Source organism: Brevibacterium sp. 91QC2O2 (assembly GCF_024580695.1).
GTDB lineage: Bacteria > Actinomycetota > Actinomycetes > Actinomycetales > Brevibacteriaceae > Brevibacterium > Brevibacterium moorei.
Map to the genome: position 1 here is coordinate 113,080 of NZ_JANIJY010000001.1, position 114,539 is coordinate 227,618.

109 protein-coding genes and 1 tRNA gene (1 of these 110 running past the window's edge) are annotated in these 114,539 nt (G+C 66.9%); 63 read left to right on the forward strand and 47 right to left on the reverse strand.

Annotated elements, in window-relative coordinates; all coding sequences use genetic code 11:
* The 12 genes from NQ036_RS00545 to NQ036_RS00600 all read left to right on the forward strand — a co-directional run.
* Positions 1-201, forward strand: partial view of an RNA methyltransferase gene (locus tag NQ036_RS00545; protein WP_257046703.1) — the end only. The gene continues 678 nt to the left of window position 1, outside the view; the window shows 201 of its 879 coding nt (coding positions 679-879); its start codon lies off the left edge, out of view; its stop codon occupies positions 199-201.
* A 3-nt stretch (positions 202-204) separates the two neighbouring features.
* On the forward strand, positions 205-963 hold the full coding sequence (locus NQ036_RS00550; protein ID WP_257046702.1) for a phosphatase: 759 nt from the start codon (positions 205-207) through the stop codon (positions 961-963).
* Positions 964-1,048: 85 nt separating this feature from the next.
* Positions 1,049-1,471, forward strand: a complete 423-nt coding sequence (locus NQ036_RS00555; RefSeq protein WP_257056841.1) for a hypothetical protein — start codon at positions 1,049-1,051, stop codon at positions 1,469-1,471.
* Complete coding sequence (locus NQ036_RS00560) at positions 1,471-2,910, forward strand: ATP-binding protein (RefSeq protein ID WP_257056842.1); 1,440 nt, start codon at positions 1,471-1,473, stop codon at positions 2,908-2,910. The genes NQ036_RS00555 and NQ036_RS00560 overlap by 1 nt, the downstream gene beginning before the upstream one ends.
* 17 nt (positions 2,911-2,927) lie before the next feature.
* Positions 2,928-3,590 carry a response regulator transcription factor gene (locus tag NQ036_RS00565; RefSeq protein WP_257046699.1) on the forward strand — a complete coding sequence of 221 codons (663 nt, stop codon included), beginning with the start codon at positions 2,928-2,930 and terminating at the stop codon, positions 3,588-3,590.
* A gap of 141 nt (positions 3,591-3,731) precedes the next feature.
* Positions 3,732-4,934: a glycosyltransferase family protein gene (locus NQ036_RS00570; protein ID WP_257046698.1), complete on the forward strand. Its 1,203-nt coding sequence runs from the start codon at positions 3,732-3,734 to the stop codon at positions 4,932-4,934.
* Positions 4,924-6,186, forward strand: coding sequence for a glycosyltransferase (locus NQ036_RS00575; protein WP_257046697.1), 1,263 nt, complete (start codon positions 4,924-4,926; stop codon positions 6,184-6,186). The genes NQ036_RS00570 and NQ036_RS00575 overlap by 11 nt, the downstream gene beginning before the upstream one ends.
* Positions 6,183-7,349 (forward strand): glycosyltransferase family 4 protein, encoded by a 1,167-nt coding sequence (locus tag NQ036_RS00580; protein ID WP_257046696.1) that lies wholly within the window; start codon positions 6,183-6,185, stop codon positions 7,347-7,349. The genes NQ036_RS00575 and NQ036_RS00580 overlap by 4 nt, the downstream gene beginning before the upstream one ends.
* Positions 7,346-9,166, forward strand: a complete 1,821-nt coding sequence (locus tag NQ036_RS00585; RefSeq protein ID WP_257056843.1) for an ABC transporter ATP-binding protein — start codon at positions 7,346-7,348, stop codon at positions 9,164-9,166. The genes NQ036_RS00580 and NQ036_RS00585 overlap by 4 nt, the downstream gene beginning before the upstream one ends.
* Positions 9,163-10,371 (forward strand): phosphotransferase family protein, encoded by a 1,209-nt coding sequence (locus NQ036_RS00590; RefSeq protein WP_257046694.1) that lies wholly within the window; start codon positions 9,163-9,165, stop codon positions 10,369-10,371. The genes NQ036_RS00585 and NQ036_RS00590 overlap by 4 nt, the downstream gene beginning before the upstream one ends.
* Positions 10,368-11,267 carry a phosphotransferase family protein gene (locus NQ036_RS00595; protein ID WP_257046693.1) on the forward strand — a complete coding sequence of 300 codons (900 nt, stop codon included), beginning with the start codon at positions 10,368-10,370 and terminating at the stop codon, positions 11,265-11,267. The genes NQ036_RS00590 and NQ036_RS00595 overlap by 4 nt, the downstream gene beginning before the upstream one ends.
* A gap of 67 nt (positions 11,268-11,334) precedes the next feature.
* Positions 11,335-11,763, forward strand: coding sequence for a hypothetical protein (locus tag NQ036_RS00600; RefSeq protein ID WP_257046692.1), 429 nt, complete (start codon positions 11,335-11,337; stop codon positions 11,761-11,763).
* Positions 11,764-11,784: 21 nt separating this feature from the next.
* Here NQ036_RS00600 and NQ036_RS00605 read toward each other — a convergent pair whose 3' ends face one another.
* Positions 11,785-12,342, reverse strand: coding sequence for a YbaK/EbsC family protein (locus NQ036_RS00605; RefSeq protein WP_257046691.1), 558 nt, complete (start codon positions 12,340-12,342; stop codon positions 11,785-11,787).
* 178 nt (positions 12,343-12,520) lie between these two features.
* Here NQ036_RS00605 and NQ036_RS00610 point away from each other — a divergent pair, with 178 nt between their 5' ends.
* A complete protein-coding gene (locus NQ036_RS00610) occupies positions 12,521-12,778 on the forward strand; it encodes a type B 50S ribosomal protein L31 (protein ID WP_257046690.1) in 258 nt (85 codons plus the stop codon).
* A gap of 72 nt (positions 12,779-12,850) precedes the next feature.
* On the opposite strand, the gene NQ036_RS00615 is transcribed toward NQ036_RS00610, so the two are convergent.
* From NQ036_RS00615 to NQ036_RS00630, 4 genes are all read right to left on the reverse strand, one after another.
* Complete coding sequence (locus NQ036_RS00615) at positions 12,851-13,420, reverse strand: hypothetical protein (RefSeq protein ID WP_257046689.1); 570 nt, start codon at positions 13,418-13,420, stop codon at positions 12,851-12,853.
* Positions 13,417-13,632, reverse strand: coding sequence for a helix-turn-helix transcriptional regulator (locus tag NQ036_RS00620; RefSeq protein WP_257046688.1), 216 nt, complete (start codon positions 13,630-13,632; stop codon positions 13,417-13,419). Before NQ036_RS00620 ends, NQ036_RS00615 begins: the two co-directional genes overlap by 4 nt.
* 123 nt (positions 13,633-13,755) lie before the next feature.
* Complete coding sequence (locus NQ036_RS00625; RefSeq protein WP_257046687.1) at positions 13,756-14,508, reverse strand: RES family NAD+ phosphorylase; 753 nt, start codon at positions 14,506-14,508, stop codon at positions 13,756-13,758.
* Positions 14,505-15,146: a hypothetical protein gene (locus tag NQ036_RS00630; protein WP_257046686.1), complete on the reverse strand. Its 642-nt coding sequence runs from the start codon at positions 15,144-15,146 to the stop codon at positions 14,505-14,507. Before NQ036_RS00630 ends, NQ036_RS00625 begins: the two co-directional genes overlap by 4 nt.
* A gap of 181 nt (positions 15,147-15,327) precedes the next feature.
* Between NQ036_RS00630 and NQ036_RS00635 the strand changes: the two genes are divergently transcribed.
* A complete protein-coding gene (locus NQ036_RS00635; protein ID WP_257046684.1) occupies positions 15,328-15,846 on the forward strand; it encodes a GNAT family N-acetyltransferase in 519 nt (172 codons plus the stop codon).
* Between the two features lie 26 nt (positions 15,847-15,872).
* On the opposite strand, the gene NQ036_RS00640 is transcribed toward NQ036_RS00635, so the two are convergent.
* Genes NQ036_RS00640 through NQ036_RS00650 form a run of 3 tightly spaced genes read right to left on the reverse strand, consistent with a single transcriptional unit; the run spans position 15,873 to position 18,096 of the window.
* Positions 15,873-16,733: a PhzF family phenazine biosynthesis protein gene (locus NQ036_RS00640; protein ID WP_257046683.1), complete on the reverse strand. Its 861-nt coding sequence runs from the start codon at positions 16,731-16,733 to the stop codon at positions 15,873-15,875.
* Positions 16,734-16,755: 22 nt separating this feature from the next.
* On the reverse strand, positions 16,756-17,607 hold the full coding sequence (locus NQ036_RS00645) for a hydroxymethylpyrimidine/phosphomethylpyrimidine kinase (RefSeq protein WP_257046682.1): 852 nt from the start codon (positions 17,605-17,607) through the stop codon (positions 16,756-16,758).
* Positions 17,608-17,628: 21 nt separating this feature from the next.
* Positions 17,629-18,096 carry a tRNA (cytidine(34)-2'-O)-methyltransferase gene (locus NQ036_RS00650; RefSeq protein ID WP_257046681.1) on the reverse strand — a complete coding sequence of 156 codons (468 nt, stop codon included), beginning with the start codon at positions 18,094-18,096 and terminating at the stop codon, positions 17,629-17,631.
* 111 nt (positions 18,097-18,207) lie between these two features.
* Here NQ036_RS00650 and NQ036_RS00655 point away from each other — a divergent pair, with 111 nt between their 5' ends.
* From NQ036_RS00655 to NQ036_RS00695, 9 genes are all read left to right on the forward strand, one after another.
* On the forward strand, positions 18,208-18,927 hold the full coding sequence (locus NQ036_RS00655; protein ID WP_257046680.1) for a hypothetical protein: 720 nt from the start codon (positions 18,208-18,210) through the stop codon (positions 18,925-18,927).
* The gene (locus tag NQ036_RS00660) at positions 18,917-20,536 is read left to right on the forward strand and encodes a DNA polymerase Y family protein (RefSeq protein WP_257046679.1); all 1,620 of its coding nucleotides are present in this window, start codon (positions 18,917-18,919) and stop codon (positions 20,534-20,536) included. Before NQ036_RS00655 ends, NQ036_RS00660 begins: the two co-directional genes overlap by 11 nt.
* Positions 20,533-23,853, forward strand: a complete 3,321-nt coding sequence (locus tag NQ036_RS00665) for an error-prone DNA polymerase (RefSeq protein WP_257046678.1) — start codon at positions 20,533-20,535, stop codon at positions 23,851-23,853. Before NQ036_RS00660 ends, NQ036_RS00665 begins: the two co-directional genes overlap by 4 nt.
* A gap of 30 nt (positions 23,854-23,883) precedes the next feature.
* The gene (locus NQ036_RS00670; RefSeq protein WP_257056844.1) at positions 23,884-25,344 is read left to right on the forward strand and encodes an oligopeptide:H+ symporter; all 1,461 of its coding nucleotides are present in this window, start codon (positions 23,884-23,886) and stop codon (positions 25,342-25,344) included.
* A 68-nt stretch (positions 25,345-25,412) separates the two neighbouring features.
* The gene (locus tag NQ036_RS00675) at positions 25,413-26,975 is read left to right on the forward strand and encodes an AlkA N-terminal domain-containing protein (protein ID WP_306439879.1); all 1,563 of its coding nucleotides are present in this window, start codon (positions 25,413-25,415) and stop codon (positions 26,973-26,975) included.
* Positions 26,972-27,589, forward strand: coding sequence for a methylated-DNA--[protein]-cysteine S-methyltransferase (locus tag NQ036_RS00680; protein ID WP_257056845.1), 618 nt, complete (start codon positions 26,972-26,974; stop codon positions 27,587-27,589). Before NQ036_RS00675 ends, NQ036_RS00680 begins: the two co-directional genes overlap by 4 nt.
* A 47-nt stretch (positions 27,590-27,636) precedes the next feature.
* The gene (locus NQ036_RS00685; protein WP_257046674.1) at positions 27,637-28,989 is read left to right on the forward strand and encodes a bifunctional o-acetylhomoserine/o-acetylserine sulfhydrylase; all 1,353 of its coding nucleotides are present in this window, start codon (positions 27,637-27,639) and stop codon (positions 28,987-28,989) included.
* 136 nt (positions 28,990-29,125) lie between these two features.
* Positions 29,126-30,244 carry a homoserine O-acetyltransferase gene (locus NQ036_RS00690; protein ID WP_257056846.1) on the forward strand — a complete coding sequence of 373 codons (1,119 nt, stop codon included), beginning with the start codon at positions 29,126-29,128 and terminating at the stop codon, positions 30,242-30,244.
* 118 nt (positions 30,245-30,362) lie between these two features.
* A complete protein-coding gene (locus NQ036_RS00695; RefSeq protein WP_257046672.1) occupies positions 30,363-31,256 on the forward strand; it encodes a glutamate ABC transporter substrate-binding protein in 894 nt (297 codons plus the stop codon).
* Between the two features lie 41 nt (positions 31,257-31,297).
* Here NQ036_RS00695 and NQ036_RS00700 read toward each other — a convergent pair whose 3' ends face one another.
* From NQ036_RS00700 to NQ036_RS00725, 6 genes are all read right to left on the reverse strand, one after another.
* Entirely contained in the window at positions 31,298-31,936 is a 639-nt protein-coding gene (locus NQ036_RS00700; RefSeq protein WP_257056847.1) for a PepSY domain-containing protein, read from the reverse strand.
* A 110-nt stretch (positions 31,937-32,046) separates the two neighbouring features.
* Positions 32,047-32,820, reverse strand: a complete 774-nt coding sequence (gene ddaH, locus NQ036_RS00705) for a dimethylargininase (RefSeq protein WP_257046670.1) — start codon at positions 32,818-32,820, stop codon at positions 32,047-32,049.
* A gap of 81 nt (positions 32,821-32,901) precedes the next feature.
* Positions 32,902-34,320 carry an amino acid permease gene (locus NQ036_RS00710; RefSeq protein ID WP_257056848.1) on the reverse strand — a complete coding sequence of 473 codons (1,419 nt, stop codon included), beginning with the start codon at positions 34,318-34,320 and terminating at the stop codon, positions 32,902-32,904.
* A gap of 183 nt (positions 34,321-34,503) precedes the next feature.
* Positions 34,504-35,151, reverse strand: a complete 648-nt coding sequence (locus NQ036_RS00715; protein ID WP_257056849.1) for a PepSY domain-containing protein — start codon at positions 35,149-35,151, stop codon at positions 34,504-34,506.
* A gap of 123 nt (positions 35,152-35,274) precedes the next feature.
* Positions 35,275-37,356, reverse strand: coding sequence for an acyl-CoA dehydrogenase family protein (locus tag NQ036_RS00720; protein ID WP_257056850.1), 2,082 nt, complete (start codon positions 37,354-37,356; stop codon positions 35,275-35,277).
* Positions 37,346-37,984 carry a TetR/AcrR family transcriptional regulator gene (locus NQ036_RS00725; RefSeq protein ID WP_257046666.1) on the reverse strand — a complete coding sequence of 213 codons (639 nt, stop codon included), beginning with the start codon at positions 37,982-37,984 and terminating at the stop codon, positions 37,346-37,348. Before NQ036_RS00725 ends, NQ036_RS00720 begins: the two co-directional genes overlap by 11 nt.
* Positions 37,985-38,051: 67 nt before the next feature.
* Between NQ036_RS00725 and NQ036_RS00730 the strand changes: the two genes are divergently transcribed.
* From NQ036_RS00730 to NQ036_RS00750, 5 genes are all read left to right on the forward strand, one after another.
* Positions 38,052-39,344 carry an acetyl-CoA C-acetyltransferase gene (locus NQ036_RS00730; RefSeq protein WP_257046665.1) on the forward strand — a complete coding sequence of 431 codons (1,293 nt, stop codon included), beginning with the start codon at positions 38,052-38,054 and terminating at the stop codon, positions 39,342-39,344.
* Between the two features lie 17 nt (positions 39,345-39,361).
* Positions 39,362-40,738: a 3-oxoacyl-ACP reductase gene (locus NQ036_RS00735; protein ID WP_257046664.1), complete on the forward strand. Its 1,377-nt coding sequence runs from the start codon at positions 39,362-39,364 to the stop codon at positions 40,736-40,738.
* A 10-nt stretch (positions 40,739-40,748) separates the two neighbouring features.
* Positions 40,749-41,690 (forward strand): MaoC/PaaZ C-terminal domain-containing protein, encoded by a 942-nt coding sequence (locus tag NQ036_RS00740; protein ID WP_257056851.1) that lies wholly within the window; start codon positions 40,749-40,751, stop codon positions 41,688-41,690.
* 76 nt (positions 41,691-41,766) lie between these two features.
* Positions 41,767-41,854 (forward strand) — tRNA-Leu (locus NQ036_RS00745).
* A 298-nt stretch (positions 41,855-42,152) separates the two neighbouring features.
* Entirely contained in the window at positions 42,153-42,710 is a 558-nt protein-coding gene (locus NQ036_RS00750) for a hypothetical protein (RefSeq protein WP_257046662.1), read from the forward strand.
* A 61-nt stretch (positions 42,711-42,771) separates the two neighbouring features.
* On the opposite strand, the gene NQ036_RS00755 is transcribed toward NQ036_RS00750, so the two are convergent.
* From NQ036_RS00755 to NQ036_RS00765, 3 genes are all read right to left on the reverse strand, one after another.
* Positions 42,772-43,344 (reverse strand): GNAT family N-acetyltransferase, encoded by a 573-nt coding sequence (locus tag NQ036_RS00755; RefSeq protein ID WP_257046661.1) that lies wholly within the window; start codon positions 43,342-43,344, stop codon positions 42,772-42,774.
* A gap of 97 nt (positions 43,345-43,441) precedes the next feature.
* Positions 43,442-44,158, reverse strand: coding sequence for an ASCH domain-containing protein (locus tag NQ036_RS00760; RefSeq protein WP_257046660.1), 717 nt, complete (start codon positions 44,156-44,158; stop codon positions 43,442-43,444).
* A 93-nt stretch (positions 44,159-44,251) separates the two neighbouring features.
* Positions 44,252-44,452: a hypothetical protein gene (locus NQ036_RS00765; protein ID WP_257046659.1), complete on the reverse strand. Its 201-nt coding sequence runs from the start codon at positions 44,450-44,452 to the stop codon at positions 44,252-44,254.
* 302 nt (positions 44,453-44,754) lie between these two features.
* On the opposite strand from NQ036_RS00765, the gene NQ036_RS00770 reads away from it, so the two are divergent.
* Together NQ036_RS00770 and NQ036_RS00775 are read left to right on the forward strand one after the other, a co-directional pair.
* On the forward strand, positions 44,755-45,441 hold the full coding sequence (locus NQ036_RS00770) for a hypothetical protein (RefSeq protein WP_257046341.1): 687 nt from the start codon (positions 44,755-44,757) through the stop codon (positions 45,439-45,441).
* A 93-nt stretch (positions 45,442-45,534) separates the two neighbouring features.
* Positions 45,535-46,866 (forward strand): M20/M25/M40 family metallo-hydrolase, encoded by a 1,332-nt coding sequence (locus tag NQ036_RS00775; protein WP_257046342.1) that lies wholly within the window; start codon positions 45,535-45,537, stop codon positions 46,864-46,866.
* A gap of 21 nt (positions 46,867-46,887) precedes the next feature.
* Here the strand turns inward: NQ036_RS00775 and NQ036_RS00780 are convergent, their stop codons facing one another.
* Both NQ036_RS00780 and NQ036_RS00785 read right to left on the reverse strand, forming a co-directional pair.
* On the reverse strand, positions 46,888-47,880 hold the full coding sequence (locus NQ036_RS00780; protein ID WP_257046343.1) for a DMT family transporter: 993 nt from the start codon (positions 47,878-47,880) through the stop codon (positions 46,888-46,890).
* Positions 47,877-48,080, reverse strand: a complete 204-nt coding sequence (locus NQ036_RS00785; RefSeq protein WP_257046344.1) for a DUF5703 family protein — start codon at positions 48,078-48,080, stop codon at positions 47,877-47,879. Before NQ036_RS00785 ends, NQ036_RS00780 begins: the two co-directional genes overlap by 4 nt.
* A gap of 88 nt (positions 48,081-48,168) precedes the next feature.
* On the opposite strand from NQ036_RS00785, the gene NQ036_RS00790 reads away from it, so the two are divergent.
* Entirely contained in the window at positions 48,169-48,801 is a 633-nt protein-coding gene (locus NQ036_RS00790; RefSeq protein WP_257046345.1) for a histidine phosphatase family protein, read from the forward strand.
* 19 nt (positions 48,802-48,820) lie between these two features.
* Here the strand turns inward: NQ036_RS00790 and NQ036_RS00795 are convergent, their stop codons facing one another.
* The gene (locus NQ036_RS00795) at positions 48,821-49,645 is read right to left on the reverse strand and encodes an undecaprenyl-diphosphate phosphatase (protein WP_257046639.1); all 825 of its coding nucleotides are present in this window, start codon (positions 49,643-49,645) and stop codon (positions 48,821-48,823) included.
* Positions 49,646-49,736: 91 nt separating this feature from the next.
* Between NQ036_RS00795 and NQ036_RS00800 the strand changes: the two genes are divergently transcribed.
* The gene (locus NQ036_RS00800) at positions 49,737-50,669 is read left to right on the forward strand and encodes an aldo/keto reductase (protein WP_257046346.1); all 933 of its coding nucleotides are present in this window, start codon (positions 49,737-49,739) and stop codon (positions 50,667-50,669) included.
* Here the strand turns inward: NQ036_RS00800 and NQ036_RS00805 are convergent.
* Complete coding sequence (locus NQ036_RS00805; protein WP_257046347.1) at positions 50,639-50,941, reverse strand: hypothetical protein; 303 nt, start codon at positions 50,939-50,941, stop codon at positions 50,639-50,641. The genes NQ036_RS00800 and NQ036_RS00805 overlap by 31 nt on opposite strands.
* A gap of 47 nt (positions 50,942-50,988) precedes the next feature.
* On the opposite strand from NQ036_RS00805, the gene NQ036_RS00810 reads away from it, so the two are divergent.
* From NQ036_RS00810 to mshC, 3 genes are all read left to right on the forward strand, one after another.
* Positions 50,989-51,549 carry a DUF3090 family protein gene (locus NQ036_RS00810; RefSeq protein ID WP_257046348.1) on the forward strand — a complete coding sequence of 187 codons (561 nt, stop codon included), beginning with the start codon at positions 50,989-50,991 and terminating at the stop codon, positions 51,547-51,549.
* The gene (locus NQ036_RS00815; RefSeq protein ID WP_257046349.1) at positions 51,549-52,334 is read left to right on the forward strand and encodes an SCO1664 family protein; all 786 of its coding nucleotides are present in this window, start codon (positions 51,549-51,551) and stop codon (positions 52,332-52,334) included. Before NQ036_RS00810 ends, NQ036_RS00815 begins: the two co-directional genes overlap by 1 nt.
* A 65-nt stretch (positions 52,335-52,399) precedes the next feature.
* Positions 52,400-53,644: a cysteine--1-D-myo-inosityl 2-amino-2-deoxy-alpha-D-glucopyranoside ligase gene (mshC, locus tag NQ036_RS00820; protein ID WP_257046350.1), complete on the forward strand. Its 1,245-nt coding sequence runs from the start codon at positions 52,400-52,402 to the stop codon at positions 53,642-53,644.
* A gap of 21 nt (positions 53,645-53,665) precedes the next feature.
* Here the strand turns inward: mshC and NQ036_RS00825 are convergent, their stop codons facing one another.
* Positions 53,666-54,481 (reverse strand): PAC2 family protein, encoded by an 816-nt coding sequence (locus NQ036_RS00825; protein WP_257056852.1) that lies wholly within the window; start codon positions 54,479-54,481, stop codon positions 53,666-53,668.
* A 34-nt stretch (positions 54,482-54,515) separates the two neighbouring features.
* Here NQ036_RS00825 and NQ036_RS00830 point away from each other — a divergent pair, with 34 nt between their 5' ends.
* Positions 54,516-55,169: an HAD family phosphatase gene (locus NQ036_RS00830; protein ID WP_257046352.1), complete on the forward strand. Its 654-nt coding sequence runs from the start codon at positions 54,516-54,518 to the stop codon at positions 55,167-55,169.
* A gap of 9 nt (positions 55,170-55,178) precedes the next feature.
* Here the strand turns inward: NQ036_RS00830 and NQ036_RS00835 are convergent, their stop codons facing one another.
* On the reverse strand, positions 55,179-55,988 hold the full coding sequence (locus tag NQ036_RS00835) for a PD-(D/E)XK nuclease family protein (protein WP_257046353.1): 810 nt from the start codon (positions 55,986-55,988) through the stop codon (positions 55,179-55,181).
* 45 nt (positions 55,989-56,033) lie between these two features.
* On the opposite strand from NQ036_RS00835, the gene NQ036_RS00840 reads away from it, so the two are divergent.
* The 3 genes from NQ036_RS00840 (at position 56,034) to arc (ending at position 60,009) form a co-directional block, all read left to right on the forward strand.
* Entirely contained in the window at positions 56,034-57,206 is a 1,173-nt protein-coding gene (locus NQ036_RS00840; RefSeq protein WP_257046354.1) for a site-2 protease family protein, read from the forward strand.
* 81 nt (positions 57,207-57,287) lie between these two features.
* Positions 57,288-58,325, forward strand: a complete 1,038-nt coding sequence (locus NQ036_RS00845; RefSeq protein WP_257046355.1) for a tRNA (adenine-N1)-methyltransferase — start codon at positions 57,288-57,290, stop codon at positions 58,323-58,325.
* A 1-nt stretch (position 58,326) separates the two neighbouring features.
* Positions 58,327-60,009 carry a proteasome ATPase gene (arc, locus tag NQ036_RS00850; protein ID WP_257056853.1) on the forward strand — a complete coding sequence of 561 codons (1,683 nt, stop codon included), beginning with the start codon at positions 58,327-58,329 and terminating at the stop codon, positions 60,007-60,009.
* A gap of 21 nt (positions 60,010-60,030) precedes the next feature.
* On the opposite strand, the gene NQ036_RS00855 is transcribed toward arc, so the two are convergent.
* Complete coding sequence (locus NQ036_RS00855) at positions 60,031-60,402, reverse strand: DUF3054 domain-containing protein (protein ID WP_257046357.1); 372 nt, start codon at positions 60,400-60,402, stop codon at positions 60,031-60,033.
* 29 nt (positions 60,403-60,431) lie between these two features.
* On the opposite strand from NQ036_RS00855, the gene dop reads away from it, so the two are divergent.
* From dop to NQ036_RS00915, 12 genes are read left to right on the forward strand one after another with little or no spacing between them, the layout of a single operon-like run.
* Positions 60,432-61,991 (forward strand): depupylase/deamidase Dop, encoded by a 1,560-nt coding sequence (gene dop / locus NQ036_RS00860; protein WP_257046358.1) that lies wholly within the window; start codon positions 60,432-60,434, stop codon positions 61,989-61,991.
* A gap of 1 nt (position 61,992) precedes the next feature.
* On the forward strand, positions 61,993-62,181 hold the full coding sequence (locus tag NQ036_RS00865) for a ubiquitin-like protein Pup (protein WP_257046359.1): 189 nt from the start codon (positions 61,993-61,995) through the stop codon (positions 62,179-62,181).
* Complete coding sequence (prcB, locus tag NQ036_RS00870; RefSeq protein ID WP_257046360.1) at positions 62,178-62,984, forward strand: proteasome subunit beta; 807 nt, start codon at positions 62,178-62,180, stop codon at positions 62,982-62,984. The genes NQ036_RS00865 and prcB overlap by 4 nt, the downstream gene beginning before the upstream one ends.
* Positions 62,981-63,640, forward strand: coding sequence for a proteasome subunit alpha (prcA, locus tag NQ036_RS00875; RefSeq protein ID WP_257046361.1), 660 nt, complete (start codon positions 62,981-62,983; stop codon positions 63,638-63,640). The genes prcB and prcA overlap by 4 nt, the downstream gene beginning before the upstream one ends.
* 1 nt (position 63,641) lies before the next feature.
* Positions 63,642-65,096, forward strand: coding sequence for a Pup--protein ligase (gene pafA, locus NQ036_RS00880; RefSeq protein ID WP_257046362.1), 1,455 nt, complete (start codon positions 63,642-63,644; stop codon positions 65,094-65,096).
* Positions 65,097-65,125: 29 nt separating this feature from the next.
* Positions 65,126-66,127 carry an FKBP-type peptidyl-prolyl cis-trans isomerase gene (locus NQ036_RS00885; RefSeq protein ID WP_257046364.1) on the forward strand — a complete coding sequence of 334 codons (1,002 nt, stop codon included), beginning with the start codon at positions 65,126-65,128 and terminating at the stop codon, positions 66,125-66,127.
* Between the two features lie 44 nt (positions 66,128-66,171).
* Positions 66,172-66,546: an FKBP-type peptidyl-prolyl cis-trans isomerase gene (locus NQ036_RS00890; protein ID WP_257046365.1), complete on the forward strand. Its 375-nt coding sequence runs from the start codon at positions 66,172-66,174 to the stop codon at positions 66,544-66,546.
* 8 nt (positions 66,547-66,554) lie between these two features.
* Entirely contained in the window at positions 66,555-67,571 is a 1,017-nt protein-coding gene (locus NQ036_RS00895) for a YafY family protein (RefSeq protein WP_257046366.1), read from the forward strand.
* Positions 67,558-68,526 (forward strand): WYL domain-containing protein, encoded by a 969-nt coding sequence (locus tag NQ036_RS00900; protein ID WP_257046367.1) that lies wholly within the window; start codon positions 67,558-67,560, stop codon positions 68,524-68,526. Before NQ036_RS00895 ends, NQ036_RS00900 begins: the two co-directional genes overlap by 14 nt.
* A gap of 30 nt (positions 68,527-68,556) precedes the next feature.
* Positions 68,557-68,820: a Sec-independent protein translocase subunit TatA gene (tatA, locus tag NQ036_RS00905; RefSeq protein ID WP_257046368.1), complete on the forward strand. Its 264-nt coding sequence runs from the start codon at positions 68,557-68,559 to the stop codon at positions 68,818-68,820.
* 54 nt (positions 68,821-68,874) lie between these two features.
* Complete coding sequence (gene tatC / locus NQ036_RS00910; protein ID WP_257046369.1) at positions 68,875-69,636, forward strand: twin-arginine translocase subunit TatC; 762 nt, start codon at positions 68,875-68,877, stop codon at positions 69,634-69,636.
* A gap of 17 nt (positions 69,637-69,653) precedes the next feature.
* Entirely contained in the window at positions 69,654-72,347 is a 2,694-nt protein-coding gene (locus tag NQ036_RS00915) for an RNA helicase (RefSeq protein ID WP_257046370.1), read from the forward strand.
* A 3-nt stretch (positions 72,348-72,350) separates the two neighbouring features.
* Here NQ036_RS00915 and secA2 read toward each other — a convergent pair whose 3' ends face one another.
* Together secA2 and NQ036_RS15755 are read right to left on the reverse strand one after the other, a co-directional pair.
* Positions 72,351-74,633 (reverse strand): accessory Sec system translocase SecA2, encoded by a 2,283-nt coding sequence (secA2, locus tag NQ036_RS00920; RefSeq protein ID WP_257046371.1) that lies wholly within the window; start codon positions 74,631-74,633, stop codon positions 72,351-72,353.
* A gap of 71 nt (positions 74,634-74,704) precedes the next feature.
* The gene (locus NQ036_RS15755; RefSeq protein ID WP_257046372.1) at positions 74,705-76,372 is read right to left on the reverse strand and encodes a 5'-3' exonuclease H3TH domain-containing protein; all 1,668 of its coding nucleotides are present in this window, start codon (positions 76,370-76,372) and stop codon (positions 74,705-74,707) included.
* A 72-nt stretch (positions 76,373-76,444) separates the two neighbouring features.
* Here NQ036_RS15755 and NQ036_RS00930 point away from each other — a divergent pair, with 72 nt between their 5' ends.
* Both NQ036_RS00930 and NQ036_RS00935 read left to right on the forward strand, forming a co-directional pair.
* Positions 76,445-77,416 (forward strand): metal-dependent hydrolase, encoded by a 972-nt coding sequence (locus tag NQ036_RS00930; protein ID WP_257046373.1) that lies wholly within the window; start codon positions 76,445-76,447, stop codon positions 77,414-77,416.
* Positions 77,417-77,458: 42 nt separating this feature from the next.
* Entirely contained in the window at positions 77,459-78,205 is a 747-nt protein-coding gene (locus NQ036_RS00935; protein WP_257046374.1) for a polyprenol monophosphomannose synthase, read from the forward strand.
* Positions 78,206-78,307: 102 nt separating this feature from the next.
* Here the strand turns inward: NQ036_RS00935 and NQ036_RS00940 are convergent, their stop codons facing one another.
* Entirely contained in the window at positions 78,308-78,649 is a 342-nt protein-coding gene (locus NQ036_RS00940) for an RNA polymerase-binding protein RbpA (protein WP_257046375.1), read from the reverse strand.
* A gap of 112 nt (positions 78,650-78,761) precedes the next feature.
* Here NQ036_RS00940 and NQ036_RS00945 point away from each other — a divergent pair, with 112 nt between their 5' ends.
* The 4 genes from NQ036_RS00945 (at position 78,762) to NQ036_RS00960 (ending at position 81,330) form a co-directional block, all read left to right on the forward strand.
* Positions 78,762-79,040 carry a hypothetical protein gene (locus NQ036_RS00945; RefSeq protein WP_257046376.1) on the forward strand — a complete coding sequence of 93 codons (279 nt, stop codon included), beginning with the start codon at positions 78,762-78,764 and terminating at the stop codon, positions 79,038-79,040.
* A 109-nt stretch (positions 79,041-79,149) separates the two neighbouring features.
* Entirely contained in the window at positions 79,150-79,866 is a 717-nt protein-coding gene (locus tag NQ036_RS00950) for a septal ring lytic transglycosylase RlpA family protein (RefSeq protein ID WP_373566570.1), read from the forward strand.
* Positions 79,867-80,030: 164 nt separating this feature from the next.
* Positions 80,031-80,828 carry a septal ring lytic transglycosylase RlpA family protein gene (locus NQ036_RS15625; RefSeq protein WP_306439880.1) on the forward strand — a complete coding sequence of 266 codons (798 nt, stop codon included), beginning with the start codon at positions 80,031-80,033 and terminating at the stop codon, positions 80,826-80,828.
* Between the two features lie 4 nt (positions 80,829-80,832).
* Positions 80,833-81,330, forward strand: a complete 498-nt coding sequence (locus NQ036_RS00960; RefSeq protein ID WP_257046377.1) for a septal ring lytic transglycosylase RlpA family protein — start codon at positions 80,833-80,835, stop codon at positions 81,328-81,330.
* 125 nt (positions 81,331-81,455) lie between these two features.
* On the opposite strand, the gene NQ036_RS00965 is transcribed toward NQ036_RS00960, so the two are convergent.
* Entirely contained in the window at positions 81,456-82,229 is a 774-nt protein-coding gene (locus NQ036_RS00965) for a class I SAM-dependent methyltransferase (RefSeq protein ID WP_257046378.1), read from the reverse strand.
* A complete protein-coding gene (locus NQ036_RS00970) occupies positions 82,211-83,299 on the reverse strand; it encodes an endonuclease/exonuclease/phosphatase family protein (protein WP_257046379.1) in 1,089 nt (362 codons plus the stop codon). Before NQ036_RS00970 ends, NQ036_RS00965 begins: the two co-directional genes overlap by 19 nt.
* Positions 83,300-83,360: 61 nt before the next feature.
* Between NQ036_RS00970 and NQ036_RS00975 the strand changes: the two genes are divergently transcribed.
* Together NQ036_RS00975 and NQ036_RS00980 are read left to right on the forward strand one after the other, a co-directional pair.
* Entirely contained in the window at positions 83,361-84,626 is a 1,266-nt protein-coding gene (locus tag NQ036_RS00975; protein ID WP_257056854.1) for an aminotransferase class I/II-fold pyridoxal phosphate-dependent enzyme, read from the forward strand.
* A 92-nt stretch (positions 84,627-84,718) separates the two neighbouring features.
* A complete protein-coding gene (locus NQ036_RS00980; protein ID WP_257046381.1) occupies positions 84,719-85,519 on the forward strand; it encodes a L,D-transpeptidase family protein in 801 nt (266 codons plus the stop codon).
* Between the two features lie 3 nt (positions 85,520-85,522).
* On the opposite strand, the gene NQ036_RS00985 is transcribed toward NQ036_RS00980, so the two are convergent.
* Positions 85,523-86,452 carry a heme o synthase gene (locus tag NQ036_RS00985; protein ID WP_257046642.1) on the reverse strand — a complete coding sequence of 310 codons (930 nt, stop codon included), beginning with the start codon at positions 86,450-86,452 and terminating at the stop codon, positions 85,523-85,525.
* A gap of 260 nt (positions 86,453-86,712) precedes the next feature.
* On the opposite strand from NQ036_RS00985, the gene tkt reads away from it, so the two are divergent.
* From tkt to NQ036_RS01000, 3 genes are read left to right on the forward strand one after another with little or no spacing between them, the layout of a single operon-like run.
* The gene (tkt, locus tag NQ036_RS00990) at positions 86,713-88,794 is read left to right on the forward strand and encodes a transketolase (RefSeq protein ID WP_257056855.1); all 2,082 of its coding nucleotides are present in this window, start codon (positions 86,713-86,715) and stop codon (positions 88,792-88,794) included.
* Positions 88,791-89,888 (forward strand): transaldolase, encoded by a 1,098-nt coding sequence (gene tal, locus NQ036_RS00995; protein ID WP_257046383.1) that lies wholly within the window; start codon positions 88,791-88,793, stop codon positions 89,886-89,888. The genes tkt and tal overlap by 4 nt, the downstream gene beginning before the upstream one ends.
* Positions 89,889-89,937: 49 nt before the next feature.
* Positions 89,938-91,518: a glucose-6-phosphate isomerase gene (locus NQ036_RS01000; RefSeq protein WP_257056856.1), complete on the forward strand. Its 1,581-nt coding sequence runs from the start codon at positions 89,938-89,940 to the stop codon at positions 91,516-91,518.
* 106 nt (positions 91,519-91,624) lie between these two features.
* Here NQ036_RS01000 and secG read toward each other — a convergent pair whose 3' ends face one another.
* The 10 genes from secG to NQ036_RS01050 form a co-directional block, all read right to left on the reverse strand.
* Complete coding sequence (gene secG, locus NQ036_RS01005; protein WP_257046385.1) at positions 91,625-91,870, reverse strand: preprotein translocase subunit SecG; 246 nt, start codon at positions 91,868-91,870, stop codon at positions 91,625-91,627.
* A gap of 43 nt (positions 91,871-91,913) precedes the next feature.
* Complete coding sequence (gene tpiA / locus NQ036_RS01010) at positions 91,914-92,714, reverse strand: triose-phosphate isomerase (protein WP_257046386.1); 801 nt, start codon at positions 92,712-92,714, stop codon at positions 91,914-91,916.
* Entirely contained in the window at positions 92,714-93,934 is a 1,221-nt protein-coding gene (gene pgk, locus NQ036_RS01015) for a phosphoglycerate kinase (protein WP_257056858.1), read from the reverse strand. The genes tpiA and pgk overlap by 1 nt, the downstream gene beginning before the upstream one ends.
* A 23-nt stretch (positions 93,935-93,957) precedes the next feature.
* Entirely contained in the window at positions 93,958-94,962 is a 1,005-nt protein-coding gene (gene gap, locus NQ036_RS01020; RefSeq protein ID WP_257046388.1) for a type I glyceraldehyde-3-phosphate dehydrogenase, read from the reverse strand.
* Between the two features lie 86 nt (positions 94,963-95,048).
* Positions 95,049-96,032 carry a DNA-binding protein WhiA gene (gene whiA / locus NQ036_RS01025; protein WP_257046389.1) on the reverse strand — a complete coding sequence of 328 codons (984 nt, stop codon included), beginning with the start codon at positions 96,030-96,032 and terminating at the stop codon, positions 95,049-95,051.
* Positions 96,033-96,078: 46 nt separating this feature from the next.
* Positions 96,079-97,086 (reverse strand): uridine diphosphate-N-acetylglucosamine-binding protein YvcK, encoded by a 1,008-nt coding sequence (gene yvcK, locus NQ036_RS01030; RefSeq protein ID WP_373456814.1) that lies wholly within the window; start codon positions 97,084-97,086, stop codon positions 96,079-96,081.
* 2 nt (positions 97,087-97,088) lie between these two features.
* Positions 97,089-97,988, reverse strand: a complete 900-nt coding sequence (gene rapZ, locus NQ036_RS01035; RefSeq protein WP_257046390.1) for an RNase adapter RapZ — start codon at positions 97,986-97,988, stop codon at positions 97,089-97,091.
* On the reverse strand, positions 97,978-99,939 hold the full coding sequence (uvrC, locus tag NQ036_RS01040) for an excinuclease ABC subunit UvrC (protein WP_257046391.1): 1,962 nt from the start codon (positions 99,937-99,939) through the stop codon (positions 97,978-97,980). The genes rapZ and uvrC overlap by 11 nt, the downstream gene beginning before the upstream one ends.
* Entirely contained in the window at positions 99,929-102,823 is a 2,895-nt protein-coding gene (gene uvrA / locus NQ036_RS01045) for an excinuclease ABC subunit UvrA (protein ID WP_257046392.1), read from the reverse strand. The genes uvrC and uvrA overlap by 11 nt, the downstream gene beginning before the upstream one ends.
* Positions 102,824-102,832: 9 nt before the next feature.
* Positions 102,833-105,355, reverse strand: coding sequence for a DEAD/DEAH box helicase (locus NQ036_RS01050; protein WP_373456813.1), 2,523 nt, complete (start codon positions 105,353-105,355; stop codon positions 102,833-102,835).
* Positions 105,356-105,461: 106 nt separating this feature from the next.
* On the opposite strand from NQ036_RS01050, the gene NQ036_RS01055 reads away from it, so the two are divergent.
* Complete coding sequence (locus NQ036_RS01055; protein ID WP_257046394.1) at positions 105,462-105,755, forward strand: YciI family protein; 294 nt, start codon at positions 105,462-105,464, stop codon at positions 105,753-105,755.
* 68 nt (positions 105,756-105,823) lie between these two features.
* On the opposite strand, the gene NQ036_RS01060 is transcribed toward NQ036_RS01055, so the two are convergent.
* From NQ036_RS01060 to NQ036_RS01090, 7 genes are all read right to left on the reverse strand, one after another.
* Complete coding sequence (locus tag NQ036_RS01060; protein WP_257056860.1) at positions 105,824-106,801, reverse strand: TerC family protein; 978 nt, start codon at positions 106,799-106,801, stop codon at positions 105,824-105,826.
* Positions 106,802-107,003: 202 nt separating this feature from the next.
* Entirely contained in the window at positions 107,004-109,187 is a 2,184-nt protein-coding gene (gene uvrB / locus NQ036_RS01065; RefSeq protein WP_257046396.1) for an excinuclease ABC subunit UvrB, read from the reverse strand.
* 75 nt (positions 109,188-109,262) lie between these two features.
* The gene (locus tag NQ036_RS01070) at positions 109,263-109,967 is read right to left on the reverse strand and encodes an ABC transporter ATP-binding protein (RefSeq protein WP_373456815.1); all 705 of its coding nucleotides are present in this window, start codon (positions 109,965-109,967) and stop codon (positions 109,263-109,265) included.
* Complete coding sequence (locus tag NQ036_RS01075; RefSeq protein ID WP_257046397.1) at positions 109,960-110,823, reverse strand: ABC transporter ATP-binding protein; 864 nt, start codon at positions 110,821-110,823, stop codon at positions 109,960-109,962. Before NQ036_RS01075 ends, NQ036_RS01070 begins: the two co-directional genes overlap by 8 nt.
* Before the next feature lies 1 nt (position 110,824).
* Positions 110,825-112,015 (reverse strand): branched-chain amino acid ABC transporter permease, encoded by a 1,191-nt coding sequence (locus tag NQ036_RS01080; RefSeq protein ID WP_257046398.1) that lies wholly within the window; start codon positions 112,013-112,015, stop codon positions 110,825-110,827.
* Positions 112,015-112,995 (reverse strand): branched-chain amino acid ABC transporter permease, encoded by a 981-nt coding sequence (locus NQ036_RS01085; RefSeq protein WP_257046399.1) that lies wholly within the window; start codon positions 112,993-112,995, stop codon positions 112,015-112,017. Before NQ036_RS01085 ends, NQ036_RS01080 begins: the two co-directional genes overlap by 1 nt.
* A 100-nt stretch (positions 112,996-113,095) precedes the next feature.
* A complete protein-coding gene (locus NQ036_RS01090; protein WP_257046400.1) occupies positions 113,096-114,319 on the reverse strand; it encodes a branched-chain amino acid ABC transporter substrate-binding protein in 1,224 nt (407 codons plus the stop codon).
* Positions 114,320-114,539 lie beyond the last annotated feature (220 nt).

Genomic DNA, 114,539 nt, shown 5'->3' on the forward strand with positions numbered 1-114,539 from the left:
GATTCCCTGACCCTGCGAGAATTCGCCGCGGCCGGTCACGAGCGCATCGCCCTGGTGATGGGCACCGAGGGTGACGGGCTGCGCCACAGAACGATCGCCGGCTGCGACTCCACCGTGCTCATCCCGATGTCCGGTGGCGTCGACTCGCTCAATGTCGCGGCGGCAACCGCCGTCGCCTGTTTCGCACTTCAGGAGGACTGATCCGTGTCGCCGACCGAACTCGCCGACTACCTCGAGACCGCCCGCATCACCGGTGAGGTCGCAACGCCCAGGGAGAACAACCTCTCCCACATCCGCAGGTTCCTCGCGCAGGAGGAGAACTTCGACTTCGGCGTCGAACTGACCCGCGACTGGGACTTCGATTCGGTATTCGCGCTGATGGTCGCCGAATGCGGCCTGCGCCCCGACCCCGCCTTCACCGAGGGCGTGGACACGATCTCCACGGCCAACTGCATCGCCGGGCTGGACCGGCTGCGCCAGATCGTCGCCGAGGTCGCATCCGACGGGGGCCGGATCCTCTTCGCAACCGGGCACCCGGGCGGTTTGTTCCCAGTGCACGCCGGCCTGGCCGCCTGGGCGCAGAGCCTGGGCGCCGACATCGTGCTGCCGGGCTCCGGCACCCCCGTGCCGGGCCGCGGCGGGTGGCTCATCCACATGAACCGGGTGTGGCTGTGGCATCACCTGGCCGGTCAGCCTCACACCCACTATCCCGAACCGATGGCAGCCCTGCTCGACGCCCTGCCCGCCCTGGGCCAGGAATTGCCGGACCTGGTCGTGGCCGATCACGGGTGGGCCGGCACCGCCGGTAGCAGGGGATTGCGGACCGTCGGATTCGCCGACTGCAACGACCCCGCCCTGTTCGTCGCCGCGGCCCAGGGACAGTTGGAGCTGACGATCGGCCTGGACGACGGGGTCTACCCCGAGCTCTATGCGCCGATGACGGAGTACCTGACCCGCCCTTGACCGGCCCCCGGAGCCGGCCGGATTCCTAAGCCGGTTCTCATCTGGGCGTTCGACACCGGGGGCGGACTCGGGGCACGCTTGGAACATGAAACGCCTGACCGGTCTGGGGGTGACCCTGGTCGTGACCCTCGTGACCCTGCTCGGGTGCGCCGTGTTGGTGCACTCGTTGTCCGGCGGGAGCGCCGAGGAACCCGATCTCACCCCCATCCGGGTCACGGCGACGCCCACTGCCTCCGCGCGTGCCACGCAGACCCCGAGCGCCTCCGCCGCCACCCCGGCGCCGAGCCCCTCAGCACAGCGGCGGGCCCGGACTCCCGCTGCTGACTCCGGCGGGGCTGGGCGGGACGAATCTGCACCGCGGACCTCGGCGCCGGACTTCCAGAAGGCCCCCAATCGGCCCAAACACCTCGAAGACGATGACGACGATGAGGATGACGACGAGGACCAGGAGGATGACGACGAAGATGACGATGAGGACGATGACGATGACGATGAGGATGACGACTGATGGGAGTCGTACGCCGGCGCGCTGAGGCCCGCCGCCCGGCCAGCGTCGGTTTCCGTCTGACCGCTGGGGTGACCGTCATCGTCGCCCTGGCGCTGCTGGCCGTCGGAGTCGTGCTCTACATCGCCCAGTCCGCCGCTCTGCAGACCAGGATCGACAGGTCGATGACCCAGGAGATCACCGAATTCCGCGATCTGGCCGCCAGCGGCATCGACCCGGACACGGGTGAGCACTTCAGCAGTGTCGACCGGATGCTCAGCGTCTTCCTCGCGCGCAACGAACCGGAGTCCGCGGAGACCCTGTTCGCCTTCAAAACCGACGGCACCGTCATCTACCAGGGGATCGACGACGGGGTGCTGCGGCAGAAGGAGGAATTCCGGTCCCGTGTCACCGCCATCCAGGACGCCGGCGGCCTGACCGAGGTCAGGATCGGCGGGTCCCTCTACCGGATGAGCGTGCTGCCGGTCAGCCAGCCGGGCCAAGCGGGGGCCTTCGTCGTCGTCCACAATGTCACCACCTCCCGCGGCGAACTCACCGAGTTCATGCGCACCTATGCGATCGTCGCGGTGTTCACCGTCATCGTCGTGGGGTTCCTCTCCGGCTATCTGTCCCGCCGCCTGCTCGAACCGGTGGCCAGCCTGCGCGCGACGGCCCAGTCGATCTCCTCGGGCGCCCTGGACAAGCGCCTGGAGGTCACCGGGCACGACGACCTGGCGGAACTGGGCAATACATTCAACGCCATGCTCGACCGGCTCGAGCAGGCCTTCGAAACCCAGCGGAAGTTCCTCGACGACGCCGGGCACGAACTGCGCACGCCCCTGACGATCCTGCGCGGGCACCTCGAAGTGCTCGACGTCGCCGATGTGGACGACGTCGAACAGACCAGGGAACTGCTGCTCGACGAGATCATGCGGATGTCGCGGCTGGTCGACGACCTGCTGGTCCTGGCCAAGGCCCGCCGCCACGACTTCGTGCGCGCCGAACCGGTCGACCCGGCGGTCCTGCTGCCCGAGGTAGTCGCCAAGGCCAGCGGCCTGGCCCCCCGCCACTGGCACCTCGAACCACCACCACGCACTGTCATCACAGCCGATCCCCAGCGCCTGACCCAGGCCCTCCTCCAACTGGCCGACAATGCGGTGCGCCACACGGAACCCGGGAGCACCATCTCCTTCGGCGCCCAGGTCCACGCCCAGGACGGAACCGTCGACCTGTGGGTCGCCGACGACGGACCCGGCGTGCCCGAGGAGATCCGCGCGGAGATCTTCTACCGCTTCTCCCGCGGCGACACGAACGAATTGGGCGCAGGCCTCGGCCTGGCGATCGTGCAGGCGATCGCCGCCGCCCACGGCGGCCGGGCCTCGCTCGATCCCCCCGATCCGGCCCGCAGCGGAGCGGTGTTCCGCCTGAGCCTGCCAATCGACCCCACCCCATCCAGCGACTGACCGAAAGTACGAGGCCCATGAGCCGTATCCTCATCGTCGAAGACGAACCGCGGATCTCCGCATTCATCGCCAAGGGCCTCAAGGCCGCCGGCTTCACCCCGACCACGGCGGGCGACGGAATCGCCGGGCTGTCCTACGCCCTGTCCGGGGAGTTCGACCTCATGGTCCTCGACATCAACCTGCCTGGCCTCGACGGATTCGAAGTCCTCGACGAACTGCGCACCTCGCGGCCCGAACTGCCCGTCATCATGCTCACCGCCCGGGACGCGGGATCCGATACGGTGGCGGCCCTGGAGGGCGGGGCGGTGGACTACATGGTCAAGCCCTTCAACTTCGCCGAACTGGTCGCCCGCATCCGGTTGCGACTGTCCCAGGCCCAACCCGTTCCGGAGACGCCCACGGAGATCGTCGCCGGCGACGTCCGTATCGACCTGCTCAAACGCCGCGCCTCGGTCGCCGGCACCGATGTGGACCTGTCATCACGCGAACTGACCCTGGCCGCCGTGCTGATGGAGCACCGCGGCCAGGTGCTCTCCCGCGAACAGCTGCTCAGCCACGTGTGGGGCTACGACTTCGACCCGGGGTCCAACGTCGTCGACGTCTACGTGGGCTACCTGCGCAGAAAACTGGGCGCGGACTTCGTCACGACCGTGCGCGGGCTGGGCTATCGCGTGGACTGAGCTGCGACTGCGGCCGGCACCACACGTATAAGAGCCCTCTCATCGACGCCTCATCTGCGCCTTATACCCACCGTGTTGACTGGGAGGCATGGACACAGGACCGCACGGACAGGCAGGCGAGGACGAGCAGGGGGCCGGCAGATGACGTTGACGGTCGCGATGTACTCCCACGATTCCGTGGGACTGGGGCACTCCCGGCGCAATCGGGCGATCGCCCATGCACTGGCCGCGGATCTGCCGCGCCTGACCGGCCAGGACGTCTGCGGGGTGCTCATCGCCGGCCACCCCGACGCGCCCAGGGACTCGCTGCCGGCCGGCTGGGACTGGCTGGTCCTGCCCGGCTTCGCCCGCACCGGCTCCGGCTATGCACCGCGCCGCCTGCAGGTCGGCTCGAAGCGCCTGGCCGGAGTGCGCACCGCGGCCCTGTCCTCCGTGCTCGACGCCCTGGCGCCCGATCTGTTCATCGCCGACCGCCACCCCTTCGGCGTCGGCGGGGAACTGCGCACGCCCCTGGCCCGGCTGCGCGCCTGGCATCCGACCCGCACGGTCCTGGGCCTGCGCGAGGTCCTCGACACCCCCGGGGTGATGGCCGCCGAATGGGACCGTGCAGGCGGCCAGGAACAGATTTGCGAGGCCTATGACGCGGTCTGGGTCTACGGGGACCCGGACGTCTACGATCCCCGCACCACGGGGGAGTTGCCGGCGGGACTGGCCGCCCGCGCCCGGGCCACCGGGTATCTGTCACACGGCCGCCCGGCCGACGCCGGCACCGCACCGGCCGGCCCCTACCTGCTCACCGTGCTCGGCGGAGGTTCCGACGGCGGACCGGTGGCGCGCGCCGCTGCAGCCGCCGAGGTGCCCGCCGGGTGCGAGCACCTCGTCGTGACGGGCCCGCAGATGCCACCGGCCGAGGTCGCTGCCGTGCGCGCCGCCGCCGGCGAGCAGACCCTCGTGCTGAACTCCGCGGCGAACGTGCCGGAACTCATCAGGGGTGCGCGCGCAGTGGTATGCATGGCCGGCTACAACTCCCTGACCGAGGTGCTGGCCACCGACACCCCGGCACTGGTCGTCCCGCGCACGGCCCGCAGAGCCGAACAGCCACGGCGGGCGGCGGCCCTGGCCGGCCTGGGCCTGGTCGACTCACTGTCGCAGGAGGCGTGCACGCCCCAGACGGTGGGTGCCTGGTTCCGACGCGCCCATTCGGGGCCCAGGATCCAGCGCACCGGGGTCGACCTGGAGGGCCTGAGCCGCATCGGCTCGCTGGCCGCCGAACTGCTGGGCTATCCCAGCACCACCGAGACCATGAACCACCAGCAGATGCAGGAGTCCTGTTTTGTCGCCTGAGACGCGTTCCGTCACCGGCTATGTGCTCAAAATGTACCCGCGCTTCTCCGAGACCTTCGTCGTCTCGGAGATCCTGGCCCGGGAGGCCCGCGGGGAGAAAATCGTCATCTTCGCCCTGCGGCCGACCACCGACGCCCGGTTCCATCCCGAACTGGCCCGCGTCGCCGCCGAAGTGATCCACGTGCCCAGGGCCGCGAGCCCCCACCGCTGGTGGGACCAATGGCAGCGGACCGCGCGGTGTGAGAACCTGGCCGGCGGTCTGCAGCGCGCCCTGCCCGAATTGCTGGAAGCCGGCCACGACGATGCCGGCCAGGCCGTCGCCCTGGCCCGCCTGGTCCGCGAACACGGGGTGACGCACTTACACGCCCACTTCGCCTCGGTCGCCACCACCGTGGCCCGCCTGGCCGGGCGGATCGCCGAGCTGCCGTATTCGTGCACCGCCCATGCCAAGGACATCTTCCACATCTCCGTCGACGAGGCCGATCTGGCTCGGAAATTCGCCGATGCCCACCACGTCGTGACGATCAGCCAGTACAACCTGGCCGATCTGCGCCGCCGCTTCCCCGGAACCCGCCTGCACCTGGTCCACAACGGACTCGAACTGGACCGCTTCCCCTACCGGCCGCACCGGGAATCCGGGACACGGATTCTGGCCGTGGGCCGCCTGGTGGAGAAGAAGGGCTTCGGACTGCTGATCGGGGCCGCGGCCCGGCTGCGCGAGCGCGGCACACCGGTGAGCGTGGACATCGTGGGCGACGGCCCGCTGGCCGCCGAACTGGCCGCCCAGATCACCGCCGCAGGCCTCGAAAACACCGTCAGACTGCTCGGGCCCCGCACCCAGGCGGAGGTCCGCACGATGCTGGCCGAACACGATGTGTTCGCCGCCCCCTTCGTCATCGGCTCCGATGGCAACGCCGACGGCCTGCCCACCGTGCTGCTCGAGGCCATGGCATCGGGCATCCGCTGTGTGGCCGGCGACGTCACAGCGGTCTCCGAGGTGATCGTCGACGGGCGCACCGGCCGGCTTGTGCCCACCGGCGACGTCGCGGCCCTCACGGACGCCCTGGCCTCGGCCATCGCCGAGGGCGCCGAGGGCCTGGCCCGGCTGGATGCCGCCAGGGCGCTCATCGAGACCCGCTTCGACTCCCGCCGGCAGGCGGCCCGCCTGGCCGAACTGCAGACGCCGGGCCCCGACACCGCACCCCTGCCACCGGTGGTCGTGAACGAACAGCCGGCGGGGGTGCGCGCATGAGGATCGCCTATCTGCTGGCAGACCCCGGCATCGGGGTGTTCGGAACGAAGGGCGCATCCGTCCACGTCCAGGAGGTCATCCGGGCCCTGCGCCGCCTGGGCCACAGCGTCACCGTCTACGCGGTCCGCAGCGACGACACAGTGCCCGCGGACCTGGCCGATCTGCCGGTGGTCGAACTGCCGGTGGCCCGGACTGCGGACACCGCCGCCCGCGAGCGCGCCATCGCCGCGGCCGCCGACTCCCTGGCGCGTGCGGTGACGGTGGCCGGAGCCGACCTGGTCTACGAACGCTATTCGCTGTTCTCCACCGCGGGCTCTCGGGCCGCCGCGGCCCTCGGCGTGCCCTTCGTCCTCGAAGTCAATGCGCCGCTGATCGACGAGCAGGCCAGATACCGGGAACTGCACGACCGGGCGGGCGCTTTGGTCGCCACCGTGGCTCAGCTGGAAGCGGCACGGGTGGCGACCTGTGTGAGCGTCGGCGTGGCGGACTGGGTCCTCCAGCAGTGCCCGGGGGCCCGGACCCTGGTGGTTCCCAACGGGGTCGACGCCCACCGGATCACCCCCGCCGCACCGACTGCGGGCGGGCCGGCTGCCGACAAGCGGACCTTCACCGTCGGGTTCGTCGGCACACTCAAACCCTGGCACGGCACCCACCTGTTGCTCGAGGCATTCGCCCGCGCCGTCACAGCTGAGGCCGCTCTGCCGGGAGGACCTCGGGTCGACTGGCGCCTCGACATCTGTGGCAAGGGCCCGGAACTGGAGTCCCTGCGCGCTCTGGCCACCGACCTCGGGATCGGTGGGCGCACGCTGTTCCGCGGCGCGGTGGCACCGGCACAGGTGCCCGAAATCCTCCACGGCTTCGACGTGGCGACTGCACCCTACCCCGCCGCGGGCGACCACTACTTCTCGCCCTTGAAGGTCTACGAGTACCTGGCCGCCGGCCTGCCCACGGTTGCCAGCCGGATCGGCGAAATCCCTGGTCTGCTGGGCTCGGACGTCGGTGTCCTGGTGCCGCCCGGCGACGTCGCCGAACTCGCCGCGGCACTCGTTTCCCTGGCCCACGACCCGGTGCGGCGGGCCGCGCTGGGCGCCGCCGCGCGGGACGCGGCAGTCAACCGACACTCCTGGGACCGGCGCTGCGGCGCCTGGCTGGAGCTCGTATGAGCAAGAAGGACAAGATCCGCGCCTCCGCGGTGCGCCGCACGCTGGAAATCATCCGCCCGCATGCGGGTGGCCAGAAGTGGATCGCCCTGGGCGGCCTGATCGCGCTGCTGGGCGATGTGGCCTTCCGCGTGCTCGAGCCCTGGCCCATGAAGTATGCGATCGACCTCGTCTCTTCGAGTCTGGGCGCCCGCCTAGCGGACGGTGCCCAGATCTTCGGCATCGACCTGGGCCGGAACTCCGCCATCGCCCTGGGTTCCCTGGCACTGACCCTGGCGATCATCGTGGGTGCCCGCGCGCTGTGCAACTACGCGGCGACCGTGTGCTTCGCCCTGGCCGGTTCCCGCGTGGCCACCCTGCTGCGCTCCCGGGTCTTCAACCACATTCAGCAACTGAGCCTGAAGTACCACTCCAGGGCCTCCGTGGGCGACACCTCACAGCGTCTGGTCGGCGATGTGGGTCGGCTCCAGGAAGTCGCTGTGACCGCAGGCCTGCCCCTGGTGGGCAACGTCATCACACTGCTCGTCCTCCTGGTCGTCGTAGTGATCCTCGACCCCCTGCTGTCCGCGGTGGTCGTCGTGGCCGCCGCCGCATTCCTGGTCATCAGCCGTTTTTCCGGCCCGAAGATCACAGGGGCTGCCCGTACCACCCGCAAGGGCGAGGGCAAGCTGGTCCACTCCGCGGCCGAGGCGCTGGGCGCCATGCGCGTCGTTCAGGCATACGGACTGGAACAGACCGTCGCCGCGGACTTCGCCGACGGCAACGCCCGCGCGCTCAAGGCCGGGGTCCGCTCCAAGCGGTTGGCCGCAGCCCTCGAACGCTCCACGGACCTGCTGGTCGGCGTGGCCTCGGCTCTGGTCCTTGTCCTGGGCGGCTGGCGGGTACTGTCAGGGGCGATGACGCCCGGCGACATGGTCCTGTTCATCATGTATCTCAAGATCGCGATGAAACCCCTGCGCGATATGGCCAAGTACACCGGCCGGATCGCCCGCGCCACCGCCTCGGGGGAACGGATCGCCGAACTGCTCGACGAACCCATCGACATCGCCGACGCCCCCGGGGCCATCACGATGGGCCGGGCGCAGGGCGACCTGGACTTCGTTGGCCTGGGCAGCCGCGACGGATACGGCCGCAGCCTGTTCACGGACCTGAACCTGCACATCCCGGCCGGCCAACGGGTCGGACTGCTGGGACCATCGGGAGCGGGCAAGTCGACCCTGGCCGGCTACCTGCTGCGCCTGTCCGACCCCGAAACCGGACGGGTGCTTGTCGACGGCCTCGACACCCGCGAGGTCACCCGCGCCGGGCTGCGCGCCAATGTCTCCATCCTGCTCCAGGAATCCGTGCTGTTCGCCGTGAGCATCCGGGAGAACATCCGCTACGGCAGGCTCGACGCCAGCGCCGGACAGATCGCCTACGCCTGCCGGCGGGCCGGCATCCACGACTTCATCGAAAGCCTGCCCGAAGGCTACGACACCGTGCTCGGCGGCCGCGGCGACACCCTCTCAGGCGGACAGCGCCAGCGCATCGCCCTGGCCAGGGCAATGGTCCGCCAGGCGCCCATCGTGATCCTCGACGAGGCGACGACCGGCTTGGACCCCGAATCCCGCGAGGCGATCGTGGGCAGTCTGGACGAGCTGACAACCGGACGGACCACCCTGGCCATCACCCACGATGTCGCGATGCTGCGCGGCCTCGACCGGCTCATCTGGCTCGAGGACGGGCGGATCGTCGAGGACGGCGCACCCGCCGAACTGCTCACCCGACCCGGCGGCAGGGTGGCTAGATGGGCCGGCCTGCAAACCCAGGGGCGGGCATGAGGGCGCCCGCGCACCCGGGAGCGCCATCGGACCCGGCGGATCGCAGCACGGACCTGCCGCAGGATCCCGCCGCGGCCGTGCACGCGCTCGCGGCCCTGCCCGCGACTCCCCGGCTGGCCGATCCCGCGGTGCTCGCCGAGCTCCTGGGAGAAGAGGCGGAACCCACATACGTGCGGATCAAACCGGGGGAGTCCCTCATCGTGGCCTGGCGCAGTGCCGTGCCGGAACCGGCGGAGGATGCGGGCCGAGGCCTCGGCGAACGATCCACAGCGGAGTGCCGCCACGGCTTCTGCGCGATCTTCACCGACCCTGCCAAGATCACAGGGGCGCTGCGGCGGGTCGCCAAGGCCGGATCCCGTATCGAAACACACGAACTGGGGGCCGGCCGGGTCCTGCTGACCGGCCCAGCGAGCGCCGACCCTGCCCTGGCCCACGAGGTCCACGCCGTCGTGAGGACACGCCGCTATGGCACACCGGAGACCTGGACGGTACTGAAATACAACCCCCGGCGCAGACTCATCGTGGCAACCCACGACGACCGCACGGGAGAACCCATCGTCCTGCGCATCGGTACGGGACCCGCCCTACCGCTGGTGCGCGCCACCGCACTGTGGCGCAGCCTGGGCGCCCCCGTCCTGCCCAGCATGTCCGTCGGACGGCGCGGCACCACCAGCGCCAGCCCGCTCTGGGGCGCCGGCGACCTGCACTCGCACCCCGACCCGGCCACAGCCTGTGCTGCGGGGCACGCCCTGGGCGCGCTGCACGCGCACTCCAGGGCGGGCGCCACCACGGGCCAGGAGACCGTGCTGCTCCACGGCGACGCATCTCCGGACCAGATCCTGGTGGCGGACCCGGAAGAGCCCACCGGCCAGAAGCCCGCCATCCGCATCATCGACTTGGACCGGGCGACGCGGGGCCCGGCGGCACGCGATGTGGGATCCTGGCTGGCCGCCTGCGAGGTGATCGACCTGGACCGACCTGGAGAGGGAACCCGGCTGGCCACAGACTTCCTCACCGGCTACGGCGCCACCAGGGACCTCGACGACACCGCCTTCACCGCAGAGGTGCGGCGCAGCCAGTCGACGGCCCTGCGCTCCCGCCTGGACGAACCCCTGCGCGCCCTGCGCCCGGATTGGCAGGATAGACGCGCCCGCCTGGTCGCCCTGGCGCTCGCCGCCCCCACGGTACAAGGACCGCTGCGATGAGCCCGGTACCGGCGGGTCCCCAGGTGGCAGGGCAATCCCTCCCGGACGATCCGCGACTGCCTGCACTGGCTCATTTGGCTGGCACTCTGGTCAGCCACAAGCCGGGCAAGCGCGCAGTGGTGCGCAGTCCGGACGGAACCCGGTACACCAAGGTCGTGAGGCCGGGGAAGGCCGCGAAGATCCTGGCAGGAGTGGAACGGGCCAGGCCCTTCGCCGGTCCCTTCGCAACACCCCGGATACTGACGTCCACGCAGGACACCGTGACCTTCGCCGCCCTGGCCGGAGTCGGCCTACACGATGCAGGGGCGTTCACCGAGGCCGCATGGGAGCGGGCCTGGAGGGCCTGTGCCCAGTCATGGCGGCGGTCCGTCGGGGTCGGAACGGAGGACCTGCCGGGGGACACCCCGGTGCACACGGGCCGGGCGGAGGCCCTGATCCTCACCGACAACCTGGCCCGGGCCGGTGGGGTGGAGCGGATCGATCCGGCCTTCGCCGCCCTGCTGGATGAGACAGCGAATCTGCTGGAGGACCGGGACATCGTTCCCGCACCCTGTCACCGCGACCTCCATGACAAACAGCTGTTGTTCGACGGCTCCACCACGCCCGGTTTGCTCGACGTGGACACCGCCTGCATCGCCGATATCGCCCTGGACCCGGCCAATCTGCGCGCCCACCTGAGATGGCGGGCCCGGCAGGGGATCTGGAGCGCATCGCGCGCCCAGGCGGCAGTGGATGCCGTGGACGAGGCGACGGCGCAGGCGGGCGTGGATCCGGCGGCCCTCGACCTGTACGAACGGGCCACCTGGCTGCGCCTGGGCTGCCTGTACGCCGCGCGCCCGGGCTGGCGGGAAACCGCCGCGAAGCTGCGCCGGGACCTGGTCGCCGGTGGAGTATAGGAGTATTCGGGTCCTTGACCAGGATAGGTCAACCTGAGTGGAGGAGCGTGGGTGAGGAGGCGAAGCGGTGACTTCCATACCGGGACTGCGGGCCACCGCGGGATTTCTGGGGGTGAACGTCTGCGTCGTCGTCATTGCATCCGTGTTCGCCTTCCCCGGCCTGGATTTGACATCCGGAGTGTTTTGGCTCTACAGCCTGTGCCTGGTGGGGGTCAATACCTGCATCGTCTGGTTGTGCTCAGCGCTATCCGGGTACGGCGGGGCGACGCCGCGGCGGCGGAACACGCGGACCGTGGTGGGGACCGGCCTGAGCATAGCCGGATTGTTCGTGCTCCTCTGGATAGTGGCGGGAATCCTGGAGAGCACGGGGCGTGGCGATGGTGGTCTGTTGGGAGTGACTTGGGTGGGCCTGCCCGGAGAGGTCGGCACGATCGCCCAAACATGGGTCTTCGGCTTCCTCGGCCTATTCTCCCCGGACGGGCCCGAACGCGGATAGTGCGGTCGGCCGGCAGGGCACTCAGCCGACTTCGATGCCCAGGTCCTCGATCACCTCGACGCCGGGGACGGCGGCCAGGGTGGCACCGGAGAGGATGAGCTTGGAGCCGCGGATGCCCGAGCCCAGGATGATCTCCGGTGCCTCGGCGACGCGGGTATCGATGAGCACCCGGTAGTTCTCCGGCAGGCCGATCGGCCCGATCCCGCCGTATTCCATCCCGGATTCGGCCACTGCGCGCTCCATCGGCAGGAACGATGCCTTGCGCACGTCGATGAGTTTGCGCACCCGCTTGTTGACGTCGGCCTTGGTATGGGCCAGGACCACGCAGGCGGCGATGCGTTCGTCATCGCCGCGGGTGCCGGCGACCAGCACACAGTTGGCCGAGGCCTCGGGCGCCAGGTCGTATGCCGCGGTCAGAGCCGCGGTGTCGGCCAAGTCGGGGTCGATCGCGAACACGTCGATCGGGCCAGCATCTGCACCCGGGCCGGCCAGCGCTTGGGCGGTGGCAGGGGCCAGGAGATCGGTTCGGGTGGTGGCGGGGACGGTTTCGACCGAGTCGGGAATACTGTTCCATGTCATGGGAATCACTCTATCGGCCATGCGTCCCGGTTGCCGTGAGCTGTGTCCGGGTGGATCACATACGGTATAGTTGTCTTTTGGTCCGAACCCGGATCGAAGAAGAATTTGAGCACTGGCAGGCCATGTGCGCCCTTCAGGGCCCGGCACCAGGGCTCACAGAATTCGAAAGAGGATACTCATGCAGAAGGACATCCACCCGGATTACCACCCGGTCGTCTTCAACGACCTGGCTTCGGGCACCAAATTCCTGACCCGCTCGACGGTCAAGACCGAGAAGACCATCGAATGGGAAGACGGCAACACCTACCCGCTGGTCGACGTTGAAATCTCGTCCGCCTCGCACCCGTTCTACACGGGCAAGCAGCGCATCATGGACTCCGCCGGCCGCGTTGAGAAGTTCAAGGACCGCTACAAGGGCTTCGGCAAGAAGCACTGAGCTTCTTTCCACTGCACTGTGGCCCGCATCCGTAACAGGATGCGGGCCACAGTGTTTTTTGGTGCGGGGCGATCAGTTCTCATCGGGCGCGTCCCAGGCGCTTTCGCGATCGCGCAGGTCTAGGACCTGCTGGCGCCTGCGCCGGATGGCCATGAAGACGATGACGGCGGCCCCGCCGATAATACCGCCGATCACCCCGCCGGTCGCGGTCGATGAGCCGGTGGTGCCGGTGGGCCAGCCGCCCAGGCCCACATCGATCACCGGCTGACCGGTTTGCATGTGATAGGCCAGAACGGCGACGAGGAACAGGGCGAGCACGGCCCCAATCGTCATTGTGACTGCGAAGCGGCGTCCGGTGGTGCGCAGGGTTGCCCGGTTGAGGTCGACCCCTTCGCGTTTGCAGTAGCCGGCGGCCACTACACCCGTGAGCCCGTTGGCCAAGACGGGCAGGAGCGACCACAAGCCGGCCCCGATCAGCGCAAAGAGGATCCCCACGCAGATGCTCACATATGTTCCGACCGTCGCGGTCAGTGCATAGGCCCGCAGGATGATGTCGCGTTCGCGTTCATCGCCCATCGACGGGTCATTCAGCCCCGCCAGACGGTCGGCGAACTCATTGGTGCGTCGTGTGCTATCGGTCATGATTCCTCCAAGGGGAACAGGTCTTCGACGGTCGCGTCCAGGGTGCCTGCGATGCGCAGGGCCAGGTAGACGCTGGGGGCGTAGTCGCCACGTTCGATCGAGATGATGGTCTGACGGGAGACTCCGACGGTTCCCGCCAACTGGGCTTGGGTCAGCCCTGAGGTTTTGCGCCGCCCCTTGAGTGTGGGGACCGGCGTCCGGGCTTCGACCATGGCACCTCTCTTTCGTCAATGTCAATGATGCTTTACACAAAAAAGTAAAGCATCATTGACATATGATGTCAAGAGTTTTTGACATTCACACGAGGTTCCATTCGGCCGGCCGTTGCACGCCCCCTACTGGTCGAGTTCCTCGGAGGTCTCGATGTCGACGGACAGGGCATCGGCCAGGCGATCGAGCAGGAGCCGGCCGGTGCCCTCGAGTAGGGCACCGGAAGCACTGCGGCTGGCGGCCAGATCCCAGACCCCGCGGCCCATCGCGATCCGGTCGGCGAAGAGCACGACGACCTCCCGGGCGGGGGTGCCTGCCAGTTCGGCCTGCCGGGAATGCCAGACGATCCCCTGGAGTGCGGTTCCACCCTGACCCTGGGTATGGATCTCCCGCGCCACTGTGCGGGTACAGGGATAGTGTTCCGGATCACTGGAGGCGATGCCGGAGCGCTTCACCCCCAACTCCACCAGACGCTGATCGCGCAGATCGGCCAGCCGCAGCTGATGCGGAGTCCGGATACGGGCATGGAGTTTGCCCAACAGGGTCCTTTCGTCCACGATGCGCGGATGGGCCTGCGCGACATTGTGCAGACTGGTCTCCAAAAGAGCTGACTCCAGGTCCTCGGCGAGGTAGAGCGTGGGCACGCGCGCCCCGGTGCGCACGGCGTCGAAGGGCGCGAAGCGAGTATCGCCATAGCCGGGGTTGGCCTGGAAATACCCGTCCTGCGCATCATAGACGCGGTACCATTCCCGCCCGGCAGGGAACTGGGCCACCGGCATCCGCCCCGCCCTCGCACAGTCCACCAGCCGAGTCACTGCGACGGGGCAGCCCTCCGGATCCGGGCAGTCCAGGTCCTGCTCCGGAAACGAGTTCCTCACGCGACCTCGGCGCTGACCGGCCGCTGCGTCAACTCCAGTTCCGCTGCCATCCGGGTCGCGGCCCGCAGTGCCCGCCGGGGATTGTCGCCAACGACTTCCGCGGGGATCCCACCGCTGAGTAGGCCGGACGGGCTGGTCAGCCAGGCCCATAGGGACCAGCCGTTCATCCCGGCGGCCAGCAGGGTGCGCACCAGCGGGGTCATGGATGCTTCGAGGGTCCCATCCGCGGTCAGTTGCAGGGCCGGGATGATCGTCTGCCCGGCGACCTTGAGCGTGAACAGGTCGCCGCGCTCCCGCATCCGGGCGACCCAGGTGCGCGCGGAGCTCTCCCGCGATTGGCGCTTCTGGGCCAGGGACCGGTAGGTCTCATGGTCGTGTTCGAGCAGCAGGGCCTCCCGATTGGCTGCCAGCCGCTGCGCCTGCCGTGCGGTCGCCTCCGGAATCAGGGGGATCGCCGCATCCACCATGGCGCGATTGACGTGGGCATAGAGTGCGGAGCGGGCCCGCAGCTGTTCGCGCCCCGTGGCCTGGAACAGTGCAATGGCCTGCCTGACCTCGTCCTCGCTCAGCCCGGTGACCTCGATATGGTCATCCCCGGCGTGGACGCCGACGTTCTCCGGTACCTGCGTGGTGTTCATGCCCATCACCCCTGTTCGCCTCTTGGTATCGAGTGTAGCAATGTAGCGTCCGTATTCAAGATGCTACATCTGTTCGGTACCGTCTGGGGCGGGTTCCATATGAGCTCCATCATGCAATGTGGCAAGGAGATTGACCAGGGAAAGTACTGGATTCGCACAGAGACGGGCTAGGGTATGGGGCATGACCGAGGAAACGTCTGCACACGAAGAAGTCGCATGGACGATCCGGCATCCGACGCCGGCCGACGCCGACGGGCTGGCCCTCGTCCATGTCACCGGTTGGCGCGAGGCCTATGGTGACCTCCTGCCCGAGCATTTCTACGGCACCCAGGCCATGGTTCAGCGCCGCGCCCTGTGGAGTCGGGGCACCGCACTTCCCGAGTACGTCGCCCGAACCCTGGTCGCCGAGCTCGATGGGGAGATCGTGGGGTTCGCCCTGCGCACCCCGACGCGGGACGAGGACTCACCCGTTCCGGAAGAGCTCGCAGCGATCTACGTCCTGTCCGAGGTCTACGGCACCGGGATCGGGCAGGCGCTGCTCGACGGTGCGCTGGACGGGCGGCCGGCGATGCTGTGGGTCGCCAAGGACAATCCCCGCGCCAGGAGGTTCTACGAGAAGAACGGTTTCCATCCGGACGGCGAGGAGAAGAGCGATCCTGACCTCAAGGGCCTCGTGGAGATCCGCATGGTCCGGCGCTGATCTCCTCCACCGTCGGCCCGTCCTGCCTAGAGTTCGACGGTCCCGGACACGGTCGTCACCGCTCGGCCGCCCACCCAGATCGTCCCATCGGCATCCCGGTCGATCGTCACCCTGCCCGCTCGCCCCAGGCGGGTGCCCTGCGAGACCGTATAGTGCTCCGGTAGCCTGCCCGACGGAACCAGCCACCGGGCGAACCCCGCGCACAGGCTCCCGGTGACAGGGTCCTCGGGAACCCCGCCGTCGGGGAGGAATGCGCGGACCTCCACATCGGCCACGGGCTGACCGGCACCGGTTTCGGCTACCGGGGGATAGGCGCCCAGCACGCCCAGTGCGCTGCCGGCGAAGCGCGCGAAGTCCGGCTCCACATCCAGCACGGTGGCGGCATCGCGCAGCCACAGGCCCAACCAGCCCGGACCATTGTCGATCCACTGGGCGTCCAGGACGTCCTCATCGGCGATACCCAGGACGTCGAGCGCATGCGCCAACTCGGTCCCATTCGGGGAGCCCGTGCGCACGAACCCGGGAGCCGCGAAGGCCAGGGAGCCGTCTGCGGCGATGCGCAGCTCGATCAGCCCCAGGCCGCACTCCTGGATAAGCCCCTGCCGTGTGCCCGCGGCGTTCGCGGCCAGCCAGGCGTGCGCCGAGCCCAGGGTGGGGTGTCCGGCGAAGGGCAGTTCCCCACCCGGGGTGAAGATCCGCAGCCGGTAGTCCGCCCGCGGATCGCCGGCGCGCGACAGGAAGGTCGTCTCCGAGAGGTTGGTCCACCTGGCGAAGGCTGCCATCTGCGCCTCGCTGAGATCATCCGCATCGTGGACGACCGCCACGGGATTGCCGCTGATCGGACCGGAGGCGAAGACGTCGACCTGGGAGAAACGATGAGTGCTCATGGACGCCAGTCTATGTTCGGCCTCACAGTCGGCGGACGCTGATCCGCTCATCGGGCTCGCAGCGGCCGGCGGCCTGGTAGAGGGAGCGGACGCCGGTGGCGTTGTCCAGCGCCCTGGCGATTCCGTGGGCGACCTTCTCCTTGGCGGTGAACACGGCACGGTCCACCGGCAATCCGGTGGCCACACCCGCGGCGATCGCGGAGGCGAAGGAGCAGCCTGCGCCGTTGACCAGGTCGTTGTTGACTTTCGTCGAGGCCAGCACAGTGGCCTCGTGCCCGTCGTAGAAGACGTCGAGGGCCTCTGCCCCGTCCAGGCGGGCGCCGCCCTTGACCACGACGTTGGCCGCGCCCATCGCGTGGATGGCCCGTGCCGCCTCGGCCATCTCCTGCGGGGTGTGCAGCGCATCGGCGCCGGTCAGGGCCGCGGCCTCGTCCAGGTTCGGGGTGATGACGGTGGCAAGCGGCACCAGGTGTTTAACGAACAGGTCGCCCAGATCCACCATGGTGCCGGTGCCCTTGCTGACCAGCACGGGGTCGAACACGAAGGGCAGGGAGCCCGCCCGCCCGCGCCGATCGCGCAGTCGCTCGGCCAGCAGCAGGGCCGATTCCGCCGAGCCCAGCATCCCGGACTTGATGACGTCGAAATCGTGGACGGACAGGGCCGAATCGAGCTGGCGGGCGATCAGGTCCGTGTCGAGGAACTCGATCGCATGCCGGAAGTCCTTGGCGAAGCCCTCTTCCCCGTGGAAGGTGACGATGCAGGTCAGGACGGTCGCGCCGAAGACCCCGTACTCCTCGAACATCTTCAGATCGGCTGCCTGTCCGGCGCCGCCGGTGACGTCGTTTCCTGCAACGGTGAGTGCTTTTCTGGCCATGGGTGCGATTCTACGCCGGGCTCAGAGCCCGCCGGGATATCCCAGCTGCCGCCAGGCCTCGTAGATGCCGATGGCCGCGGAATTGGCCAGGTTGAGTGACCGGCGGGCCGGCAGCATCGGGATACGCACACGCAGGTCCACATGCTCATCGGCCAGCACCTCTTCTGGCAGGCCGGTGGACTCGCGGCCGAACATGAGCACATCGTCGCCGTCGTAGCTCACGTCCTGGAAGTGCTCGGCGACGTGTCCGGTGAAGGCGATGACGCGCCGGTGGCCGAGTTCGGCCCACAGGTGTTCGAGGTCCGGATGCACGGTGACGTGGGCCAGGTCGTGGTAGTCCAGGCCGGCGCGCCGCAGTTTCGCATCGGTCAGGTCGAAGCCCAGGGGCTCGACTAAGTGGAGGTGGGCGCCGGTGACGGCCGCCAGGCGGATGGCGTTGCCGGTGTTGCCGGGGATTTCCGGGGTGTGGAAGACGATCTGCAAAGTCACGGATCAAGTCTAGACGGGCCGTGTCCGTGCCCCGTCCTAGAGTCGGGAACAGAGTAGAACACATATTCGAATCATGTTGATTCATTAGAACAGGAGTTCGATAATAATCCCATGGCAGCACAATCCGCACAGCTGAGAGCACTGAGCAGCCTGCCCGGCATCGGCTACGCCGCAACACTGACCCGGCCGACCTTCCCCGTCACCGGAGTCCTGCAGCGCCTCTTCGCCCACGGCGGCCTGCCGCGCGGCGGCATCCTCACCATCTCGGGCCCGCACGCCCTGCTGCTGGCCCTGGCCACCGCCGCAGGGGCCACGGCACAGGGCACCTGGTGCGCCACCCTCAACATCGGCTCGACCTCCACCCGGACGATCCTGGACCTGGGCATCGACTCGGACCACTTCGTCGACGTGCAGGTGCCGCCGGGCGACTGGCTGCGCGCCACCTCGATCCTCCTGGAGTCCATCGACATCCTCATCACCCGCGTCCCTTTCCACCTGACTGGGGGAGAGGAACAGCGCCTGGCCGCCCGGGTCCGCGAGCGCAGCGCCGGCCTGGTCCTCCTGACACCGGCGCCCGGAACCCACGCCGGCCCGCACCGGCCGGCCCGCCAGGGCGGCAGGCCGGCCGACCGGGATTCCCTGACGGTCTCCGGCTGCCACTGGACGGGTCTGGGGCAGGGCTGCGGCCGCCTGCGCGAGGCCCGAATCACGGTGGACAATCCCACAACGGGCCGGCACTCACTCCTCCTGCCCGACCACCACGGCCGGGCGGGCGCCACCCATGCACCGGAGACGCCACAGCCGGAGCGGAGGCTGCACAGTGTCGACTGACCCGGCAACGCAGGCACCCGCCCAGGCCGGCTCCGCGCCGACCCGCCGCACCCTCGTCCTGACCGTCCCCGACTGGCCGGCCCTGGCCGCCGGCCTGACCCACGGCCTGCCCCCGACGGCCCCCATCGCGGTGCTGGCCGCCGGCCGGATCCACACGGCGAACGCCCCGGCACGCACTGCGGGCGTCCTGCCCGGCATGACGAAACGCGCCGCCCGTGCCCGCCTGCCGCACCTGACGATCCACCCCAGGGACACCGAGGCCGAACACCGGACCTTCGCCACCGCCGTGACCGTGCTCGAAGACCTCGTGGCACGCTTCACCCTGCTGCGCCCCGGCACCATCACCGTCCCCCTGCACGCCCTGCCCCACCACCACTCGGAACCGGACGCATACCCGGACGCACACCCGGGCACGGGGGAGGCCGGCTGGGTCGAACACCTCCTGATCGCGCTGACCGATCGAACCGGCTGGGAGGTCTTCGCCGGCGTGGCCGACTCCACCTTCGCCGCCCTCCTGGCAGCCGAAACCTCACAGCTCGTCCCACCCGGGCACACCGCGGACTTCCTCGCCGGCCAGCCCATCGACGAACTGGCCCGCCTGGAGACGACCCCGCCGACCCTCACCGACACCCTCCACGCCCTGGGCCTGCACACCCTGGGCGCACTCGCCGAACTCCCCGCAGCCCAGGTCTTCGAACGCTTCGCCGCCGCCGGCCTGCGCGCCTGGCACCTGGCCGCCGGCCATGAGGACCGGCTGCCGATCGACCACGCCCGCACCAGAGAACACCACGTCGGCACCCACCTGGAACCGCCGAGCGCGAACACGGACGTGCTCTCCTTCACCGCCCGCACCCTGGCCACGGACTTCCTGACCGACATCCGCGCAACCGGCCACGTCTGCACCCAGATCGGCATCGGCCTGCACACCGTCACCGGAGCACTCCAACAGCGGACCTGGCGGTTGGAGACGATGGACGAGAACACCATCGCCGACCGCATCCGCTGGCAATCCCAATCCCTCCTCACCGATGTGGGAACCACCGACCCCGCACCCGAGGACGCCGATGGCATCACCACCATCGAACTGACGGCCGTCGAACTGTGCGCGCCCCTGGAAACCCAGACCAGCCTGTTCGACACCAGCACCGGCCACGTCTCCAGCACCCTCGAACGCATCCAGGGACTCTTCGGCACCGACGCCGTGCGCACCCCCGGAATCCAAGGTGGCCTGGACGCAGCGGAGACCAACCTGTGGACGCCCTGGCAACAGACACCCGCCGGCCACCGCTCGGCCACCGCGCCCTGGCCCGGCCACCTGCCCACCCCCACACCACTCATGGTCGGCACCACCCCCGTCCACCTGACCGATGCCACCGGCACCCCCGTCACCGCCCGCCCCGACGGCCTGGACACCGCACCCGCCTGGCTGCACACGACCACCGGCCGCCACGCCATCGCAGCCCACTCGGCCCCCTGGCCCGTCGAAGCCCGCTGGTGGGAACCCGCCCCGCTCTACCACGTCCGACTCCAAGTGCTCCTGGACACCGGCGAAGCCCTACTCCTGACCTGCACGGCCGGCACCTGGCACATCACCGGGAGCTGGACATGAGCCGCTTCACCAACCCCGACATACCCTGGCGCGAATTCGAACGCCGACTCTCCCGCACCACCCCCGACCCCGAAGCCACCGGCTCAGACGCACCCACCTTCGCCCGCCCCGACAGACACACCCAACCCATCCGGGAACCGACACCCGCCCGCCCGCCGGCGGACACCGTGCCCTACGCCGAACTGCACGCCCACTCCCAGTTCAGCTTCCTCGATGGCGCCTCCGACCCCGAAGAACTGGCACACACCGCCCACGCCCTGGGCCTGCACGGACTCGCCCTGACCGACCACAACGGCCTCTACGGCGCCGTCCGACTGGCCCAAGCGGCCAAACCCCTGCACCTGCCCACCATCTTCGGCGCAGAACTCTCCCTGGACCTGAAACAGAAGATCCCAGGCCAAGCCGACCCCCAGGCCACCCACCTCCTCGTCCTGGCCCGCGGCGTCACCGGCTACCGCAACCTGTCCACCCAGCTCTCCACCGCCCTGCTGGCCGGAGAGAAGAACCACCCCGTCTACGACCTCGACGCCCTGACCGCAGCCGCCGGAGACTGGTACATACTCACCGGCTGCCGCAAAGGCCACCTGGGCCAAGCGCTCGCGGCCCACCCCGGAGCGGCACCGGGACGCACAGACCCGGCCGGACGGGCCCTGGCCGAACTCGTGGAACGCTTCGGCGAGCGCGTCGTCGTCGAACTGACCCGCGCCGGCCTGCCCACAGACGATGAGCACATCGCCCGGCTGACCGCCCTGGCCCAGGCCTTCGACCTGCCGACGGTGGCGACGAACGCCGTGCACTACGCCACCCGCGCCCGCTTCCACGACGCCCAGGCCCGCGCCGCGATCCGCGCCCGCAGACCCCTAAGCGAACTGGCCGGCCACCTGCCACCGAACGCCTCGGCCCGCCTGCGCGACGGCGCCCGGATGCGCCACCTCTTCGGCCCCGCACCGGTGGCCCACACCGTCACCCTGGCCCGCGAATGCGCCTTCGAACTCTCCGCCGCCCGCGCCGGCCTCCCACACGCCCCCATCCCCGCCGGCACCACCGAACCCGAACGCCTGCGCGCCCTGGTGACAGCCGGCGCCCACCGCCACTACGGCCCCCGCAGCCACCGCCCCGACGCCTGGGCACAACTGGACCGGGAACTCGCCGTCATCGAAACCATGGGCTTCCCCGGCTACTTCCTCATCGTCGAGGACATCGCCCGATTCTGCCGCGACAACGACATCTACTGCCAGGGCAGGGGCTCGGCGGCGAACTCGGCCGTCTGCTACGTCCTGGGCATCACCGCAGTCGACGCCGTGCGCTTCGGACTGCTCTTCGACCGCTTCTTAAGCCCCGAACGCGCCGGCTACCCCGACATCGACCTCGACATCGAATCCGACCGCCGCGAAGAAGTCATCCAATACGTCTACCGCCTCTACGGCCGCGACCACGCCGCCCAAGTCGCCAACGTCATCACCTACCGCGCCAAATCGGCCATCCGCGACGCCGCAGCCGCCCTGGGCCACGACCCCGGCGCCGGGGACGCCTTCACCCGCGCCCTGACCCACCACCGCAGCCTCCCGGCACCAGGCCAGACCCCCATCCCCGCACCCGTCCTGACCCTCGCCGAGAACCTTCTGGACACACCCCGCCACCTGGGCATCCACTCCGGCGGCATGATCCTGGCCGACCGCCCCATCGCCCACACCGTCCCCGTCGAACCCGCCACCATGGAAAACCGCACCGTCATCCAATGGGACAAAGACGACGCCGCCGCCATGAACCTGGTCAAATTCGACCTGCTGGGCCTGGGCATGCTCGGCGCCCTCCACCAGACGATCGACCTGCTGCGCACCCACCGACTCGTCCCCACCGACTTCACCCGCACCGACATCCCCAAAGAAGCCCCAGAGGTCTACGACATGCTGTGCGCCGGCGACGCCATCGGCGTCTTCCAAGTCGAATCCCGCGCCCAACTGGCCACCCTGCCCCGCCTGAAACCCCGCACCCTCTACGACCTCGCCATCCAAGTCGCCCTCATCCGCCCCGGCCCCATCCAAGGCGGCTCCGTCCACCCCTACCTCCGCCGCCGCCAGGGCACCGAAGACATCACCTACCTCCACCCCAGCCTGCGCGGCGCCCTGGAGAAAACCCTGGGCATCCCCCTGTTCCAAGAACAACTCATGCGCATGGCCATCGACACCGCAGGCTTCACCGGAGCCCAAGCCGACGAACTGCGCCGCGCCATGGGCTCCCGCCGCTCCCACACCCGCATGGAAGCCCTGCGCCACGACTTCCACACCGGCGCCGCCACCCGCGGCATCGACCCCGCCACCGCCCAGACCATCTTCGAGAAAATCGCCGCCTTCGCCGACTACGGCTTCCCCGAAAGCCACGCCATCAGCTTCGCCGGCCTCGTCTACGACTCCGCCTGGCTCAAACACCACCACCCAGCCGCCTTCACCGCCGGCCTCCTGCGCAGCCAACCCATGGGCTTCTACTCACCCCAATCACTCATCGCCGACGCCCGCCGCCACGGCGTCACCATCCAACCTGCCGACATCAACGCCTCCACCGCCCGCACCGACATAGAACCCACACCGGCAAACCCCACCGCACCCGCCATCCGCCTCGGCCTCGACCAAATCCGCGGCATCACCACCAGCACCGCAGAACACATCACCACCACCCGCGGCACCCACCCCTACACCAGCCCCGAAAACCTCGCCGAACGCACCGGCCTCGACACAGGCGCGCTCGCCGCCCTCGCCACAGCGGGAACCCTCGACACCCTCGGCCTCGACCGCCGCCAAGCCCTCTGGATCACAGGCTCCCTGACCGGCATCGGCCCCGACACCCTGCCCGGCACCTCACCCATCTACCACACACCCACCCTGCCCACCCTCAGCCACTTCGAAACCACCCTCGCCCAACTGACCACCACCGGCATCACCACCGAGGCCTACCCCACAGAACAACTCCGCACCGCCCTCACCGCCGCCGGCTACGCCTCCACCGCAGACGCCCACCACACACCCGACCACACCCGCATCACCGTCGCAGGCCTCATCACCCACCGCCAACGCCCCGCCACAGCCTCCGGCATCACCTTCATGAACCTCGAAGACGAATACGGAATGCTCAACATCGTGTGCACCCAAGGATTCCTCCACCGCTACGGTCCCATCGCCCTGAACCACAACGCCCTGACCATCACCGGACTCATCCAACGCGCAGACACCGTCGTCAGCCTCTACGCCCACTCCCTGCAACCCCTCCACCTCGACAACACCACACTGACCCTGCCCACCGAATCCCGCGACTTCCAATAACCCACCCCGGCATCCACTAAAATGGACCCGGTGGACACCCCGAACCGAAACCGGCAATCCCAACCCCGCAACTTCTGGAACCTCTCCTTCACAGAAGCCTGGGAACGCTTCAGCTACTACGGCCTCCAAGGTGTCCTCACCTACTACCTCCTCTACAACACCACCGACGGCGGACTCGGCCTGACCAACACCACCGCCGTCAGCATCGTCGGCGCCTACGGCGGCAGCCTCTACCTCGCCCAGCTCCTCGGCGCCTGGCTCGCCGACCGCCTCATCACCGCCCGCCACCTCGTCCTAACCGGCGCCATCATCATCACCAGCGGACACCTCTGCCTGGCCCTCATCCCCGGCATCACAGGCCTCATCACCGGCCTGACCTGCATCGCCATCGGCACCGGACTCCTCAAAACCAACATCACATCCCTCATCGGCGTCCTCTTCACCGGCTGGAACCGCACCCACCGCGACGCAGGATTCTCCTACTACTACCTCGCCATGAACATCGGAGCCATCGCAGGCCCCCTCCTCACCGGCTGGCTCCAAAGCAGCCTCGGCTTCCACTACGCCTTCGGACTCGCCGCCATCGGCATGACCATCGCCCTGACCCAATACTGCATCCGCATGCATACCCTCCCAGCCACAGCCGACACCATCCCCAACCCCATCGACGCCCACGCCCTCCTGCGCCGCGCCGGCATCACCGCCATTGCCGTCTGCCTCATCATCGCCGCCATCGCAGCGGGCATTATCGACGCCAACAACCTCAACTGGGCAGTCGGCGCCGTCATCGCCCTGTGCGTCACCGGCTACTTCACCCTGATGCTGCGCTCGCCGGACATCGACGGGGCCGAACGCACCCGGGTGGCCGGCTACCTGCCACTGTGGCTGGGGGAGACGCTGTACTACGGCCTGTGGCTGCAGCTGTTCACCACCGTCCCGCTGATCGTCAGCGAACACGTCGACCTGTCCGTGGGCGGCTGGGACTTCCCCGTGGCCTGGTTCTCCGTGGTCGGCGAGGTCGCACTCGTCCTGGTCATCCCTCTGCTGGCCGGCGCCCGCTGGCGCTCCGGCCGGTTGGGAGCGCTGGGACCGGCGCACAAGTTCACGATCGGCTTCGCGCTCATCGGCGTCGCCTACCTCATGATGTGGCCGGCCGCCGGGGCCGGCGACCACGCGGTGTCCGTGTGGTGGATCCTGCTGTGCCTGATCGTCGCGGGCGTCTCCGAGGCCTTCGTCGGCCCGATCGGCTTCTCCGTCGTCGCCGAGGTCGCCCCGGCCAGGTTCGCCACCCAGCTGGTCGCCCTGAAGATCCTGTGCCTGGGCGCGGGCTCCACCCTCTCCGCCCTGTTCGCGCTGCTCTACACGGCAGTGCCCGCCACCGTGTTCTTCCCCATCATCGGCGCCGTCGCAGCAGCGGCCTGCGCCCTGCTGCTCACCGGGGACAGGCCACTGCGCCGTCGGCTCTACGCGGGGCTGCGGGCCCGACTCTGAGCCCGGATTCCCACCGCCATGTCCGATTCCCGCTAGACAGGACCCGTCCGACGCGTTTGGATGAGGGCATGGACATGACAGGGGAGCAGGACGCGGAGCGGCGCTACCGAGCCGTGTCCAGCCGCGATGCCCGGTTCGACGGGCAGTTCTTCTTCGCTGTGACAAGCACGGGCATCTTCTGCCGTCCCTCCTGCCCCGCCCGGACCCCGGCCCGGCAGAACATCCGCTACTTCGCCAGCGCGGCGGCTGCGAGCAGGGCGGGGTTCCGGGCCTGTCGCCGCTGCTTGCCCGAGACCGTCCCCGGCCCACCCACGGACCCCGCACAGGTGGCGGGCCGGGCCCTGCGGCTGATCGACGACGGCTACGTCGACCGGCATTCCGTGCCCCGGCTGGCCGCGGAACTCGGCTACACGCCCCGCCACCTGGGGCGGATCCTCGAAACCGCATACGGGGCCTCGGCCCTGGACCTGGCCAGGGTCCGGCGCGCTCAACTGGCCCGCGAACTGCTCCTCGGCACGCGGCTGCGCAGCGCGGATATCGCATATGCGGCAGGGTTCGGCTCCATCCGGCAGTTCAACGACACGATCCGCGCCGTCTTCGACCTGACCCCCACCCAGCTGCGCGAGCGCGCTCACCGGTCAGCCACCCGTACCCGCGGTGAGAATCCGGATCCCCTGGTGGACCCGAACGGTGGCGGGCCGGCGGGACTGCGATTACAGGTGGACCTGCCCCTGCGCCCGCCCTATGACGCCCCCGGCATCATGGACTTCCTCGAACACCGGGCGATTGCCGGGGTGGAGGCCATCGACCGGTCAGCGGACCGACTGCGCTACAGCAGGACTCTGCTGTTACCCGGCGGCCCCGGGGCGATCCGCGTCGAATTCGCCCGGGCCTCGGCCACCCCCGGCCATTGGCGGGCGGCGGCCGAGCTCGAACTCCCGCGCCTGGCGGACCTGGGACCGGCCACAGCGCGCATCCGCCGGCTGTTCGACCTCGACGCGGACGCTCCCGCGATCGACGCCGCCCTAGGACGGGGGCCACTGGCGGCACAGGTGGTGGCGCGGCCCGGCATCCGCATCCCCGGGGCCGTCGATCCCATGGAGATCACGGCCAGGGCCATTGTGGGCCAGCAGATCTCCGTGGCAGCGGCGGCCGGCCATCTGAGCAGGCTGACCACCGTACTGGGCGAGCCGTATACCGGTGGGTTCCCGGAATTGAGTGCCTACTTCCCGAGTGCCGCGGCCCTGACCGGTGGCCTGCCGGAAGCCGTGCCGGGACACCCGGACCCCGACCGGCCCCTGCGGCTGCCCGCCCGCCCGATCAACACCCTGCGCCGGCTGGCCTGCGCGCTGTCCACCGGGGCGCTGCCGACGGAGGGCCGGGCCCCGGACCAGCTGCGGGACGAGCTACTGGCCCATTCCGGAATCGGGGAATGGACCACGGAGTACATCGTCATGCGGCTCACGGGAGATCCCGACGCCTGGCCGGCCGGAGACCTACACCTGCGCGGGATCGACCCGAGGGGATTCGCCCCCTGGCGGTCCTACGCAGCCCTGCACATCTGGCAGCGGGCAGCACCCGGACCGGGGAGGAGCCCCCGGCGATCAGCACCATCGAAGAAGGACGAATGAGCATGAGGACACCACAACAGCCCCCGACGGACAACGTCCGCAGCCGTACCGTTCCCACCCCCGACGGGCCGTTCACGATCGTGGCCGGGCCCCATGCGGTCCTGGCCTCGGGCTGGACCACAGACCCCGGGCAGCTGGTGGAACTCATCCACCCCAGCCTGCGACCGCAGACCGTGGTGGAGACATCGAAGGCCGGAGAAGCGCCGGGCACCGGAGCAACCGACCCGAGCCCGGACCCGGGCCAGACCGAGATGCTCGATCGCGCGGTACGGGCCGTTGCGGCCTACTATGCCGGTGATCTGGCCGCCCCCGCGCGCGTCCCCGTCGAGCAGGCATCGGGTCCCTTCCGCGAGGCGGCCTGGCGGGCACTGCGCCTGATCGCGCCGGGGCATCCGCTGAGCTATGCGGAGTTCGCCGCGGCCGCCGGGCGGCCCACCGCGATCCGGGCGGCCGCCTCGGCGTGTGCGAAGAACGCGGCAGCGTTGTTCGTGCCATGCCATCGCGTGCTGCGCACCGGCGGCCAGGTGGGCCAGTTCCGCTGGGGCCCCGAGCTCAAACGCTCGCTGCTGACCAGGGAGGCCGACACCCCGATGACGAAAGATGACGGACTGTGACCTTCAGATGACGCCGTACACCGGGTCGGAGGCTGTGTGCCCCTAGATTGGTCCGCAGCAGCCAGCAGTCCACCCGAGGAGCACACGCCATGGCCGAACAGTCCTTCGAAACCCGCCAGGTCCACGCCGGACAGATCGTCGACAGCCAGACCGGCGCCCGCGCGCTGCCGATCTACCAGACCACCTCGTTCGTCTTCCCCGACGCCAAGGCGGCGGCGGACCGTTTCGCCCTGGCGGAGCTCGGCCCGATCTACACCCGTCTGGGCAACCCGACGATCGAAGCCGTGGAGGACCGGATCGCCAGCCTCGAGGGTGGCGTGGGAGCGGTCTTCGTGGCCTCGGGCCAGGCAGCCGAGTTCTACTCCATCATCAACATCGTCGAGGCCGGCGGCCACGTCGTCTCCAGCCCGAGCCTGTACGGCGGCACCTACAACATGCTGGGCGTTACGTTGAAGAAGTTCGGCATCGACGTCACCTTCGTACAGAATCCAGATGACCTGGACGAATGGCGGGCGGCCGTCAAACCCAACACCCGCGCGTTCTTCGGCGAGGTCGTGTCCAACCCGCGCTCCGATGTGCTCGACCTCGCCGGCGTCTCCTCCGTCGCACACGAGGCGGGCGTCCCGCTCATCGTGGACAACACGCTGGCCACTCCGTATCTCATCCGCCCCCTGGAGCACGGCGCCGACGTCGTGGTCCATTCGGCCACGAAGTACCTGGGCGGCCACGGCACCGCGATCGGCGGGGTGATCGTGGACGGTGGTACGTTCGACTACACGCGCGAGCCGGAGAAGTTCCCCGGCTTCAACGAGCCCGATCCCAGCTACAATGGTCTGGTGTTCGGTCGCGATCTGGGGCCGGATTCCGACTTCGGCGCGAATGTGTCGTACTTCCTTAAGATCCGTGTCCAGCTGCTGCGCGATCTGGGCGCCGCGGCCTCGCCGTTCAACGCCTTCCTCATCAGCCAGGGCCTGGAGACGCTGAGCCTGCGCGTGGAGCGCCACGTGTCCAACGCGCAGCGCGTCGCCGAATTCCTCGAAAACCACCCACAGGTGCAGAAGGTCAACTACGCGGGCCTGCAGTCCAGCCCCTGGTACGAACGCGGGCGGGAACTTTCGGAAGGCCGCGGGGTGGGCTCCGTGCTCAGCTTCGACATCGCAGGCGGCTATGACGCGGCCGTCGCATTCGTCGATGCGCTGCAACTGCACTCCAACGTCGCCAACATCGGCGATGCCAAGTCGCTCGTCATCCACCCGGCGTCCACGACGCACTCGCAGCTGAGCCCCGAGGAACAGGCACAGTCGGCGGTGAATCCGGCGCTGGTACGCCTGTCGGTGGGCATCGAGGGAATCGAGGACATCCTGGCCGACCTGGAGGTGGGCTTCGCGGCAGCGAAGTGATGAACCCAGGGCGGCAGCGAAGTGATGGATTCCATACTCCGGCGGGGCAATAAGTCGAATTAAGTACTTCGGCGGGGTCTACCGCGGTTCCCTGTGCGACAGTGTTCGGGAACCGTCCATTTCGACCGGAGGAATCATGGTAGTCGCAGCGCAGAGAGCCGTTCTGGACCTGGAGGATGTCGGGTTGGACTGCGGTGCGATGCTGCCGGAGGTTCGCATCGCCTATGAGACCTTCGGCACTCTCAACGCCGATGCCTCGAACGCGATTCTGATCGAACACGCCCTGACGGGGGACTCCCATGTCACCTCCGGGGTCAGCGACGCGAACGCCAATGAGAACTCCACGTCCTTCGCCCCTGGGTGGTGGGAGGCGCTGGTGGGTCCCGGCAGGGCAATCGACACGAATCGGTATTTCGTGGTGTGTTCGAATGCGCTCGGCGGTTGTACCGGGAGCACCGGACCCACGTCCTTCGCCCCTGACGGGCTGCCCTACGGAGGGCGCTTCCCCTCGGTCAGCGTGCGCGATCAGGCCAGGGTCGAACTGGCTCTGTCCGATCACCTCGGCATCGGTGTCTGGGACACCGTCATCGGCGGCTCCATGGGAGGGGCGAGGGCACTCGAGTTCATTCTCCTGGCACCGCAGCGGGTGCGCCGGGCCGCTATCCTGGCCGCACCCGCGTACTCCTTGGCCGACCAGATCGCCTGGGCCCACGCCCAGGTGCAGGCGATCCAGCTGGATCCCGATTACTGCGGTGGCGACTATCTGGCGTTGGGGCGGTTCCCCAAGGCGGGGCTGGGATTGGCCAGACAGATAGCGCATCTGACGTACCGGGCGGATGCCGAGCTCAACGAGCGCTTCGAACGCAACCTGCAGGAGACCACGGACGTCCCGGTCTACGGTAAGGACGCCTACTATTCGATCCAGTCCTATCTGGATCACCAGGCCCGCAAACTGGTGGGCCGCTTCGATGCGCAGGCGTATATCGTGCTCACGAACGCTCTGCGCGATCATGACATCCGTCGGGGTCGAGGTGACGGCAGCCTGCGTTCGGCACTGGCCGGCGCCACGCAGGACTTCCTCGTCCTGTCGATGTCGACGGATCGCCTTTACCCGCCTCAGCAGGTGCTCGAACTGGCGCAGGCCCTGCCCGGTCGGGTTGACTATGCGACTATCCCCACCCGGGCCGGCCACGACGGATTCCTGACCGAGGCCAAGCAGGTCGGGGAGCGGTTGCGGGACTTCTTGGGCCGATAGGATCCGTCGCCCCGGCCCTGCGGGTCGACTCCGCTGGGCCGCCTCCAGTGGCGCTGTGACTCCGACCATAGTAGTGTGATTCAGGTAACTCCCACGTTCCCCACGCCAAGGAGCACTGATGAAACGCCATTTCCTCCCCGTCCTCGCATTGAGTGCCGCCGCACTGCTCGGACTCTCGGCCTGTGGCCAGTCGGGCACGCCGGAGGCCGGCGGTGACTCAGCAGCCGCGCCGGAATACGAGGTGGCCCAGGACGTCGACGTTTCCGGCTCTCCGGTCCTGGAGAAGGCCAAGAAGGCCGGCAAGATCAACATCGGCGTGAAGTTCGACCAGCCCGGCCTGGGCAATATGCCCGTGGGCAAAGACAAGCCGGAGGGCTTCGACGTCGAAATCGCCAAGATGATCGCCGCGAAGCTGGGATTCTCCACCGATCAGATCAACTGGACGGAGACGGTCTCGGCCAATCGGGAGCCCTTCATCCAGAACGGCAAGATCGACATGCTGGTGGCAACCTATACGATCAATCCCGAGCGCAAGAAGGTCGTCGACTTCGCCGGCCCCTACTATGTTACCGGCCAGGGCTTCCTGGTGCCCGCAGACAATGAGGACATCAAGGGACCCGACGATGTGACTGGCAAGAAGATCTGTTCGGTCGACGGTTCGAACTCCGCACAGCAGATCAAGGAGAAGAACCCGAAGGTCAACCTGGTCACCTACGACACCTATTCGAAGTGCGTGACCGACCTGGAGAGCGGTTCGGTGGAGGCCGTGACGACCGATGACGCGATTCTGCGCGGCTATGCGGCCCAGTACGACGGGAAGTTCAAGACGACCTCAGATCTGTTCACCGAGGAGCCCTATGGCATCGCGATGAAACACGGCGACACGACCATGCGCAAGGCCGTGAACAAGGCGCTGCAGGAATCCGAGGACAAGGGCGACTGGAAGAAGGGCTTCGAGCACACGCTGGGCGATTCCTCCCAGGTCCAGATTCCCTCCATCGAGGAATACTGAATCGCGGGGTATCCGGCATCGCGCGATCCGGCTGGGACGGGTCAGTCCCTGACCTTGCCGGAGTGCGCGTCGACCGCCACACTGTGCACGGCGCCGTCCTGGTCGAGTTCGAAAGTGTAGGTGGGGGAATCCTCGGTGCTGAGATCCCAGCGGATCAGGCTGCCGTCGGTCTGCGAGGTGGCAGCGTGCAGGGCCTTATCGTAGGACACGGTCTTGGAGTCGTCGACCGTGCCCACCTTCTCCTTCTTACCCAGCTGCTGGGAACCGTGATCGAGCGCCTTCGCGGAGATCGCGTCGATCACCGCCTGTGATTGCAGACGGCCGTTGACGGTGCGCACCTGGTAGGCCCAGGTGCGGTACAAGCGGTCATAGGACAGTTTCATCTCCTGCAGCTCGCCGCCGCCGGAGTATTCCCTGGCGGCGGCAACGGCCTGCTCGGGGTCGACGGGGACGGGCTTATCGGCGATGTCCGTGGATTTCCCGAAATCCTTGTGCTGGGCCTTCGGTGCGGCCGCCTTCGGCTTCTCCGCCGGCGCCGAGGCCTGCGCGGCTTGGTCGGAGGCCCCGGCTTCCTGCCCGGGGCCGTCGTGGTCGCCGGCAGGGGAGCAAGCGGCCAGAGCGCCCAGGGAACCTGCGGAAAGAACGGCTATGGCAGCAAGTCGAGTTGTCTTGGATAACATGCGGCCACGCTAACGACCCCGGACGCGCCAATGCAACCGAGGACCGGCCAGGGCGTGTCGAACCGGCGGCCGGACCGCCCGGTTGAGACCGGGTGATCCGGCAGTCCGATTCAGTCGGCCAGACCGCGCACGCGCACCGACAGGCAGGTCACGCAGCCCTCGAGCTTCTCGAACTCGGTGATCTCAACCGTCGTCACCCGGTATCCCAGGCCGCGGATCAGCTCAGCGGTCCGGGGTGCGGAGGCGGACATGACGACATGCGAATCGGACAGGCAGACGACGGCCGTTCCGTGTTCCTCGGGGACCGGGATGAAGCGCTCGAAGATCGAGGGGTTGTCGACGAAGTCGGGATAGCCGATCACCGTGCCGTCGGGCAGCGCGGTGACTGCGGTCTTCAGGTGCAGGACCTTGGTCACCGGCACGGCCACGACTGTGGCGCCCAGGGGCGTGAGGATGGCGCGCAGCTGGCGGATGCCCTCGGCATTGGTCCGGCCGCCCTGGCCCACATAGATCGTGTCGCCGATCTTGAGGATGTCACCGCCGTCCATGGTGCCGGGCTCTGTGATCTGGTTGAGTGAGCAGCCCAGCCCTGCGACGACACTGCGCGTGCCGGCGGGTTCGGCCTGGCGGCTGGGAGCGCCGGAGTGCATGGACACGGCGACATTCTTGTACATCAGCACGGAGTCCTCGACGAAAACCGCGTCAGCGCAGTCCGGGGCGGGTTCGACTTCGCGGGTATCCCAGCCGGCTTCCTGCAAAGTGTGGACATAGCCCTCCCACTGCTGCATGGCCAGAGGGACGTCGACCGGGACGCGCTCGATGTTGTCGACCAGTCCCTCATTCAGATTGGGGCTGGGTTTGCGGACCAGGGCGATCTTCGACATCGTCTGCCTTTCATATGGTTGTGTACTGCGAAAAATCAGAGGGCGGTTGGGGCGCGCCGTCTCCAGGATAGTGTGGTCCGGCTATTCGATTCGGCCTGGGTCCGCCGCCATCGCCAGGGTCGAATGCCGGCGGCTCCAGGTGAAGTAGAAGATCAGGGCCACGGCTATCCAGATGACGAAGGCGATGAGGGTGATCGGTTGCAGGCCGCTGATCACGTAGAGGCAGGCCAGGATCGACAGGACCGGGGTGACGGGGTATCCGGGGACCTTGAAGCCGCGGGGCAGGTCCGGCCTGGTCCGGCGCAGGATGATCACGCCCAGGCTGACCAGGAGGAAGGCAGTCAGGGTTCCGATCGAGGTCAGGTCGGCCAGGATCCCCAGAGGGAGGAGGCCGGCCAGGACGGCGACGACGGCGCAGACGATCCAGGCGCCCGCCGCGGGGACGTGGGTCCGCGGGCTGATCCGGGCGAAGACCCGCGGTGCCAGCCCGTCGCGGCTCATCGAGTACAGGATGCGCGTCTGGCCGTACAGGCAGATAAGGGTGACGGAGAAGATCGAGATGACCGCGCCGATCGCCAGCACCGTGCCCGGCCAGGTCTGCCCGACCAGGTTCTGCACGATGGTGGCCAGGCTGGCCTGCTGTGCGCCGAACTGTGCAGGGGCCTGCGCGCCCAGGGCCGCCACTGCGACGAGCAGGTAGATGAGCGTGACGATGGCCAGGCCCCCGATGAGCGCGCGGGGCATCGCCTTGCGGGGATTCTTGACCTCGCCGCCGGCGGTGGCGACAGCGTCCAGACCGATGTAGCTGAAGAACAGTGAACCGGTCGCCATCGAGATGCCCCGGATGCCCTCGGGGGCGAAGTTCGCGAAGTGGTCGGCGGTGAAGCCGGTGAACGCGATGCCCACGAAGACGATGAGCACGGCCAGCTTGATGAGCACCATGACACTGTTGGCGCGGGCCGATTCGCTGGCCCCGCCCAATAACAGCACCAGGCACAGGGCGACCAGGATGATGGCGGGGACGTTGACGATCCCTCCTGCATCGGGCGCGGCCGACAGCGCCGGTGGGAAGCTGATGCCGAACAGGTTCTCCAGGAGCAGGTTGAGGTATTCGGACCAACCCACCGCCACAGCTGCCGCGGACACGCCGTATTCCAAGATGAGGCAGGCGCCCACGACGAAGGCGATGAGTTCGCCCATGGTGGCGTAGGTGAAGGAGTACGAGGACCCCGAGGCCGGAATCGTCGAGGCCAGTTCGGCATAGCACAGGACGGTGAGTCCGGCGACCACGGCGGCCAGGACGAATGACACGATGACGGCGGGACCGGCTTCTGGAACGGCCTCCGACATGATGAAGAAGATCCCGGTTCCCACTGTCCCGCCGACCCCGATCATCATGAGGTGGAAGGTCGACATGGACCGGCGCAGGCCGGAGCCCTGAGCCTGGGGATCGGCCGGGAGGCGACGCCGGAAGAGCTGGCGGGCGAACGATTCTGCCACGATGGTCCTTTGCCGCTGGGCTGATGGGTGAACGCTCACATGCGGGTATGGGATGTTCACCCCAATCCATGCACGGAACCTAATAATTATGCACCCTGCTGGAAGTGGACGTCGGAACGGATCGGTGTGATCCTCACCCCAAGGAGGTTCCGACCGGGTGGCAGGTGGCCGGGACCGTGCGGATCAATCGTCGATGAAGGCCCGTTTCGTCGCGGTGTCCACCGTGACATCGACGTCCTTGCCGTCCTCGTCGAAGTCGAACGAGTAGTCGATGCGGCCGTCATCGGCCTCCAACGACCAGCCGGTCAGCCTGCCGGAGGACTTCTCCTGGGCCAGGGAAAGCGCCTCGGAATACGGCAGGGGCTTGTCGACCTCGATGGGCGTCTCCCGATCGTCTGTGGCCTCCTTGTGAACATCGACGACCTTGCCCGTAACCGCATCGACGGAGACCTCGTACTCCGTCCGGTCGTGTTGGAAGCCGAGTTCGTACTCCCAGGCGGAATTCCGCCGTTCGAAGTCCAGCTCGATCGTGTAGAAGGTGCCCTGCGCTTTCTGCTGCGCGGCCTCGAGTGCGGCCGCCGGTGTGATCGGCACGTTCTGTGTGGCCAGATCGATGTTCTCTCCGAAGGCCGAGGCGGTGGGAATCGTGGCGGGACCCGTGGAGTCCGTGGCCGCCGGGGCATCAACGGATGTGGGTGAGGTACTGGGGGCCGGGGCGCCGGAGCTCGGTGAGTCGGTCGGGGTGCCGGAGCCGCAACCGGCCAGCAGTCCGACCGCGAGGATGGGGGAGGACAGGGCGAGCAGAGTGCGGCTGGTGCGCTTGGTCGTCATATCATGAGATTAGCAAGCGAAGGTAAGATGCCTTTCATCTGTCCCGCAGGCTCTGGCTGCGGGGTTTCCCGCGGCTGCCGGGGCGGAAACCGCCGTGGTGGGCGGCCGCCCCGGCGGGCGGCCTCAGCGCCTCCGGCGCGCGGCCATCTTCGACTTGTAGATCGCCTTCTCATCGGCCGGCCAGGTCGATGTTGCCCGGCCCGCGCGGTAATGGGCGCGGGCCTCGTCCTGGCGGGCGGCCTCGGCGCCGTCGGCGATCGGGGCCCGGCGATGTTCGGGACCGAATCCGAAGGCCTCCACGACGTCCAGTGCATTGTCGGCCAGCAGGCCGCACAGTCGGTCGATCGCAGGACCGACCTGCCTGGCCCTGGCCATGGGCAGTCGACCGTACATCAGGTGCCAACCGATGTGCTGTTCGATCAGGCTCAGCCCGAATAGATCGCGCAGCCGTTTGACCAACTTCGCCTCGGCCGGGTGTGCCGCCCTGTCGATCTGCTTGTACTGCGCGTCGATGGCCTCCCATTTGAGCATCTCGACATAGGCGCGGGCGGCCTCGATGAGCTCGTGCTGATGCCGGTTGAACAGTTCGGCGGCGGCCTCCGGCGAGGCCTTGGCCGCAGGTCGCAGGTCGCCGGCCAGCTGCGCCACCATGACCCGCACGCGTTCGGCCAGCAGAGCCCCGATCAGTTTGCCCGAACGGATCCGCCTGGCGTTGAGTGCAGGGGTGAAGATGTCACCGATCGTGCGCCCCGCGCTGGCCAGGCCTGTGCGGTAGAGCGAGTGTTCGGCCGCCTGAGTGCCGATGTACCGGGCCACCCCGCCGAAGTCCACGTCCTTCAACTCGGCCGCGTAGTCTCCCAGCAGGCGTTTGCCCACCAACTGCAGCAGGACGGTGTTATCGCCCTCAAAGGTCGCATAGACGTCCAGATCCTGGTGCAGCCCCACCAAGCGGTTCTCGGCCAGGAATCCCTGGCCGCCACAGGCCTCCCGGCATTCCTGGACGATGTCCAGGGCGTCCCAGGTGCTCAGGGCCTTGAAGCCCGCCGCCCGTGTCTCCAGGGTCTGCCTGGCCTCGTCGGTGTCATCTGCGCCGGAGAAAACCCGCTCGAAGTCTCCCAGCAAAGACTCGTGGGCTGCGGCGTTCGCCCAGGTCCGGGCCAGCGCCGGCATGAGCCTGCGCTGGTGCTGGGCATAGTCCAGCAGGGTCGTCTCCTCGTCGGCGTCCGCGCCGGCGAACTGCCTGCGGGCCAGCGCATAGCGCACTGCGATGTCGAGTGCGAGCTTCGCACCGACCGTGGCCGCCCCGTCCAGGGACACCCGCCCCTGGACCAGGGTGCCGAGCATCGTGAAGAAGCGGCGCCCGGGCGATTCGATGTCCGAGGTGTACGTTCCGTCCGCGGCCACCTGGCCATAGCGGTCCAGCAGGTTGGCCCGCGGCACCCGGATCCGGTCGAAGGCGATGCGGCCGTTGTCCACGCCCGGCAGGCCGCCCTTGTACCCGTCGTCCTCGATCGTGATGCCGGGCAGGGGCTGACCCTCCTCCGTGCGCAGCGGGACGAACAGCGCGTGGATGCCGTGGTCCACGCCCCGGGTGATGAGACGGGCGAAGACGACCGCGGCCCGTGCATCCCTGGCGGCGTTGCCGATGTAGTCCTTGGTCGCAGCTCGGAACGGGGTGTGGACCTCGAATTCCTGTGTGGCGGGATCGTAGGTGGCGGTGGTGCCCAGCGCCGCCACGTCGGAACCGTGGCCGATCTCGGTCATCGCGAAGCTGCCCATTAGCTCGCCGGCCATAACGGCGCGTAGCCAGCGTTCGTGCTGGGCGGCATTGCCCAGGTGCTGGATCGCTCCGCCGAAGAGTCCGTATTGGACGCCGGCCTTGATCTGCGCCGAGGGGCTGGCCAGCAGAGTCTCCTCGAAGCCCGCGACATAGGCGGCGAAGGCCTCCTGCCCGCCCAGTGCTCGAGGCAGACTCTGAGCTGGAAAGCCCTGTTTGCCCAATTTCAATGCGGCGCGGGTGGTAGCCGATCGCTGCGCCTCGAGGCTGGGATCATCGGCGGGCTGTCGCAGGGCCGGGTCGCCGGCGAAGGCGCGACCGCGCAGGCGGAAGTCCCGGCGCGGGCCATCGGCCAGACCGGCCAGGACATCGTGGTCCACGGGCAGTCGCTCGGATCCTGCTGGGGTCTTCGAGGTGTCAGCGTTCATCGGTGGTCTCCTCCGGTGTGGGTGGAACGGTCGCAGGCTGCAGAGAGGCGCGCAGCCAGCCCGCGATCTGTGTGGAGACCGCGGCGATCTGGGCATCGGTGATCGGCGTCCCCGTGTGGGTCGCCAACCAGTGCTCGGTTGACATTCTGACGAATCCCACTGCGCCACGGGCCCAGATGTGGTCGTCCGGGGTCGACAGCCCCAGCCCGTGGATCAGGGATTGGGTCACGCGGGTGAAGAAGCCTTGATTGGTGCCGTCGTCTACGGCGGCCGCACAGAAGCGGTAGAGGCCAGGGGAGCCGGCGGCCAGTTCGACGAAGGAGTGGACCATCAGGGTGAGGGGATCGGCCGGGTGTGCGGTATCCGCCTGTGCGGCCTGGGTCAGATGGCGTTCGATCACGTCCATCGCCCAGGTGCTGCAGGCACGCTGCAGCCCCGCGCGATCGCCGAAGTAACGGTAGAGGACTGTCTTGGACGTCCGGGTGCGCGTCGAGATCTGATCCATGGACAGTTCGGAGCCGTATTCGGTGACGGCGGCGCGCACTGCTCGAAGCAGTTCGACGCGGCGGGTGGCTCTGTGTGTATCCCAGCGGGTGGACCGTCCATCTGGTGATGTGACAGACTTCATGTCAAACACAGTAGCAGGTACTCTTGGTAACAGGTAAATTCTCCTGCCCACCGACAAGGAGCCCCGGATGACATCCCAGTCACCACGCCGCGCCGCCATCCTCGGCGGCAATCGCATCCCATTTGCCCGGTCGAACCGGGAATACTCCCACGCCTCGAATCAGGACATGTTCACCTCGGCCATCGACGGGCTGGTGGCCCGGTACGGCTTGGCCGGGCGGGAACTGGGGGAAGTGGCAGGCGGTGCCGTGCTCAAACACTCCCGCGACTTCAACCTGACCCGCGAAACCGTTCTGGGCTCGGCCCTGGCGTCCACCACTCCGGCCTTCGATCTGGGCCAGGCCTGCGCTACCGGGCTCGAGGCAGTGGTGACCATCTCCCAGAAGATCCGCCTCGGACAGATCGACTCCGGTATCGCAGGGGGAGTCGACTCCGCCTCGGATGCGCCCCTGGCCGTGGGTGAACACGCCAGGGGAATCCTGCTGGAGGCGATGCGGTCGAAGACCCTGGCCGGACGCGTCAAGGCACTGAGCCGTCTGCGGCCCAGCGATCTGGCGCCGGCTGCTCCGAGTACGGGGGAGCCGCGCACCGGACTGTCCATGGGCGAACACCAGGCGCGCACAACCGCCGACTGGGCGATCTCCCGGCAGGCACAGGACGATCTGGCCCTGGCCTCGCACCGGAACCTGGCCGCGGCCTGGGATGCGGGCTTCTTCGACGACCTGGTCACCCCGTATCTGGGGGTGGTCCGCGACACCAATCTGCGCCCCGATTCCACCCCGGAATCGCTGGCCGGCCTGCGTCCGGTCTTCGGCACCTCCCTGAATACGGCCGCGACGATGACGGCGGGCAATTCGACACCCCTGACCGACGGCGCCTCTGCCGTGCTGTTGGGCAGTGAGGATTGGGCTCAGTCCCAGGGACTATCGCCCCTGGCCTATCTGGTCGATGCGCAGGCGGCCGCCGTGGACTTCGTCACCGGAGACGAGGGCCTGCTGATGGCCCCGGCCTACGCCGTCCCCAGACTGCTCGAGCGCAACGGTCTGAGCTTCGAGGATATCGACGTCTTCGAGATCCACGAGGCCTTCGCCTCCACCGTGCTGTGTCACCTGGCCGCCTGGGAATCCGAGGAGTTCTGCCGCGAGCGGCTGGGCCTGCCCGGTGCCCTGGGACCGATCGACCGGGACCGGCTCAACCCGCTGGGCTCCTCCCTGGCCGCCGGCCATCCCTTCGCGGCGACGGGCGGGCGGATCATCGCGACCACGGCGAAGTACCTGCACGCCACGGGCAAGCGCCGCGCACTGGTATCGATCTGCGCGGCTGGCGGTCAGGGCCTCGCGGCGATCGTGGAAGCGGCATGAGAGGGCAGGGGAAGACGATGGGAAAACGGAATACGACGGGTGATGCGTACCTGGACCTGGTCAACGGACCGTTGAAACTGCTGGCCAAACAGTTGGGCCTGCCCCGGCCGGTCCCGCTGCGCCGCTTCGGCGAATCGGGCTCGGAGCCGGCTTTCCAGGACGGACCCGTGCTGATCCTCGGGCGCGCGGACCCGGCGGATGCGGTTGCGGGCCTCGTGCTCGAGGCCGGATTCGCAGTCCACCGGCACCGGGACCCCTCCGCCCGCTACCAGGGCATCATCGCGGTGCTCGCCGGGGCCGAGGACGTCGATGAGCTGGCCGAGCCCGCCCTGACGATCGGCGCTGCGCTGCGGTCTTTGCGGCCCTGCTCGCGCATCATCACGATCTCCGATGCGACGGACTCCGTCCTGCACGATCCTGCCAGGGCCGCGACCGCGCAGGCGGTGCTCGGACTGACCCGGTCCCTGGGCCAGGAGATGCGGGCCGGGACCACGGCCAACGGCATCCTGCTGAACGAGGCGCCCATCACCGCGCCCTCCGTCGCCTCGACTCTGGCCTTCCTGCTGTCAGCCAAGTCCGCCTACATCGACGGGCAGTTCCTCACCGTCGACTCCACGTCCGGTCGGGCAGTCGGGACCGTGGAGATGGCAGGGCTCGGTGCGGCGGGGCCGCTGGCCGGCCGGACCGCAGTGGTCACGGGTGCCGCTCGCGGGATCGGCGCCGCCATCGCACGGGTGCTCTCACGCGACGGTGCCACGGTCTACGGGGTGGACATCCCGGCCGCGGGCCAGGCCCTTGCCGCGACCATGAACGAGGTGTCGGGAGTCGCGATTCAACTCGATATCACGGCACCGTACGCGGGCGCGCGCATTGTGGAGGCCGTCGGAGCGCCCATCGACGTCCTCATCAACAATGCGGGAATCACCCGCGATCGGATGCTGGCGAATATGGAGCCGGCGGGTTGGGAATCCGTTCTGGCGGTCAACCTCAAGGCGGAACTGGCCCTGGATCGATCCCTGAACGAGTTGGAGGCCTGGGGCGAGCATCCGCATGTTGTCGCACTGGCCTCGACCTCGGGAATCGCGGGCAATAAGGGGCAGACGAACTATGCCGCGGCCAAGGCCGGGGTGATCGGCCTGACCCGTGCTGCTGCGGCCGAATTCGCTGCCAGGGGCGGGACCATCAACGCCGTGGCCCCCGGCTTCATCGAAACGGAGATGACGGCGAAGATGCCGCCGCTGCGCCGCCAGGTGGCCCGGCGCGTGTCCAGCCTGCAGCAGGGCGGGCTACCACTGGACGTGGCCGAGGCCGTCGCCTTCCTCGCCTCCGAGCACGCAGGTGGAATCAACGGGCAGACCCTACGGGTCTGCGGACAGAACATCGTGGGGGCCTGAGATGGGACGGATGAGCACCTATGCGAAGGCGGCGGCCTCGGCCCTGCCCAAGCCCGGCCGGGCACGGCCGGATGCGCAGGCGCTGTTGGCCGTGCCGGCCGTCGAGGCGAGGGTCGGAGTCGACCGTGACCGGCTGGCGGCCTTCGTCCACGCGGTGCATGGCACTCTGCGGACCGAGGCCTCGGCCGGTTACCTGCACACCCTGGGCTTCCTGCCCGCGATGGAGCTGATGACGAGCCCGGGATTCGGCCTGCCGGTGATGGGCATGGTGCATGTGCACAACAGCTTCGTCCAATACCGGCCGGTGGTCGTCGGCGATGAGCTCGACCTGCGTGTGGAAGTCACCGCGGTGGAGCCCCATAAGAGGGGCACAACCGTGGGCATCACCGTCACCGCCTGCCATCGCGGCCGGGCCGAGCCTGCATTTCGAGACACCTCGACCTATCTGGCCCGCGGCCGCTTCCTGTCGGGCGGACCGGATCCGGAGGACACTGCTGTGGGGGAGTCCGCGCGCCGCACCCTGCCCTTCGATCCGGCGGTCACGCCGCAGGCCCTGTGGCGCCTCGACACCTCGGTCACCCGGGACTATGCGCGTGTCTCCGATGACATCAATCCGATCCATCTGAGCACCCCGGCGGCGAAGGCCTTCGGATTCCCCGCGCGGATCGCCCATGGCATGTACTCGGCCAGCCGTGCCCTCGCAGTAATCGACCCGCATGTGTCGTACTTCATATGGGAGGTTTCCTTCGCCGGGCCCATCGTCCTGCCGGCCACGGTGACGCTGGCGTACTCGAATGCCGAGGCTCCGGTCGGGGCATTGAGAGAGGACGGACCTGTCGATGACGATGCCGAATTCCGCGGGATTTCGCGGCAGAAGACGGTTTTCCAGGTGTTCGACGCCAAGCGGGGCAAGCCCCATGTGTTGGGCTCCGTAACGTTCCCGCAGGACTGATTCGACGGCTCTGCGCAGGATGGCCGCGCGATTTTGCAAACCCCCACAGTCCGTGTAATGTATTCCTTGTTGCCCGGCGCGGGTGGCGGAATAGGTAGACGCGCTAGCTTGAGGTGCTAGTGCCCAATATATCGGGCGTGGGGGTTCAAGTCCCCCTCCGCGCACAGTTGTCCTGAGTCGCAACAAGGACAGCAGGAAGGCCCCGGAGTTTTCACTCCGGGGCCTTCCTGCTGTCCGAACCCATACCGTGAAGTGGGCAGTTGACTTTCAGCGGGATGGGGCAATCTTCGCCTTCGACGCTACCACTGTGATCACGCGGCGGCCGGCGCGGGAGAGTGAGAGGCCCTCGTCTGGCGGCGTGATCGGCTACTACTATGGACAAGGAGAATCGGCTTAGTACGCTGACTGGATTCTCTGCCGGGGTGTCGACGATGGCCTCGCAGAAACGTGGAGGAGAGCATCTTGTTGGTAGCGCGCGGTGGAGACATCCTCACCTACGAAACCAGCACATCTCGGGTTCTCGCCTCGGTCGTGGTGACCATTGTGCTGGTCGTCTTCAACGCCATATTCCTGATGGCCTACCGCCGTTCTCCCGACACCCGGCGCAAATCACTGGTGACAGGGCTCAGCTGGTTGACAGTGGGGGCGGTCTTCATCGGACTCGTATGCATTTCCGGAAGGCCGCTGCCCGTAATCGACGAAGAAGCCGCGGAGGCCAAGCTTGTGAAGAAGTTTGGCATCTACGACGTCAGGCTCGTGAACAACGACTTCGACCCCGAGGCCGCGATCGGTGATGAACCGACGGACGATTCGCCCGAATTCATCGGAAAACTGGGAGTGAGATGCGATGACACCGGCCAGGCGAATCCCGGCGATTATTCCGATGCATTTGATTACATGCAAGTGCAGTTTCGGGCGTCGTTCGCCGATAACGGCAATGGGATCACGAACATCACGATCATTGAACCGGCCGGTTTGAAACCCGAGGACATCGCCTGGGGGCACTCGCCCGGACGCTGACACCGACGTATCCCGCGTTGACCACTCCTACACGCAGCGCGGCCCTGCCTCACGTGAGTGATCAATCCTGGGGGAGTCCCGTCGTGCGGTGCCGGCTGTCCCCCGCGAGGATTCCGTAGATAAGAGTGTCGGTCCATTCGCCCTTGCTCCACCAGTCCTGTCGCAGATGGGCTTCGTGTTCCATGCCGAGGTTGCGGGCGAGCTTGGCCGAGGCGGTGTTGCGCCCGTCCATCTGCGCGGTGACGCGATGCACCCGAAAGTGTTCGAATGCGAGATCGAGCACGGCCGCTACGGCCTCGGTCGCAAGTCCCTGACCGCCGAAATCCGTATCGAGCACCCAGCCGATTTCACAGACCCGGTGTTCTCGGTCGGTGAACCACAGCTGTACATCGCCGACCAGCCGGCCGGCGTGCTCGATGACGAGGGCGAGCGCCCCGGTCTCACCGTCCAGGTCGGTTTTCGGTACACGCTCCGCGGTCTTGACGATGGCGTCCTGAGGTGTCCACGGTTCGTCCAAGAGGAACCGCGCGACCTCGGGACGACAATAGACAATCCGGAGCGCGTCGGCGTCGTCGGTGCGGTGGACGCGGAGTATGAGACGCTCGGTGCGCAGTGGGAGGAAGCTCGGTTTCATCCCGGCCCAGCATACTCAATTCGTGAACAGGACTTCGTGACACGGGCTGCTGCCCGACAAACAGGGAAGCATGTGAGGGCCTGGGCGGTTTTAAGCGCTAGTCGCCGTCGAGTGCGAACGTCACGATATCTACCGGATCGGTCGTTCCGAGGCCCGGATAGTGACTCTCCAGGGCCGTATGAAGGTCTTCGAGGCAGGTGAAACCATCTTTTATCGCGATGTCCTCGGTCGCCTCGTCGCGGGCGATCGTGCGGACATCGGTGATGGTAGCGGGGATGACGACGACCTCACCGTCTTCTTTCTCAAAGACGAGCTCTGCGGAACCCGGTCTGAATGGGTCGTCGATTCGGATGGTCTGCGTTTTGGAGCCCGATCTGATGGGACCCTCGTACCCTTCCCACATATAGAGCTTCTGCGGTTGGTCGACGGCACGCCAATCGTAGGCCAGGGGCAGCAGCTCTGCGGCGGTGCGCGTAGTGAGCCCGTTCGCATCACGTACGACGAAACGTATTCTCGGATCCATGTCGAAGATGACCTGGCGGCACTTTCCGCACGGGGATATGACGTCACCTGTGGAGCCGTAGACTGCTGTGACCGCGACGATCGGGTCCGTGGGCACAGACGAAGCGTGATTGGACAGCGCGGCGATTTCCCCGCATGGCCCGCCCAGGAAGTGATAGGTGTTGAGCCCGAGAACGACCTGGCCGGAAGCGGTGAGCAGACCGGCCGCAACTGTATGATCGTAGTCGTCGTTCCAGCGCGCGGCATGTTCGCCGGTGAGTCGGACCAAGTGTCGCAGTTCATCACTGATCATTCGATTCACTTTACGGCACGGGCTTTCCTCTCAGGGATCCGGCAGAAGTCTTGATCGGTACCTGTGTAGTACCCGGTTGAGCAGTCCGGCTGGTCAGTCGACGTCGACGGTCCGCACGAGGATCAGAGCGATACTCACGCAGACCGAGGCCAGCGGTCCGACAAGCCCACCGAGCGCCGACACCGCGAGGATCAAGCCGTATCCCGCCTCGTCCACACCAAGTTGCCGCTGGGTGAAAACGACGAGGATCGAAAACGGGAGCATATTGCCGATGGTGGCGATGGCTCCGCTCACGGCCAGCCCTCCGTCGCCTCGATCGTGCGTGAGCCGGACTGCACCAGTTGTGACTTACCTCGAGATCGAGGTGCGCGCCGCAGAGTCTACGGTCGAGGCCGTGACGGGACCGGCGGAGCGGTCCAGGCGATCATCCGCCCACACGCCGATCGGGATTCAACGAGTAAGCGCACGAGCGCGTACAACGTCGACAGTCCGGCGACCCAGCGTGGGTCATCGGTGAGGGAAGTGGCTGTGTGTGTGGGGGGGGAGGGAGATAATCGAGACGAATGCCAATCCGTCTCCGCGATAGGCTCGAGCACATGGAAACCACGTCCTCCTCTGCCCAAGCGCCGCACAATGGCCATTCCCTCACTGAAATAGCGCTTCACTTCCTCTACGACCGGATTCGTCCGGACACTGCACCCAACGGAGCCGTCGCCGTTGACAGCGTCCGCCGGGCCCCGGCCAACACCGATTCCGCAGACGGCCCCACAGAGGAACTGGCCGCCAGGTTGGCTGCGCAGGAGATCACCGTCGACCCTGCCGGAATCCTCGCCCGCGCCGCAGCGGGCCGAGCCGCGGCCGCGGTACCCGGAGCCGCTGTGATGAGTGTGCAGGCCTACGACCGAGCCAGGACGCACTGGCTGGGGGAGGTCGGCGCACAGGCGGCGGCGGGGGAGCGGGCCTGGCCGCCCACCTCGCAGACGGTGATGAAGCACTTGGGCGCCGGGCGCTGGAATCCGGCACTGGCGGCGGCCGGACTGCCCACGGCCAGCACCGGCCGGCCCGCCGGCGCCACCCGCTTCTCCGCTGCGGACTACGACGGGCTGATGGTCCGGTACGCGCAAGAGGACCCCGCCGGTTCCTTCACCGCCTTCAGTACCTGGCTGTCGGCCCTGCGTAGCGGCGGTGGGAATCTGCCGTCGCCGGCGGCGGTGCGCCGCCATTATGGTTCATGGTCGGCCGCCAGGGCCGCTGGGGGCGGCGCCCCCGCGTCCGAACACTGACATCGGAGGCGCTCTGACGAGGAACGATGGATAGGATGTGAGGACCGACACGCAGGGAGGAGCTTCCGCCTGCACCCGATGAAAGGACCATCCATGACAGGATCCGCGGACGCCGCGCAGACCGACTTCACCCAGGCCGCCGCCGAGGTCACAGCGATTGCGCAGGACCTCATCCGCTTCGATACCCAGAACTGGGGCGATGGGAAGGCGAACCCGGACCTCCCCGCAGCCGAGTACATCAAGGGCAAGTTCGACGAAGTGGGCCTCGAATCGACCATCTACACCTCCGGTGAGGGTCGCGCGAACCTACTGGCCCGGATCCCCGGACGCAACCCCGAACGCGGCGCCCTCGTCGTCCACGGCCACACCGACGTCGTTCCAGCAGACGCCTCGGAATGGAGCGTCGACCCCTTCGGCGGGATCATCAAGGACGGTCTGCTGTGGGGCCGTGGTGCGGTCGATATGAAGGACATGGACGCGATGATCATCGCGTCCGTCCGCCACCTGGTGCGCCAGGGCGTCCAGCCCGACCGCGACCTCGTCATCGCGTTCTTCGCCGACGAGGAGGCCGGGTCCGCCTTCGGTGCGAAGTTCATGGTCGACAACCACGCCGGCCTGTTCACCGGCGCCACCGATGCGGTCTCGGAGGTGGGCGGCTACTCAGTGGACATCCGCGGGCAGCGGGCCTACCTCGTGCAGACGGCGGAGAAGGGCCTGCTGTGGCTCAAACTCACGGCCCGCGGTTCGGCCGGGCACGGCTCCCAGGTCAACCGCGACAACCCGATCACCAAACTGGCCCAGGCGGTCGCCCGGATCGGCGAACACGAATGGCCGCAGGAAATCCCGATCGCCACCCAGCAGCTGCTGCGCGGGGTGTCCGATATGACCGGCATCGAGTTCGCGGCGGAGAACTATGGGGCCCTGCTCGATGAGCTGGGCAGTGTGCAGAAGTTCGTCGGGGCGACCTTCAACAACATCTCCAACCCGACCCTGCTCAGCGGTGGCTACAAGCACAATGTCATCCCGGGTGAGGCGAGCGCCCTGATCGACTGCCGGCCGCTGCCCGGGCGCACCGAGGACATGATGCTCACCATCAAGGAACTGGCCGGCCCCGATGTCGAGGTCGACACCCTGATCGAGGGCGTGGCGCTGGAGACGCCGTTCACCGGCCGCACTGTCGACGCGATGGTCTCCTCCCTGCAGGCCGAGGACCCCGGTGCCACTGTGCTGCCCTATGCGCTCTCCGGGGGAACGGACAACAAGCAGCTCAGCCGTCTGGGCATCACCGGCTACGGCTTCGCGCCACTGCAGCTGACGCCCGATCTGGACTTCCCCGCCATGTTCCACGGAGTCGACGAGCGGGTCCCGGTCGCAGCACTCGAATTCGGCACTAGGGTGCTGGGCCGGTTCATGCTCGACTCCTGAACTCGTCGCGGGCGGACGAGGCTAGACCTCCACCCTGGTCCGCCCGCCCGGCTTCCGGCCGGGCAGGGCGGCGATCAGGGCGCCGATGACGACGATGAGCATGGCCAGTAGGTTCAACGGCGCCAGAGCATGCGCGGCATTGCCGGTGAAGACATCGATCAACAACGACCCGACAAGGTTGCCCAGCAGTGTCGACATGCTCAGCATCAGCACGCCCAGCCGGGTCACTGCGGCAGTGGACACGCCGATGAAGATCACGCCCAGCGCACCGCCGGTGAACATCCACCAATCGCCAGGCAGGGCAACCTCCCAGCGCAGCGGCGTGACCAGCCCGGCGACGACACCGGAGCACAGGAGCAGGAACAGCGTTCCGACGAGGAAGTTCGTCGTGGTCGCGGCGACCGCGGACCGTGTCGCGTTCTTGATCCGGCCGTTGAAGGCCTGTTGGAACCCGGTGAGGATGCCGGAGACCACGGGCAGCAGGGGCGCCCACCAGGCGATCCCTCCTGTCAGACTGCCCACGGAGGACACGATGACACCCGCGATGACGATGACGACGCCCAGGATCCGGGTCGTGGACAGGGGCTTGCGTCCACCCGGCGGCAGGTTCGTGTTGTCCACGATGAGAGCGCCCAACAGCTGACCGGACAGGAACGACAGGGTGAACACCGCGACCCCGAAGATCGGCACCGTCAACGATTGGGAGATGACGATCGTGGAACCGGCGATACCGCCGGTGAGCATCCACCAGGGGATCCGGCCCGACTTGATCAGGGAGATCTCGCGGACCGCCGCACGCCGTGACCCCGGAATCACGAGCACGATGACGATCATGATGATCAGTCCGGTCGCGAAGGAACTGGTGGCGGAGAAGATTCCATGACCGAGCACTCCGGCCAGAGCGCCATTGGCCTTGCCCTGGCCTGCCATGCCGATACCGGCGCCCACTGCCAGCAGAGCGGTCGAGGCGAAGGCCAGATTGCCCGCCGACTGGGCGGTGCGGGTCCCGGTCATGCGGTGCGCTGCATTCGAATGATCCTGCGCTTGAGCACTACGGTTCTGGCCCCGCCGAAGTGGATGAGGGTCCGAGCGAGTTCCCATTTGCCGTACTCGGTGGCCTCACTGACCTCGCGGTAGGCCACCGACTTGGGGGTGTGGGGTTGGAACCGCACAGTGCGGTACTCGTATTCGATATCGGCCCTGGTGCGCTGCATGCGCGCTCCTTTCGTCTGCCAAGGTGCTCAGTCGCGCCCTGTGCGTCACTGTATCAACGGGGCATCGGGTTGACGGTACGCTAGGGGAATGGCCCAGATCATATTCGTGCGCCACGGCGAGTCCAGCGCGAATGTCGACAAGGTACTCGCCGGCCGTACTCCCGGAGTCCACCTGAGCTCCCGCGGGGTCGAACAGGTCACCGCTCTGCGCGAGGCCATCTCCGCCATCGCGCCGCAGCGGATAGTCCGATCGAGCGTATTGCGCTGTCGTGAGACCGCCGAACTCCTGTTCCCGGATCGCCACCGGGCGATTGCGATCCATCGGGCCTTCGACGAGGTCGATTACGGCCAGTGGTCGGGCCGCCGGCTCGCCGACTTGGGACGGCTGTCGGCCTGGGCCGAACTGGTGGCGCATCCCGGCTCCGTCGAGTTCCCGGGAGGAGAGTCCCTGGCCGAGGCCTATGCCAGAGCCCGCAGGGGTGTGGCCGAACTGCTCGACGGAGCGGGCGAAAGCGAGCGCATCGTCGTCGTGACACACGGCGACATCGTCAAATTCGCCCTGCTGGACGCACTGGGCCTGGGCCTGGGCGGGCTGCACCGGCTGACGGTGGCGACCGGGACCTTCAGCCTCGTCGACTACACACGGCCGGACGCCCCGATGGTCTGTGCCGTCTCCGCCGCCGGTCCCGCACAGCGGGCCCGCGGCACCCTGGGCGGGTAGCGGGGCCCGCCGCGGTCGCTCAGGCGTGGAGCAGGCCCGTGCCCAACAGGATGTAGAGCACAATGCCCAGTGCGATCCGGTACCACACGAAGGGCGCGAACGACTTCGTGGAGACGAACTTGAGGAAGCCCACGATCACGGCGTAGCCGACGCCGAAGGCGATTACGGTGGCCAGGGCGGTGGGGCCCCAGCCCAGGGTCATCGGCTCGTCCACGGCCTTGGCCGCGGAATAGAGCCCCGAGAGGAAGACCGCGGGCATCGCCAGCAGGAACGAATACCTGGCCGCGGCTTCACGGGTGAAGCCCATCAGGCGCCCGGCCATGATCGTTCCGCCAGAGCGCGAGACCCCGGGGATCAGCGCCAGCGCCTGTGCCAGACCGTATCCCACGCCCTGCTTCCACGTCATCTGATCCAGGGTGAGGTCCCGCCGTCCCAGCCGGTCGGCTATACCCAGGATGATGCCGAAGACGATGAGCATGGTCGCGGTGATCCACAGGCTGCGCAGGGTCGAGGTGATCGCATCTTCGAACAGCAGTCCCAAGACGCCGATGGGAATGGAGCCGATGATGACCCACCAGCCCAAACGGACCTCGGGGTCCTTTCTGTCCCACTTGCCCACCAGTGCCATACACCACTTCGAGATGATGCCGACGATGTCGTTCCAGAAGTAGACGAGCACGGCCGCCTCTGTGCCCAACTGGATGATGGCGGTGAAGAAGGATCCCGGTTCGCGGCCCGGCATGAGGAATTCCCCGACGATCGACAGATGGGCCGAGGAGGAGATCGGCAGGAACTCGGTGAGTCCCTGCACAATGCCCATGATCGCGGCGATGAGCCAGTCCAGCATGCAAAACCTTTCAGAGTGGTCGGCCGCCGGGCCCGTGCCGACGGTCGATTGAATACCCTAGACAGGTTATCCGGTAGTCTCATGGGATATGGAGCGAAATCGCGTTGGCAACTCGGGTTTAGAGGTATCTTCCGTCACTCTGGGTGCCTTCGAATTCGGCCGCCGGGTCGACGGGGAAACCGCTTCCCGACTACTCGAGGACTATGCCGAGGCCGGGGGGACTCTGGTGGAACTGCCGTCCTTCGCCGGTCCCGCCGCAGATGTCCTTGGTACCGCTGGGATCCCCGATTCGGTATCGGTCGCCGCACGGGTGGGGATCGTCGGGTCGGGGGAGAACGCGCATGTCAATGCGGGCAGAGCCACTCTGCTCGCCCAGACCAGGTCCCTGCTCCAACGGTTGGGCCGTGACCGGATCGATTTGCTGGTCCTCGACGGCTTCGACTACGACACTCCATTGGACGAGACCGCAGCCGCGGTCGACCAGCTATTGAGAAGCGGCCAGGTCGTCCACGTGGCTGCCGCCTACCTCACCGGTTGGCAGCTGGCCACGCTGCGCGGAGCCGGCATCGACGTGGTGGCGGCCTGCAATGAACACTCTCTGTTGGCCCGCGAGGTCGAACAGACGGTCTTCCCCGCAGCGGATTATCTGGGAGTCGGCATTCTGGCCGGTGCGGGGCTGGGCCGAGGGCTGCTCACCGGCCGCTACCAGGGTCAGTCCACCGCCGGCACCCGCAAGGAGACGAGCGCCGCGGACTACGTCGACGAACTCGACACCGAGGCATCGCGGGCGGTGATCAGTGGAGTACTCAAAGCCGCCAGCGCCCTGGGGACATCCGCGGTGGACGTGGTGATGGCCTGGAACCGGCTGCAGCCGCAGGCCAGCACGATCGTAGCGCCCCGAACTCCGGAGCAGTTGGCCGAGGTCATCGACTCGCAGTTGGTCCTGGCTCCGGAGATTCTGGAGGCACTCGATCAGATCTCCGACCCCGTCTACCGATCCTCTTCCTCGACGTCTGCATAGTCATCGTCGTCCAACTCATCGTCGAAGTCATCTGAGTCCGAGTCCTCGGCATCCTCTTTGGCATCCTCGATGTCGTCGTAGAGCTCGAAGGGCGTGACTTCGTCGAACGCGGTGAAGATCGCATCGTCGTAGTCGTCGAAGGCGTCTGCCAAGGCGGTGTAGGCGGCGCGCACGTTCTCGTCGGTCGAGCCGCTGCGGTGCGCCGCAGCCTGGAAATGGGCTCGGACGGCGGAAAGGAATTCTTCGAGGGCGACCTCAGGCTCTACGCTCATGGCGTCATTCTAACCGTGCACGCAGTGACAGGCGATAGGCTTGGACCATGGCTTCTCAGGTTTTCGAGCATTCCAACCCCGACCGCTTCATCGTGGGTACCGTCGGACTTCCTGGGGACCGTACCTTTTACCTCCAGGCCAAGTCCGAGTCGCGCGTGACGACGGTGAAACTGGAGAAGGAACAGGTCGAAATGCTCTCGGAGCGGATGGCCGAACTGCTCGACATGGTCCGGGCCAAGACCTTGGCCGTAGACGAGATCCCCGCGACGGCGCTGCCCCGTCATTACGACAATGCCGGACTCTCGATGCCCGTCGACCCGGAATTCAGGGTGGGGACGATGAGTCTGGGTTGGGACACGGGACTCTCCCGACTCCTGGTCGAATGCTATGAACTCTCTCAGGCCGATGCCGAATCCGGTATCACCGCGGATCCCGATGACGATGAACGGGCCGTCTTCAAAGTCGTCCTGTCCGGCGCCCAGGCCCGCGAATTCTCCCGGAGGGCGGATCAGGTGGTGGGCGCCGGTCGGGAGGACTGCCCCTTCTGTTCGTTGCCGCTGGACCCCGGCGGACATCTGTGCCCACGGGCCAATGGAGTGGCACGCTGATGACGCCGGCCGAACTCCTGGACCACGGCCGGGTCGAGGTGTTCGGAGAGATTCCGGGAGCCAGCAATGCTACCTACATGGTCAGTGTCGAGGCCGACGGGTCGATCGCCCGTGCCGTCCTCAAGCCCCGTGCCGGAGCCCGGCCCCTGCACGACTTCGATGTGGAGACCCTGCCCGCCAGGGAAGTCGCGGCCTTCGAACTCTCACGGTTCCTCGGCCTGGACTGTGTGCCGCCCACCGTGCTGCGTGAGGATTTGGGGGAACTCTCAGGTTCACTCCAGGCCTATGTCAGCGCCTCCGGCGGGCAGGAGGTCGATGTGTATGAAGCGGGTAGGGTCCCGGCCGATGTGCTGCCGGTCTTCCGCGCCCAGGGCGATGACGGCTCCGAACTCGTCATCGCCCACACTCCCGCGGTCAGGCGGATCGCGTTGCTCGACCTGCTCATGGGAAACGCCGATCGCAAGGGCGGCCACGTGCTCACCGGCAGCTGGGACCCACAGCACCGTGCGCCCGGAGTCTACGGGATCGACAATGGGCTGAGCCTGGCCACCGGCGACCGGTTGCGGACCCTGCTCTGGGGCTTCGCAGGGGAGCCGCTGACCGTCGATGAGGTCGAGGTGCTGCGGGCTGCCGCCGATGTCGGTGCCGTCGCCCACGTCCTCGGTCCGCTGCTCACCGCGGACGAGGTCTCGCAGGTCGCCGTGCGCGCCACCGCACTGCTGCGCGCGGGGGAGTATCCCGATCCGCCGACTGACCGCTATCCGCTGCCCTGGCCTCCGTTCTAGCGGCCGGGGGCCGGGATTGGCGCCGGTGGCTTCAAAAAGCCATGACGATATGTATGCTTGGTCGGGTGAGATCATGGTCGAAACCTAGTATTCCCGTCCTGCCCACCCGGGGCCCGGCCCCCACCGCGTACAGCACCTCGGCCCGCGGTCCCGTCACCATCACCGGTGACGGCGCGCCCCGCCTGTACGTCTGCGGGATCACCCCCTACGATGCGACACACATGGGGCACGCTGCGACCTACGTCGCCTTCGACACCCTGGTCCGCGTCTGGCGCGACGCAGGGTTCGATGTGACCTATGTGCAGAACACCACGGATATCGACGACCCCCTGTTGGAACGTGCCGACGACACCGGCGTCGACTGGCGTGCGCTGGCCGATGAACAGATCGAGCTCTTCCGCACCGATATGGAGGCACTGCGGGTGATCCCGCCGGCGCACTACATCGGCGCCGTCGAATCGATCCCCGATGTCGTGGCCGCGGTGGAAGACCTCGTGGCCAAGGGCGCCGCCTACAGCCTGGACAACGGCGATGTGTACTACCGGGTCGACACCGAGGTGCGCCCGCCGTTCGGCTCCGAGAGCCACCTGGACCACGCGCAGATGATGCGGTTCTTCGCAGAACGCGGCGGCGATCCCGAAACTCCGGGCAAGGAGAACCCCCTGGACGCTCTGCTGTGGCGCTCCGCTCGGCCCGGAGAACCCAGCTGGCCGGGTGCCTCGTTGGGCGAGGGCCGACCGGGCTGGCACATCGAATGCGCTGTGATCGCCGGCAAGTACGCGGGATTCCCCCTGACCGTGCAGGGCGGGGGATCCGATCTGATCTTCCCCCACCACGAAATGTGTGCGGCCCATGCCACGGCCCTGACGGGCACACCCTTCGCCGAGGCCTATATGCACACGGGAATGGTCGGACTCGACGGGGAGAAGATGTCGAAGTCCAAGGGCAACCTGGTCCTCGTCTCCTGCCTGCGGGCCCAGGGCGTCGACCCCGCCGCGATCCGTCTGGCCATCCTCGCCCACCACTACCGGTGCGATTGGTTCTGGGACGAGCCCCTGCTGGCCAGCGCCCAGGACAGGTTGGATCAGTGGCGCGCGGCCGCGCGCTCGAATGTTCCGGTCGCCGCGGGCGAGGTGCTGGCCGATCTGCGCGCCGCCCTGGCCGATGATCTGGACACCCCGAGCGCGCTGGGCGTCATCGACGAGTGGGCTGCGGCCCGCGGCGATGGATCGTCGCCGGCTGCGGCCGACCAGCTGGAGATCGTCCAGGCCGTGGACGCCCTGCTGGGCATCGACCTGCTCGCGGACTGAGCAGGAGGGGCCCTGGCCCCGCTATTCGCGGCGGCGCAGGTATCGTTCGATCTCGCGGGCGATCGCCTCGCCGGTGGCCTCCGGTAGATCTGCGGCGTCCACCTGTGACTCCAATTCCTCGACCAGGCCCGCCAGATCCGCGTCATCGGCGACCAGCGCATCGACCCCGGCCAGCCAGGCCTCGGCCTCTACGTGGATCTCACGATGGTCGACCAGCAGCCCGGTCAAGTCCTCGAACACTCCCAGCAGTGCCAACAGCGCCTTGGGATTCGGGGCCGCCAGTGCATAGTCGGGCGCCAGCACCCAGGCATTGACCGGTTCGCACCCGGAGGCGGCCAGCAGCGGCTGGACGAAGCCCATGAAGCCGGTGGGGCCCTCGTACTCCTCCGCGACGACCGCCTCCCCGTGCGCGGCGGGATCCTCGCTGGTCAGGGTCACCGGCAGCGGCCGGGTATGGGGAACCTCGGCGGCCAGTGCGCCCAGGGACACCACCCGATCACCGGTGGAGACTAAGTCGAGGAATTCCGTGGCGAACCTGGACCAGTGCAACTGCGGTTCAGGACCGAGTACGACCCTGATCGGATTGCCGCCGCCGGGCACCGTGCCGTCGAAGCACTGCAGGGACGGCATCCGGATGACGGGACCGGCGGGGGTGCGCTCGATCAGCGGACGGGCGCAGGTCAGATCATAGAATTCCTCCCCGGCGAGTTCGGGCCCCGGGGACAGGTTCCACTGTTCGATGAGGTGGCGGGCCAGATCGGAGGCCGCATTGGCGGCGTCCGTCCAACCCTCGAGGGCGATGACGACCAGGCGCTGCCCGGCTGACAGATACGACATGCCTCCAGGCTACCCGCGCACTAGGGTGGAGGGTGTGAAACTCAAAGCAGTCCTGTGGGACATGGATGGCACCCTGGTCGACACCGAACCGTACTGGATCACAGCCGAGACCGCGCTGATGGCGCAATACGGCCTGCAGTGGACCGCGGCAGACGGCCGGCAGCTGATCGGCAATGCACTGAACGTCTCGGCCGATGCGCTGCGCGCCGCCGGCCTGCCGCTTGGCACGGCGGAGACCGTCGAACGGCTGCTGGACCGAGTGGGGGAGCAGGTCGTCGAACACACCCCGTTCCGTCCCGGTGCGCTCGAACTGTTGCGCGATCTGGTCGCAAGCGGTGTGCCGACCGCCATGGTGACCATGTCGTACCGTCGGCTCGCCGAGGTGGTCGCCCGGCAGACGCCCACCGGCGCCCTGGACACACTCATCACCGGCGACGAGGTCAGCGCCGGCAAGCCCGATCCGGCGCCCTATCTACAGGCGGCCGCCACCCTCGGATTGGAGCCGGCCGAATGCATCGCCCTGGAGGATTCGGTGACCGGTCTGACATCCGCGGCGGCGGCGGGCACCCGGGCCATCGGCGTGCGCAATCTGGAAGACCTGAGCGGTGTGCCGGGGGCCACCCTCATCGACACCCTGCAGGGCATCGATGCCGCGCAGTTGGCGGGACTGGTCGGCCTGGACCTGTGAGCCGCGGGCTCAGCGCCCGGCGATCGCGGTGATTTCCGGGGCGGCGGGCGCCTCATTGCCCCAGGCCGGGCACAGGGGTTTGAAATGGCACCATCCGCACAACGGCGAGGTGCGGGTGCGCCACACCCCGGTTTCGGCCGACCGGGAAATGTCCTCCCACAGGCCCAGGATCTGGTGTTCAGTGCGTTCGACGTCGGCCAGGACCGGTCGCATCGCCTTGATGGACCGCGATCCCAAGTACATCAGCTGCAGGGTATGGACCAGCACACCGTCCGTACGGTAGCGCAACAGGGCGTAGAAGCGCATCTGGAATTCCGCCTCCCTGCTGTACTGCGGCTTGGGCTGCTTGCCGGTCTTGTAGTCGACCAGCCGGATCTGCCCACCGGGGGCCACATCGATCCGGTCGATGAAGCCGCGCAGCTTCAGCCCGTTGTCCAGAGTCACGGAGACGAACTTCTCCCGTTCCGCCGGCTCCAGCCTGTCCGGCAGCTCCAGTGCGAAGTAACTGCGCAGCAGCTGTGCCGATTCGTCGAACAGCCGGTCGCGGGCGACCTCATCGGGGAAGAGTTCGGCAACGTCCTCCTTGTCCCGGGCAAGGTCGTCGAACCGGGGCACGATGAGACCGCGCGCTGCGTCGAGGGTGCGCTCCGGCGCCGGTAGATCGTAGAGGTGCTCGAGCACCGCGTGTACCAGGGTGCCCTTGAACGCGGCGGCCGACGGCGGTTCCGGCAGCCGATCGACGGTGCGGAAGCGGAACTTCAGAGGGCACTGCAGGAAATCGTTCGCACGCGAGGGGGAAAGAGCATTGAGTTCGGCCATGGCACCCATCTTAGGAGCGAGCACGGACACGGTAGGATTGGGGCGATGTCGTCTCAATCCAAGCGCAAGCCCTTCATCGGCTCCTCTACCGGCCTGACCCTGGGCAGGGTGTTGGGCGCCCCGGTGATCCTGTCCTGGTCGTGGTTCATCGCGGCCGCGGTCATCACCATCCTCTTCACCCCCTTCGTGCGCACCATGAGCGGTGGCGACCTGCGGATGAGCGCCTGGGTCATCGCATTCTGCTATGCGGTCCTGCTGTTCTTCTCCGTCTTCCTGCACGAACTTGCCCACGGTGTGGCCGGTCGGCTCTACGGGCAGCGCGTCGCCGCATTCGAACTGAACATCTGGGGCGGCTTCACGAAGTTCGAACCCAAGGTGGAGGAGGACCAGCGGAAATCCGCGACCACGAACTTCGTGGTCTCCATCGTCGGGCCCATCGTCAACATCGTGCTGGCCCTCGTCGGTTGGCTGCTGCTGCGGATCGTCCCGGACGGATCGATCGCCTGGCTGCTGTTGGTCGCCCTGGTGTTCGCGAACCTGGCTCTGGGCGTGATGAACCTGTTCCCCGGCATCCCCTTAGACGGTGGTTGGGCCCTGCAGGCCCTGATCTGGCGGGCCACGAACAGCCAGTACAAGGGCACGATCGTCGCCAGCTGGATCGGCAGGGGGATCGCGGTGGCCCTCATTGTCGTCTCCGTCGTCGTGCCGATGGCCGCCGGTCAGCGGCCCGACTACGTCACGATCATCTCCACCACGGCGATCGCACTCATGCTGTGGTTCTCCGCGGGCGACGCCGCGACTCACGCGAAGCGGGCGCGCAAGATGGAGAACTACGACCTCGACCAGGTGATCCAGCCGGCGATCGCCGCCACCTGGGACTCCGAGGTGGCGCACGCCCTGGCAGTCGCGAACAGCATGGGCGCTGCAGGGGACCAGACGCTCATCATCGTGCTCAACGAACGCGGCCTGCCGTATGGGATCGTCGACCGCCATGCGGTCGCCGGGCTCAACGAGGAAGTCGCGCAAACCAGCCTCATCCACGAGTTCGCCCGCCCCCTGGGCGGCTGGGTCGGGGTGCCGCATGAAATCACGGCACCCCACCTTCTGGAGTCCCTGACCCATCGGCCCAAGGCGGAGTTCTGCCTGGTGATGGAGGGTTCGACGCTGACCGGACTGATCGATCTGCAGGAGTTCTTCGATGAACTGATGGCCGTGTGACCCGCGCCGGGTGATCGCATCGCGGACATTCCGCCCACCGATGGGGAGGGCGGGCCCTATTCGTAATAGGCTTGAAGCACAATGACTGCGATGACGACGACCGGTGCGAACGACCGGCGAGGCCCATTCCGCCCCGGCGACAAGGTACAGCTGACCGATCCCAAGGGCCGGATGCACACCCTGGTGCTGGCACCGGGACACATCTTCCACACCGCCAAGGGACAGTTGGCCCACGATCTGCTGATCGGGGCCGAGCAGGGCACCGTGGTGGAGAATTCGGCCGGAGTGTCCTATCAGGCACTGCGGCCCACGCTCGAGGACTTCATCCTCTCGATGCCCCGCGGCGCGGCTGTCATCTACCCCAAGGACGCCGCCCTCATCGTGACGCTGGGCGATATCTTCCCCGGTGCCACCGTGGTCGAGGCGGGTCTGGGCTCCGGCGCCCTGACCCTGAGCCTGCTGCGGGCGGTGGGCGACACCGGCCGGGTGCACTCCTTCGAACGCCGCGAGGAATTCGCCGCCATCGCCGCGGGCAATATCCGCGATTTCTTCGGAGGCGACCATCCCGCATGGTCCTACACCCTGGGTGATCTGTCCGAGGAGCTACCGGGGCAGTTCGCCCCCGGCACGGTCGACCGCGTGGTCCTGGACATGCTGACCCCGTGGGAGTGCCTGCCGGAAGTCGCCACTGCCCTGGCACCCGGCGGCGTCTTCATCGGCTACGTCGCGACCGTCCCCCAGCTGTCCCGACTGCGCGAGGCGATCGCGGCCTCCGGACAGTTCACCGAATCCCGCGCCCTGGAGTCCATGGTCCGCGATTGGCACCTCGAGGGCCTGGCGGTGCGTCCGGAGCACCGGATGATCGGCCACTCCGGCTTCCTCCTGTTCGCCCGCCGCCTGGCTCCAGGCGGCAGCCCCCTGGAACGGGTGAAGCGGCCGCAGGCCGCGACCCCGAAGGAAGCCGATCGGGCCGCCTGGCAGGATCCGGAAGTCACGCCAGAGGCAGTGGGTGAACGCATCGCCACGCCCAAGAAACTGCGCAGGGTCGCGCGGGAAGTCGATCGGCGCGCGCAGTTCCTGGATACGGACACAGCTCAGAGTACATCCGAGGAGGAATGAGATGAGCACGGAAGAAGAGCTCGGCCGCCTGCGCAAGGATTCCGCATCCCTGCGCCAGCAGCTGTTCAATGCCGGCAAGCGCAATGAGGCCCTGACGAAGACCCTGCGCACGGCCAGGGAGGAACTCACCCGGATCAAGTCCGAGGCCGAGCGTCTGACGGAGCCGCCGAACTCGTTCGCCACAGTGGTGGGCGTGGTGACCGGCGAGGACGCGATCCCCACCGTCGACATCCTCTATGCGGGCCGGCAGATGCGTGTGGCCATTTCCCCCGAACTCGACTTCTCCCGGCTGGTCCCCGGTATCACCGTTCGTCTGTCGGAGGGCCTGGTGGCCCTGGACGTCGCCGATTACAACCGGGTCGGCACCGTCGTCACGGTGCGCGAGCTGGTGGGCGAGGACAGGATCCTGGTCGGGGCCCCGGGGGATGATGAGCAGATCTACACGCTGGCACAGCCGCTGTTGGACTCCGGCCTGCGCGCCGGTACCGCGGTGTTGGTGGACACCAGAACCCATTACGCCTATGAACTGGTGGAGAAGCCGGAGGTCCAGTCGCTCCTGCTCGAACACGTCCCCGACATCTCGTATACGGACATCGGCGGGCTGCATGCGCAGATCGGCGAGATCCAGGACGCGGTGGAACTGCCCTTCGAGCACCCGGAGCTGTACCGCGAACACGGGCTCAAGCCGCCCAAGGGCATTCTGCTCTACGGCCCTCCCGGCTGTGGCAAGACCCTCATCGCGAAGGCCGTCGCGAACTCCCTGGCCGCCCGGCGGCAGGCCGACCCGGAAGCCGCAGGCCGCCGTCCGCGCTCCTACTTCCTCAACATCAAGGGCCCGGAGCTGCTGGACAAATACGTTGGCGAAACCGAACGCCAGCTACGGCTGATCTTCGCCCGCGCCAGGGAGAAGGCCACCGCCGGGTCCCCGGTCGTGGTGTTCTTCGACGAGATGGAGTCGCTGTTCCGCACCCGCGGCACCGGCAAGTCCTCGGACGTGGAGACCACGATCGTCCCGCAGCTGCTGGCCGAGATCGACGGTGTCGAACGGCTCGACAACGTCATCGTGATCGGTGCGTCCAACCGTGAGGATCTGATCGATCCCGCGATCCTGCGCCCCGGTCGGCTGGATGTCAAGATCCGCATCGAGCGTCCGGACCGCGCGGCGGCCAAGGAGATCTTCGGGATCTACCTCAACGCCGAACTGCCACTGCACCCGTCGGTGCTCGAGGGCACCACGGACAGGCAGCAGGCGGTCGATCGGCTGATCGATCACTGCACCGAGCGGATGTACGAGCGCACGCCGGAGAACGAATTCGTCCGCGTGACATACGCGACCGGACGCTCGGAGACCATGTACTTCGCAGACTTCACCTCCGGGGCGATGATCGCCAATATCATCGACCGGGCCAAGAAGTATGCGATCAAGGACGCTCTGACCACAGGCGTCAAGGGTCTGTCCGCCGCTCACTTCGATGCGGCCATCGCCGAGGAGTTCTCCGAGCACGAGGACCTGCCCAATGAGACCAACCCCGATGAGTGGGCGCGGATCTCCGGTAAGAAGGGCGAACGGATCACGAACCTGACGATGCTGGCACGAGACCGCCGGGAGATCGCCGCGGCCTCGGCTGCTGCTGCGACGGTTCCCCCGGCGGTGACGGCCAGGCCGGACGACAGCCTGCTCTGATCGCCGGCCGGCCATGACCGGTCAGCCGCGGCGGGCGATCAGCGTGGCGATCGCCCGCCACCCGACCAGGGTCACGAAATTCATGCTCGCGGCTACAACCATGAAGGATCCCGCGTTCGTCTCACCGATGAAGAAACGGATGAGCAGACCGCCCAGTACGGTCACCGCCCAGACGCCGGTGCCCACGGCCAGAGGCGCGGTGGGTTGGCGCCAGGCCGCGGTCAGCAGCCAGGCGGCGGCCAGCGCCGCGGCGAAGGGCCACGCGGTGTGCACGACCTCGAGGGGGACCAGGGAATGATGGTGGGTGTAGTGCCCGATCACCGTGAACAGGACGACGAGCACAAGGTCGGCGATGAGAGCCGGGGCGACATGGGAATTCTTCTTAGGCGACACCGTTACAGTTTAGACAGGGGAGGCAGACGATGATCTCAGCGAAACGCATCATGGGTGCGGAGACCGAATTCGGCATCTGGCAGCAGAACAACCCACACGCCAATCCGATGCGCGATTCAGCGCGCGTCGTCGACGCATACGCAGGGCCGCGGGGGCTCAAATCCAGCCAGAATTTCTGGGACTTCTTCTCGGAGACCCCCTTGGCCGATGCCAGGGGCTTCCTGATGAACATCCAGGATGCCGACCCCAGCCAGTTGACGAACATCCCTCAGGCCCAGCCCGAGGCCCAGTACCTGGCCAATGTGGTGCTGGAGAACGGAGCCCGGCTCTACGTCGACCACGCACACCCGGAGTACTCCTCACCGGAGGTCACGAACCCCCGTGATCTGCTGGTGTGGGACAGGGCCGGAGATCTGGTCGCGCTGGGTGCTGTGCGCAACCTGGCCAACACGACCGAGCCGGTCAACCTGTACAAGAACAACACCGACTCCAAGGGCGCCTCGTACGGTGCACACGAGAACTACCTGGTCGACCGCTCGGTGCCCTTCGATGCGATCGTCGCCGGTCTCACCCCGTTCTTCATTACCCGGCAGATCCTGTGCGGAGCCGGCAGGGTGGGCATTGGCACGGCGGGTCAGTACCCCGGTTATCAGATCTCCTCGCGGGCGGACTTCTTCGAAGCCGAGGTAGGGCTGGAGACGACCCTGCGCCGGCCGATCATCAACACCCGCGACGAGCCCCATGCCGATCCCGAGCTCTACCGCCGGCTGCACGTCATCATCGGCGATGCCACCCTGGCCGAGCCCGCAACCCTGGTGCGCTTCGGGTCGACTGCCCTGGTGCTGGGCCTGATCGAATCCGGCCTGGCCCCGGCCTTCGACATCGCCGAGCCCGTAGCCGAACTCCAGAACGTCTCCCACGATCTGACCTTGAGCCACCGCATCGGCCTGTCCGATGGGACGACCACGAGCGCGCTGGAGATCCAGCGCGCCTATCTGTCGGCGGCACAGGCCGCGGCGGGCCCCGAGCCGGATACCGCGACCGCAGAGGTGTTGGATCTGTGGGAAGACTTCCTGGACAAACTGGCCAGGGACCCGATGGAGTTGGCCGACTCGATCGACTGGGTCGCCAAATGGCGCTTGCTGGAGCAATATCGCAAGCGCGACGACCTGCCGTGGAACAGTCCCAAGCTGGCGCTGATCGACGTGCAGTACCACGACGTGCGCCCGGAGAAGGGCCTGTTCTACAAGCTCGAGGCCGCCGGCGCCATCCGCCGGCTGAGCGATCCCGCGGCGGTCGAACGAGCGGTCGTCGTGCCGCCGCCGGATACCAGGGCCTGGCTGCGCGGCACCGTCGTCGAGCGCTTCGCCGAGGATCTGCGCTCGGCCAGTTGGGACTCGCTCGTGTTCTCCCGCGGGCAGTCCCTGGTCAGGGTGCCCATGAAGTATCCGCTCAAGGGCACTCGGGAGCTGTTGGCGGAGCGTCTGGCGGATGCCCGGACCACCGAGGATCTGCTGACGGCACTGGGAATAACTAGACTGGATACGCCGGGCGCAGACGCGCCGGTCCGCGATACAAGCGAGGTATGAGATGACACAGGAACAGTTCCACAAGTCCGATTCCACTCCGGTCGATGCCCCGGACGATGCGCCCGTGGTTGCGGCCCAGGCGCAGATCAACACATCGAACGTCGACTCGATCCTCGACGACATCGACTCCGTGCTCGAAAGCAATGCCGAGGAGTTCGTGCGCAACTTCGTGCAGAAGGGCGGGCAGTGAGCGCACTGCCACCCGAACTCCTGACCGTCTGCACGGATTCCTTCACGGAACTCGGCCGGCGGCTCATCCCCGACGCTCTGCCGGGCCCAGTCCCGGCGGGTGAGGGCGCACCCCAAGTGCCCACCGGAACCACGATCCTTGCACTGACCACAGCCGATGGCGTGCTGATGGCCGGTGATAGGCGGGCCACGATGGGCAACGTCATCGCCTCGCACACCATCGAGAAAGTGCACCCGGCCGATGACGCCTCGGTGATCGGGATCGCCGGGACGGCGGGCCTGGCACTGGACCTGATCCACCTGTTCCAGGTCGAACTCGAACACTACGAGAAGATCTCCGGGACGCCCCTGTCCCTGCTGGGCAAGGCGAACCGCCTGGCGACGATGCTGCGGGGCCGCCTCGACCTGGCGCTGCGGGGCCTGGCCGTGGTGCCGTTGTTCGCCGGGGTCGACCCGTCCGACACGGCGAACCCCGGTCGGATCTACTCCTTCGACGTCACCGGCGGCAGCTATCCGGAGGGCCCGTTCCACTCGATCGGCTCCGGTGCCGCCTGGGCCAGGGGGACCCTGGACCGACTGTGGAGACCCGCCCTCGACCTCGACGCCGGGGTCGACCTCGCACTCGAGGCGCTGATCGATGCAGCAGGTCAGGATTCCGCCACGGGAGGTCCCGATCCTCTCGGCCGGATCGCACCGACCGTCCTGCACGCCACCGTGACCGGTGTCCAACGGGTCCCGCCCGCGCGGGTACTCGAGCGGGCCCAGACCATCATGGAGTCCCGCGGTAGGAGGAATGGCCGATGAGCATGCCGATGTACGTCTCACCCGAACAGCTGATGAAGGACCGCGCGGACTATGCCAGGGCCGGTGTCACCAGGGGTCGCAGCGTGTTGGTGCTCAGCTACGCCGACGGCATCCTGCTGTTGGCACAGAATCCCTCGGCCGGGCTGCACAAGATTTCCGAGATCTACGACCGGATCGGCTTCGCCGCGGTCGGACGCTACAACGAGTTCGAAACCCTGCGCCAGGCGGGAGTGCGCTTCGCCGATCTGCGCGGGTACAGCTATGCCAGGGCCGACGTCACGGCCCACGGCCTGGTCGCAGCCTACGCGCAGACCCTGGCGGGGGTGTTCACCACGGAGGCCAAACCCTATGAGGTGGAACTGGTCGTCGCCGAACTGGGGGACACCGCGGATACCGACGGACTCTTCCGCATCTCCTTCGACGGATCCGTGTTCGAGGCCGGACACCATGTGGCACTCGGCGGACAGGCGGCCGCGCTGGATGCCCGGCTGGCCGATGTCGACACCAGGAGCATGGACTTGCAGGCGGCCAAGGCCACTGCGATCGACGCCTTGACCGGCGGCGATACGACGAACCTGGAAGCGGCGGTCCTTGACCGCACCACCACCCGCCGGCGGACCTTCACCCGGCTCGACCTATCTGCAAAGGAGGCCTGAGATGCGGCGCATCTTCGGCATCGAAACGGAATACGGCATCGCCTTCACCGCCACCGACGGCAGGCGCCTGGGGCCCGAGGAGGTGGCCCGCTACCTGTTCCGCCCCATTGTGGCCTGGGGCAGGTCCTCGAACGTATTCCTACCCAACGGCTCCCGCTTCTACCTGGACGTGGGATCGCATCCCGAGTACGCCTCGGCCGAATGCGATTCGGTCCACGACCTGGTGGTCCAGGACAAGGCGGGGGAGTCCCTGATGGCGGGCCTGCTGGATACCGCGGTCGAGGCCATGGCCGCCGATGGCGTGCACGGGCGCCCGCACTTGGTGAAGAACAACCAGGATTCGGCCGGCAATTCCTATGGCAGCCACGAGAACTATCTGATCCGTCGCTCGATGGACTTCACCCATCTGACGACCACCCTGCTGCCCTTCCTGGTTGTCAGACAGCTGCTCGTCGGTTCGGGCGCGGTACTGCCCAAGACCGCACTGCTGCAGGCTCCGCCGGCGGAGACGAACCGTGTCAACCCGCATGCCCCGGGACAGACGCCGACACTGGCCGCCGATGAACTGGTCTACGGACTGTCCAGCCGCGCCGATGTCATGTGGGAGGGCGTGTCCTCGGCGACGACGCGGTCGCGCCCCATCATCAACGCCCGCGATGAACCGCACGCGGATGCGGAGAAATACCGCCGGCTCCACGTCATCGTCGGCGATTCATCGATCGCAGAACCCACCACGGAACTCAAGGTCGGGTCGGCGGCTCTCATCCTCGACCTGATCGAAACCGGTGCCACGCTGGGGGATCTGAGTCTGCGCAATCCGATCAGGGACATCCGCACCGTGGCCCGCGACCTGACCGGATCGACCCGGCTGGAACTGGCATCGGGCAAGGTCATGACCACCCGGGAACTGCTGGGCGTCTACCTCGAACACGCCACCCGGCTGGTGGCATCGGGCAACCATTCGATCGGCGACGATGCCACGGCAGCACGGGTGCTCGACCTGTGGACCAGGATGCTCACCGCAGTGGAATCAGGAGACTTCTCACAGGTGGACACGGAGATCGACTGGGTGATCAAGAAGAAGCTGTTCGACCGATACCTGGAGCGTTCGGATGCGGGCCTCGACGATGCCCGGATCGCCCGGCTGGACTTCGCCTATCACGACATCTCCGCGGACACCGGGATGTACCACAAGCTGGTGGCCGCGGGGCTGATCGCCCGGCGCACCACCGATGCGGAGGTCACCGCCGCCACCACCACCCCGCCGCAGACCACCAGGGCCAAGCTGCGCGGTGCCTTTGTGGGAGCGGCCCATGCCGCCCGGCGCGACTTCACCGTCGACTGGGTCCACCTGCGGGTCAACGACCAGTCCCAGCGCGCCGTCATGCTCAAGGACCCCTTCAAAGCCGCCGACGAACAGGCTGAGGGCCTGATCGCGGGTCTTTCGCTAGGATGATCCCGGTACGTCATCGGAAGGAAGATCTTTTGCGAGTCAAGCTCATCAGCACCCTGGCCGTCCTCGGCCTCGTCCTGTCCGGTTGCGGGGGAGGCGATAAGGAGGACAATGCAAGCGCCTCCCAGGCCCCGGCCGGCAGTGCACCGGCCCAGGCCCCTGCCAAGGCCAAATCGACCTCTTTGGATCAGGTGAAGGTCACGGGGGCCTTCGGAAAGGAACCGAAGGTCGACTTCGCAGCCCCTCTGGCAATCGGGAAGTCCGGGCACAAGACGCTGAGCAAGGGCAAGGGCGAGGCCGTCAAGGACGGTCAGCAGCTGACCGTGCAGATGAGCACCTTCTCGGGCAATACCGGCAAGAAGGCGGAGTCCACGCTGGACCAGGGCAAGCCCGCGGGCTTCCCGATGGACACCAAACAGATCAATGGTGACCTCTACAAGGCGCTGAGCGGGGTACCGGTGGGTTCGCGTGTGCTGTTCAACATGCAGAGCCAGATCGCCAATGACGATCCAGCAGACGATAAGCCCGCTACGACCTCGTCCCAGACCGTGCTCTACGTCATCGACGTGCTCAAGGCCGAAAAGCAGCCCGAGGTGCTCAAGCGCGCCACCGGCTCCAAGGTGGCGCCCAAGGCCGGTCTGCCGAAGGTCACCCTGGGCAAGGACGGCAAGCCGTCGATTTCCAAGCCCAGTGGAACGAAGCCGTCCAAGCTGATCGTCCAACCCACCATCAAGGGCAAGGGTGCGAAGGTCACCGCCGGCCAGAACGTGACCTTCCACTACTCAGGTTGGTTGTGGGACGACAATACGAAGACCTTCGATTCGAGCTGGGACAAGGGCCAGCCCGCTACCTTCCAGATCGGGGTGAAGCAGCTCATCGCCGGCTGGGACGAGGGCATCGTCGGCCAGCGGGTCGGTTCGCAGCTGCTTCTGGTTGTGCCACCGGACAAGGGCTATGGTCCCTCCGGCAGCAGCTCGATCCCGGGCAACTCCACCCTGGTCTTCGTCATCGACATCCTCGCAGCGGTCGGCTGAATCACCCGCTGTCACCCACAGAACCACAACAGAAAGGCCATCCGATGGCACGCACCAAACCCGAAGTCGACTTCCCCGGTGAGGTCCCCCCGGTCGACCTGGAGATTCACGATGACATCGCAGGCGACGGTGCCGAGGCCAAACCCGGCGATACCGTGGCCGTGCACTATGTGGGCGTGTCCTTCTCCACCGGGGAGGAGTTCGACTCCAGCTGGGGCCGCGGGGAACCCCTGCGCTTCCGCCTGGGCGTTGGCATGGTCATCCCCGGCTGGGACCAGGGCGTGGTCGGCATGCGGGTCGGCGGGCGCCGGACCCTGCGGATCCCCGCCCACCTGGCATACGGGCCGGCAGGCGTGCCGGGCACGATCGCCCCGAACGAATCGCTCATCTTCGTCTGCGACCTCGCAGGCGTGGCCTAACCGCCGTCATGTCCGGCTCACTCGGTTCTCCTCAGGTCAGGCGGCAGACCGAACGTCTGCTGAACCTGCTCATCGCGCTGCGCTCGGCCGCCGGCTGGATCGATGCGGCGAGCCTGCGGGAGAAGATCGAGGATTACCGCGAGCTGGACTATGAGGCATTCGACCGGAAGTTCAGCCGGGACAAGGAGCTGTTGCGGGGCCTGGGCATCGAGATCTCCGTGAAATCCTGGGAGGACGTGGAGTCCGGCGCGCCGGCCTACGGCTATCGGATCGACGATGACGACTACGCGCTGCGCGACATCGTGCTCGACCGGGATGAGGCCCTGGCCCTGACGGTGGCCTCCGACGTCCTACGCGGCACCGAACTGGGTCCCGATGCGGCCCGGGCACTGGATAAGCTGCGCGGTCTGGGCCTGGATCTGGAACCCGGTCATGCGGAGTTCCCAGCGGGCTCCGGGCTGCGCGAGGCCGCCTTCGCGCCGCTGATGCGCGCGTTGGGGCGTAGGGAACCCGTCGGATTCGACTACCGCAAACCCGGCGGTGAACCCCAGCGGCGGCGCCTGGAGCCCTATGCGCTGCTCAATCGGGGCGACTCGACCTATGTGGTCGGTCAGGACATCGACAGATCGGCGATCAGGACCTTCCGCCTCTCGCGGATCATCGGGACGATCTCGGCAGTGCCGGGGCGGGCCGCAGGCGACTACGCGATCCCCACCGAGTTCCGGGCCGCCGACTGGTTCGATCCGGGCGGCCCTGCCCAGGAGACGGCTCGCCTGGCGGTGGCCCCCGGTGCCGCCGATCCGCTGCGCCGCAGGGCAAGCGCGCACTGGACCGGACCCGAGGGGTGGGACCACATCGAGGTCCCCGTCGATTCCGGTGGCGACTTCATCGACTACCTGCTGGGCTTCGGACCGGCGGTGCGGGTCCTGGCCCCTGAGACGCTGCGCCGGGACTATCTGGCCGCGCTGGAACTGACGGCGCAGACACTGACCCGCCTGGCAGGGGGCGACCATGGCCAGGGGTAGCGCCGCAGCGGGACGGCTGACCCGCCTGTTGGGACTGGTGCCCTATCTGGTGCGCAATCAAGGGGTCGGAGTGGCCACAGCGGCCGAGGCCTTCGGCATCACCCAGGCCCAGCTGATCGACGATCTGCAGCTCCTGTTCGTCTCCGGCAGGCCCGGCCACATGCCCGATGACCTGATCGAGGCCAGCTGGGAGGGCGACCGAATCTACGTGTCCAATGCCGAAGAGGTATCCGTGCCCGTGCGGTTGAGTCCCGACGAGGCGCGCAGCCTGCTGGTGGCAGTCGACTACCTGCGTGCCCTGCCTGCGACCACCGACGGGCAGGACGCCATCCTGGCCCGGTTGCGACAGAAGATCGAAGCGGTGGGCCGGGCCAGGGTCGCGCATATCGAGCACGATCTGCCCGCCATCCCAGCTCAATTGCGCTCCACGCTGCTCGCCGCCATCGACGCGGGTTCCGGGCTGCGCATCGACTACTACGTCTCCAGCCGCGATGAGCTCACCGTCCGACTCATCACGCCGGAGCGACTGCGCCTGGACGGCCGCTGGTACATCGACGCGTGGTGCCATGATTCCCATGCGCCGCGCACTTTCGCGGTGGACAATGTGCGATCGGCCACCGAAGCGCCCGCACCCGGCGTGCCGGAGGAGGCCTCGGCTGAACGGGTAGCGCGCCCGGCCGAGGAGGCGTTCACGGTCCACCTGACCCTGGCCCCGCGTGCGGCCTGGCTGGCCGATGAGCTCGGTGCCTACGAGACCGAATACGATGTGGCGGGTCCGGGCAGCGTGAGGGTCGGATTGAGAGTATTCTCACGTGCGTGGCTCGACCGCTTCCTGCTGTGCCACGGCCGCCACCTGCTGGCGGTTGAACCCGCGGAGCTGGCCCGGGGTGCGGCGGCCTGTGCCCGTGCCACAGGGGAGGGCGCACGGGGAGAAACCCACCCCAAAAGCGCGTAGACTTGTCGGGACTACTTTGAAGGAGAAACCATGGGTGGATTTTCCCCGATGCACATTCTGATCGTAGTGCTGGTGATCGTGCTGATCTTCGGCGCTGCGAAGCTGCCCTCCGTTGCGAAGAACCTGGGCAAGTCAATGAAGATCTTCCGCGACGAGGTCAAGGATCTGGGTAAGGACGGTCAGAAGAAGGCCGACACGGACGATCAGGCATTGACGGGCCAGGGGACGGATGGCGCCGGGGCCCAGACCGCGGCGAACGAGCAGACCGACAATAAGCCGCAGTCGTCCAAGTAAAAGGTGGTCACACGGAGTAAACGACGTTCGAACCCCGAACGTCGGATGCCCTTGATGGGGCATCTCAAAGAGATGCGCAACCGCGCGATCATCATCGGCGTATTCCTGCTGATCGGCGTGGTCGTCGGGTGGTTCCTGTATCAGCCGGTGATCGGTCTTCTGCAATCGCCCCTACACGAACTGGCGGAGCAGGACGGAAAAGAGGCCCAGGTCAATTTCGCCTCCGTGGCCTCGCCCTTCGACATCAGACTCAAGGTAGCGGCGTTCATCGGAGTGATAGCGTCTTCGCCGATCTGGCTCTACCAGATCTTCGCGTTCATCATGCCCGGCCTCAAGCGGAAGGAGAAGCTCTACACTCTGGGCTTCGTCCTCACCGCACTGCCGATGTTCCTGCTGGGCGGCACCATGGCCTTCTTCGCTTTGCCCAATGCGGTCAAGGCGCTGGGTTCGTTCATTCCAGAAGGCGGCTCGTACATCATTCCGGCGGGCGACTACCTGTCCTTCGTGATGCTGGTGATCCTCGCCTTCGGAGTGGCCTTCATCCTGCCCGTGCTCATGGTCGGGCTCAATATGCTGACGATTCTCAGTGCGCATACCATCCGCAAGTCCTGGCGCTGGCTGGTCGTCCTGGTCTTCGTCTTCGCGGCGATCGCCACACCCAGCCCCGATGCGGTCTCCATGTTCTACCTCGTGGTGCCGATGCTCGTCATGTTCTTCCTCGCCTGGTTGATCTGCGCCCTGCACGACAAGCGGCGCAGAAGGCGGATGATCGCCGAGGGCACCTGGGTGGAGCCGGTGACCGTCGATGAGGACTGACGCTTAGACTGGCAGGTATGCAAGAAAACAGCTCTCCCGCCCAGGCCTATGCCGCGTTCCGTGCCCGCCAGGCGGAGGGATCGACGGTTCTCCACCGTTTCCGCGACGATTTGCCCTACCCCCTGGACGACTTCCAGATCCGCGCCTGCCGGGCGCTGGAGGAGGGACGGTCCGTCCTCGTCGCAGCTCCGACGGGTGCAGGGAAGACGACCGTGGCGCAGTTCGGAGTCGAACTGGCGGTGGCCCGCGATGTCAGGGTCTTCTACACCACCCCCATCAAGGCGCTGAGCAATCAGAAGTACCAGGAGTTGGTCGATGCCCACGGGGCGGACCGGGTGGGTCTGCTGACCGGCGATGCGAGCATCAACCGGGATGCACAGATCGTTGTGATGACCACCGAGGTCCTGCGCAATATGATCTATTCCGGCACCGGACTGGACGACCTGGGCTACGTTGTGCTCGACGAGGTCCACTATCTGGGCGATAGATTCCGTGGCCCGGTGTGGGAGGAGGTCATCATCCACCTGCCGTCGCACGTGCTGCTGGTCAGCCTGTCGGCCACCGTGTCCAATGCCGAGGAGTTCGGCGCCTGGCTAGCCGAGGTCCGCGGCCATACCGACGTCATCGTCTCCGAACACCGCCCGGTGCCCCTGTACAACCACGTGGCCGTCGGCACAGACATCCTGCCGCTATTCACGCCGACCGGCCACGACGTCAACCGGGACCTGCAGGCCGCGGTGCGCCGCTACCGCGGGTCGGGCTCCCGCCGCGATAAGCGCCGCCATTCGGCCCCGCGCTTCACCCGGCCGGCCCGCTCGGCGACGATCCGCTCGCTGGCCCGCTCCGAGTTGCTGCCGGCGATCTACTTCATCTTCTCCCGCAACGCCTGCGATGATGCGGTGGAACACTGCCTGGCCGCCGGCCTGGACCTCACCGATGAGGCCAGCAAACGGGTGATCAGGGAAGAACTCGATGATTTGCACGATGAACTGCCGGATGCCGACCTGAGCATCCTGGGATTCCACAACTTCGCCGCGGGACTGCTCGGCGGATTCGGGGCGCACCATGCGGGGTTGATCCCACAATTCAAGGAACTGGTCGAACGACTCTACGCGGCCGGCCACATCAAGGTCGTGTTCGCCACCGAGACCCTGGCGTTGGGCATCAACATGCCCGCCCGCTCCGTCGTGCTCGAAAAGCTCTCGAAGTTCAACGGCGAGACGCATGTGCAGATCACCCCGGGGGAGTACACCCAGCTCACCGGTCGGGCCGGTCGCCGTGGGATCGACGTGGAGGGCCACGCGGTGACCATCTGGCACCCCTCGATCGACCCCTCCGATATCGCGGCGCTGGCCTCCAAGCGGACCTATGCGCTCAAGAGCCAGTTCACCCCGACCTACAATATGGCGGCCAATCTCCTGGCGCGCCTCACCACCGACGATGCCCGCAAGGTACTGGAGACCTCGTTCGCCCAGTATCAGGCCGACGCCTCGGTCGTCGGTCTGGCGAAGAAGGCGCGCCGTGCCGACGCCGCCCTGGAGAAGTATCATGCGGCCATGCAGTGCGACCACGGGGACTTCGCCGAGTACTTCGGGCTGCGCCGCACCATCGCGGCGATGGAGAAGTCCGCGGGCAAGTCCAGGGCCAGGCTCAAACAACGGGAGCTGCTCGAGGCCATGTCGAAGCTGCGCTTCGGCGACGTCGTACTGCTGCCCAGCCGCCGTAGTTTCGGCGCCTGTACCGTCATCGCACCGCTGCGCACCGAAGAGGGGGGCGATACCCGCCTGCCCAGCGTGCTGACGTCGACCGGCAAGGTCTGGCATCTGCGCCCGCATGAGGTCACCGAACCACCGGTGCATCTGGGCCACATCAAACCGGGCAAGAAATTCAACCATCGCGTCGTTGCCGAGCGCCGCCGGGTCGTCGAAACCGTCGCGGCCGGCATCGAGTCCGGGGCGATCAACGACCCGGCCGATGTCGGCCATGCCGTCAAGGTCCGTGCGGACACTCTCGGTAGGGAACAGATCGAGGCGGTGCGCGCACAGCTGCGGGCCCATCCCTGCCATGCCTGCCCCGACCGGGAAACGCACGCCCGCTGGGCCGAACGCGCCGTCAAGCTCGAACGCGAGCAGCAGTCGGTGATGGCGCAGATCACCGGGCGCACCGAGTCGATCGCGCATGTTTTCGACCGTGTCTGCAATGTGCTCACGACCCTGAAGTTCCTCCCCGATGATTCGCACATTCTGCGCCGGATCTACGGTGAGCGCGATCTGCTCACGGCACTGAGCGTCCGCGCGGGCCTGTGGGACGAACTCGACGAACCGGAATGCGCAGCGCTGGCCTCGATGCTGGTCTATCAGGCGCGCCGGGAGACGATCGGGGCGCCGCGCCTGCCGTCTGCCAAACTGTCGCGGTGCTTCGACGAATTACGCTCGACCTGGCGCATGCTCTCGCAGATGGAGACGGACGCCCGCCTGCCGGTGACCCCGGAGCCGGAAGCCGGGATAGCCCGCGCCATGTACAACTGGGCCAATGGGAAGGACCTGGCGCATTCGATCGGACGCTCGGAGGTCGCCGCAGGGGACTTCGTCCGCTGGGCCAGGCAAACCCTGGATCTGCTGGGCCAGGTCGAACAGGTGGCAATCGGCCGCACCGCGGCGGTGATCCGGCGGGCTGCCGAATCACTGCGCCGCGGTGTGGTGCTCGATTGAGTCCTACTTGACCTTCGAACGGATCCGGTTGACGACTGTTTCGATATCGGATCCGAAGGCCGAATCAGCCGCAATATAGGTCCAGGTCGACGACGGACGCTTGAGCCCGTGCGCGGCCAGGTCGATTCCCTCTGCGGTGATCGTCGCATCGTCGAGCACCTGAGACGAAGTTTCGAGCACGTCCGGCCAGAAACCGGCGAAGGCCGCGATCGACTCCTTGTTGAAGGCCTCGTGTGGACGCTCATGGGCCAGGGTGCGAAGGTGGATGCCCTCGCGCAGATCGTTCAGATACGCCAGGTGCTCCACCCAGCGTTCGTCGAGTTCGAACAACAGGACGTCGCGCAGAGCAGCCTCGACGACTTCCTCACCATGGTCCCGGCGGGCCCCGTCGATCTTCTCCCTGGTTTCCGGTTTCAGGCTTTCGAGCAGTTCGTCCTGTCCCGCGCCGGACTTCCGGATGCCTTCGCGGCGCGCCAATACGAGCTGGCGCTGCTTGGCCATGAGTTCGTTGAACTTCCAAGTGTCGCGGTGGTTCGCGGTGTTCTCGCCCTCGGCCATCCGCTGTGCGTGTTCGACCAGCTGCGCGGCCCTGCGGTTGGCGATGAACCCGGTCTCATCGCCCTCCTCCTTGAACCTGGCGGCCTCCGGGACGCGGGTGAGCAGCTCGTCCTCCAGACTGGTGAAGAACACGGATTCGCCCGGATCGCCCTGGCGTCCGGCGCGACCGCGCAGCTGATCGTCCAGGCGGGAGGACGTATAGCGGCCGGCGCCGATGACCAGGAGACCCTGAGAGCGCACGGCGTCGTCCTCGTCGAGCAGGATATCGGTACCGCGGCCGGCCATCTGGGTGGAGACGGTCACCGCCCCCCGCCGACCCGCCGCCGCGATGACCTGTGCCTCGTGCGAATCGTCTTTGGCGTTGAGCACCGCGGCGTCTATGCCGCGATCGCGCAGACGCCCGGCCAGGGATTCGCTTTCTGCGACCGAGCGGGTGCCGACCAGAACGGGCCGTCCACCCGCGTGCTGTTCGACGACCTCTTCGACGATCGCGCGCTCCTTGGACTCCTGATAGGTGTAGAGCCGGTCGGCCAGATCCTGCCGGATCATCGGCTCGTGTGGTTCCACGACCAGGATCTCGAGTTCGTAGAATTCCCTGAGGTCGTCGCCGACGGCCACTGCGGTGCCGGTCATCCCGCAAACGGTCCGATAGCCGTGGATCAGTTCCTCGACCGTCATCTGGTCCATGATCTCGCCGCTGGCCGAGGTCTCCAGGTGTTCCTTCGCCTCGACGGCCGCCTGCAGCCCGTCGGGCCAGCGCTGTAGTGCGGCGACGCGCCCGCGTGAGTCGGAGATCAGTTTGATCCGCCCGTCGACCACTAGGTAGTCGACGTCGCGGGTGACCAGGGCCTTGGCGTAGAGGGCCAGGTTGATCGCCGCGAGCGTAGCGGTATCGGCGCCGAACAGATCGACGTCCATCAGGGATTCGACCCGATCGGCACCGGCATCGGTCAGTGAGACCGCCTTGCGGTCGGGGCTGATCTCATAGTCCTGTCCCTCGTCCAGACCCTCGACCAGAGCCGCGATCTGCTCATCGGCTGCCTCAACGGTGGTCGAACCGGCCAGCACCAGGGGGACACGGGCCTCGTCGATGAGCACCGAGTCCGCCTCATCGACGATGACCACGTCGCGTTCTCCCACCCGCAGCGCGGAGTCCTCGAGGACGAACCTGTCGCGCAGCACATCGAAGCCGATCTCCTGAACGGAGCCGTAGACGACCTCGTTATCGTAGGACGTCCGGCGTTCGGCATCCGGCAGGGCCTCGGTGATGGCGGCAGATGCGACGCCCAGGAGCTCGAACAGTGGGCGCATCCAGGACTCATCGCGTTCGGCCAGGTAGTCATTGACGCTGACCACGTGGACCCGGCGGCCCTGGAGTGCGTAGCCGGCGGCGGCCATCGCGCCCACCAGGGTCTTCCCCTCACCGGTCAGCATCTGCACGATCTGGCCCTCGAGCAGGCCGATCAGACCGGTGATCTGGGTGGTGAAGGGGCGTTCGCCCAGGGTGCGCTCGGCTGCGACGGTGACGAGCGCGGCGTAGTGGACCAGCTGTTCGCGCCGTGAGTCACGTTCGAAGGCGGCGGATGCCGCGGCGGGGAATTCGGCGTCAGTGGTCGAGTCGTACTCCCGACTCAGCGCTTCGATGTGCGCGCGTTCTTTCTCCAACCAGGCGAACTTCTTGTCCGCCTGGGCGCCGGGGCGGCCCAGCAGACGGGAAAACAGACCCATGTCACGTCCTTCTTCTAAATCGACCGGAATCAGTCTATAAGGGGGATCGGCCGGTGGTCTTCAGCACACGATCAGTCTTCGAAGGGCCAGCGGCCGTCGATGTGGGCATCGCGGCCCTTGGAGCGCAGGAACGATTCGAAGTCCTTCGCCTGTGCGGCCTTCCACTCGATCTGGGCGGCGTGCAGGGCCTCGGCGGACATGCGGAAGTCCGGGTACTCGGCTGCGATCGCGAAGGCGATGCCGGCACTGGCCCGCGCGTCGGCTCCCGCATCATGGGCATCGGTCAGATCGACTCCCCAGCGCTGGGCCGTCGCGGTCAGGGTCCTCTTGCCCCTGCGGTAGCGTTCGGCCTGCTTGTCGATGACCAGGGTGTCGATGACCCAGGGGCACACGGCGTGGGCATCCGGGTGCAATCCGTACCGGCTCGCCTCGCGCTGGAGGACGGTCAGGTCGTAGACGAGGTTGTGGCCGACGACCGCGCCGCCTGCGGCGCGCACCTGCTCCAGTGCCTCCAGGATCTGCGTCAGGGCCGCGGGGGCCGGTTGGCCGTTGGCGCGGGCGGTCTCGGTCGAGATCCCGTGGATCGCCTGGGCGTCTGCCGGGATCTCGACTCCCGGATCGACCAGCCAGGTGGTCTGGGCTCCGGCCTCGCCCCCGGTGCAGTCGATGAGGGCTGCGGTGACCACCCGGGCGGTATCGGGGTCGACTCCCGTGGTCTCCAGGTCGAAGGCGAACACGGGGCCGGCGGTCCAGGGCAGGGGCTGCGGGTCGGAGGGCCGAGCCGGAGTGGACGGCCGAGCCGGTACGAAGCCACCCGTCGTCGTGGGAATATCGGCGCGCAGCGCGGTCAGGAGCCGCTGCGCGCTGCGGCCCAGGCCCAGCTCATCGGCCATTTCGGTCAGTTCGGCCACGTCGGGGGAGTGGGTGCCGGGGGCTCTGAGGGCCTCTGCCACGTCGAGGTCCTGACGGATCGTCATCACCTCGATGTTCTTCCAGATCCGGTCCGCGGCCTCCAGCAGAGCTGCCGCCCGCCGGGCACTGAGCCCGTGGGAGCGCTGGCCCGCGGCTGCGGCTGCGAGTACCTCGCGCAGATCGCCGTAGCCCGAGAGCAGTTTCGCAGCGGTCTTCTCACCGATCCCCGGTACCCCTGCGATCCCGTCCGAGGGGTCACCGCGCAGTGCTGCGAGTTCCCGGTAGGCGGTTCCGGAGTCGACTCCGTAGAGCTCAGGCAGATCGGCCGCCGTGATCGTCTCCCACACGCCCTTCGGCTTGGGCCGGTAGAGCACTGTGTCATGGCCGGGCTCGAGCAGGCTGAGCAGATCGCGATCGGTCGAGACGATCGTCACGGGCTCCGCCGCCTGGCCGACCATCGAGCCGATGACGTCATCGGCCTCGGTGCCCGGGACTTCTGCCGAGGTGATGCCCGCGGCATTCAACAGGGCCTGCAACATGGGGATCTGCGGGGCGAGTTCCGGGGGAATCTCGGAGCCGGTCTCACCGGCGCGCTCCGCCTTGTACTCAGGCAGAATCGCTGTGCGCCAGGCCGGGCGCCAGTCGGCGTCGAAGACGGCGGCCAGCCGCCGGGTGCCCAGATCCTGGGCCAGCGTGGCCAGAGCGTCGAGGGTGCCCCTGATCGCATTGACCGGGGTTCCGTCGGGTGCCGTCATGGTCGTGGGCAGCGCATGGAAAGCCCGGTAGTACAGGGTGGGCAGGTCGATGGTGATGAGCGGCTCGTTCACTCCTCCAGCCTAGCGGCACCTCCTCCCATGGCCGGTCTCCGGTCCGCAGCGAGCCGGTGGGATACTTGGGAGATGAGTCAAACAGTCCTGTACAACGCCGATGTCTATTCGAGCGTGGATCCCTTCGCCAATGCGATCGCCTTCGCCGGCCCCGAAGTCCTGTGGGTCGGCGGCGATGAAGCCGCCACCGTCATGGATGGGCGGTTAATCGACTGCCAGGAGGATTTCATCACCCCCGGTTTGACCACTGCGGCCCTCGATCTGGGCCATACCGCGGTGACCGGGACTCAGCTGTTGGCCGCCGGAATCGTCAGTGCACATGTGCTGGGCACGTCCGAACAACTCACAGCCTTCGCCTCTTCGGCCGGTGTGCTGCGGGTGACGGCCTATGAGTTCACATCCGACGGTTCGGCCGCTCCGGGACACCGCCCGGCGCTGCGGGCGAGCGTCGCCCTGGAACTATCGCCGCAGACGGCGCCGGAGGCGTTCGTGGTCATCGACACGCTGGACGAACTGCGCGCGATGGAGGCTCGGCTGAGCGACTCCACGATCCTGGTGGCCGCCCAGCGCGCGGCATGGCGCCTGTTCGTCACAGCGCCGATCACCGAGGCCGATATCGCCGCCCTGGGCTCCTGGGGGTTGGGCATCACGATCGCTCCCAGCACCCATGACTATCCCATCGCACAGCTGTTGGCCGCGGGCGCCCAGCTGAGTTTCTCCCTCGATCCCGAGTCGCCCTGGGCCACCCTGCGCGCTGCCGTCTTCGGACCGGACGGGACCTCGGGCCGGGCGGCGTTCAACGCCGTCACCCGGTTCGCCCACCGGGCGATCGATGATGTCTCCGGTGGGGTGCTGGCCCCTGGCGCCAGCGCCGACCTGGTCCGCTGGCGGATCGGGAATCTGGTCGTCCAAGCAGCGGACGAACGGGTTGCGGCGTGGAGCACCGATCCGCGCTCCGGCACCGCCGGACTGCCCGATCTCAGCCCGGATCAGCCACTGCCGCTACCGGTGACCGTCTACGTCAATGGCTCGCCCATCGACTGAGGGTACGCTCAACAGACAGAATCTACGGATAGGGTGGACCCCGTGAGCCAGCAGACCCTGATTGCGATCCCAACGTACAACGAACGCGAATCCCTGCCCGTGACGATCGAGGCGATCCATCGCTACAGCCCCGAGGTCGACGTCCTCGTCGTCGATGATGGTTCCCCCGATGGGACGGGGGACTGGGCCGATGAGCGGGCCCGGTCCGATGAGCGGATCCATGTGCTCCACCGCACCGCGAAGAACGGGCTGGGTGCCGCCTACCTGGCCGCATTCGATTGGGCCCTGGAACGCGACTACAGCATCATCTGTGAAATGGACGCCGACGGTTCGCATCGGGGCCGTGATCTGCCGTTGCTGCTGCGGGCGATCGATGCGGGCGCAGATCTGGCGATCGGCGCCAGGTGGGTCCCCGGCGGGGCGACAGTGAACTGGCCGTGGAATCGCAATCTGCTCTCCCGCGGCGCGAACGTCTACGTCAACGTGGCGATCGGGTTGGGCGTCCACGATGCCACTGCCGGCTTCCGAGCCTACCGGCGTGAGCTGCTCGAGGCCATGGATCTGGGAGCCGTGGAATCCCAGGGGTACTGTTTCCAGATCGACATGACGGTGCGGGCGAAGAACGCCGGGGCCGTGATCACCGAGGTGCCCATCGTCTTCGTCGAACGGGAACTGGGCGTATCCAAGATGAGTGGCAACATCATCGAGGAGGCCGTGGGCCGGGTCGCCGTCTGGGGCGTGCGGGCCCGTGCGCGGCAGCTTGCTCGCCTGGTGGGCAGGCGGCGCTGACCAGCCGATGCATGACACGGGGGCCGTCCGATCACATCGATCGGACGGCCCCCGTGTCATTCGTTCCGTCCACGGCCCGAGGGCGGGATCGGAACCGGTGGATCACAGCTCCGGTTTGCGCAGACCGCGCCGGATCTCCAGTCGTTCGTCCAACAGCTCCTGGAGCTCTTCGAACGAGCGGCGCTCCAGCAGCATGTCCCAATGCGAACGGACGTGCTTGGCCTCCTCTGCATCATCATCGGTGGCTCCCACCCGGGTGCCGATCCCGTGGGTTTTGGAGTCCCAGGTGTTCGGAACATCCGCTTCGACTGAGAACGGAACGGAGAAGGTGAAGCCGTCCTCGCAGACGTATTCGACATCCTGCCTGGGTGCGGGTTCGACGCCGACTTCGGATTCCAGGCTGCGGGAGCCCAGCTGGGTACCGCGGAGACTACGTTCGCTCATTCTTGCCGTCCTTCACGACTCGGGTACGTCATTCACAAACTTCAACATTATAGCCGGTCGGATCATTCCCCCGTCTGCACTCGAGCAGGGTAACGGGTCCTAGGATGGGTGCATGAGCCCGATACCACCCGAGCCGCTCGAACCGGATGCGGTCTACGACCCACCCGCGGTGGCCGGGTCCGCGCGCTCGGCCCGCGCCGACGACCGCAGGGCGCGGTCGAAGGAGCGGGTGGAGCGCACGGTGGAGGGGCTCGACGAGATCGCCGAAGCCGCCGCCGACCTGGCTGCGGAGGCACGCCGACTGCATCGGCCCGAGGACACCCGTCTGCAATATGCGGCCCGGCTGACGGGGCGGGGGATTCGCGCGGCGAGGAAGCTGTTCAAACCCTGAGAGCACTCGTGATGTATGTCCCGATATCGGCCCGAGGCTGGCCAAATAACGTTTTGTTATCTAACCTGGTTGTTGGTAACGAACCGGTCACGCTCGTGGAGGAGTCCTCGTGGGTAAGCATTCCACACCCGAACAGTCGAAGGCTGGCATCAAGCAGATGCTCGGCGCCTTTGCCACCCGCTCGAACGCGGGCCGGCACTCGGCACCCAAGCAGAAGACCGCGGCGGGGGTGTTGGGCGCCACCAGCGCCAAACCGGTGATGGCCGCGATTGCGATCCCAACGGCCGCGATCGGTGCGGTCACGGTGGCCGGGGTCTCCAGCCAGCAGGGTGAGGGACAGGTCCAGGTCGCGCAGAACGTCGTCCCCGCGGATGTTTCTCCGCTGGCACAGGAGAAGGCCCAGGCTGCACCCAAGGCCGCCAAGGCGGACCCTGCTGCGGTCTCACTCCACACTCCGGCTCCCAAACCGGCGAAATCATCGTCGTCCTCTTCGTCATCCGACGATGCGAGCACCAAGGGTAAGAATGGCAAGGCCTCGGGCCAGGGCGGTAGCTGCACCGCATCGACCTACGGCGAGGGCGACGGCACGGCCGGCGGTCCAACGGCATCGGGGGAGACCTTCAACCCCAGCGCAATGACCGCCGCACACAAGAGCCTGCCGCTGGGCAGCGTCGTCAAGGTCACCGCCTCCAACGGCAAGTCCGTGACGGTGCGGATCAACGACCGCGGACCCTATGTCTCCGGCCGCTGCCTCGACCTCTCGACCGCCGCGATGAACAAGATCGGCGGCGACGGCGTCATCAAGGTCAGCTACAAGGTCCTCTGAGGCACATGCGTCCACTGCGGGCCCCGAACCGATATCGGTTCGGGGCCCGCAGTGTGTGCGGAACAACCAGGAGTTTCTGCGAGCTTGCCCACTGATTCCCTCTGTGGCTAGAAAAATAACGAAATGTTATCTATGGTGGTCTTTTGTAACGGAATGATCACACGATGAGGGGAAGCACCGTGGGAAAGCACTCTGGAGCGACGTCAGGCTCCGGTTTCAAACAGTTCATGGGCGCTCTGCGGCCGGGCAAGACCAAGTCCGGACGCCACGCCACGGCCGCCGGCGTGCTCCGCGCGACCAACCGCAAGCCGGTGATGGCCGCCATCGCGATCCCGACCGCTGCGATCGCGGCGGTCACCGTGGCGGGTGTCTCCAGCCAGCAGGGTGACGGCACCGTACACGTCGACCAGGACGTGGTGGCCTCCGATATCGCGCCACTGCAGCAGACGGGGAACACCCAGAGCAAGCAGACCAGGGTTCCGCAGATGACCGGGGGAGTCCGCCTGGAGACGCCGGCGCCCGAACCCACTCACACACAGGCGCCGGCGAAGCAGGGGAAGGATTCCCCCTCGCCCTCGAAGTCGAAGAAGTCGTCCTCGCAGGACAAGTCGTCTAAGCAGAAGACACCGAAGAAGAAGTCATCCGGGGATTCGAAACACCCCACCAGCACCAAGGCCTCCGGCAAGGGTGGTAGCTGCAAGGCCTCGTTCTACTCAGAGGGACAGCAGACCGCTACCGGGGAGCGCTTCAATCCCAATGCCCTGACCGCCGCGCACAAGACCCTGCCCTTCAATTCGCGCGTGAAGGTGACGAACAAGAAGAACGGCAAGTCCGTGACCGTGCGCATCAACGACCGCGGACCCTATGTCTCCGGCCGCTGCCTGGACCTGTCAAAGGCCGCTATGAAGAAGGTCGGCGGGATATCGGCCGGCCACATCAACGTCACCTGGAAGGTGCTCTGACTCAGTGAAGAGACGCTTTATCCTGTCCACGACCGCCGCTGTGGCCACTGTGGCCGTTGGCCTGAGTGGCTGCGTTGCAGCCCCCGGTACCCAGCAGGCGGCGCCGCAGTATTCGCAGACGACTGCGGATTCGGATCTGAGCCGACAGGCCGCCGGCCTGGTGCACATCGACCAGACCTCCAAGAAGAAAAAGAAGAAGGCCAAGAAGTCCGGCAGTTGCAAGGCCAGTTACTATTCGTACGGTTCGCGCACCGCCAACGGTGAGCGCTTCAAGCCGAACAAGCTGACCGCAGCGCACAAGTCCTTCAAGTTCGGCACCAAGGTGAAGGTGACGAACAAGAAGAACGGCAAGTCCGTGACCGTGCGCATCAACGACCGCGGACCGTTCGTCAAGAGCCGGTGTCTGGATTTGTCCAAGGGTGCGATGAAGAAGCTCAAGGGCACCAAGGCCGGAGTCATCAAGGTCAAGTACAAGGTCGTCAAGGCCAAGAAGAAGAAATAGCCCCGCAAGCCGTCGAGGCTGTTTCGGAGCAGGTTCGGCGCACCGGTCATAGAGCGCCGATAATATACATTATGTTAAGTAGATTTCCGTGGGGAGGGCCGAGGCCCTCCCCACGATTTCGTCTCTCAACACCTGGGTGCGATATAGACCAGGCACATGTACGGCAGCTCGAACCGCCCATTTTCCGTGCGCGCGGCCAGGAACTCGGGATCCTCGCATGCTTCCCCCATCAGGTACTGGCGGATATTGTCCTCCACCCGGGCGCGCGTCGCCTCGTTCGAGCGCAGCCAGTAAGTCCTGGTCCGTGCCAGCCCGATCACCTCCGCAACACCCACGGGGGTCGTAAAGGAAACCGTATGCGCCCGTACCGGTCCGAACTCACCCGGCAGCTCCGGGCGCCACGCCGGCCGATAGACATCGCCGGCATGCATGATCCGGCTCAACCGGTGGACCCAGGACACCCGCACGTCGAGTTGATTGTTCACAATGGCCAGATGCCCGCCCATCCCGGTGATCCGGGCTATCTCGACTCCTGCCGCCGGCTGGGCGAACCAGTGCCAGGACTGGGCTGCAATGGTGAGTGATATTGTAGCATCTTCGACTGGGACGGCCTCGGCGGTGCCGACGCGCGTACGGCACGGATTGCGCTCCAACAGCTGCTCGTCGGGATCCACTGCGAGCACCGACCAGGGAGTATCCGCCAGGGCCACATCGAGTGCCGCACCGAGCTTCCCGGTGCCTGCGCCCAGGTCGCAGACGGGCCCTGCGGCCAGGCCGCACAGCGCAGTGACCACTTCATGCGGATACCCCGGACGCACCCGGTCGTAGAGCTCGGCCTGTCCCCCGAACGTGGTTCCATAGTCCGACCGTTGTCCGTTCCTCAGTTTCGGCCCGTGCATGTGGCCACCTCCTGTGTGCCGCCGACTCGGCGCGACACCGCGTAGTCGAAATCCGTTCCCCTATGATCACTGCCCGGTATGTCGAACAGCTCGCCTGCACGCGGACACAGTCGGGCCGGATCGTAGATCTGATGGTCGATGCGCGCGCCCAGGAATCGTGGTGCAAAGCTCGGCCAGCTGCCCGGGCCTCCCGCGCCCAGAGTCCCAGCGGCGTCGTGGCACATGGTGCGCGGCCCCAGCTGGCGCCAGACGGCATTGAAGTCCCCCGCCACCAGGCTGTCGGCACGGCACTGCTCGGCAGCCGTAGACACGGTGTTCTCCCAGGCTCGTTGATACGGCGATCTGGCCATGGGAGATGCCGTGTGCACCCCGATCAGCCGCAGCGGGCTCTCCTGCAGCGTCACCGTCGCTCCGACCGCAGCATAGGGCAGGCTCTCGTGCACTGGCCGCGGGGACAGGTCGGAGCGGATCACGAGAACCGTATCGGCGCCCATTTCGGGCGCGGTGACGAAAACCCGGTAATCCTCCGCCAGGCCGCGCCGGGCCAGTTCGCCGCGCACCGTTTCGGCCGAGGCCTCGGCCAGGAACACCGCGTCCGCCTCGGGCAGCCGGGAGAACACCGCATCGGTCCAAGCGGAGTTGTCGATGAGCACATTGGCCTGCACGATGCGCAGTGAACCGGAAAAGCCGGCCTTCCCCTGATCCAGGCGCCCCACGGCACCGGGTCCCGTCCCGGGCACGGGCACTGCGGCCAGCACCGCCGGCAGGACGAGGCCCAGGGCGCTCAGCGCGCACACGGAGCGCCAGGGCCCGCCGCGGCCTCGGCGATACAGGACGACCCAGGTCGCGCCGGCCAGCCCGGCGCCGGCCAAGCAGAGCGAGATACCCACCCACGGCAGGGCCGTGAGGTAGACCAGACCTGTGAAGCCGCGGATTGCGGCGATCCGCCCGCCGAACAGGCTCAGGCAGCCAAGCGCCACGACACAGACGACGGCGAGCACGGGAAGGCACCGCTGCACTCCCCCGCGACCGGAGACGGAAGACGAACCGGTCGAGCGCGAGGAAGTCATGCAGATTAGGATATCCAGTGGTGGCTATCAGCCCCACCTCGGTCACAACAGAAGGATCAGAATGTCCACTCAGGCGGAACAGGAAACCCGGCTCGCACAGGCCCGTGAAGCTTATGAGGAGTTCGCCGCCCGCGGCCTGAACCTCGACATCACCCGCGGCAAGCCCGCCCCCGCCCAGCTCGACCTGTCAGCGGATATGCTCGTCAACGTTACGAGTGCGGACTTCCACACGGCCGACGGCACGGATGCCCGCAACTACGGCGGCTTCGACGGCCTGCCCGAACTCCGTTCCATCTTCGCCGAACTGCTGCAGGTTCCGGCACCCCAGTTGCTCGCCCAGGGGAACTCCTCGCTGACCCTCATGCAACAGGCGCTGCAGTTCGCACTGTTGTTCGGACTGCCGGACTCCCCCGCGCCGTGGGCCGGGGCCAAGCGCTCCTTCCTGTGCCCCGTGCCCGGCTACGACAGGCACTTCGGGCTCACCGAGTCCCTGGGCTTCGACCTCATTCCGATCCCCTGCGACGACGAGGGCCCCGACCTGGCGGCCGTGCGCGAGCACGTCGCCGATCCCTCGGTCAAGGGAATCTGGCTGGTCCCCCTGTACGCGAACCCCTCAGGAGTGTCCATCAGCACCGAACGCACGCGGGACCTCATGTCACTGGCGACCGCCGCGCCGGACTTCACGGTCATGTGGGACAACGCCTACGGGATCCACCATCTGGGGACCGAACACGATGAGCCACTGGACGTGCTCGACATCGCGGCCCGCGCAGGGCATCCGAACCGGGTGCTGACATTCGCCTCCACCTCCAAGGTCACCTTCGCGGGAGCGGGAGTCGCCTTCTTCGGAGCCTCTCCCGCAATCGTCGACTGGTTCAAATCCCATGCGGAACCCGGGTCCATCGGCCCCGACAAGATCAACCAGCTGCGCCACGCGCGGTTCTTCAAAACAGCCGACGGAGTACGCGCCCATATGGCACGCCACGCCGCCATCGCAGGGCCCAAGTTCGCCGCGGTGGACAGAGCACTGCGCGAGGGCCTGGGCGAGTCGAGCGCCGCGCAGTGGTCGGTCCCGCGCGGCGGCTACTTCATCACGTTGACGGTCTATCCCGGAACCGCCTCACAGGTGGTCAAACTCGCCGCCGAGGCCGGGGTGAAGCTGACTCCCGCGGGCTCGACCCATCCGCACGGCTTCGATCCCGAGGACCGCTACATCCGCATCGCGCCGACCATGCCGACGTTGGCCGAGGTCGAGTTGGCCGCCCAGGGCCTGGCCGCGTGCATCGAGGTCGCCGAGCTCGAGGCCAGGATCGCACAGGGGGCCTGAGTCCGGCCCGGTCGGGGGATGCGAGATAACGGTGTGGTGCTGTCGTGTGTCGCAGCACCCCCGACTGGGAAACCTCTGCTAGAAATATCCGTGTGAGCACAAAGAACAGAGCCCTGGCGATGGGCCTGGCACTGCTGGTCGGTTTGAGCACCGTTCCGGTCAGTGCATTCGCCTCCCCCATCCGACCCGCTGCGGCGGAGTCGGCCGCCCGGCCTGCGGCGGCCGGGACCCTGAGTTCGGTCCCGACGACGGCCGAGAAAAGCACGCAGGTCAAAGCGGGCGAAGAGCAGTCCGCTGCGCAGAAGACAACGAAGCAGGCGAAGCGCCCCAACCTGGCCTACGGCTCGAAGGGCAAACACGTCAAGGCGGCGGGTCTACGCCTGCGCTCCCTCGGATATTTCCTACCCAAGGTGAGCTCTCGCTACGACCAGAACATGCGTCAGGCCGTCTGGGCCCTGCAGAAGGCCGCGGGAATCAAGCGCACGGGCAAGCTGAACCAGAAGACCTGGAAGAAGCTGGACCAGGGTGTGCGGCCCACGGCCAAATCGAAGAAGGGCCGCTATATCGAGGTATCGCTGAAGCGGCAGCTGCTCTACGTCGTCAAGGACGGCAAAGTGGTGCGGACCATCAACGCCTCCACCGGCCGGTCCGGTTGGCGCACACCCAAGGGCAAGTACAAGGTGTACAGGCAGATCAATGGGGTACGCCACGCGCGACTGGGCAAACTGTATCGGCCTAAGTACTTCAACGGCGGGATCGCGGTCCACGGCGAATGGTGGTCGGTGCCGGCCCAGCCGGCATCACACGGCTGTGTGCGCGTGAGCAACCCTGCAATGGACTGGATCTGGAAGTCCGGATCCACGCCGAAGAAGACGAAGGTCTGGGTGTACTGACCGCTAGGCGAAGGGATTGAGCAGCGGATCGATTGCGACTGCCAGGAACAGCAGCGACAGGTACGTGATCGATCCGTGGAACAACCGCATGGCCTTCAGACCGGTTCCGGTCGCGCCGTGCTTGGCCCTGTTCACCAGGCCATAGGCCTCCCACAGGAACCAGGCGCCGGCACCCAGGGACGCGACGATGTAGACCGGGCCCATGTGCCCGACGGGGATCAGCGCCAGCGAGGCCGCAATCATGGCCCAGCTGTACCAGACGATCTGCCGACCGACATTTGCCGGCGGCACCTTGCTGGGCAGCATGGGGACGCCGGCTGCATCGTAGTCGGCCTTGTACTTCATGGCCAGGGGCCAATAGTGCGGCGGCGTCCAGAAGAAGACGACCAGGAACAACAGGACCGGTTCCCACGCCAGTTGTTCGGTCACCGCAGCCCAGCCGATGAGCACCGGCATGCATCCGGCGGCCCCACCCCACACGATGTTCTGCGTGGTATGGCGCTTGAGCAGGATCGTGTAGAAGACCACATAGAGCAGAATCGCGGCGGCGGTCAGACCGGCGGCGAGCCAGTTGGTGAAACCGCCCATCCAGAAGATCGACCCGATGCCCAGCACGAAGGCGAACACGAAGGCCCCCGTCAGGGACACCTCACCGGTGACCAGCGGGCGGTTCTCCGTCCGGTGCATCTTCGCATCGATATCGCGGTCGATGATGCAGTTGAACACACTGGCCGAAGCGGCGGCAGCGGCGCCGCCGATCATCGTCGTGAGCACCAGCCACAGATTGGGCAGACCCCGTTCTGCCAAGAACATCACCGGGGCGGTGGTGACTAGCAGCAACTCGATCACGCGTGGCTTGGTCAGGGCGATATAGGCGCCCACCTTGCCCCGCGGGCGTCCCGCCCGCTTGCGTTCGTCGATGGTGCGCTGCAGTGGCGCTTCGTCCGTTCCCCTGCGCTGATCAGCAGTCACGTGTGCGGGTCACTTCCTTAGGCGTTGTGAACATGAGAGATGCCTTCACGGTCCATGGGCACTATCCGAGCAATTCTACTCCGCGTAGACGTCACCTCCACTTAGCCGAGCCTATCGGCGGCGTCGCACCCGATCAGACCGCCCGCGGCGGCCCGCGCCGCGGCACCGTCGGATAAACTTGGTCCGGAACGAAAGCCGAATCTAAGGGGATCCGAAACCACATGAGCGCTCTTGATTGGTCCGCACTGGACCGGCAGGCAGTCGACACCGCACGTCTACTGGCCGCAGACGCCGTCCAGAAGGCGGGCAATGGCCACCCGGGCACGGCGATGAGCCTGGCGCCCGTCGCCTATTACCTCTACCAGAAGGCCATGAACGTCGACCCCGCCGATCCGAACTGGATCGGCCGCGACCGTTTCGTGCTCTCGGCAGGACACTCGTCGCTGACCCAGTACGTGCAGCTCTACCTGGCGGGTTTCGGCGTTGAGCTCGACGATCTCAAGGCCCTGCGCACCTGGGACTCTCTGACCCCTGGCCACCCGGAGGTCGGGCACACCCCCGGCGTTGAGATCACCACCGGGCCGTTGGGCTCCGGCATCGCCTCGGCCGTGGGCATGGCGATGGCGGCCCGCCGCGAACGCGGTCTGTTCGACCCCGCCGCACCGGCCGGCCAGTCCCCCTTCGACCACGATATCTACGTGCTCGCCGGTGATGGCTGCCTACAGGAGGGCGTTTCCGGTGAGGCCTCGAGCCTCGCCGGCACCCAGCGTCTGGGCAACCTCATCCTGATCTGGGACGACAACCGGATCTCGATCGAGGACGATACCTCGATCGCCTTCACCGAGGACGTGGAGGCCCGCTACGCGGCCTACGGCTGGCACGTCCAGCATGTCGACTTCGTGAACAACGGCCACTACTCCGAGGACATCGAGGCCTTCGACGCGGCCATCCGGGCCGCCCGCGCCGACGACCGTCCCTCCTTCATCCGGCTCTCGACGATTATCGCGTGGCCGGCGCCCACGAAGCAGAACTCCGGGGCCGCCCACGGTGCGGCGCTGGGTGACGAGGAGATCCGTGCGACGAAGGAGATTCTGGGCTTCGACCCGGAGCAGACCTTCGAGGTCGCCCCCGCAGTGCTCGAACACTCCCGGCAGGTCCTCGACCGCGGGGCCGCGGCCCACGCCGCTTGGAACGAGCGCTTCGACGCATGGCGCGAGGAGAACCCGGACCGCGCGGAGCTCTTCGACCGCCTGCTGGCGGGACGCCTGCCCGCGGGGATCGACGGGGCGCTTCCCGTGTTCGACTCCGCAGACAAGCCGATGGCGACCCGCGCCGCGTCGGGCAAGGTCCTCAACGCGCTGGCACCGCTGATGCCGGAGTTGTGGGGCGGTTCGGCCGACCTGGCCGGTTCGAACAACACCTTCATCAACGGTGAGGCGTCCTTCCTGCCCGAGGACCGCGGTTCCAAGGCGTTCCCCGGCAATGTCTACGGTCGCAATCTGCACTTCGGCGTGCGCGAATTCGCCGCCGGCCTGATCTGCAACGGCATCGCCCTGCACGGACCGACCCGGCCCTACAACGCGACTTTCCTGGTGTTCTCGGACTACCAGCGCGCAGCCGTGCGCTTGGCCGCGCTCCAGCAGGTGCCCAATGTGTTCGTCTGGACCCATGACTCGATCGGGGTGGGCGAGGATGGGCCCACCCACCAGCCGATCGAGCACCTGAGCTCGCTGCGTGCGATTCCGAACGTCGACGTGGTCCGTCCCGCCGACGCCAACGAAACCGCCGTCGCCTGGCGCACGGTGCTCGATCGCACGGATGGCCCGACCGGGATGGTCCTCTCGCGCCAGGCCCTGCCGATCCTCGACCGCGCCACCCTGGCACCGGCCGAATTGACCTCCAAGGGCGCCTATATCCTCAAGGACACCGACGGTACCCCCGACGTCATCCTGCTGGCCTCCGGCTCGGAGGTGGAGATCGCCCTGACCGCAGCGGAGACGCTGACCGGCAGCGGGGTCGCCGCCCGCGTCGTCTCCGTGCCGTGCATGGAGTGGTTCGACCGGCAGGACGCCGACTACCGCGCTTCGGTGCTGCCGTCCGCGGTCCGCGCCAGGGTCAGCATCGAGGCCGGCGGTGCCATGAGCTGGTACCGCTACCTGGGCACCGAGGGCCGGGCCGTGTCGCTCGAACACTTCGGAGCATCGGCCGATGCCAAGACGCTCTACCGCGAGTTCGGGCTGACGGCCCAGGCCGTTGTGGCCGCAGCGGAGGAATCCATGGCCGCAGTCAAGGAGCTGGTATGAGCGCACTGCAGGAACTGTCCACCGCCGGGGTCTCCATCTGGCTCGACGACCTCTCGCGCAGCCGTCTCTCCAGCGGGGAGCTGGCCCGGGCCGTGGACGAACAGTCGATTGTCGGGGTGACGACGAATCCCACCATCTTCGCAGGTGCTCTGGCGGATTCGGACGCCTACGCCGAACAGGTGGGCCGGCTGGCCGCCTCAGACGCTTCCCTCGAGGATGCGATCGATGCGCTCACGTGCGCCGACGTCGCAGCAGCCTGTGATGTGCTGCGGCCTGTCTACGATGCCACAGCCGGCCAGGACGGCCGTGTGTCGATCGAGGTCCCGCCCGGCCTGGCCCGGGACACCGAGGGCACCATCGCCTACGCCAAGAAGCTGTGGAAGATCATCGACCGGCCCAATGCGATGATCAAGATCCCCGCGACGCAGGAGGGCCTGACGGCCATCACCCAGGTCGTCGCGGCGGGCATCAGCGTCAATGTCACGCTGATCTTCGCACTCGGCCGCTACCGGCGCGTCGTCGAGGCCTACATCAATGGTCTGGAACGGGCCAAAGAGGCCGGTTTCGACATTTCGCAGATCCATTCCGTCGCCTCGATCTTCGTATCCCGCGTGGATACGGAGGTCGACGGCCGGCTGGAGGCCATCGGCACGCCCGAGGCACTCGAACTGCGGGGCCGGGCCGGCCTGGCCAACTGCCGGCTGGCCCACCGCATCGCCGTCGAGCAGTTCTCCTCCGAGCGGTTCCACGTCCTGGCCGCCGCCGGTGCGAACCAGCAGCGGCCCCTGTGGGCATCGACAGGGGTGAAGAACCCCGCCTATCCCGACACCATGTACGTCAGTGAGCTCGTCGCCGCCGGAACGGTGAATACGATGCCGGAGAAGACTCTGCTGGCCTTCGCGGATCACGGCGAGGTCCACGGCGACACGGTCTCTGGCGGATACGCCCAGGCCGATGCGGACCTCGATGCCCTGGCCGGAGTCGGTGTCGACTATGCGGAGGTGATGGACAAACTCGAGGCCGAGGGTCTGGAGAAGTTCGACGCGAGCTGGGACGAACTCGTCGCAGGTGTCTCGCAGCAGCTGGGACGTTGAACCGACCGGCGCACGATTCCGCTACGACACGTCCATGAAAGGTGAGACCATGGTCATCCATGCAGCACAGGGCTATACCTTCTCCCAGCCGGAGCACGACGCGGTCGGACCGCATCTGCGGCGGCTCATCGCGGCGCACGCGGCTTCGCGCCTGAGAGCACAGGACGCCGGCCTGTGGGGTCCGGACGCCAGCGCCGAGGCCGCGCAGCGCCTGGGCTGGGTCGACCTGGCCGTCCGGGCCCAGTCCGTGGTGGCCAGGGCCCGGACGGTCCGTGCGGAACTGCACGAGTCCGGGGTCCAGCGCATCGTGTTGTGCGGAATGGGCGGTTCCTCCCTGGCCCCGGAGCTCATCTGCGCCACAGCGGGAGTGGAGTTGACAGTGCTCGACTCCACCGCTCCCGACCAGGTCCTCACCGCACTCGGCGACCGGGTCGCATCGACTGCGTACGTCATCGCATCGAAGTCCGGCGGAACCGTGGAGACCGACACCCACCGGCGCATCGCGGTGTCCCTGTTGGAGGCGGCGGGGGTCGACCCTGCCGGCCGCATCATCGCGATCACCGATCCGGACTCGCCACTGCACCGGTTGGCCCTCGACCAGGGCTACCGGGTGTTCCTGGCCGATCCGCGGGTCGGTGGTCGGTTCTCGGCTCTCAGTGCCTTCGGCCTGGTGCCGAGTGTCCTGGCCGGCGCCGAGGTGCGCGGGTTGCTCGCAGCGGCGAACGATGTGGCAGCGCAGCTGGGCGAGGACTCGGTGGAGAACCCCGCACTGTGGATCGCCGCGACCCTGGCCGCCTCCCATGCGGCGGGCGCTGAGAAGCTACTCGTCCTCGACGATCCGGGAACTCCCGGTTTCGGCGCCTGGCTCGAGCAACTCATCGCGGAGTCCACCGGAAAACTCGGCCGCGGCGTGCTACCGCTGTCGACGACCGCAGAACAGGCGGTCAGACTGCGTACAGCGGGGCCGGACTTCGCCACGCCCTATGCCGTGTACGATGCCGCCACGGAGGGCTCCACCCCGCGCAGCGCCCTCTACGCCATCGCCGGGTCCGGGGAGCTGGGAGCCCAGTTCCTCATCTGGGAGTACGCCACAGCCCTTCTGGGAATCTGTTTGGACCTCGACCCCTTCGATCAGCCGGATGTCGAATCGGCCAAGGCCGCCACCCGTGCGCTGCTGGGCGAGGGCGTGGCGGCGCTGCCCACTCCCCCATCCGCCACACGGGAGTCGCTCGCGGCCTTCACCGCGGAACTCGGTGCCCATGACTATGTGGCCATCCAGGCCTTCGTCGATCGGTTGGCCGACCCCGCCGGCTTCGAGGAGTTGCGGACCCGGCTGGAGCGCGCCACCGGAGTCCCCGTGACTCTGGGGTTCGGTCCCCGCTACCTGCACTCGACCGGCCAGTACCACAAGGGCGGTCACCCCAACGGGCACTTCCTGTCCATCACTGCCGGTTCCACAGCAGATCTGGCGGTGCCGGGACGGGATTTCACCCTGTCCCAGTTGATCGCCGCGCAGGCCGCCGGCGATGCCCAGGTGTTGCAAGGTCTGGGCCGGTCCGTGCTGCGGATCCACTTGACCGAATTGTCCACCGGGCTGGCAGAGCTGGTCGACCTGGTGGGGGCTCTGTAGAACCCGGCCACGGGACCTGCGCCGACCGCCTGGCCGCGGTCGGCAGACAAAAGCGGGGCCGGACCTCTCCTCGGAGAGGTCCGGCCCCGCTTTCGCTCTGATCGGCTCAGTTGCCGAAGCGCATGATCAGGCCCAGCAGCACGATCGCCGCGACCCATACGATGGCGACGAAGGTCGTAATGCGGTTCAGATTGCGTTCGGCCACGCCGGACGAACCCAGATTCGAGCTCATACCGCCGCCGAACATGTCGGACATGCCGCCGCCACGGCCCTTGTGCAGGAGCACGAAGAGTCCCAGCAGCAGACTGGTGAGCACGAGGATGCACGTGAGGACGATGCTTAGAATTTCCACGCAGACAAGCCTAACATTTCGATGTCGGATTGGTGTAATACGATCAGCCGCGCTGGGCTGCCACGGCCAGGGCGCTGAAGTCCGCGGCGCTCAGGCTTGCCCCGCCCACCAGGGCGCCGTCGACATCGGCCGAGGCCATGATTGCTGCGACGTTCTCGGCCTTGACCGAACCACCGTAGAGGATCCTGACGCCGGCGGCGAAGGAGGGATCATAGAGTTCCTCCAGCCTGCCCCTGATCGCGGTGGCCATGGTGGCGGCGTCCTCGGCGGTGGCAGTGCGTCCTGTGCCAATCGCCCAGACCGGTTCATAGGCGACGACGAGTCCTGCAAGAGCCTCTGCTGTGAGCCCCTCGAGAGCGGCACTGAGCTGGGCCAGGGTATGAGCCTCGTGTTCGCCGGCCTCCCTGACCTCCAGAGGTTCTCCCACGCACAGGATGGGCAGCAACTCGTGGCGCAGACAAGCAGCCACCTTCTCCTGCACGACGGAGTCCGTCTCCTGGTGGTAGGCCCTGCGTTCACTGTGCCCGACGATCGCATAGCGGCAGCCGAGCCGTTTGAGGAACCGGCCCGACACCTCTCCGGTGAAGGCACCGGAATCGTGCACCGACAGGTCCTGCGCGCCATAGCTCAAAGACAGCTTGTCGCCTGCGATGAGGGTCTGGACCGACCGGATGTCGGTGAACGGTGGGAGCACCGCGATTTCGCCGGCCTCGTAGTCGAATTTCGCATCGTCGAGCGCCCAGGCCAGTTTCTGCACGGTGGCGATGGCCTCGAAGTGGTCCAGGTTGAGCTTCCAGTTGCCCGCCAGCAGCGGTAGGCGCTCGGGCTTGGTCTTCTTGGCCATCAGTCGAGCACCTCCAGCCCCGGCAGAGTCTTGCCCTCGAGGAATTCGAGGCTGGCTCCCCCACCCGTGGAGATGTGGCCGAAGTCGGCCTCTGTGTAGCCCAGGGAGCGCACGGCTGCAGCGGAGTCGCCGCCGCCGACGACGGTCAGCCGGCCGGTCTCCGGTCCCCCATTGGCATTGCTCAGCGCCTTTGCCACCGCACTGGTGCCGGCGGCGAAGGCGGGGAATTCGAAGACGCCCATGGGACCGTTCCAGAACACCGTCTGTGCCTCGGCGACCAGCTGGGCGTAGTGGGCGGCCGTCTCCGGTCCGATGTCCAGGCCCATCGCCTTGGCACCGGCGGGGGTGGACTCGAGCGCGTCGATGCCGGCAGCCGCATGCGCGGCATCAGCGGCGAAGGACTCGGCCATGACGATATCGGTGGGCAGCACCAGGTCGACGCCCACCTCCTGTGCCTTGTCCAGATAGCCGCGGACCCGCTCGAGTTGATCGGCTTCGAGCAGGCTGGCGCCCACCGCATAGCCCTGCGCGGCGAGGAAGGTGAAGAGCATGCCGCCGCCGATCACCAGGGTGTCGGCCCGTTCGAGCAGGGAGTCGATGACGCCCAGCTTGTCCGATACCTTGGAACCGCCCAGCACCACCACATAGGGTCGTGCCGGGTCGTGGAGCAGCCGGCTGCACACCTCGACCTCCGCGGCCACCAGTCCCCCGGCGTAGTGCGGCAGCAGGGTGGCGATGTCGTAGACGCTCGCCTGCTTGCGGTGGACCACGCCGAAGCCGTCGGAGACATAGGCCTCTGCCAGCTCCGCCAGCTGGCCGGCGAACTCGCGCCTGACGGCCTCGTCCTTGCTCGTCTCACCGGGGTTGAACCGCAGGTTCTCCAGCAGCAGGATCTCCCCGTCGCCCAGTTCGGCGGCCATCCGCCGGGCCTGCGGGCCCACGGTGTCGCCGGCGAAGGCGACCGGCCGGCCAACGGCCTCGGCCAGTGCAGGGGCGACGGGAGCCAGAGAGTACTGCGGGTCGACGGCGCCCTTGGGCCGGCCCAGATGGGCCATCACGATCACCTTCGCCCCGGCCTCGGCCAGGGACCTCAGAGTGGGAGCCGAGGCGATGATGCGTCCGGGGTCGGTGATCGCGCCGTCTCGCATGGGGACGTTGAGATCACTGCGCACGATGACACGGCGCCCCGCGAACTGGGCGGGGTCGGTCAGTTTCTGCAATGGAGGGCCTTTCCTAGGGGATATCAGAGTTTTCCAGCCACCAGGTCGGCCAGGTCGTACAGACGACGGGAGTAACCCCATTCGTTGTCGTACCAGGACACGACCTTGATCTGGTCGCCAACCTGTCTGGTCAGCCCCGCGTCGAAGATCGACGAGTGGCTGTCCATGACGATATCGGATGACACGATCGGGTCCTCGGTGTAGTCGAGGACACCCGCGAGTTCGCCGGTCGCCGCTGCGGCGACCGCGGCATTGACTTCGGCGACGGTGGTGGGGCGTTCCGGCAGGAACGTCAGGTCCACCAGGGAACCGGTGATGACGGGTACGCGGGTGGCGAAGCCGTCGAGGCGGCCGGCCAGCTCCGGGATCACCCTAGCGACCGCAGCCGCAGCGCCCGTGGTGGTCGGCACGATGTTGACGGCCGCGGCGCGGGCCCGGCGGAAGTCCTTGTGGGGCCCGTCGACCAGCCGCTGATCGCCGGTGTAGGCGTGGATGGTGTTCATAATGCCCGAGGCGATGCCGAACTCGCGGTGCAGCACCTTGGCCAAAGGAGCCAGGCAGTTGGTGGTGCACGAGGCATTGGAGACGATGTCGTGCTGGGCCGGATCGTAATCGCCCTCGTTGACCCCGAGCACGAGCATCGCATCGGCGTCCTTCGAGGGCCCCGAGATCAGGACCTTCTTGGCGCCGGCGGCCAGGTGGGCCGCCGCGGCCTGCCGTTTGGTGAACTTGCCCGTGCATTCGATGACGATGTCGACGCCCATGTCGCCCCAGGGGATCTCCGCGGGATCCCGGTGGGCGGTGGCGTGGATCCGGTGCCCGTCGACGGTCAAGGATTCCTCATCGCTTTCGACTTTGGCGGGCAGTCGGCGCCACACCGAGTCGTAGGTGAGGAGGTGTGCCAGATGGGCGTTGTCGGTCAGGTCGTTGATCGCGACGATTTCGATGTCGTGATCGCCGGCGAGCCAGTGCCGGGTGAATGCCCGGCCGATGCGCCCGAAACCATTGATTCCTACGCGAGTGACCATAGTCTCCCTCAGTCTGCCGATGGGTGCTGCTCTCGAGTGCCGATCGGCACTGCTACCAGCATAAACGTCCGAACCGCCGTCCGTCTTCAGACTTCGTCGAGCATGTCGGCGGTGAGATTGGCCTCTGTCCCCGGAATACCGAGTTCTGCCGCTTTCTTGTCCGCTGTCGACAGGAGCCGGCGGATCCGGCCGGCGACCGCGTCCTTGGTCATCGGCGGGTCCGCCAGCTGGCCGAGTTCCTCCAATGAGGCCTGTTTGTGCTCCAAGCGCAGTTCGCCGGCGTACTTGAGATGATCCGGTACGTCTGCGCCCAGGATCTCGAGCGCGCGTTCCACCCTGGCCCCTGCCGCGACAGCCGCACGGGCCGAACGGCGCAGATTGGCGTCGTCGAAGTTGGCCAGGCGGTTGGCGGTGGCGCGCACCTCGCGGCGCAGGCGCCGCTCCTCCCATTCCAGACGGGTGGACTCCGCCCCCATCGAGGTCAACAGATCGCCGATCGCCTCGCCGTCGCGGATCACGACCCGGTCGACGCCGCGGACCTCCCTGGCCTTGGCTGCGATGTCGAAACGCCGCGCCGCGCCCACCAGGGCCAGTGCGGCCTCGGGGCCGGGGCAGGTGATCTCGAGCGCGCCGGAGCGGCCGGGCTCGGTCAGCGATCCATGGGCCAGGAAGGCACCGCGCCAGGCGGCGCGGGCGTCGGCGATCGTGCCGTTGACGATCGCGGACGGCAACCCACGAACGGGCCTGCCCCGACCGTCGATGAGACCCGTCTGCCGGGCCAGCGCCGGCCCGTCCGTGACGACGCGCAGCACATAGCGGGTGGACTTCTTCAGCCCGCTGCCGCCGACCACGACGACCTCGGCGACATGGCCGAACAGGTCCTTGATCTCCGAGCGCAGGCGGCGGGCGCCCGCACCCGTGTCGACCTCCGCCTCGATCACGATGGCCCCTGCCACCAGGTGCAGGGCCGAGGAGAAGCGCAGAGTCGCCGCGACCTCTGCCTTGCGCGCCTGTGGCCGGGTCTCCCGGTAGTGGGCAAGTTCGTCCTTGACCTTCGCCGTCAACGCCATGGTCGTTCCTTTCCGCGCGTCGCTGCGCGACGCGATTCGTTCGTCCCTACCACTGTTCGACCACCGCGATGCCGGCATCGCCGAGCACGTCACGGTAGCAGGCCGCCAGCTTCAGGCTGTCGTGCACGCCGGAGTGGGTGGCCCGCACGGGGCGCCGCCACAGCTGCGCGGAGAAAAGAGACCCTGCCAGGCCCGCCAGGCGGGGTTCGGTCGCCGCTGCGCGATCGTCGACGATGATCGAGTCGAAGCGCAGACGGGGTGCGTGCTCGTGCAGGCTGTGCAGATGGTCTCCCAGGCTCATCCCGGCGGTCTCCGCCTTGGCGCCCGGCAGGTTCAACGTCAACAGTTTGAGTGCCTGCGAGGAGTAGATCGCCTCAGCGAGTTCGGGCACCAGCAGATGCGGCATCACCGAGGTATACCAGGAGCCCGGTCCCAGGTTGATCACATCGGCGCCGGCTATCGCCTCGAGCGTTTCGATGCGCGCCGGTGGATCCTGCGGCAGCAGTCTGACCTGGCCGACATCGCCACGGGTGGCGGCGAGTTCCGCCTGCCCCCGCACCACCGTGGTGGAGCCTGCCTCGCTGACGTCTGCCTCGATGGTCAGCGGCACCGAGGACATGGGCAGTACTCGACCATGGGCCCGCAGCAGCCGGGCCATCCAGTCCAGGCCCTCGACGTGGTCGCCGAACTTCTGCCAGAGGGCGGCTATGAGCAGATTGCCCACGGCGTGGTCGTTCAGCGGCCCGGCGGAGGAGAACCTGAACTGGATGATGTCGCGCCAGGTCCGTCCCCACTCCCCGTCATCGCACAGAGCGGCCAGCGCCATCCGCAGATCGCCCGGTGGCAGGCCCCCGAACTCCTCGCGCAGACGACCAGAGGATCCCCCATCGTCGGCAACTGTGACGATGGCGGTGAGATTGTCCGTCAGCAGGCGGAATGCGCGCAGGGAGGCGTAGAGGCCGTGGCCGCCGCCGAACGAGGCGATGCTCACACCCTGTCCGCCGGAGCCACGGCGCAGATACATGGGAAGTTCCTCGGTGGGAATATCGGCCATCGTCACTCCCTCCCCAGATCACGGTGTTTGAGGAAGACCGCAGCCTGTGTGCGAGTCGCGAGCTCATCGCACAGGGCCCTGGCGATCGCCACAGAGCGGTGTTTGCCCCCGGTGCAGCCGATCGCGACGGTGGCATATCCCCGCTGTTCGCGCAGATAGCCGGCGATCACGGTCTCGAGTACCCCGGCGTAGCCGCGGACGAATTCCCCGGCTCCGGTCTGCGCGAGCACGAAGTCGGAGACCTCCGGATCCTGCCCCGTGTGTTCGCGCAGCGCCGGAATCCAGTAGGGATTGGGCAGGAAGCGCACATCCGCCACGTGGTCCGCGTCCTTGGGCAGTCCGTACTTGAAGCCGAAGCTCATAACGGTCAGACGCAGCGCGGGCTGTTCCGGATCGCCGAACCGGCTGCGGATCTCGGCGGTCAGCTGATGGACGTTGAGATCCGTGGTGTCGATCCGGTAGTCGGCCCCGTCTGCCACGGTGGCCAGCTGAGCGCGTTCGGCCTCGATGCCATCGGACAGGGTCTCCTCGCCCTGCAGGGGGTGGGGGCGGCGGACGGATTCGAACCGGCGGACCAGCGTCTCATCGCTGGCGTCGAGGAACAGCACCTCGACGTGGAGGCCACGGGCACGGTAGTCGGCCAGCACCTCGTCGAGCCGCTGGAAGTTCGTCCGGCCACGCACATCGGTGACCACGGCGACCCGCGGCAGCCTGGCATCGGCCCGGGCGACGAGTTCGATCAGCGGGGCGATCAGCTGCGGTGGCAGGTTGTCGACCACATACCAGTTCTGATCCTCGAGGGCCTTGGCCGCAGTGGACCGACCCGCCCCGGACATACCGGTGACGATGAGGACCCGGCTGGCGCCGGGTTCGGCCGTCTGCTGGCTGGGCTCACTGTTCATCGTCGGCTCCTGGGTTCGGGTGGTTCTGTGGCGTCGGTTCCGGTGGGGCCCCGTCGTTGCCTACGGTAGCCGAACCGGGGTCCGGACTGTCTGAGTCTTCTCCCAGGACGGTCTGGATGCGCTGTGCCAGGGCCGGACCGACGCCCTTGACCTCGGTGAGTTCGTCCACCGTGGCCGTACGCATCCGCTTGACGGACCCGAAGTGGGTCAGCAGAGCCTTGCGCTTGGCCGACCCCAGGCCGTCCACTCCGTCGAGCACGGAGGTGCGCATCGCCTGGCCCCGGCGCTGGCGGTGGTAGGTGATGGCGAACCGGTGGGCCTCGTCGCGCACACGCTGGAGCATGAAGAGGCCCTCGGAGTTCCGCGGCAGGATGACCGGGAACTCGTCCCACGGCACCCAGACCTCCTCCAGGCGCTTGGCCAGGCCGACCACGGAGATGTCGGTGATGCCGAGGTCGGACAGAGCCGCCTCGGCGGCGTGGACCTGGGGCAGAGCGCCGTCGACGACCAGCAGTGAGGGCCGATAGCCGAAACGCTGGTCGGGGGTATCGTCATTGAGGCTCTCGAGGTAGCGGGAGAAACGACGCGAGACCACATCGTACATCGAGGAGGTGTCGTCGCGGGCCGCCTCACCTGTCACCGAGAACCGCCGGTAGTCCTTCTTCTTGGGCAGGCCGTCTTCGAAGACGATGAGTGAGCCGACCACGTTCTGGCCCATCATGTGCGAGTTGTCGATGCACTCGATGCGCAGCGGGGGCTCCGGGAGGTCGAGGGCCGTCTGGATCTCGGTCAGTGCCTGGGACCTGGTCGTCAGATCCGAGGCCCTGCGGCGCTTGTGCAGGTCGAGGGCCTCTCGGGCGTTCTTGAGCACCGTCTGCAACACGGCGAGCTTCTCCCCGCGCTGGGGCACCCGGATGGTCACCGCCGCCCCGCGCAGCCCGCTCAGCCAGGCCTGCAACGCGTCCTGATCGGTCGGCAGGGTGTCGACCAGGATCTCCTTGGGGACGGCCTCGGGGTCGACTCCGGTGTAGGCCTGGCGCAGATAGTCCGCGGTGAGTTCGGCGGGACCCAGTTCGTCGAGGCGCTCGATGATCCAGCCGCGCTGTCCCCTGATCCGCCCGGAGCGCACGTGGAAGACTTGGACACTGGCCTCGAGTTCCTCTGCGACCAGGCCGAAGACGTCGACGTCGGCACTGACCCGCAGGACCACCGCCGACTTGTCGATGACCTTCTTCAATGCGGTGATCTCATCGCGCAGTTTGGCCGCGCGTTCGAACTCGAGGGCCGCAGAGGCCTCCCGCATCTCCTTCTCACGGGTGGAGATGAATCGGCCGGTGTGGCCATTCATGAAGTCGACGATGTTCTGGGCCAGGACCCGGTGTTCCTCCGGACCGATCCGGCCGATGCACGGCGCGCTGCAGCGGTCGATGTAGCCCAGCAGGCAGGGCCGCCCGGATCGTTCGGCACGGTCGAACACCCCCTTGGCACAGCTGCGCATGGGGAACGCCTTGAGCAGCTGGTCGAGGGTCTCGCGGATCGCCCAGACCGCGGTGAAGGGCCCGAAGTACTTGACCCCCGGCTTGCGTTTGCCGCGGGTGACGAAGACCCGGGGGTAGGTGTCCTTCATCGTGATGGCCAGATACGGGTAGGACTTGTCGTCGCGGAACATGACGTTGAACCGCGGATTGAACTCGTTGATCCACGTCCACTCGAGCTGGAGCGCCTCGACCTCGTTGTTGACCACCGTCCATTCGAGGCTGGCGGCGGTATGCACCATGGTGAAGGTGCGCGGGTGTAGCTCCGCGGGGTTGGCGAAGTACGAATTGAGCCTGTTGCGCAGGTTCTTCGCCTTGCCGACGTAGATCACCCGCCGGTTCTCATCGCGGAACTTGTACACCCCGGCCGAGGTCGGGATCTCCCCTGTGGCCGGGCGGTACAGACTAGGATCCACTGATCCGCCCCGCGATCTCGCTCAGTGCCGCCAGGTACCGGCCCGTATGCGATTCGGCCACCTGTGCGACCTGCTCCGGTGTCCCGGTGGCCACGACGGTGCCGCCCCCGCGGCCGCCCTCGGGCCCCATGTCGATGATGTGGTCCGCGGCGGCGATGACATCGAGGTTGTGTTCGATCACGATCACCGTATTGCCCTTGTCGACCAGCCCCTGCAGGACCAGGAGCAGCTTCCTGATGTCCTCGAAGTGTAGACCCGTGGTCGGCTCGTCGAGGACGTAGACCGTCCGCCCGCGAGTGCGCTTCTGCAGTTCGCTGGCCAGTTTGACGCGCTGGGCCTCGCCGCCGGACAGGGTGGTGGCCGGCTGTCCCAGGCGCACATAGCCCAGGCCCACCTCCACCAGGGTGTTCAGGTGCCTGGCGATGGCAGGTACTGCGGCGAAGAACTCCGCGGCCTGTTCGATCGGCATATCGAGGACCTCGGCGATCGACTTGTCCTTGAACTTCGCCTCCAGAGTCTCCCTGTTGTACCGGGCGCCGTGGCAGACCTCGCAGGGGACGTAGACGTCGGGCAGGAAGTTCATCTCGATCTTGATCGTGCCGTCGCCGTGGCAGTTCTCGCACCGGCCGCCCTTGACGTTGAAGGAGAACCGGCCGGGTTGGTAACCGCGCACGCGGGCCACCTCGGTTTCGGCGAACAGCCGGCGGATGTGGTCGAACACTCCGGTGTACGTCGCCGGATTCGACCGCGGGGTGCGTCCGATGGGTGACTGGTCGACGTGGATCACTTTGTCCAGCTGGTCCACCCCGGTGATCCGCTTGTGCCGGCCGGGGACCTTCTTGGCCCCGTTGAGCCGGTTGGCCAGTTCCGTGTACAGGATGTTGTTGACCAGCGTCGATTTGCCCGAACCGGACACTCCGGTGACGGCGGTGAATACGCCCAGTGGGAAGGACACTGTGACGTCCTTGAGGTTGTTCTCCCTGGCCCGCTCCACCGTCACCGTACGCGAGCGGTCGATCGGTCGACGCCGGGCGGGCACGCCGATGGCGCGGCGACCGGCCAGGTAGTCCCCCGTGATCGACCGGGGCGCGGAGGTCAGGCCGGCGACCGGGCCGGAGTAGATGACCTCGCCGCCGTGTTCGCCGGCGCCGGGGCCGATGTCGACGATCCAGTCGGCCGCCTCGATCGTCTCCTCGTCGTGTTCGACGACGATGAGCGTATTGCCCAGATCGCGCAGCTTCAACAGTGTTTCGATGAGCCTGCGGTTGTCCCGCTGGTGCAGGCCGATCGAGGGTTCGTCGAGCACGTAGAGCACGCCGACGAGGCCCGAGCCGATCTGGGTGGCCAGCCGGATCCGCTGGGCCTCGCCGCCGGACAGGGTGCCTGCGGTGCGCGCCAGGGTCAGATAGTCCAGTCCCACATCGAGCAGGAACCCCATCCTGGCGTTGATCTCCTTCATCACCTGGGCTGCGATCTGCGCATCCCTGGCGTTGAGGTCCAGTCCGGCCAGGAATGCGGCCGCCTGGTCGATCGCGAGCGCGGAGACCTCGGCGATGGACTTCCCGCCCACTAAGACGCTGAGTGCCTCTGGGCGCAGGCGGGTGCCCGAGCATGCGGCGCAGGGGACTTCGCGCATATACGATTCGTAGCGTTCGCGGGCGTTGTCGGATTCGGTTTCCTGGTGTTTGCGCAGGATGTATTGGAAGACGCCCTCGAAGCCGGTGGAGTAGCTGCGTTCGCGGCCGAAGCGGTTGCGGTATTTGACGTGGACTTTGTAGTCCTTGCCTTCGAGGATGGCTTTGCGGTGGGAGGGTTTGAGGTCCTTCCACGGGGTGACGAGGTCGAAGCCCATGTCGGTGCCCAGGGCGTCGAGCATCCGGTTGAAGTACTGGGAGGTGGTCTTGCCCGATGACCAGGGTGCGATGGCGCCGTCGGCGATGGCCAGGTCCTCGTCGGGGACGACGAGGGTCTCGTCGACTTGGAGTTTGGTGCCGATGCCGTCGCAGACGGGGCAGGCGCCGAAGGGCGAGTTGAAGCTGAAGGTGCGCGGTTCGATCGTGTCGAGGGCCAGGGGGTGGTCGTTGGGGCACGAGAGGTGTTCGGAGAAGGTCCTGGTCGTGCCGTCGTCGACGAATTCGACGTCCATTCGGCCATCTGCGGTGCGCAGCGCGGTTTCCACGGAGTCGGTCAGGCGTTGGCGGATGCCGGGCTTGGCGATAAGGCGGTCGACGACGACGGAGATGTCGTGTTTGATCTGTTTGGCGAGTTTGGGCGGGTCGCTCAGGCTGATCTGGTTTCCGTCGACCACGGCGCGGGAGAAGCCGGCGGCCTGCAGGTGGGAGAAGGTGTCGACGAATTCGCCCTTGCGCTGGCGCACGATTGGGGCGAGGACGAGGAATTTGGTGCGGTCTTCGAGTTCTTCGAGTTGGTCGACGATCTGCTGTGGGGTCTGGCTGGTGATCTGTTCGTGGCAGACGGGGCAGTGCGGTACGCCGATGCGGGCCCACAGCAGGCGCAGGAAGTCGTAGACCTCGGTGATGGTGCCAACGGTCGAGCGCGGGTTGCGCGAGGTCGATTTCTGGTCGATGGAGACTGCCGGGGAGAGTCCTTCGATGAGGTCGACGTCGGGTTTGTCCATTTGGCCCAAGAACATGCGGGCGTAGGAGGACAGGGATTCGACGTAGCGGCGCTGGCCTTCGGCGAAGATGGTGTCGAAGGCCAGGGAGGATTTACCGGAGCCGGACAGGCCGGTGAAGACGACCATGGCGTCGCGGGGCACGCTGATGTCGACATTGCGCAGGTTGTGGGCTCTGGCTCCCTGGACGACGAGTGTGTCGAGGTGGCTGATGCCCTGGGCGTTCGTGGTGCTGGTTTCTGCGGTCACGTCTCAACTCTATTCCGTGGGTCCGACATGGGTGATGGTGAGGACGGGTTCATCGGCTGTATCGGTGGCGTCGAGGTCGACGTCGGCGCTGATGGCCCAGTCGTGGTCGCCGGCGGGGTCGTCGAAGACCTGACGCAGGTGCCAGGTCCGGTCGTCTTTGCGCAGGTGGAATAGTTCGGGCGAGCGCGCTTGGGGCCCGGTTCCCATGGTGTCGTATTCATCGAAGTAGGGTTCGACGGAGTCCTCCCAGGCGTGTGTGTCGAAGCCGTTGTCCGCGTCGAGGGCGCCGAGTGCGTCGTAGGCGCCGCGTTCGGCCAGGATGACGCGGTGGAACATCTCGTTGCGCACCAGGCGGGTCAGCCGGGGTTCGTCTGCGCTGAGCCTGGTGTCGGCCATGTCGAGGGGCAGGGCCTCGGTCTGGGCGCCGGCTGCGCGCAGTTGTTCCCATTCCTCGACGAGGGAGGAGTCCACCCGGGTGATGGTCTCGCCGAGCCAGTCGACGATGCGTTGGAGGTTTTCGTCGACGTACTCTTCTGGGACGTTTTGGACGAGGGCTCGGTAGACGTCGGTCAGGTAGCGCAGCAGGCCGCCTTCGACTCGGGCCAGGCCGTAGTAGGAGACGAACTGGGAGAAGTTCATGGCCTGGTCGATCATGTCGCGGACCACGGATTTGGGTTCGAGGTTGAGGTCGGCGAGCCAGGGGGCGGATTCGACGTAGGTGGAGAAGGCCTCTTCGAGGATTTCGGCGTTGGGTTTGGGGTAGTCGAGTTCGTCGAGGATGGCCATGCGTTCGGTGTATTCGACCCCGTCGGCTTTGAGCAGGGCCAGCTCGTCGCGTTTGATCCGGTCGAGTTGTCCCTTGAGGACGGCGAACTGGACGGGTGTGGTCGCTTCGATGACGCTGAGCACGTCGTAGGCCCATTGGTCGGCGTTTTCCGAGTCGAAGAGTTCGAGGGCGGCCAGGGCGAAGGGTGACAGGGGCTGGTTGAGGGCGAACTGCGGGCCGAGGTCGGCGTCGGGGCGGAATTCCACGATGCCGTTCTCGGTGGGGTGGCGGGAGAGCACTCCGGCGTTCAGCAGGGAGCGGCCGATGCCCAGTGCCCGCAGGTACATGTCGAGTTTGGCGGCTTCCGATTCGTGGGTGGAGTCGATGAAGTCCTTGACCGTCTGCATACCGGCGTGGGGGCGGGCGAGCAGGTTGACCAGGATGGAGTGGGTCATGCGCATGTGGCTGGTCAGTTCTTCCGGGGTGCCCCCGACGAGGTTGTCGAAGGTCTCCCTGGACCAGCCGACGAAGCCGGCAGGGGGCTGTTTGTGTTTGACCTTGCGGCGCTTCTTCGGATCGTCGCCGGCCTTGGCCAGGGCCTTGTTGTTCTCGATCACGTGGGCCGGGGCCTGCGCGACGACGAAGCCCTCGGTGTCGAAGCCCGCGCGGCCGGCGCGGCCGGCGATCTGTTGAAATTCGCGCACGCGCAGGCGGCGGGAGCGTCGGCCGTCGAATTTGGTCAGGGCGGTCAGGACGACGGTGCGGATCGGCACGTTGATGCCCACCCCGAGGGTGTCGGTGCCGGAGATGACGGAGAGTAGGCCCGCGGCGGCGAGGTGTTCGACCAGGCGGCGGTATTTGGGCAGCATGCCGGCGTGGTGGACTCCGATGCCGTGTGTCAGGAGGCGTTGCAGGGTCTTGCCGAAGCCCTTGGAGAATCCGAAGCCCTTGATCTCGTTCTTGATCCGTTCCTTCTGTTCCTTGCCTGCAAGGTTGATGCTGGTCAGGGAGCCGGCCAGTTCGGTTGCGGCGTTCTGGGCGAAGGACACGACGTAGACGGGGCCCTGGCCTGCGGAGACGAGCTTCTGCAGTTCCTCGTGCAGCGGCTCTTCCGAGTATTCGTAGCGCAGGGGCACCGGGCGCTGGGTGCCGGTGACGTAGGCGGTGTCACGGCCGGTCAGTTCTTCCATGCCGCCGGCGATCTTCGACATATCCCCGAGGGTCGCGCTCATCAGCACGAATTGTGCCTGGGGCAGGGTCAGCAGGGGCGTCTGCCAGGCCCAGCCGCGCTGGGGGTCGGCGAAGTAGTGGAATTCGTCCATCACGACCAGGCCGACATCGAGCATGCCGCCGGAGCGTAGGGCCTGATTGGCCAGGATCTCCGCGGTGGCGCAGATGACGGGGGCCTCGGCGTTGACGGAGGTGTCGCCGGTGATCATGCCGACGTTCTCGGCGCCGAGCACTTTTGTCAGGGAGAAGAACTTCTCGCTGACCAGGGCTTTGATGGGGGCGGTGTAGAAGGCCCTGCGGCCGGTGCACAGGGCGTAGTACAGGGAGGCCAGGGCGACCATCGACTTCCCGGAGCCGGTGGGGGTGGCGACGATCGTGTTGTCGCCTGCCAGCACATCGAGGATGGCCTCGTCCTGGGCGGGGTAGAGTTCCAGGCCCAGTTCGGTGCAGTAGTCGGTGAAGGCGTCGTAGACCGAATCGGCGTTCGCGTACTCTTCGGGGATGGGACGCAGACTCGCCACGGGGCACTCTCTCATTCTTCGCGTGCCGTGCGCTTCTTCACCGGCTCGCTGGATAGACTCTCGGTATGGACTCACGGAACACCGTGTGTCTCTTCTATTATTCCCGATCGAAGGAGGGGCCGTGGCAGTTTTCGCCGTGACCTATGAATACGGACCGGATACCGAGAAGCGGATGGCGAACCGTCCGGCTCATCGGGCCTGGCAGGGTCGACTCAACGAGGCCGGTGTCATCCTGGCCTCCGGTCCCCTGGCCGATGATGGTGTCCCCGGCGGACTGTTCGTCATGGAGGCCAAGGACCGCGCTGCCGTGGAGGATCTGCTCACGCAGGATCCGTACGCCAGCCTGGGCGTGATCGCCACGACCACGATCCGCCAGTGGGAGCCGGTGTTCGGCGGGTTCGCCAACCCCGCCTGAGTCGGACGGAGAGTGCATTGGGGCCGCCCTCGGATCTTCGAGGGCGGCCCCAGTGCGTCGCGCGGGGTTTACTTGTCGATCGACCCGAACACCACGGTGGTGTGCGTGCGCTTCATCTTGATGAGGCTGATGATCGTCGCGATTCCCAGGGCCGCGACGATGAAGCCCAGGGACACCCAGGTGTTGATATCCGGCATCCAGGGGAACCAGGTTTCGTGTCCGGCGTGGAGGATGAGTTTGACGCCGATGAACGCGAGGATCGCGGCGATCCCGTATTTGAGGTATTCGAGCGCGTCGAGCAGGCCGCCGAGCAGGAAGTACAACTGGCGCAGGCCCATCAGGGCGAACAGGTTGGTGCAGAAGACCAGGTACGGGCTCTTCGTGATACCGAAGATCGCGGGGATCGAGTCGAGGGCGAACATGACGTCGGTCGTGCCGATCGCGATGAATACCAGCAGCATCGGGGTGAAGTACTTCTGCCCGTCGATGGTGGTGCGCAGCTTGTTGGCATCGTATTCGTCGGTCAGGCGGAAGCGCTTCTTCATGAAGCGCACGATGCCGTTGTCATCGGCGTTCTCATCATCTTCCTTCCCGAAGGCCTGTTTGAAGGCCGTGTAGAGCAGGAACAGGCCGAACAGGTAGAACACTCCGACGAAGGCCTCGATGATCGCAGAGCCCAGCAGGATGAAGGCACCGCGGCAGATCAGCGCGACGATGATGCCGACCATGAGCACCTCTTGCTGGTACTTCTTCGGCACGGAGAACTTCGACATGAGCAGCACGAAGACGAACAGGTTGTCGATGCTCAGCGAGTACTCGGTCAGCCAGCCGGCCAGGAATTCACCGCCGTGGGTGGAGTCGCCCAGGGCGAACAACAGTCCGGCGAAGACCAGCGCCAGCACCACGTAGAAGCCGACCCACAGGCCGGCCTCCTTCATGCTGGGCACGTGGGGGCGTTTGAGGATGATGAGCAGGTCGACCACGAGGATGAGGACGAGGACCACGAGGGATCCCGTCTCGAACCACAGGGGTAGCTGGGTGTGCATTGGGGCCTTTCGGAGGTTTCTGCGCCGTGTATAGCGTGTGCGTCACGGCCGCGAACATGAAAGTCTCTCCCGCGCATACTGGATGCGCCCGCGGCCCCGGACCCCGGTATCAACCGGAGGTCGTGATGACGAGACCGCTGTTGCGGGATACTCCCCTTCCTTGCCCGTATATTCTACACGCGCGCAGACCACCTTGAGGTTCTCAGATGCCCTCGCGCTGCATCTGCCGCAGCTCCTTCTTCAGATCCGCCAGCTCATCGCGCAGCCGCGCGGCCAATTCGAACTGCAGTTCGGCCGCCGCATTGTGCATCTGCTCGGTCAGAGAGGCGATGAGCTCGCCCAGGTCCCCCGTCGGAGTTCCCCCGGCCGCCCGCCCGGCCTTGGCCCGCTGCTCATCGCTGAGCGTCGAGTTGTACCCGCGCTTGCCCTTGCCGTAGTCGAATTCGGTGAGCAGTTCGCGGGTGTCCTCGTCCTCGCGCTGCAGGCGTTCGGTGATATCGGCGATCTTCTTCACCAGGGGCTGTGGGTCGACGCCGTGGTCGATGTTGTACTGGTTCTGCACCGCCCGCCGGCGCTCCGTCTCGTCGATCGCCGTGCGCATCGACGGGGTGATCCGGTCGGCGTACATGTGGACCTCGCCGTTGACGTTGCGGGCCGCGCGCCCGATCGTCTGAATCAGCGAACGTTCGGAGCGCAGGAAGCCCTCCTTGTCCGCGTCGAGGATCGCCACGAGGGACACCTCGGGCAGGTCCAGGCCCTCGCGCAGCAGGTTGATGCCGATGAGGACGTCGAATTCCCCTGCGCGCAGTTCGCTGAGCAGTTCGACGCGGCGCAGGGTGTCGACGTCCGAATGGAGGTACTGCACGCGGATGCCGTTTTCCAGGAAGTAGTCGGTGAGGTCCTCGGCCATCTTCTTCGTCAGGGTCGTCACCAGTACGCGTTCATTGCGTTCGACCCGGGTGTTGATCTCTCCGATCAGGTCGTCGATCTGGCCGCGGGTGGGCTTGACCGTGATCTTGGGGTCGAGCAGTCCGGTCGGGCGGATGATCTGTTCGACGGTACCGCGAGCGCGTTCGGTTTCGAAGTCCCCTGGGGTGGCGGAGAGGTAGACGGTCTGGCCGACGCGTTCGAGGAACTCGTCGAATTTCAGCGGTCGGTTGTCCATGGCGCTGGGCAGGCGGAAGCCGTGTTCGACCAGGGTGCGTTTGCGCGACATATCCCCTTCGTACATGCCGCCGATCTGTGGGACGGTGACGTGGGATTCGTCGATGACCAGGAGGAAGTCCTCGGGGAAGTAGTCGAGCAGGCAGTTCGGGGCGGTGCCGGCGGCACGGCCGTCGATGTGTCTGGAGTAGTTCTCGATACCCGAGGTGAAACCCATGGAGGCCATCATCTCCAGGTCGTAGGTGGTGCGCATCTTCAGGCGTTGGGCTTCGAGCATCTTGCCCTGTTTCTCCAGTTCGGCCAGGCGTGTCTGGAGTTCGTCCTCGATATCGCCGATGGCCCTGGCCATCCGCTGTTCGCCGGCGACGTAGTGGCTGGCGGGGAAGATGTGGATGATCTCCTCGGTGCGCACGATTTCCCCTGTCAGGGGGTGGAGGGTGTAGAGCGCTTCGATCTCGTCGCCGAAGAATTCGATGCGCAGGGCCAGCTCCTCGTATTGCGGGATGATCTCCACGGTGTCTCCGCGGACGCGGAAGGTGCCGCGGGTGAAGGCCATGTCGTTGCGGGTGTACTGCATACCGACGAAGCGTTTGAGCAGGTCGTCGCGGTCGACTTCCTGCCCGACTTCCAGGGAGACCATCCGGTCGACGTATTCCTCCGGGGTGCCCAGGCCGTAGATGCAGGAGACGGTGGAGACGACGACGGTGTCCCGGCGGGTCAACAGGGCGTTGGTGGCGGAGTGGCGCAGTCGTTCGACCTCGTCGTTGATCGAGGAGTCCTTCTCGATGAAGGTGTCCGTCTGGGGGACGTAGGCCTCGGGCTGGTAGTAGTCGTAGTAGGACACGAAGTATTCGACCGCATTGTTGGGCAGGAGTTGTTTGAACTCGTTGGCCAGCTGGGCTGCCAGGGTCTTGTTCGGGGCCATTACCAGGGTGGGGCGCTGGACTTGTTCGATCAGCCAGGCGGTGGTCGCCGATTTGCCGGTGCCGGTAGCACCCAGGAGCACGATGTCCTTCTCGCCGCTCTCCAGGCGCGAGCTGATCTCCCTGATCGCGGTGGGTTGGTCGCCGGCGGGCTGGTATTCGCTGATGACTTCGAAGGGCGCCACCGAGCGGGTCACGTGGGGACGGTGGCCCACCTGTGGACGCGGCTGATCGACGGCTGTGCGTTCACTCGTGTCAACGGGGTGCGCGGGCGTTGTCCCGGTGGTTTCTTCGGCCATGCCACCAGGATAACGCCCGCGCCGGCTATTCGAATATGTTTTCTACCACGGAGTGGTTCTCCCCGGCCCCGTGTCCTATCCGATGCCCAGGTAGGCCTCTTTGATGCTGTCATCGGCCAGTAGTTCGCCACCGGTGCCCGTGCGGGTGATCGCGCCGGTCTCCAGGACCAGGGCGTGATCGGCGATCGCGAGCGCCTGGTTGGCATTCTGTTCGACCAACAGCACCGTGGTGCCCTGCGCGTTGATCTCCTTGATGATCTTGAAGATCTGTCGGATGAACTGTGGCGCCAGGCCCATGGAGGGCTCGTCGAGCAGCAGTACTTCCGGTTCTGCCATCAGTGCCCTGGCGATCGCCAGCATCTGCTGTTCGCCACCGGACATGGTGCCGCCCAGCTGGGTCCTGCGCTCCTTGAGTCGGGGGAACAGATCGAAGACCCGGTCGTAGGCATTCGCCGCACGTTTGCCCGAGCGTGAGTAGGTGCCCATCTCGAGGTTCTCCACCACGGTCATTCCGGGGAAGATCCCGCGGCCCTCCGGCACCAGGGAGATGCCCATGCCGACCCGCTTATGGCCTTTGATCTTCGTGATGTCCTGGCCGTTGAACACGATCGAGCCGCGGGAGGGGTTGAGCAGGCCCGCGACGGTGCGCATCGTCGTCGTCTTGCCGGCGCCATTGGCGCCGATCAGGGTGACGACCTCTCCCCTGTCCACCTGCAGGTCGAGCTTTTCGATGGCCCTGATGCGGCCGTATTTGACTTCGAGGTCGTTGATCTCAAGCACTGGCATCGTCATCTGCCTCCTGTCCCAGGTATGCGGCAATGACCGCGGGGTCCTCTTGAATGGCCTTGGGTACGTCGTCCGCGATCTTCTTGCCGAATTCCAGGACGACGATTCGATCGGTCACGCCCATGACGAGTTTCATATCGTGTTCGATCAGCAGCACGGTGTAGCCCTCGTCGCGGATGGTGCGGATGAGCTCCATGAGCTCTTCCTTCTCCTTGGGGTTGAAGCCGGCGGCGGGTTCGTCCAGGCACAGGATTTTCGGGTCCGTGGCCAGGGCGCGGGCGATCTCCAGGCGGCGCTGGTACCCGTAGGGCAGGTCCTTGGCCGGGTGCAGGGCACGGTCGGCGATGCCGACGAATTCCAGCAGCTCCATGCCCCGGTCGATGATCTGGCGCTCCTCCCGATAGTGCCCCGGCAGCCGGAACATGGCGGAGAACATGCCGGTCTTATGGCGTGCGTCCAACCCGACGGCGACGTTCTCCAGCGCCGACATCTCGGAGAACAGTCGGATGTTCTGAAAGGTGCGGGCGAAGCCGGCGCGGGTGATCTGGTACTTCTTCTTCCCCAGTAGGCTCTTGCCCTCCAGGCGGACGTCGCCAGAGGATGGCTTGTAGACCCCGGTCATGGCGTTGAAGCAGGTGGTCTTGCCCGCGCCGTTGGGGCCGATGAGGCCCAGGATCTCACCGCGCTTGATGTCGAAGGTGACGTTGTCGAGTGCCGTCAGACCGCCGAACTTCACGGTCAGGCCCTTGACCTCGACCAGGGTTTCGCCCTCGGCAACCGCAATCGAGCGCTCGCTGGCGACCTCGGCATCCGTATCGATCTCGAACTCGGGTGTTGTGGTCTCGCTCATCTCAGGCCTCCTCCGCCCCTGGTTCGATACTGGATCTTCTCCCGGCCCGTGATGGACTGCCGTCCTGGTCCTTGCGCACGAATCTGCGGATTCGGGAGCCGAAGGTCAACAGTTTGGCCCGAATCGAGATCAGCCCCTGGGGGCGGAACAGCATGAGGACGACGAGCACGATGCCGAAGATGAGGAATTTGTAGTTCGCGATCTCGGTGAAGCGCATCGGCACGTAGGCGACGATCGCGCCGCCGACGATCGCGCCGAGCTTCGAGCCCTGGCCGCCGAGGACGACGGCGGCCAAGAAGAGGACCGAGGTCTGCACATCGAATTTCTGATTGTTCACGAAGCCCACCTGGCCGGCCATCAGCGCCCCTGACAGACCGCCCAGGGCGGCTCCGGTGGCGAACGCGGCGAGCTTGAACTTGAAGGTCGGCACGCCCATGGTCTCGGCGGCGTCCTCGTCCTCGCGGATCGCGATCCAGGCCCGGCCCACGCGGGAGCGCTCCAAATTGCCCAGCAAAATCGTCACGATGATGATGATGACCAGGGTCAGCCAGTACCAGGGCAGACCGTTGGTGGTGAAGAAGATCGGCTGACCGTCGATCGACCCGGGGGGCGCGCCGATGTTCTGGAAGCCCGACTGGCCCTTCAGCGGCGGCAGGATGGTTGCCAGGATGCGGATGATCTCGCCGAAGCCCAGGGTCACGATTGCCAGGTAGTCCCCGCGCAACCGCAGGGTCGGAATGCCCAGCGCGATGCCGAAGACCATGGTCACGACCATCGCCAGGGGCAACGTCCACAGGTAGGGGATGTGGATCATCGTGGAATCGCTCGAGGTCCACAGGGCCGCGACGTAGGAGCCGACGGCGAAGAAGCCGATGTAGCCCATGTCCAGCAGTCCGGCCATGCCGACGACCACATTGAGTCCGAGTGCGACGAGGGCGTAGACGGCCATGTTGAAGCAGGTGATGGCGAAGTCGTTGCCCGGCTCCGTGGTGATGAACGGCGGGTTGATCACCGGCAGGAGGAAGGCCAGGACCACGGGCACCAGGAGGACCATCCACTGTTGGAACCGGCTGCGGTCCGACCACCAGGTGCGCAGGCCGCCCGGTTTGAGGTCCTTGCGCTCGTGCTTGAGGCTTTTGGCCGCGGCCTTCTGCAGGGCCTTGGACGATTCGTTCGGGTTGTGCATACTCATCAGGCACGCTTCTTTCCGAGGTTGGAGCCCAGGATGCCGGTGGGGCGAATCATCAGGACGAGGATGAGCACGGCGAAGATGATGACGTCGGTCCACTGCGCGTTGCCCAGGAAGGCCGCGCCGAAGTTTCCGATCACGCCGATGAGCAGACCGCCCAGGAGGGCGCCGCGGATATTGCCGATGCCGCCGAGTACCGCTGCGGTGAAGGCCTTGATGCCGAGGATGAAACCACCGTCGTATTTAGCGCCGTCCGGGGTCTTCATCATCATGAACAGGGCTGCCGCGCCGGCCAGAGCACCGCCGATGACGAAGGTCGCCATGATGATGCGCTCCTTGTTCACGCCCATCAGGGTGGCGGTGTCGGGGTCTTCGGCCACCGCGCGGATACCGCGCCCCAGCTTGGTCCGGCCGACGATCTGATCGACGCAGATCATCATCAGCACCGCGGCGATGACGATGGTCAGCTGCAGCGAATCGATGATGCCGCCGAAGATGTCGAAGATCGGCTTGGGGACGAACATCTTGGTCTTCGGCTCCGGGCTGGGCCCGCGCCACAGGAAGAACAGGTACTGGATCACGAAGGACATGCCAATCGCGGTGATCAGGAAGACCAGCCGGGGTGCGCCCTTATCGCGCAGGGGCTTGTAGGCGATGCGTTCGATCGCCAGGGCCACCAGTGCCGATACCGCCATGGCGACCAGCCCGGCCAGCACAAGGTCGAGGACCAGGAGGCCCAATGGCAGATTCGGGGCGGATGCGCCGAAGCCCAGGGCTGTGAGGAAGAAGGAGACTGCGAAGGCACCGGAGATGAAGACCTCCGAATGCGCGAAGTTGATGAGGTTGAGCACTCCGTAGACCAGGGTGTAGCCCAGGGCTACGAGCGCGTAGATGGAGCCCAGGGTCAGTCCATCGAAAATCGTCGACAGGAACAGGCCGGGGTCGGTGAAGACCCCGAAGTCGAATGTCAGCCAAGAATCCATAAGGATCGCTTTCGGTTCGTGGGGACCCGAACCGGAAACCGCACCCTGGGCGTCGCCCGGGGTGCGGTTTCCGCTACAGGTCGTCGTAGTGGAAGGTGGATCAGTCGATCTTGCCGACGGACTTGATGGTGCCCTCGGTGGTCTTGTAGCCGTAGACCGCCTTATCGGTCAGCTCGCCCTTGTCGTCCCACTTGTAGGTCTTGCCGTAGCCGACGCCGTCATAGGAGGTGACGTAGTCCAGCAGACCCTTGCGGTCGGTCTTGCCCGCGTCGATGCCCGAGAGCAGCACGGTCGCGGTGTCGTAGCCCTCGACCGAGTAGGTGCCCGGCGCCTTGCCGTTGGAGACCTTCTCGTAGCCCTCGGAGAATTCGGGGATCAGATCGCCCGGCACGCAGGCGCAGGTGAAGTAGGCGTTCTTCGCGGCATCGCCGGCCTGCTTGACGAAGGTGTCGTCCTTCACGCCGTCTGGGCCGATGAAGACGCCCTCATAGCCCTTGTCGACCAGCGCGCTGTCGAAGGGCGCGCCCTCGGCGTAGTAGCCGGAGTAGATGACGGCGTCGGCCTTGGCCGACATCACCTTGGTCACGGTCGGGGCGAAGTCGCGCTGTTTGGTCAGCACCTTGTCCTCGCACACGACCTTGTCCCCCAGAGCCTCTTTGGTCTGCTTGGCCAGGCCCATGCCGTATTCGGAATCGTCCTGGATCAGGCAGACCTTGGACTTCCCGATCTTCTCCGCCAGCTGCGCCAGGGCCGGACCCTGGACTGTGTCGTTGCCCAAGCCGCGGAAGAAGGTCTTCCAACCGTTTGCCGTGAGGTCGGGACCGGTGGCCGCAGGGGTGATGTGGACCAGACCCGCGTCTTCGAAGACCTTGCCGGTCGACTTCGACTCGCCGGAGAACGGCAGCCCCACGACGCCCAGAACCTTGGAGTTCTTCACGACTTGGGAAGTGGGTCCGGTGGCCTTCGAGGGATCGCCCTCCGTGTCGAGCTTGACGAGCTTGACCTGGCAGTCCTTGTTCGCCTCATTGTGTTCGTTGATCGCCTGCTGGACGCCATTGGAGATGTTCAGGCCCAGCTGGGCATTGTCGCCGGTTTGTGCGCCGACGTAGGCGATGGTGGTGTCGGAGTCGCACTTGGCATCGCCCTTCCCGGCTGCCTTGACGACGTTTTCGGGGACGTCGATCGTGTCGACGACGGGGAGTCCGCCTGCTTCGCCGGTTTCATCGGAGGAGGCGCCACTGGATTGGTTGGCGCAACCGGTCAGGGCCAGGCCCAGAGCGCTCACGGAGGCCGCGAGCGTGATCGCGAGGGAGTTTCTCTTCATCAGGAACCCATATCTTTCATCGTGTAATGCGAGGAGCATCACATTCCAAACATCCAGAATCTCAGGATGTTGTCAGAGTAGCGCATGGCATGAGATATGAGTCACAGGTAGGCCTGATTTGTGATTACAGAATTATAACGCTATGTAACGTGGGCAACAGGTCTCCAGCGAATGCGGGTTTGTGAAAAGCTTGAGTACATCATGACGATCTGTGACATGG

Coding starts and splice junctions, on each gene's coding strand:
- NQ036_RS00555 (WP_257056841.1), top strand. CDS start 1,049: ATGAAACGCCTGACCGGTCTGGGGGTGACCCTGGTCGTGACCCTCGTG.
- NQ036_RS00560 (WP_257056842.1), top strand. CDS start 1,471: ATGGGAGTCGTACGCCGGCGCGCTGAGGCCCGCCGCCCGGCCAGCGTC.
- NQ036_RS00565 (WP_257046699.1), top strand. CDS start 2,928: ATGAGCCGTATCCTCATCGTCGAAGACGAACCGCGGATCTCCGCATTC.
- NQ036_RS00570 (WP_257046698.1), top strand. CDS start 3,732: ATGACGTTGACGGTCGCGATGTACTCCCACGATTCCGTGGGACTGGGG.
- NQ036_RS00580 (WP_257046696.1), top strand. CDS start 6,183: ATGAGGATCGCCTATCTGCTGGCAGACCCCGGCATCGGGGTGTTCGGA.
- NQ036_RS00585 (WP_257056843.1), top strand. CDS start 7,346: ATGAGCAAGAAGGACAAGATCCGCGCCTCCGCGGTGCGCCGCACGCTG.
- NQ036_RS00590 (WP_257046694.1), top strand. CDS start 9,163: ATGAGGGCGCCCGCGCACCCGGGAGCGCCATCGGACCCGGCGGATCGC.
- NQ036_RS00595 (WP_257046693.1), top strand. CDS start 10,368: ATGAGCCCGGTACCGGCGGGTCCCCAGGTGGCAGGGCAATCCCTCCCG.
- NQ036_RS00605 (WP_257046691.1), bottom strand. CDS start 12,342: ATGACATGGAACAGTATTCCCGACTCGGTCGAAACCGTCCCCGCCACC.
- NQ036_RS00610 (WP_257046690.1), top strand. CDS start 12,521: ATGCAGAAGGACATCCACCCGGATTACCACCCGGTCGTCTTCAACGAC.
- NQ036_RS00615 (WP_257046689.1), bottom strand. CDS start 13,420: ATGACCGATAGCACACGACGCACCAATGAGTTCGCCGACCGTCTGGCG.
- NQ036_RS00620 (WP_257046688.1), bottom strand. CDS start 13,632: ATGGTCGAAGCCCGGACGCCGGTCCCCACACTCAAGGGGCGGCGCAAA.
- NQ036_RS00630 (WP_257046686.1), bottom strand. CDS start 15,146: ATGAACACCACGCAGGTACCGGAGAACGTCGGCGTCCACGCCGGGGAT.
- NQ036_RS00635 (WP_257046684.1), top strand. CDS start 15,328: ATGACCGAGGAAACGTCTGCACACGAAGAAGTCGCATGGACGATCCGG.
- NQ036_RS00640 (WP_257046683.1), bottom strand. CDS start 16,733: ATGAGCACTCATCGTTTCTCCCAGGTCGACGTCTTCGCCTCCGGTCCG.
- NQ036_RS00645 (WP_257046682.1), bottom strand. CDS start 17,607: ATGGCCAGAAAAGCACTCACCGTTGCAGGAAACGACGTCACCGGCGGC.
- NQ036_RS00655 (WP_257046680.1), top strand. CDS start 18,208: ATGGCAGCACAATCCGCACAGCTGAGAGCACTGAGCAGCCTGCCCGGC.
- NQ036_RS00665 (WP_257046678.1), top strand. CDS start 20,533: ATGAGCCGCTTCACCAACCCCGACATACCCTGGCGCGAATTCGAACGC.
- NQ036_RS00675 (WP_306439879.1), top strand. CDS start 25,413: ATGGACATGACAGGGGAGCAGGACGCGGAGCGGCGCTACCGAGCCGTG.
- NQ036_RS00680 (WP_257056845.1), top strand. CDS start 26,972: ATGAGCATGAGGACACCACAACAGCCCCCGACGGACAACGTCCGCAGC.
- NQ036_RS00690 (WP_257056846.1), top strand. CDS start 29,126: ATGGTAGTCGCAGCGCAGAGAGCCGTTCTGGACCTGGAGGATGTCGGG.
- NQ036_RS00695 (WP_257046672.1), top strand. CDS start 30,363: ATGAAACGCCATTTCCTCCCCGTCCTCGCATTGAGTGCCGCCGCACTG.
- NQ036_RS00700 (WP_257056847.1), bottom strand. CDS start 31,936: ATGTTATCCAAGACAACTCGACTTGCTGCCATAGCCGTTCTTTCCGCA.
- ddaH (WP_257046670.1), bottom strand. CDS start 32,820: ATGTCGAAGATCGCCCTGGTCCGCAAACCCAGCCCCAATCTGAATGAG.
- NQ036_RS00715 (WP_257056849.1), bottom strand. CDS start 35,151: ATGACGACCAAGCGCACCAGCCGCACTCTGCTCGCCCTGTCCTCCCCC.
- NQ036_RS00720 (WP_257056850.1), bottom strand. CDS start 37,356: ATGAACGCTGACACCTCGAAGACCCCAGCAGGATCCGAGCGACTGCCC.
- NQ036_RS00725 (WP_257046666.1), bottom strand. CDS start 37,984: ATGAAGTCTGTCACATCACCAGATGGACGGTCCACCCGCTGGGATACA.
- NQ036_RS00730 (WP_257046665.1), top strand. CDS start 38,052: ATGACATCCCAGTCACCACGCCGCGCCGCCATCCTCGGCGGCAATCGC.
- NQ036_RS00735 (WP_257046664.1), top strand. CDS start 39,362: ATGGGAAAACGGAATACGACGGGTGATGCGTACCTGGACCTGGTCAAC.
- NQ036_RS00740 (WP_257056851.1), top strand. CDS start 40,749: ATGAGCACCTATGCGAAGGCGGCGGCCTCGGCCCTGCCCAAGCCCGGC.
- NQ036_RS00755 (WP_257046661.1), bottom strand. CDS start 43,344: ATGAAACCGAGCTTCCTCCCACTGCGCACCGAGCGTCTCATACTCCGC.
- NQ036_RS00760 (WP_257046660.1), bottom strand. CDS start 44,158: ATGATCAGTGATGAACTGCGACACTTGGTCCGACTCACCGGCGAACAT.
- NQ036_RS00770 (WP_257046341.1), top strand. CDS start 44,755: ATGGAAACCACGTCCTCCTCTGCCCAAGCGCCGCACAATGGCCATTCC.
- NQ036_RS00775 (WP_257046342.1), top strand. CDS start 45,535: ATGACAGGATCCGCGGACGCCGCGCAGACCGACTTCACCCAGGCCGCC.
- NQ036_RS00780 (WP_257046343.1), bottom strand. CDS start 47,880: ATGACCGGGACCCGCACCGCCCAGTCGGCGGGCAATCTGGCCTTCGCC.
- NQ036_RS00785 (WP_257046344.1), bottom strand. CDS start 48,080: ATGCAGCGCACCAGGGCCGATATCGAATACGAGTACCGCACTGTGCGG.
- NQ036_RS00790 (WP_257046345.1), top strand. CDS start 48,169: ATGGCCCAGATCATATTCGTGCGCCACGGCGAGTCCAGCGCGAATGTC.
- NQ036_RS00800 (WP_257046346.1), top strand. CDS start 49,737: ATGGAGCGAAATCGCGTTGGCAACTCGGGTTTAGAGGTATCTTCCGTC.
- NQ036_RS00805 (WP_257046347.1), bottom strand. CDS start 50,941: ATGAGCGTAGAGCCTGAGGTCGCCCTCGAAGAATTCCTTTCCGCCGTC.
- NQ036_RS00810 (WP_257046348.1), top strand. CDS start 50,989: ATGGCTTCTCAGGTTTTCGAGCATTCCAACCCCGACCGCTTCATCGTG.
- NQ036_RS00815 (WP_257046349.1), top strand. CDS start 51,549: ATGACGCCGGCCGAACTCCTGGACCACGGCCGGGTCGAGGTGTTCGGA.
- NQ036_RS00825 (WP_257056852.1), bottom strand. CDS start 54,481: ATGTCGTATCTGTCAGCCGGGCAGCGCCTGGTCGTCATCGCCCTCGAG.
- NQ036_RS00835 (WP_257046353.1), bottom strand. CDS start 55,988: ATGGCCGAACTCAATGCTCTTTCCCCCTCGCGTGCGAACGATTTCCTG.
- NQ036_RS00840 (WP_257046354.1), top strand. CDS start 56,034: ATGTCGTCTCAATCCAAGCGCAAGCCCTTCATCGGCTCCTCTACCGGC.
- NQ036_RS00845 (WP_257046355.1), top strand. CDS start 57,288: ATGACTGCGATGACGACGACCGGTGCGAACGACCGGCGAGGCCCATTC.
- arc (WP_257056853.1), top strand. CDS start 58,327: ATGAGCACGGAAGAAGAGCTCGGCCGCCTGCGCAAGGATTCCGCATCC.
- dop (WP_257046358.1), top strand. CDS start 60,432: ATGATCTCAGCGAAACGCATCATGGGTGCGGAGACCGAATTCGGCATC.
- NQ036_RS00865 (WP_257046359.1), top strand. CDS start 61,993: ATGACACAGGAACAGTTCCACAAGTCCGATTCCACTCCGGTCGATGCC.
- prcA (WP_257046361.1), top strand. CDS start 62,981: ATGAGCATGCCGATGTACGTCTCACCCGAACAGCTGATGAAGGACCGC.
- pafA (WP_257046362.1), top strand. CDS start 63,642: ATGCGGCGCATCTTCGGCATCGAAACGGAATACGGCATCGCCTTCACC.
- NQ036_RS00890 (WP_257046365.1), top strand. CDS start 66,172: ATGGCACGCACCAAACCCGAAGTCGACTTCCCCGGTGAGGTCCCCCCG.
- NQ036_RS00895 (WP_257046366.1), top strand. CDS start 66,555: ATGTCCGGCTCACTCGGTTCTCCTCAGGTCAGGCGGCAGACCGAACGT.
- NQ036_RS00900 (WP_257046367.1), top strand. CDS start 67,558: ATGGCCAGGGGTAGCGCCGCAGCGGGACGGCTGACCCGCCTGTTGGGA.
- tatA (WP_257046368.1), top strand. CDS start 68,557: ATGGGTGGATTTTCCCCGATGCACATTCTGATCGTAGTGCTGGTGATC.
- tatC (WP_257046369.1), top strand. CDS start 68,875: ATGGGGCATCTCAAAGAGATGCGCAACCGCGCGATCATCATCGGCGTA.
- NQ036_RS00915 (WP_257046370.1), top strand. CDS start 69,654: ATGCAAGAAAACAGCTCTCCCGCCCAGGCCTATGCCGCGTTCCGTGCC.
- secA2 (WP_257046371.1), bottom strand. CDS start 74,633: ATGGGTCTGTTTTCCCGTCTGCTGGGCCGCCCCGGCGCCCAGGCGGAC.
- NQ036_RS00930 (WP_257046373.1), top strand. CDS start 76,445: ATGAGTCAAACAGTCCTGTACAACGCCGATGTCTATTCGAGCGTGGAT.
- NQ036_RS00940 (WP_257046375.1), bottom strand. CDS start 78,649: ATGAGCGAACGTAGTCTCCGCGGTACCCAGCTGGGCTCCCGCAGCCTG.
- NQ036_RS00945 (WP_257046376.1), top strand. CDS start 78,762: ATGAGCCCGATACCACCCGAGCCGCTCGAACCGGATGCGGTCTACGAC.
- NQ036_RS15625 (WP_306439880.1), top strand. CDS start 80,031: ATGAGGGGAAGCACCGTGGGAAAGCACTCTGGAGCGACGTCAGGCTCC.
- NQ036_RS00965 (WP_257046378.1), bottom strand. CDS start 82,229: ATGCACGGGCCGAAACTGAGGAACGGACAACGGTCGGACTATGGAACC.
- NQ036_RS00970 (WP_257046379.1), bottom strand. CDS start 83,299: ATGACTTCCTCGCGCTCGACCGGTTCGTCTTCCGTCTCCGGTCGCGGG.
- NQ036_RS00975 (WP_257056854.1), top strand. CDS start 83,361: ATGTCCACTCAGGCGGAACAGGAAACCCGGCTCGCACAGGCCCGTGAA.
- tkt (WP_257056855.1), top strand. CDS start 86,713: ATGAGCGCTCTTGATTGGTCCGCACTGGACCGGCAGGCAGTCGACACC.
- tal (WP_257046383.1), top strand. CDS start 88,791: ATGAGCGCACTGCAGGAACTGTCCACCGCCGGGGTCTCCATCTGGCTC.
- NQ036_RS01000 (WP_257056856.1), top strand. CDS start 89,938: ATGGTCATCCATGCAGCACAGGGCTATACCTTCTCCCAGCCGGAGCAC.
- tpiA (WP_257046386.1), bottom strand. CDS start 92,714: ATGGCCAAGAAGACCAAGCCCGAGCGCCTACCGCTGCTGGCGGGCAAC.
- gap (WP_257046388.1), bottom strand. CDS start 94,962: ATGGTCACTCGCGTAGGAATCAATGGTTTCGGGCGCATCGGCCGGGCA.
- whiA (WP_257046389.1), bottom strand. CDS start 96,032: ATGGCGTTGACGGCGAAGGTCAAGGACGAACTTGCCCACTACCGGGAG.
- yvcK (WP_373456814.1), bottom strand. CDS start 97,086: ATGGCCGATATTCCCACCGAGGAACTTCCCATGTATCTGCGCCGTGGC.
- rapZ (WP_257046390.1), bottom strand. CDS start 97,988: ATGAACAGTGAGCCCAGCCAGCAGACGGCCGAACCCGGCGCCAGCCGG.
- NQ036_RS01050 (WP_373456813.1), bottom strand. CDS start 105,355: ATGAGAGAGTGCCCCGTGGCGAGTCTGCGTCCCATCCCCGAAGAGTAC.
- NQ036_RS01060 (WP_257056860.1), bottom strand. CDS start 106,801: ATGCACACCCAGCTACCCCTGTGGTTCGAGACGGGATCCCTCGTGGTC.
- uvrB (WP_257046396.1), bottom strand. CDS start 109,187: ATGGCCGAAGAAACCACCGGGACAACGCCCGCGCACCCCGTTGACACG.
- NQ036_RS01075 (WP_257046397.1), bottom strand. CDS start 110,823: ATGAGCGAGACCACAACACCCGAGTTCGAGATCGATACGGATGCCGAG.
- NQ036_RS01080 (WP_257046398.1), bottom strand. CDS start 112,015: ATGAGTATGCACAACCCGAACGAATCGTCCAAGGCCCTGCAGAAGGCC.
- NQ036_RS01085 (WP_257046399.1), bottom strand. CDS start 112,995: ATGGATTCTTGGCTGACATTCGACTTCGGGGTCTTCACCGACCCCGGC.
- NQ036_RS01090 (WP_257046400.1), bottom strand. CDS start 114,319: ATGAAGAGAAACTCCCTCGCGATCACGCTCGCGGCCTCCGTGAGCGCT.